A 115,343-nucleotide genomic window follows, 5' to 3' on the forward strand; every position below is an offset into this window, starting at 1 on the left:
GAACTGAAATTCCGACGCTTGTTTTTACTCATTGTTTTGAATGTTTAGACAGTGATTACTCAATTATCTTGCCTGTCTAAATTTTGGGGTACATTATAGCACAAATAAAATGTAGTTTACTGATAAAAGGATTGGTAATTACTGACGAGATATTGCAATGAGGTGTAGGTATTTCTATGGCTGTTGGAAAAATGGCAACTCCCAAAGCAAAAAAGCAAGCCAAAGTTCCAGCTATATTGTCTCGTTTATCGTATCCTTTATATGAAAAAAGAAATAGGGCAATAGCACACAAAGTACCTACAAAAATATCTCTCATGCGAGTATGATAGTAATCGCTTATAGAACTTTGCACTTCTCTACAATTTTTTATTGAGCCATTTCCTATTAATAATGCCCCAAAAACCAAGATAATGGGCAATAAAAATCCTAAGAATCCAACTGCTTTTCGAAGATATAAATATGAAATAAGGCGAGGGTCTTCTGTAGGTTTAAGCATTTGTTTTAGAATTTTGATTACTATGATGTTCTAAATTTCAAACTTTTAATGAAATTTAGATGAAATAGTACATATCTCAAAGCAATTTATATTAATCAGCATATTTCTTGATTTTATAACAAAAAAAGTGTTATTAACCTCTAATTCAAAGTCAATAACACTTTTCACCTATCAAAAATAACAAAAATCTATTTTACTTTTTCCATTTTAAGGCATTAACATTTTGTCCAATTTTGCGGCCTTCGGCAAGTCCAACATCATTATCGCTACGGGTATGAATTCCTCCCAAAAATCTTGAATAAGCAGCTTCTTCGGCAGCTTCCCAAAATGAGTTATAACTTCTATTTTTAAACTCAATGAAAGTTAATGGGTCTTTTTCTCTGCCTTGATGAGACGTGTCAATAAATTTAAAATCACTTCCATAAAGTGCTGTCAGAACTGTAGCCGTAGCTCCAGATTGAACAGAATGACCAGAGTAAAAAGCTGGAAAAGGTGGTTCTGGCCAAAACTGAACAAAAGCCCCATCAATATTTCTTCTTATAAATGAAGAAGGTCGCTCGGCAACAAAAACAAATTTACACTTCCAACAATTAATAAACGCATCGGCAATACTCATACCAACAGCTGCATAAGTCTGAGCGGCTCGCATTAGATTAGGTTTAGCGGCTTTTACCGCAACATTTGCTAAACTATATGCGTGTCCGGGAGGAGTAAAAGTACGGCTTGGGTCATCGCCCCACCATAGAGCAATTTCTTTTTCTTCCTGAGTTAAAATCTTATTTTTGGCATACACCTCCAAAAACTGAGCGTAGTATTGTGAGCGTGGGTCGGTACTGTACGGAATTGGCTTTGGCATTGTTAAAGTAGCATTACTAGCTAAAAACGTTCGATTCTTTCCCCAAAAAGGGTGAAGTGGTAATTGACTCGCCGACTGACTAAAAGTTGGAGCTACCCAAATACCAGGCCCAGTTGGTAACTTATAATCTAAAGTGAAATTATTTTTATAACCTTGATATCCCAAGTCTGTTTTCGACCATTCAAAAATTATTTTTGCCACTTCCTGCCCATAAGCTACCGAACGGGTAACCACATCTGCAGCTTCAGTTTTTGAGATTTCAGTCAAAATAACCTTTTCTAAGGAATCAATACTTCCTTTATTCGCTCCTGAAGTCTGGTCGTAAATACTTCTTAACATATAGGCTTGTCCAGCGTTGAGACTTAAAGCATAATTATATTTGAGGTCAATGGTCGGTTTTGGCAATGTTGTCAAATCACTTAGTTGCCCAGCCAATGATGCGTATTCGGGATAACCATTAACAACCGTTTCGTACATTGTCAATCCTAAATAGCCAAAGCCACGAGAAGCGTAAGTAGGGGTATTGCCGGGAGTTTTTTCTGCTATTTTCAAAGTCATTGCTGCCCAACGGACTGGAACATCAGCCGTAATTTCAACAATAGGACTTGGTTCCTCCGTTTTTTTGCTACAGCTATTTATTATGCTTCCAATTATTAGAGAAGCAAAAATGAAAAATAAACTTTTTGTTTTTTTCTTGTAAAACAATTCCATGATGTTTTGATTTGGTTATGGGTAATTCATATATCAAACATTATACCATATTGATAACAGTATTTTTACAAAATTACAGATTTTCGGAAAAATAACAAGTTATATCCTAAATTACGGAAAAGTTAAAAAATATTAGCATTCAGTAGCACTCAAAGCCAGCCCAGCTTGCGAAGTTTCTTTATATTTTTTAGACATGTCTCTACCTGTAGCACGCATTACTTTTATGACACTATCCAACGAGATTTTTTGATCTGCCGTATTACCCGACGATGCCAACAAATAAGCATTATATGCTTTTATTGCCCCCATTGCATTGCGTTCAATACACGGAATCTGTACATAGCCCCCGATTGGGTCGCAAGTCATACCCAAATGATGTTCTATTGCTATTTCGGCCGCAGCCTCTACCGTTTCAATCGTTTTTCCTGCACAATATGACAACATTGCAGCAGCCATTGCCGAAGCAGAGCCAATTTCGCCCATACAACCCATTTCAGCTCCCGAAATACTGGCATTGTGTTTTATCAAAAAACCAACTGCTGCGGCTGCCAACATTCCTTCTCGTAGCTTTTGTTTGTCATAATGATAATGATTTCGCAGCAAAAAGAATATTCCAGGAATTACGCCCGAAGCTCCCGAAGTTGGGGCTGTTACTACTATACTTCCAGAAGCGTTTTCTTCCGACGCTGCTATGCAATAGGCGTTTAAGAAAATCATAAAACTATCACTTGCTGAGGCATGATTTTTTGCTTGCTCATACAAAACTGGGGCTTTTCTACGCAATTTTATTGTTCCTGGCAAAACCCCTTTATGTCTCAATCCACGTTTCACAGCTTTGTGCATTGCCTTTAACACATCATCTATTTTCTGATAAATTTCTTTGCGAGAAAACCCCGTGAGTGACATTTCATTGGCAATCATCAAGTCTGTTAAGGTCATTTTATGTGTTACTAAATGTTCCTTAAATTCCTTCATGGTTGAATATGCAAACGCTGGATTTTTAATATTCTGGGCTTGTAAATCTTCACCTTTCCTTTGAATGAACCCTCCACCTACCGAATAATATTCTTCTTCTAAAAGAACGCCATCATTAGATAAAAGTTTAAATATCAATGTATTAGGATGCGGCGATTCATACTTGCTCTTTTCAAAAATTATATTTTTTGTATTAACAGGAATTGATTTTTCTTTAATTTCTATGCTATAAATTTCGTCAGGATTTTTGAGTAAATTTATAAATTCAGTGGGGTCGCAAGTTTCGGGAAGCCAGCCCAGTAACCCCGCAATAACAGCTCGGTCGGTACCATGTCCTTTGCCAGTTGCACTCAGCGAACCGTACAAATGAATCATAATTTTTATATTATCAGCAGTTTGAAAATATGTTAAAGCATTCGCTCGTTGCAAAAAATCGAAGGCTGCTTTCATAGGTCCAATAGTGTGCGAACTCGATGGACCCGGTCCGATTTTAAATAAATCAAAAATTGAGGTAGTAATTGAATCTTTTAACATTTTGTATGATGATGAAGAATTTGAAAACAAAATTGTAGTATTTTTCGCAGAAACAAAGCATTTTGAAAAGAAAAAAACTACTCACTTTACGTAACAATAGAAAGAATAATAGTTACTTTTCATAACCAACAAACTTTCTTTGCAGTTTGTAAGTTTATAAATCATTTCAAAACCATTAAAGATTAAATTATGTCATTACAAGTAGGCGACCAAGCCCCTGATTTCAAGCTATTTAGTAGCGATAAAAAAGAAGTAAACTTATCAGATTTTCGTGGCAAAAACGTAGTTGTATTATTTTTTCCAATGGCATTCACAGGTGTTTGCTCAGCAGAACTTTGCCAAATGCGGGACGATATTGCTACTTATTCGAAGCTAAACTCTGATATTTTAGGTATTTCGGTTGATTCTCTCTTTACTTTAGGAAAATTTAAGGCTGAACAAAACCTTCCTTTTCCACTGTTATCTGACTTCAACAAAGAAACTTCACAGGCTTTTGGTGCTTATTACGAAACCTTTGTATTTGGCATGAATGGTGTTTCAAAACGGTCAGCTTTTGTAGTTGATAAATACGGAATTATACAATATGCAGAAGTATTGGAAAGTGCAAGAGATTTGCCAAACTTTGAAGCAGTAAAAGCTACTTTGGAGAGATTATAATAGTACGCAGTCCGATAGACGACAGTCGATAGTAATCTTGTGATTTTCAATAAAAACTATGGACTATCGTCTATGGGCAGTAGATTTAAGGATCAATCTTGAAAACCTCCAATAAGTCCATTTATGATGGAAAGAGCAAAGCCAAATAATAAAGGCTGAATAAAACCAGAAACACTAAAACCATTGACCAAATAGGCACAGAGATAAACAATACCCACATTGATAACAAGATAAAAAATTCCCAAAGTCAAAATCGTAATCGGGATAGACAAAAATTGAAGAACTGGTTTCACAAAAGTATTTAAAAAACTCATCACCAAAGCTACAATGATGGCAGTAGTAATAGTATCTACTTTTATGTCGTGAAGTATTTGAGGCATGAAATAAATTGCAGCTCCACAACACGCTAAACGAATGAGATAGTTTATCATAAATCTAATGATTGAATGAGTTAATGTTAGAATGAATGAATATAAAAGTAATTAGTAAATGCTAAATTCACACAATAAATCTATAATTTTAAAAAGAGCGAAATAAATTTTTGAGAAATCGTTTTATTCAATCATTCACTCATTCAAAATGGGCGGCATTCAGATTGATTCAATAAAATTATTTGTGTCGTTTAATTAAAACATCAAGCACTTCGTCAAACTCATAGTTTTTCTGCTCTAAAAGTACTAAAAAATGATAAAACAAATCGGCTGCTTCACCCAAAAATAATTCTTTATTATCATCTTTTGCTTCGATAACTAACTCTATCGCCTCTTCGCCAACTTTCTGAGCAACTTTATTTATACCAAGACCAAACAACTCACTCGTATACGATTTACTCGAAGGATTAAGCTTTCTATCTTTAATTACTTCTCGTAAACGATTGATAAACAAGACTTTACCTATATTCGATTCTTCAAAACAAGTATCAGCTCCTGTATGGCAAGTTGGACCATCAGGCAAGGCATGAATCAAAATCGTGTCGCCATCACAATCAATTAATAGCCTTTTTACGTGTAAGAAATTATTAGAAGTTTCGCCCTTTGTCCAAAGTCTTTGTTTACTTCTACTGAAAAAAGTAACAATTTTTTCATCTTGCGTTTTCTGGTAGGCTTCGGCATTCATATAGCCAAGCATTAATACTTTTCCCGTGAGGGCATCTTGAATAACTGCAGGAATCAAGCCATCGGGCGATTTATCGAAATCAATTGTTCTGTCCATTAAAAAATTATCTTTTACTCTTTGTGTTAACGAGTATATTTAAATATTTAGCTAAATATTTCTTTGTTAATAAAAATACATTTATTTTTACAAAAGTACGGATGTTCAAAACTTAAATATACAAAAACATGAAAAAAGTTCTGCTTTTGGTACTTCTCTGCTTTGCTTACGCCACAAAAGCACAAAAAAGCACCGAAGACGAAACGATTTATGCGACAGTCGATACTTCACCCATTTTTCCAAATGGTTATGAGGCATTATATACTTTTATTTGTGAAAATATTAAGCCACCTAAAGACATTCCGACAGACAAGCGGCTCAATAAAGTGTTTGTCAGGTTTGTGGTTGAAAAAGACGGTTCGGTTACATACCCCGAAATAATCAGAGGAGTGAGTGATGAATGTAACAAAGAAACTATCCGAGTGATAAATTTACTACCAAAATGGCAAGCAGGAGGCATGATGAAATATGGTATTTGGAAGCCTTTGCGAGTTTATATTACAGTTCCAGTAGCTTTTTTTCAAAATAAAACTGATTGTGAAACGTCTTATAGTCAATCATTTAAAAGGAACTGAAAGATTTTTTAAAGATTTTTTTTAGCCATAAACTTGACAAATAAAAAAAAACACCTTACCTTTGTGAAACATTTAAGACCAATGAATGTGAATAAATAAGCGAAAGTAGCTCAGTTGGTAGAGCGTAACCTTGCCAAGGTTAAGGTCGCGAGTTCGAGACTCGTCTTTCGCTCGAAAAGTAAGCACCTAAGCGGTGCTTTTTTTTTCAGGAGTAAGTGAAAACTTAATATGCTCCAATGGAATTGCCGAGGTGGTGGAACTGGTAGACACGCAGGACTTAAAATCCTGTGAGCTTTTAAACTCGTACGGGTTCGATTCCCGTCCTCGGTACTATTTGCCCAAAAAACAGGGTAACAAAGACTAAACAAAAAGAGTATAAGACGTTGATTATCAACATCTTATACTCTTTTTGTTCTTTTATACCTTTCTGTTATTTGTACTTTGTTTAGTTGTTGTTTTCAGAAAAACTATCAAAATTTTAAGGTAATAAAAACCCAAGTATTTGTACCCTGCTTCATTTATAAAGCAAGGTGTTTGTCAAATACTTTCTCTTATAATCTATATATTACTTCACAGCAACACCGATTCCTTCATTCAGATTTGCTTGCTTAATACCGTGAATAATCCAGCCGCAAGCCATCAAAGCTTTGTCGATATTATCTCTTACAATTTGTTCTGGATTTTGATTTGCCATCAAAGGATAGGAATATTGTTAACAGCTTCGTTGGGTTTACCTTATTTGGCAATATACCAAGACAAATGTTTTCTGGAAAAGGGAATTATTTAGCGGTAAAAAGCCCTGACAAAACAATTGCCTATGTAGGGTTTTGTGGTAGTTGTGTAGTTATTAAATTTGTTCTATTTCCTGCATCACCAATTCATGGTTTGTTGCTTTGGTACTATGGATTTTAAACGCACAAGATTCTGACCTAATATTGGCAATCTCAATTTGCGGTTCTTCGATTTCTTTTATCCTTTCCCTCAAAGTATGTAGCAAGCAATCAACGTTTTCTTCAATAGACATTTTTCCATTCAAATTCTATAATAAATGGAAAATTATCAAAATAATCAATTATTACACCCTTGAATCTGAGCCTTGAAAACATTTCCCGACTCTACTTTAAAACCTGGCAAAAGCTCTACACTCTTTGCCGCCTCATAGTTAACCTTTGATGTTCCTGTTATAGAATTAGCCGCTGTAATTGTAGCAGAGGCTTTTAAATCAATGGTAACATTATTAAAATTATCATTATTTGATGTAAAATTGAATGATGCTGGGCAAGGTAAATACGTCAAGACTAATGAACTACTAACTGCTCTATTATTCTCACTATCTTTTGCTTGTATAACTAAAGTATGATTTCCCGAACTAAAAACAGGTAATAAATATTGTAAACTTGAAGTTGTGTCAATCACTAAGCCATCTACCAAAATCTCATATTGAAGATTCGATCTCCCACCAATATCAGATGAAGCATTCCAACTAATTTGATATTTATTCGATACAGGTGTAGCTACTAAATTCATTGGCGTTGTTGGCGGTTTTACATCAGTTAAATTAAAAAGTTTTGCATCTGCCCAATCGCCGTGGTCGCAAAAATAACTATTATCTGACGTTTCGGCTACAAGTTTCAACTGTGAAGCACTAGTTAGATCAACTTGCACATAAATCGTTGCCGACGAAGGAGTCATAGTTTGACTCTCATAAACTGGCAAAATATCATTGTCTTTAAATATCTTAAAAATTACACTTCCGCAAGAGCCGTTGGGTATCTCATCATCAATTCCGATTTTTACACTAAAAGTATTATAGGTATTAGGAGGAAGGTTATAAATAATTTCTGAATTTGCATTAACGCCAATTCCTTTGCTGTAAGTAATGCCATTTAAAGTGAGGGTTTCACCATCATTTGCAACATCTTGTCCATTGCTATGGTCTATCTCAATTGGCCCATAACCATTAGTACTACTGCTTGGTATTAGGTTTGAAAGATACTCTGATGATGTTGCTCCAATAGGGGAAATAGTTTTGTGTATAAAGTTTATTTTAGAACTTGAATTTTCATTCCCTGCTAAATCTTTTACTTTTACATAACATTCAAATGCCTGATTTTCTATACTGGTTAGCGAAGTATATTGATAAGTTAAAGTTTGAGGAGGGAATACACCTTTCGAAACACCATTAATAAATACTTCATAAGAACCTACACCAACATTGTCATAGACGCTATTCCACGATAATTTGAATGAGGTACTCGTATTATCATATGATTTTAGCAATGGGGCTTCGGGAGGAACCACATCTCCTGCACAGTTAGGAAAAATATTTTTTATAAAAGTTGTAGAAAGTCCATAAGAATCTGAAACTATTAAAGTAACTCGATAAAAATATAAATGCCCATCACACGGTACTGTGGAGAGGTTAACTTGAGTAGTCATTCGTGTTACATCAAGCTCTGGGTGCGAATGTCCACCGTGGTGAAGTTGAACTACCCACCTATAAGTTAGTTGCTCACTTGGCTCTTCATTATCAGATACTTGAGCCGACAATTGTATTAAATCATTTCCATTATTAGCAAATAGTTTAATGGTATCAATACTGGTTGAGTTAATGATAGGTGCGGTATTATTCAATGAAACAAAAGAAGAAGTTGTATGCGAGAGTCCACCCTCGTCTGTCACAGTCAGGTTAACGATAAATTTTTGTGAGTTGGTAGAACCATTATCGAACGTATGAGAAACATTTACACCACTGCCAGTGCTACTGTCACCAAAATCCCAAGCATAAGAAAGTGCCGTGTTTTCGTAATCGGTTGAGGTTGATGCATTAAACGATACTGATAAAGGAGATGTTCCAAACGAAGGATTAAAGGTAAATCTGGCAATAGGTGGCACATTCGATGTGCCGTAGATTATTTTACGAACTTCTATTGGGTCGCCGGCATTGAACCCTAACTTCAAATAATAGATAGATTCGTCAATAGGATTGTAGGCAATACTAACCGCTCCAATGGCTGATGTAGTGAGGTCTCTAAATGAGGTAGGATTTTCATCACTATCAAAAGAAAAGCTTTTTATCCAACCCGAAACAAAGTCGGCAAAAATATAAGTATTTCTAAACGCTTCAGGATAGGTAGTGCCTGTATACCAAACTCCACCAATTGAACAAAATCCATCGAATCCATTACCGGGAAATTCGGTTGACCCAATTTCATTTACCATCCCATGAACGACCACTTTCGCAGTTCCAAGAGGCTGAGCATTTTCATCAAGATGAGTCCATTCTACCGTAGGTTTTTTGTAGCTTGATGGTGTATATGCTGGATTATCCCAAACTGTTGGTAAGTCAATACCTTCGTAAATAGGCCAACCAAAATTTTGTCCTGCCGCAGTAACAATATTTAATTCCTCCCGAACATTCCAACCAACTTCACCGACATATAACACGCCTGGATTGCCAGAGTTGGGTTTTATTGCTATTCTAAATGGATTTCTAAAACCCAATGCCCACACCCTTGATTGAGCGGAACGAGGACTATTTGCATCGTAATAAGGATTCCCCGAAGTTCCATTTCCTGTTGATGGGTCAATTCTAACAACTTTGCCATTTAATGAATTGAGTATCTGACAGCGGTAAACCCTATTATCCAAATATTCTCCTTCTGAAATAATTCCATCATTAAACGCTTGATTATCATAATTAACATCATCGTCACCGAGCCCACCATCACCACAACTCACAAATAAGGTTCCGTCATTGCCAAAAACCATACCTCCCCCACCATGATTTGTTCCTGTCATAGGAAACCCAGTCGAATGAGTTTCACCAATTAACACCAATCTACTGCCATAATCAACCATGTTTGAACTTCCAGGTGTTGGCTTAGTATATCGTGTTACTCGTGCAATGGTTGCTCCTGGCTGGTCGTAAATTGCTTCGCCATAATGAAATAAATAATATCTATCTACTACATAATACAGATATACGTGTCCATTTGTCATAAAATCAGGGTCTAAAACAAAATTCAATAGACCATAATCTCCATAATTGGCTACTTCTTCCGAAATATCAATAAAAAGTGTCTTTATACCATTTTCTACCACATACACTTTCCCTTCTTTTTCGGTTACATACATTTTTCCACTTGCATCGAATGTTAGTCCGGTAGGAGCTTGCCAACCATCAGAATGAAGTTGGTCTGTAAATCCTGCTGGTAATTGGGCTTTTGCTGAAAATATGGATACTATAAAAAGAAAAATAGTAATTGTGCGTATCATTGATTAATCGGTAAAGTTAATTTATCATAGTTTAATAAGAATCTGTTTGAACTCATTGGCAGTCTAAAGAAATAAGTTTAAATAGATTCTATATATTTTATTCAAAACTCAAAAACACATAATTATAAAGACGTTTTTCTTAGCAAAAGAGTTGCTTTTAACTACTACTTACCTTTAAAAACAGGTTTCCTTTTTTGTAAAAATGCCATAACTCCTTCAGCAAAGTCATGTGTTTTACCCAATATATCTTGATTTTGAGCTTCTTGCTCCAAAATTTCATTAACTGTACAATTAAATGACTGATTCAAAACTTTTTTCATCAATCCAATGGCTTTGGTTGGAGCCGTTTTATAATAACTAATTATTTCAGATAGCGTTTCGTCTAATGTTTCATAAGCAACCGCCTTGCATACCAAACCTAAACCTAAAGCTTCGTCCATATAAATTTTTCGACCTGTGCTACACAGTTCAAATGCTTTTTGCATACCAACAACTCTTGGCAAAAAAAACATCGAACCAGCATCAGGCATCAAACCGATACCCACAAAAAGCTCGCTCATATAGGCATCCTTGTTAGCAATTATCAAATCACATGCCAAAGCTAACGACATACCCGCCCCCGCTGCAACACCGTTCATGCGACATATAACTGGTTTTTCAGCATTTCTGATAGCACAAATCATTGGATTATAGTTTTCTCGTAACGACTCTCCCAAAGAAGTAAAACCACTATCCATTCCTGCTTTCAAATCTGCACCAGAGCAAAAGGCTTTATCGCCCGAACCTGTCAGAATAATTGCTCTGATAGATTCATCGTTAGCGGCTATCTCTACAGCTTTCGTAATTTCTTTTATTAAGGCACTACTCAATGCGTTATATACCTGCGGACGATTAAGCGTTATAGTAGCAATTCCTTCAGAAGTTTCAAAGATTATATTTTCGTACATGATTGATTATCAAAGTTTTAGGGTTTGTTGTATTTGGCTTTTACGAAGAAACTATAATAGTTTGAGATATAACTTATGTGCAAAGTTGGCAATGTATGTGACTAAATAAAACATTTTTGTTCAAAATTTCTGCTAATTGATTATGAAGACCTATATTTGCAGACTTTTTTTATAAATTTTTCTATTAAAATGGAAGTGAATCAAACAATAAATAGTACCGTAAACGGGCACCATCACTATAATATTGACAAAATATCGGCTGCTGGGTTACTTATCGCCATGGGGATTATTTATGGCGATATTGGCACTTCGCCTCTATACGTATTGAAAGCCATTGCAGGCACGGAACCTATCAATGAAGGAATAATTTTAGGAGCATTGTCTTGTGTATTTTGGACACTTACGATGCAAACTACCATCAAATACGTGATTCTGACACTCCGTGCCGATAACCGTGGTGAAGGTGGAATTTTGGCTCTTTTTGCTCTTGTACGTCGCCATGCCCGATGGCTTACCGTTCCTGCCATTATAGGTGCAAGTGCTTTACTTGCCGATGGCATTATTACTCCCCCTATTTCGGTAGCATCAGCAATTGAGGGGCTTCGTATTAAATTTCCTGATATTCAACAAGATACTATTGTCAAAATAGTCATTGCAATCATATCAATGATATTTATCGTTCAAATCTTTGGCACTAAAAAAGTAGGCTATTTATTTGGCCCGTTTATGTTAGCTTGGTTTACAATGTTAGCAGTTTTAGGTGGTTTATGGATAGCCAAAGATTTAACTGTTTTGAGAGCCTTAAACCCTTATTACGCCTATGAGTTGTTGGTGCATCATCCTGGTGGATTCTGGATTCTAGGCTCTGTATTTTTGTGTACTACTGGTGCAGAAGCTTTGTACTCTGATTTAGGGCATTGTGGTCGTGGGAATATTCGCATTAGCTGGATTTTCGTAAAAATTTGTTTATTACTTAACTACTTCGGACAAGGTGTTTATGTAATGAGTCTTGACGGACAAATGCTGGGCGATAGAAATCCTTTTTATAATTTGATGGCTGAATGGTTTTTACCTTTCGGGATTTTTATTGCTACTTCGGCAGCAATTATTGCCAGTCAAGCCTTGATAAGTGGTTCGTTTACTTTGATTTCTGAGGCGATTCGTCTCAATTTTTGGCCTAAAATCAAAGTTAATTATCCTTCCGACCAAAAAGGTCAAATCTATGTGCCAAGTATCAATATTTTACTTTGGATAGGTTGTGTTAGCGTAACTTTATATTTCAGCAAAATAGCAGGCGATATGACTGAAAGAAATATTGCTGATGCTCTGGCATTGAATAAAAACTTAGATTTAGCCAGCTTGGCAAAATCATCGGAGGTATTACTTTCCACAGCAATGGAAGCTGCTTATGGCTTGGCAATTACGATGACCATGCTGATGACCACCATGTTGATGGCGTATTATTTATATGCCAAAAAATTCAATATCTGGGCAATCATCTTATTTATTGTTGTTTATACGTGTATCGAAGGGGCTTTCTTAATTGCCAACCTTCAAAAATTCCCGCACGGTGGATATGTATCATTAATTATTGCGGGTGTAATTGCGTTAGTAATGTATATCTGGATTCGGGCATTTAGAATAAAAACCCGCATGACAGAATACGAAAAATTAGATAAATATACCGAATCACTTAAAGAACTTAGTGCAGATATTACAGTTCCAAAATATGCTACACATCTGGTGTTTTTGAGCAATGCTGGGCGAGCTTCTGAAATAGAAAATAAAATTATTTACTCAATTTTTCAAAAACGTCCAAAGCGTGCTGATGTTTATTGGTTTATCCATGTTGATACCGTTGATGACCCTTACACAATGGAATATAAAGTAATGACGATTGCCGAAGATGATGTTTATAAAGTAAATTTTCGCTTAGGATTTAGAGTTCCTAACAAAATAAACCTTTATTTCAGACGAGTTTTGGAAGACATGGTAAAATGTGGCGAAGTAGATATTCGTAGCCGTTATGAGTCTTTAAATAAACATAATGTTATTGGTGATTTTAGATTTGTTGTGCTGGAAAGATTCTTGTCTTACGAAAACGAACTTCCATTTTGGGAAGGTTTGGTGATGCGAGCTTATTTCTTCATCAAACAATATACTCCATCGGAAGATAAATGGTTTGGACTTGATAGCAGTGCGGTTAAAGTAGAAAAAGTACCATTTGTGATTAAAGCAATTGATAATGTTAACCTCAAACGAATTCCTTGGACTGCCGCTGGGCATTGACAAAAATAATTTTAAACATCACACGAAGGAATAATCGCCTTCGTGTTTTATTTTTTAATCATCGTTTCATGAAAAAAATCTTAATTACTGGTGGAGCAGGATTTGTTGGCTCATCGCTTGCTATTACACTAAAAACTAATTATCCGTCTTACGAAATTTATTGCCTTGATAACCTACGACGCAAAGGTTCAGAACTAAATGTAGCTCGCTTGGGTAAGGCTGGCATCAATTTTATTCATGGCGATATTCGTAGTAAAGAAGATTTTGATTCGCTCCCAATCGTTGATTCAGTTATTGAAGCCTCGGCCGAACCTTCGGTTTTGGCAGGTATTGATGGTGGTACACCCGACTACTTAATCAATACTAATTTATTTGGAACGGTCAATTGCTTAAATTATGCAGTAAGATGTAAGGCCGAATTTATTTTCCTCTCAACCAGTCGAGTTTATCCCATAAAAACTATTGAAACATTAAATTTCGTAGAACAAGAAACTCGCTTCCAACTAACTGATAATCAATTAATTAATGGGGTTTCTTCTAAAGGAATTGCCGAAAATTTTCCATTAGATGGAGCAAGGTCACTTTATGGTACTACCAAATTAGCATCAGAATTAATCATTCAGGAATACAACGAATTTTATCATTTAAAAACCGTTATTAATCGTTGTGGTGTATTGACTGGGCCGTGGCAAATGGGCAAAGTTGACCAAGGTGTAATGGTGCTTTGGATTGCCAAACATTTCTTTGAGCAAAAATTGTCATATATCGGTTATGGTGGCGAAGGCAAACAAACCCGCGACATGATGCACATTGATGACCTCTACCGCTTGATAGATTGGCAATTGCATAACATGGATAAAATAAACGGCGAAATTCTGAACGCTGGTGGGGGCGTTGAAGTAAGTGTTTCGTTACAAGAATTGACCGAAATTTGTCAAAGAATAACAGGAAAAACTATTCCTATTAATAAAATAGCCGAAAACCGTCCTGCAGATATTCGTTTGTATGTTACCGATAATTCGAAAGTTACTGCTCTTACAGGATGGAAACCACAAATTGGAATTGAGCAAATTGTGAAGGATATTACGGCATGGCTCACCGAACATCGTGAGGCTTTAGAGCCTATTTTGAAGTAAATTATAGATACGTGATTTGGGATAATGGATTTAAAAAAATGCTTGATGTTGTAACATCAAGCATTTTTTTAAAATATTTCTACGTATTTAGATAGTATAATTCTTTACTGTATCAATAAAGCACTTCACTTTTTCGGGGTCGGTATCAGGATATACTCCATGACCAAGATTGGCAATATATTTTTGACCACCAAAGTTTTTAATCATTTTCTTGGTGTGTTTTTCAATTTCTTTAAACGAGCCATACAACACACAAGGGTCGAGATTTCCTTGCAAAGTTTTGTGTGGAATCATTCGACGCGATTCGCTAATGTCCATATTCCAATCCAGTCCAATTACCTGACAATTTAAGTTCGACATTTCTTTGCGAGCAAAAAATGCTCCTTTTGCAAAAACCGTTACAGGCACTTCATTAATCGCATCGCAGATTTGGGTAATATATGGTAATGAAAATTTACGGTACTGGTCAGGAGAAAGAATTCCTGCCCAAGAATCAAAAATCTGCACTAAATCTGCTCCGTGTTTTGCTTGAGCTTTCAAATAGGCAATTGTGTTATCAGTGATTTTCTGCAATAACAAATGTGCCAATTCAGGTTCAGAATAAAGCATTTTCTTAGCAATTGAAAAGGTTTTTGAGCCTTTTCCTTCAACCATATAACAAAAAATAGTAAATGGAGCTCCTGCAAAACCAATCAATGGTACTCGTCCGTTTAGCTCTTTTTTTACAATATCTATTGCTTTCAAAACATAAGCTAATTCTTTTTCTGGGTTACTTATTTTTAAGGCCTCAACATCTTTTATTGTACGTATAACTTTCGGAAAAATGGGTCCTTTAGTTTCCAACATTTCGTAAGGCAAGCCCATTGCTTCGGGTATTACTAAAATATCGGAGAAAATAATTGCAGCATCAGTCCCCAAAATATCTACTGGCTGAATAGTTACTTCGGCAGCCAATTCGGGTGTAGTTGCCAATTTTATAAAACTTCCTGCTTTTTCACGTACCGCACGGTACTCAGGCAAAATTCGCCCTGCCTGACGCATCATCCAAACGGGCACTCGCTCCACACGCTCGCCCTTGGCAGCACGTAAAATCAAATCATTTTTCAATTCCATGTTACAAAGATATAAATGAACACATTCCTTTACTAAATTTAGTTACGGAATTTTGTTTAATTTGGTTTTGAAAGTTCCCTATTCTCTCCTATTTACACAAATAAAAAGCCACCTATTTGCAATAAATGGCTTTAAAAATCTCATTTTAATTTTCTATAAAGAAGCACTTATGCTCTTAGTGGCAATAAATCGTTTGCCTTTAAGAGCCTTGTTTTTTTCTAACTCATTTTTTAAATAATCAGGAGGAAAAAAACCTCTGTAACGACCAATATATTTACTTTTTGCATCCAATACTACTAAAGTTGGATAAGCATCTACCGCGAAGCGGTCAGCAATTGCCATGCCGTCGAAAGAGTCAATATCAACTTTATAAATCATGAAATTGGAATTTACATAGGAACTAAAATGAGGATTCGCAAACGTTTCATTATCCATTTTCTTGCATGGGCTACACCAACTTGCCCAAAAATCAAGTATAATAGGTTTTTTCTGTTTTTTTGCTTCTCGCAAAAAATCGTCGTAACTACCTTTATAGAAATTCACTTGATTTTTCGAGGCATCATTCCCATTGGTATAAGATGCAAAAATGATAAAAGTGATTCCTAATAACAATGGCACTTTCATTTTCATAGCTGTTGTATTTTTATATTATAGAATAGTATATAATCACCCAATAGCTCAAAAATTTACTAAAAGGTGATACACAATTCAGAGCAAATACTAAGCCATATTTTCAAGCATATTAATTTTTTTTATATGTATTATCGATAAAAAGGCAAAAAACATTATCAATTAGTATTCTACACCAAGAGATTTCAATGTTTCAAGGTTCAAATTTCCTGATGGAAGACTATTGTCTTTTTGGTATTTGATAATCGCTGCATTAGTACGTGGTCCAAGTACATTATCATCAGGGCCTGGGTCATATCCTTTAGCTCTTAATGATTTTTGGATAGCACGAACAGTAGCCGAAGTAATCTTGTTTCCACAAAGAATCTCAACCCAGTCGGCATAAGTACCACTGCTTGTCATTGATATAGTAGTGTAAATACCATACTCTGCTGGAATTTCTCTTTCTGAAGTAGCTGAGGGAGTTTTTACAACGGTTTTAGTGATCGTACGGTATTCAGCAGGAATCTCCCTTTCAGATGTTCCACCCACTGAAGCAACTACTTGCTTCGTAATGGTTTTGTATTCTGCTGGCAAGACAATTTCACGTGTTTGAGGCTGACTTGCTACTAAATATTTAGTAAGAGTACGGTATTCGGCAGGAACATCAAGTTCACGAACTTGTGGCCCACAACCACCATTACCAGCAACGATGCCCTTAGCTCCCGCACCTGAGCCATCAGCACAAGAATATTTAGTACGAGTAGCATAAACCGCAGGAATGTTCATTTCACGAGTAGTAGCAGGAGCAATCAATGATTGTTTCGCACGAGTAGCATACACTGCTGGCACTTCGATTTCTTTTACCTGAGCTGCTTGTGCAACTACTTGCTTAGTGATTATTTCATACTGAGCGGCCACGGGTGACTCTTTAGTTTGTGGTCCACGAGCAAGCACCTGCTTAGTGATAGTTTCATATTGAGCGGGAACTTCAATCTCTTTGTATTGAGCTGCTGAAGCAATCACTGTTTTAGTGATAGTGGCATATTGTGCCGAAGCCGAACCCTCTTTGAAAGCCTGTGCTGCTGTTAAACTTACCACTGGCTCTACACCATCTAACATCATTTTTGTAATTGTTGCATATTGAGCTGCTGCTGCTATTTCACGAACCGACGCAGGTTGAGCAATTACTTGCTTGGTGATGGTTGCTGTTTGAGCAGGTATAATTGCTTCACTCACTCCCGCAGGTGTTTTCAATACTTGCTTGGATACAGTTTTATATTGAGCAGGAATCTCAACCAAACATAATTGTAAACAGTCGTCTGGATTGGCACTTAAACATGACGGGTCTAATTTACGTTTTTCATATTTTGTATATGCCTCACGAATTTTTACTTTCTCTGTTACTGTTTCATAAACTGGCGGGGTAACAGCCAACGTTCTAACAGGCTCTTTAATTATTATTGTTTCAGTAACAGTTTTGTAAGTTGCTGGAACAATTTCATAGCGTTTGGATGCTTCTTTTACTAATAATTGCTCGGATACAGCTTTATATTTTGGACGTTGTCCACCCGCAACTACTGGTGCTGCCTCACGAACTAAAACTTGCTCGGCAACAGTTTTGAATTGAGCAGGAACTACTTCGTAACGCTTGTAAGCTGGACGAACTTCTACTCGTTCTTGTACGGCTTTAAATTCGACTGTATTATCTACAATCAAATTATTGTAAGCAGGTTTTACTAAGAATTGCTCCTTTATTGTTTTATAAACCGCAGGAATTACTTCAAAACGCTTTGAGGATTCTTTTACTATAACTTGCTCGGTTTCAGTTTTGAACTGAGCAGGAATCACTTCTAATTTTTTGTAGCCTTCCCTTACTAAAACTTGCTCGGTAATTGCTTTCAAACAAGGCTCATTTACATTCTTTTTACCTGCACTCGTTGCTGCCAATGTCTGGTTACAACCAACAATTTCATAACGCTTGTAAGCAGGACGAGTTTCTATTTGCTCAGAAACTGATTTATAAGACCCAGAACCTGGAATTAACTCTATTCTCTTGCCTGATTCTTTAATCATCATCTGCTCTGTTAATGTTTTGTAAGCAGATGCCGATGCTTGCAACATTTTGCTCCCCTCTTTAATCATTACTTTCTCAGTAACTGTGCCAAGCTCTGGTGATGATGCAGCAAGTATTTTACTACCTTCTTTCGCTACATACTGCTCAGTACGGGTAGTAAATTGTGCTGGTTTTAAACATTTAGCGTAGCATTTGCCAGGAACAGCATTTGGTGGCAGATCGCTCTGTGCCATAGCAAGCCCAGAAGCCAACATAACTGCTGACAGCATCAAAAAGAAATTCTTCATCATTTGTTTTTGGGGTTTAAGTAAAAATCCTGTTTTTTTCCTGTTTTATTAATTATATAATACTCATTTTTAGCTACATTTTGTGAGTGTCATGCTGTACAGACGCTGCTAATACGATACCTTTACTCATAATCATTCCATCAGTCTATATTCAGACGCTACGATACAGCACAAGTAACAAAACAAGATGGAGGTTTTTTGAGAATTTTATAGATTCACAATGACACTAAAATTATTTAAAATGATTTTGTGAAAAATTTTAAATTTTCATGTCCTTGTATTAAGAAAGGATATTTATACGACAGCAAGGAAAGATAGTTTTTTTCTTTTTAGACGACAATACTAATAAAAAAATTCTGTAAACTAAAAAATATCATAGTATTTTTTCAAATTCACAAAATATTTGACGTAATCTGCTTATACTTAGCAAAGAATATATTTAGTATGAAAATTTCTATTATTGGGTCAGGAAATGTAGGTTCGCATTTAAGTATCGCATTCGAAAATCATCACCATCAAATTTATGAAGTTTTTAGTCGGCAAAAATCCAAAGCATCGCATTTGGCTTCAACGCTTTACCAAGCAGCAACTAAAACTGACCTTGATTTTTCGAAAAGCAAAGCCGAATTATTCATTTTAGCTGTTTCGGATGATGCTATGATCGAAGTTTGTGCAAAGTTAATTTTACCCGAAAATGCCATTTTAGCACATACATCTGGTGGCACATCGCTAGAAGATTTACAAAAACTGATGCTCATTCACCACGATTTACCAGTAAAATGTGCCGTATTTTACCCATTGATGACTTTTACAGCAGGAAAAAAGTTAGATTTGAAAGACGTGCCTTTCTGTATAGAATCCCATGACGAGGAAACTGAACAAAAATTAGTTGGAATTGCCCAAGAACTAAGTAATGTGGTTTATTTGATAAGTTCGGAAGAACGAAAAGCACTTCACGTAGCGGCAGTTTTTGCTTGTAATTTTACCAATCATTTGTTGGCATTGGCAAAAGGAATTACCGATAGTGAAGATTTAGAATTTGATTTGTTGAAACCTCTTATTCGAGAAACATTTAGAAAGGCATTGGCTACCGAAAACCCTGCTGATGTACAAACTGGGCCTGCCATCAGAGGTGATGAAACAACCATTAATCGGCATTTAGATTACCTGAAAGAAGATGAGAATTTGGTGGAGATTTATGAAATAATGACCGAAAGTATTCAAAATATTTAGTCTACGGGCTATATTAAAACAAAAAAATCCTGTAAGGTTTAAACTAAAACCTTACAGGATTCTAAAAAAACATAATGCTTGATTAAATCAAACCTTCGTTACGATTGATACAGTCTAAATCTTCAAACGCCACTTTCAAGCGAGCAATCATATTTTCTTCACCTTTGCGTAACCATACACGAGGATCGTAATATTTTTTGTTTGGAGAATCTTCGCCATCTGGACTTCCCAATTGCGATTGAAGATACCCTTCTTTTTCTTTATAGTATTTCAAGATGCCTTCCCAAGTTGACCACTGAACGTCAGTATCAATATTCATTTTTACGGCACCGTATTTAATAGCTTCTCTGATTTCTGCACGTGAGCTACCTGAGCCACCATGAAATACAAAGTTTACTGGTAAATTGCCCGTTCCGAATTTTTCTTGGATATAATCTTGTGAATTTTTCAAGATAATTGGCGACAATTTAACATTGCCTGGCTTATAAACACCGTGTACGTTTCCGAATGCTGCTGCAATGGTGAAATTTGGAGAGATTTTACCCAATTCTTCGTAAGCATAAGCTACTTCCGAAGGTTGTGTATAAAGTTTCGAGCTATCAACGTCTGTGTTATCAACACCATCTTCTTCTCCACCTGTTACGCCCAATTCTATTTCGAGAGTCATGCCCATTTTCGCCATTCTCTCCAAATATTTTGCACATATCTCGATATTTTCTTCTAATGGCTCTTCCGACAAATCAATCATGTGTGAGCTAAATAATGGCTTACCATGTTGAGCATAGAATTTTTCACCAGCATCTAATAAACCATCTATCCAAGGCAATAATTTTTTAGCACAATGATCAGTATGAAGCACAACTGGAATTCCATACATTTCGGCAATTTGATGCACGTGCATTGCTCCCGACACCGCTCCTGCAATGGCTGCTTCTTGGTTTTTATTAGGCAAACTTTTACCTGCATAAAATATAGCACCACCATTTGAAAACTGAATAATAACTGGTGAATTTACGGCTTTGGCAGCTTCCATTACGGCATTAACCGAGTTAGTACCAACAACATTCACCGCAGGAAGTGCATAATCATTTTCGTTTGCATGGCGTAACAAAGCATTCAATGCTTCACCTGTAACTACGCCTGACTTAATCAAAGCAGGATTATCTGGAAATTGACTCATAAGTAAGGTTTTTGAATTTTAATAAGAAAAAATGTTATTATAATTGTAGATGAAGCCTAAATAAGGAAATATGATGCAAATTAAGGGTTTTTAGATAAAATATTGCTTTTTTTGGATTAAAAAGTATTCTGTTTCTTATTTTCCATCATACATTGCCTGAATATCGGCTGGTACTTCAATGTCTTTCAAGTTTGTTTTTTTCTTATCGGTCATTCTCCAGCGATGCAGCCAAGAGAAACCATTGCTTGTAATCACATGCTCCGAACGCTCATAAATTTCATCTTGCAAAGCTTCCTTTAAAGTAATAAATGTATAGCCTCGTTTTCTCATTATGCCAATCAATTCATTGAAATAATCAGTATTAAGGGCATTAGCATGACACAAAAAGACATGTTTGATTGGACGACCAACAACTTCTTGCGTGAGTTTTTCGTAATACTCAAAATAGTTTTCGGTGTGCTTTAAGTATTTTTCTGCCACACTTTTCATCAAATCTTTATTGTTGGCTTTCATGGCATCCATATATACTTTGTTGAAAAGCCAATCATCGGCATCAATCGTTACGGGTGCATTTTGGTAGCCTTTTTTCTTCAAAAAAGATTGAAAACCGTATTTTTTTAGGCTATCTGACCCAGTATGTAAAAATGGATAGCGAAAATATCGCTCAGTCTGATCGTATTTTTGCTTGATTTTTTCGGTAATGATTTCACCTTTGAGCGTTTCAGCCTCAAAATCTTCCAACGATAGTTTACTGAAAGATGGGTGTGAAAATGTATGATTTCCTAATTGCTGTCCGTTTACCAACCAAGCATCTAACAAAGCTATTCTCTCATCAATTTCTCCGAATTTATACACCGAATTTTCGTTTACGAATCCTACAGTTTTAAGGTTTTGCTGCTTCATTTTACTGAGCAATTTAGTTGTAGATTCTTGGGCATGCTTAAGCGAAAGTTCCTGCACAAATGGTAAATCATCAACCGTGATAGCGATTTGTTTTTGGGCTTTTGTGGCAAAAGTTATGAGTATTAGAAATAGAAAAGAGAGTCGCATTTGTTTTTGGTTTTACCGAGCGTCGTGTGCCACAAAGTACACTGTGATTTTCACAGGGTTTCTGTCAGTGTAACTTTGTGGTCTCCGTGGTGAGAAAAAATTACTTAATCACTGCTTTCATCATCAAATCGGCTACAAACTGATTGCCAGTTTCGTTAAGATGCACACGGTCGGTGGTCAAAATTCCTGATTCTTTGTTAGTGGGGTTATTTTTAAGATTATGGGCTTGAAATTCTTTTCTTAAATCAATCAATGGACAATCGAACTTTGAGGAAATGGTACGAATAATATTTGAATAATGATTCATGTCGCCATCTTGTTGATTGCTATTATCGATGCGTTCGCCAATAGAAGCTGGCGTACAACAAATAACTTTAATGCCTTGCGATTGTAGTTTTTTGATGATTGCCGTATAAAAATTACTAAACTTATCGGCATCAGTACCTGTGCCTGAGCTTGCTTTATGCCAAACGTCATTGACACCAATATAAATAATGACAACATCGGGTTTTTGCGAAAGTACGTCATCTTCCATACGAAGAAATAAATCATATACTTTGTTGCCGCCGATACCCGCACCAATCAACTGATATTTGTCTTTAATGCCTTGTTTTTCGAGCATTTCTTTCATTTTGGTAATGTATCCACCTGGATTTACGCCCGCTTGTGTGATGGAATCACCGAAGAAAATAATTTTAGTTGGTTTGTCTTGTTTTAAAGAAAACATAGAAAGTGAAAATAGAACAATGATTAGGGTTTTGAAAGTGTTTTTCATTTAGATATAATTGGTTGAATATGATTTTACGAAAGTAAAAAGATATTATCAGAAAACAAAAACAGCGTTGCAGAATAATACCACAACGCTGTCCATAATCCCCTAAACTAAATACTAATGATTTTTTATTTTAACGAGGTTTTAGGGTTTATAGCATAAACCCTAAAACCCTACTTATATTATTTAACCACAACCGTGCGATAGTCGGCTGGTGTTGGTTGGTGCGTCGCTAAATTTACTTCTTTCGTAATTGTTTCTTTTCCATTGGTAATTTCAAAGCGATATTTGCCATCTGCCAAACCTGTTAAGTCAAATTTCTTTGAAAATTTAATCATTTTTTTACCAATAAATTCGGTATAAATGGTTTCATTTTTTTCATTTTTTAGGCTAACCTCTACAGTATTTCCTTTCAATTTTTCAACCATCACGTTTACTTTCATCGAATTTACGATACGATACATGCCTACGTCAAACGATTTGTTAGCATCTAATTTTGAGCCAATTGGCTCAGTTGCCAATACCGTTGAGAAAGTAAAGATTCCAGCTACGAGAGCTACTGCGAATTTTTTAAGCGGAGAGCCGCCCTGTGTCTTTTTCATAATTTTGTGAGCGGCGAACCGCAAGTTTGAATGTTTTAAAGTTTTATAGCTTTTCGATTATAAGATGTGTTGTGCGAACGATGCGTTTCAAATTTTAGCGTAATCGGTCATATTTCTTGATGAGTGGTTTTTAGTAGCTCAATGTACTTATACCTTTTATGATTTCTTTGGTGATGATATGTTCGCCATTAGTGATTTCGATAAAATATCTTCCTGCCGCAACAGTGCTGAAATCGAAACGGAAATTATAGCCCGTCAATTTCTTTCCAATTCTTTCTTCGTTCAATACTGTACCTTTTTCGTCCATTAATTTGACGGTTGCCATTTTTCCTGCATCTTTAGTTAAAGCCATGTTCAATTTCATTGAATTTGCTTTACCAGATTCGTACATACCTACATTTAAGTTACTACTTTTGTACTCAAGCATTGTGCTTGAATTTGTGTTTTCAGTTCTTCTATCTTCTGCGTTTGCATTGAAGAATACTGTTGTTGCTAATAAAGCGATGGCGATTGTTGATTTTAATGTTTTCATAATTTTGTGAGCGACGAACCGCAAGTTTTAAATGTTTTTTGCTTTTTCTTAATTGTTTTTTTTGATGATTCAAATTAAGCGACTTCAATTAGACTCAAGAAACATAAGTGATAAACTGAACAATCTATGTTGTTATAAAGCTCTCTTTCTATGTAATTCTGCTTTTGCAATTCTAATTTTTGTCTGCCTTGTTTGACGATTCAAATGTATGGGTAAAACTTGGTACTATGTAATGCAAACTACTCAAATGGTTATTTTAAAAGGACAAACGGTAATTAGATTTGATGACCATAAATCGCCTTTCAACAAAATATAATTTTCTTTTACTATCACTATTAATACTATACATGAGTATTTCCGAATAATATTTTGTTTTAACTCTAATTTTAATCAAACCTATAATTTTATATATGACAAACTCGTGCCAAAAAATATTAAAACTTGTTAAAAAACACACAACTAACTGATTACCAACTATTTATATGCAATTCATTAAATGAAAGAAAATATGTTTAGTCGAAAAATTGTCCACTTTCGTACATTTTAAAGTCATTTTCGTACACTATTTTATTAAGATTCATAAAACTTTATTAAATTTGGGCAGCACTCCGCTGAAATTTAAAATCAACCTTTTTAACTGAGATGAAAAAAATACAAATCCTTGCGTCTGCTTTTACACTCGCTGTATTATTTAGTTGTACATCAAATGCTCAACAAACTTCTACTCCGCCTGCCGTTTCGCCAATGCCAATGAAACCCGAAATGACAGAAATTTGGGAACCAGAGGTTGCAGTAGTAACGCCTGGCAAAACCAGTACCGATGCTCCATCTGATGCCATCGTATTATTTGATGGTAAAGATTTGTCGCAATGGGTAAGTGTCAAAGATGGTTCGCCAGCCAAATGGGCGGTTATTGATGGCCGAATGGAAGTTGTGCCAGGAACTGGTGATATTAAAACCAAATTGAAATTTGGTGATTGCCAAATTCATATTGAGTTCTCTGCTCCTGACCTTGTAGAGGGTTCAAGCCAAGGTCGTGGCAATAGTGGTATTTTCTTGCAAGACCGCTATGAATTACAGATTTTGGATTCTTACCAAAACCGAACCTATCGCAATGGTCAAGCTGGTAGTATTTATAAAGATGCTGCTCCGCTTGTCAATGCCATGCGTGGGCCTTTAGAGTGGAACACTTATGACATTATTTATACGGCCGTACGTTTTAAAGCCGACGGACGTGTTGATTCTCCTGCTCGCATTACGGTTTTACACAATGGAGTTTTGGTTCAAAACAATACTACTATTTTGGGACTTACTAATTATATTGGCTTACATATGTATACTGCGGCTCACGGTGAGGACGTAATTCATTTGCAAGACCATAACAATAAAACACAATTCAAAAACATTTGGATTAGAAGACTGTAATTAGTCCGCAGTTGATAGTTAGTAGAATTTTAATAAATGTGCCACTTCTAATAAAGGTGGCATATTTTTTTGTTTCATACCAACTAGAGGCATTCGCCAAAACAACGTCATACCAACGAGACGCATTGCAATGCGTCTCTACCCCACCTCTTATAACATTATGTTAATAATTCTTTTTGCCTTGAAATCAATTTTTTCGGTAGGATTAATAACAATTTGGTCGCCAACTTTACTCAATGCCAATACTTCTGAAACTTCCACTTGGGTGAGTTTTGAATTGCTTGATTTTTTTTCATAGATAAAAATTCCATTTCGTCTTAAATATAGACGAAATGGAATTTTTACAGCCTCTGGAGAGGTTGGTTTACCTTTCATAACGGTAAGTACCCCTTTACTTTTGATAGAAAAACTTGAATAGTCGAGCGGTTGTCCGTTCAACAAAAGCGGATTGGCATAAATACTTGTATTTTTACCTTCTTCGTTTCTTTCAAATTCGGCATCGGCGTTGCCCATCACTTCTTGCTCTCTTTGTTCGGGGGTCAGCCATACTTGACCAATTTTCGGTGCATTGAAAACCTTTACATTATCACCATCTTTTAGTTTTTCTTTACTTTCAACAACCACCAAATCGCCAGTTTTCAAGCCTTTTGCTGTCCATTTATCATTGTTTAAAATTGTAGGTATTGCTTTAACAATCGTTTCACCATTTTTTTTAGTAATAACATAAATAGAGCAAGTACCTTTATTATTGAGAATCATCTCTTTTGTGATATTAAAATCACTTTGAACTGCACTTACCTTCACCACTTTTGGCGGTTTTGGTGGAAGTGGAGTACTAACTCTCGCTGGTTGCGGAGCTACTCGTGGTGTAGGTGTTGGCATATACGAATTTCGAGGTGCAGTGGGTGCTACTCTCGGAGTTGGCGAAACTATTGACTGTGGCAAAGGTGGTGTTGGAGCTGAGAGACTTCCACTACGATTGTCGTTGTTATTATAATTGTAGTTATTAAAACCACTCTGTGTACTGAAATTAATATTATCGCCTTTTACACTTATTCTCAAATCTTTTTCTTTAATATTTTTATGACGACTACCCCAATTTTGGTTAATCCAGTTCCAAACTTTTTCATAAACTGCGGGTGATTGTGGTTCAAGGTCAATCAATAGTTTTTCTCCTTTTAGGCGAACTTCAAAATCTTTTTTGTCTTTTATCAAACCTGCCTTGAAAAGCATATCAGCAAAATCGGCAACTTGTTTTTTGAAACGAATTTCTTCTTCTTTTGCCAATTTTTCGAGCACTTTTCCTTTTGCTTCCATGAGTTTTCCCAAACTATCCATTGGCTTGCTTTGGAGTTGCATTAAGCGACCGAGGCTATCCATTGGCGAATGTAAGCTATTCATTTTCTGCTCAAAAGGTCGCATTTCTGTTTCGATTTTGTGCATTTCAGCTTCTTGTAAGGCCATCAGCTTTTGCAATTCACGCTCTTTCTTCTGCAAATCTGCCATTTTTTGTTTTGCTTCAGCTGGCATTTTCCCGTCATCATATTTCATTTCTAATTTCTGTATAGCCAAACTCGCTTCTTGCATCTCTATTGCTAACGCTTGAATCTTTTTCTGTGGAAGCTGCATTTTACGTTGTATTTGTTCTATTTCAGCTCCCTGCTTTTCCATTTGTTTGCCATATTTCTCTTCCATTTGCTTACCATAAACCTCCATTACTTTACCGTACTTTTCCATTTCTTTGCCTAATCGCTCCATTTCTGCTTCTACTTCATCGAGTGCGGAAGTATCGGATATAACAATATTTTGTTTTTTCTCAACCAAATTTTCGACCGATAAATCAAGTGATTTCTTTACTTCAACAATTTGCTTATTTGCCAATGGTTTATCATTCTTTTTCACTTCTTTTTGTGCATAAACTACACCTAAAGCCACGACCAAAATCATTCCCAATACAGCTGCCCAATTGCCATAACTTAGTGGTTTCGACTCATTTATACCAATAATTCTTTTGATTCTGTCCATAAAAGTTTGGCGTTTTGCACCGAAAGCCATTGCCAAGCGTGGTTGCTGTTGGTAGCTTGCCACCTGCGTCAGAGCTTTTGCCAAAACCATTCTATCGCCACAGATTTCGACTGCAAAATCATCGCAACAGTTTTCTCGTTCGTCACGCACTTTTGCCGAAATAAACCATGTAACAGGATGAAAGAAAAACAAGATTTCGACAAAATTTTGGAATATATTGACCAAATAATCGTAGCGTTTGATGTGTGCCAATTCGTGAGCCAAAATCGCTTCTAATTGCTTGACTGTCAAGCCAGTAGCAATACCGACTGGCAGCAAAATGATTGGTTTCAACCAACCAATTGTCATCGGTACAGTTGCTCGTGCCGATTCGAGTAACTTGATTGTGGCCGAAATTTGTATTTTTTCAAGAAGATTATCCATCAACGCCTGAATATCAGCACTTATTGGCTTTACTTGTTGCACTTTTAGCTTTTGCACATAAGTAAATCCAACCACCAAACGAAGCAATAAAAGACTCGTACCAATTATCCAAAAGGTAACAAACAAATCAAGATTGCTTTGCAAGAAAAACTCAGCTTGTTGTAAAACACTTAGCTTTTGTGGCGTAAAAGCAAGGTTTGACGTTTTAGCCAAAAAGTTGATAAATACCTGATTTCCAGATGAATAAGTTAAGCTTGTGGCAGGCTCATAAACTGTAAAAAAAGTAACGATAGCAGACAAAAACTGTAAACCCAAAGCCCCAAGTCCAAGCCAATAGCGAGTACTAGAAGGCTTAGAAAAATAGTATAAGATACTGAATATCAGCACAATAGCAATGCCTTGCCAAATTGAGTGAATGAGTGTCCAGCCCAATGCTGAACTTAGGTTTGATGGAATAATTTCAAATAGCTTTTTCATAAATAGTCCTCAGTTTTTTAAATTATATCTTATGAGGGTATAAGACATAAATTGATTGAATTGATAATTTTATAAACCTAAACTTCTTTCTTTTTCGGCGATTAATTTCTTTATTTCCTCTAATTCATCCATACTAACATCCTGATTACCAAGTGTTTGCATCACGAGCTTCATTGCCGAACCTCTGAATGTGGCATCTACAAATTTTCCGAGTAGCAACTGTTGGGTTTGCTCCTCTCCTATTGCCGCTTTATAGAGATGATAACGTCCTTCTTCGGTACGACTCACGATATTTTTCTCATTCATAATCTGCAATAACTTAAGAGTAGTTGTATAGCCTACGTCTTTCATTTTTGAGCGGGCAGCATTCCGTAGTTCGTCGTTTACTTGCCTGACTGTTGCTTTACCAAATTGCCACAAAATCTGCAAAATTTCTAATTCCGACTCGGTGGGCTTTATTGATTGTATGCTTTCCATAATTTTTGTTTACGAATTATTTCGTAGCAAATATAGTACGAAACAATTCGTAGTTCCAAATTTTATTACGAATATTTTCGTAGATAAATAAAAAAAAACTGTTTTGTAAAAAGTTTTAAGTCAAACTTACTTACAAAACAGGCTTTACTTTGCTAATAATCAAGTATTTACAAAAAATCACTTACAGGCATTAGCCACAAAATCCTCCAAATCTTTTTTGGTTGTTCCAGTATAATAAGTTGGACAAGACTTAAAAAAATCGCTAAGGGCATTGGCGTAGGCTTGGCATTTGGCTTTATTTGCTGGGTCTGAACTGTATGCTGTTGCAGCATCCGTAACTTTTTTTGCATCATTATCGCATCTATTTGCCACTGTTGAAACCGCTTTTGAGCAGCTGCCCAATATTCCGAAAGATAAAGACAGAATTGAGGTCACTAAGATAATTTTTTTCATGGAAGTGTCTATTTTTAGGTTTTATAAGACAAAAGTATTGATTCTGGCGATTGACTGTTCCAAAAAAATGCAAAATTTACTGGGCGGTCGGCAGCAAGTTTCGGTCAAAAAACTATCTTTGGTAATTCATTCTATTTAACCCTTCATCATGCCCCAAAAACTCACCCAATTCATTGGTCGAAGCTCATTCAATTTTACCTTGTTTGCTTCTATCACTGCTTTTTTTACCTATATGTGTTTTTACCCATTTAGGCGAGCTTACACAGCAGCAACTTATGAAGACTTAGCTTTTTTTGGAGTAAATTTCAAAATCTTAATCATCACGGCACAAGTATTGGGTTTTGCCGTTTCAAAAGGATTAGGCATCAAGTATGTATCGGAAATGTTGCCAGCCAATCGCTCCCGCAACTTGCTTATAATGATAGCTTTATCTTGGATTTGCTATCTGTTTTTCGCCCTCACCCCTGCCCCATACAATTTGTTTTTTATATTCATGGCAAGTCTGCCTTTGGGCATGGTTTATGGCACAATTTTGGGGTTTTTAGAAGGTCGAAAAACGACTGATTTATTGGTTGCTGTGCTGACGGCTTCGTTTATTATGGGTTCGGGATTTGCCAAAAGTATCGGAAAATGGGTAATGACGAGCCTCGAAGTAAGCCAGTTTTGGATGCCCTTTGTGGCATGTGCTATTATGATTGTGCCGTTTGGCATCTGTACGTGGTTGATGGGGCAAATTCCGCCACCCACGGAGGCCGATAAAGAAAATCGTACCGAACGTAAACCGATGCAAAAAGCTGATAGACAGGCATTTATCAAAGAATTTTCGTTGAGTATGTTTATTTTTGTGATGTCTTATGTATTGCTCACGACTTTTCGGGAGTTTCGAGATAATTTTACGCCTGAGATTTGGAAACTACTTGGCTACGGCAATAATTCTGCGATTTTTACTCAAACCGAAACTCCGATTGCCATTACCGTTTTGTTGATTATGGCTTCAATGCGATGGGTGCAAAATAATTATAAGGCTTTTGTAATTATACAATTATTGATGTTGGCAGGTGGTGTTTTGATTGGCGTAAGTACGCTACTTTATCAGCAGCAAATACTCTCACCCGTTGCGTGGTTGACCAGTTTAGGCTTAGGCGTTTATATGGCATATTCGATGTGCAATAGCCTATATTTTGAACGAATGATTGCGGCTTTTAAAAAATCTGGTACGGTTGGATTCCTCATTACATTTGCTGATTACTATGCTTATTTGGGCAGTATTTTGGTGCTTTTCTACAAAAATTTCTTTCAAAAAAACATCAATTATCTCGACTTCTTTATTATTCTATCTTATTGTATATCAGTTATTTATGTAATATTAGTTGCTCTTTCAATGTGGAATTTGAGTTTAAAAAAGGCTAAATCAACCGAAAGTTAAATTTAGTTTGGATTGAGCTGAGATTGTTGTGATATTGTGAGAGAATTATACCTTTAAACCCCAATCCTAAAAAATAATATGCCATAATAAACATAACCCAGCTATTGGTCACTCTCATGAGTTTATTGAAACTGGCAAAGCATCTTGTCCTAATATAGTTTAGAAGTTGTTAAGTTTTTTTTGCTGGTAAAAAATGATACTTGTTTGACTTAATTAAGGTTGAAAAAGTTAAATTTTGTGAGCAAAATGAGCCTTTCTTGAACGAAGAGTAAGTTTAAAAGGTATATTTTAAGCTTAAATCAAAAAACTTAAACAACCAATTAGATTCACAGAATTTCAATAAATATAATGACAAAAATGACAGAGGAAATTCTGAAAAGACACGAAACCAACCTGCAAAATGCCTTCATGTTGGCTCCTGTAATGATTTGTATACTTCGTGGACCAAATCATGTATTTGAACGAGCTAATAATATGTATATGGAGTTAATTAGCCATAGAGATATTATTAACAAAACAGTCCGAGAAGCATTACCAGAATTGGAAGGACAAGGTTTCTTCGAACTTTTAGACGACGTTTATAAGACTGGAAAAACCTATAATGGTTATGAAACATTAGCCACAATAGACCGAGGCAAAGGAGCAATTGAGGATAACTACTTCAATTTTACCTTCCAAGCATCGCATGATCATGAAGGAAATATAGAAGGTATTTTGGTATTTCTGGAAGAGGTTACTGAGCAAGTAACTTGCCGTAAAAAAATTAAAAAAAGCGAAAAACGATTCCGCAACTTAGTAGAACAAACCACCACGCCTATTCTTATTTTAAAAGGAGAAAAAATGGTTTTGGAGGTAGCGAATGAATCTGTGTTTAAATTCTTCAATATAGGAAAAGAAGCGTTGGGCAAACCATTTTTGGAAATTCTTCCCGAAATGAAAGAACAGCCTTTTATGGATTATCTGTATAATGTATTACACAATGGCGTCACACATTATGGTAATGAAGAACCCGCTTATTTTATCCGTGAAAACGGAGAAAAAGAAACTATTTATTTCAACTTTGTTTACCAACCTTACCACGAAGACGATGGAAGCATTTCGGGCGTGATGGTATTGGCAAGCGATGTTACTGAGCAGGTTTTGTCAAGAAAGAAAATTGAAGAAAGCGAAAAACGCTACAACATGATGTTGATGAAATCGCCATTTGGTTTTGCAGTTCTAAAAGGCAAAAACATGGTAATTACACTTGCCAATGATAGCGTAAAAGAATTTTGGGGCAAAGGAAAGGATATAGAAGGAAAGCCTCTTTTTGAACTGTTGGTTGAACTTAAAGATTCCACATTCCCAGGTTTGATTGAAAACGTGTACACCACAGGTATTCCGTTTTATGGCGAAGAACTGCTTGCTCCTGTTTTGCGAAATGGAAAATTAGAAGATGTGTATTTCAATTTTGTTTACCAACCTTACTTAGAAGCTGACGAAACCATATCGGGAGTTACCATCATTGCTTACGAAGTAACCGCCCAGGCACTTGTAAAGAAAGCATTAGCACAACAGCGAGAGGTAGAACAAAAAGCATTGAAGAGCATTGAAGAAAGCAATACACGTTATTATTACATGCTAATGCAATCGCCATTTGCTTTTTCCATAATGAAAGGAAAAGATATGGTGATAACGCTCGCCAACGATTTGATAAAAGAGTTTTGGGGCAAAGGTATGGATGTGGAAGGTAAAACGTTATTGCAGGTATTACCCGAACTTGAAAACCAGCCATTTCCAAAACTTATGGATTCGGTTTTTACCACAGGAAAGCCAATATATGTTAATGAAATACTTGCTCAACTTCAACACGACCACACATTAGAGAATAGGTATTTTAATGTTGTTTACCAACCCCATTATGAAGCAGATGATACTATTTCGGGAGTTATAACTATTGCTTATGACGTGACTGAAATGGTGCTTGCACGCAAAAAAATAGAAGAAAGCGAAACATTTAACCGTGCCGTATTAGAAAGCAGCCCCGATTGTGTTAAAATGCTCAGTTCTGAAGGCCGACTGGAGTTTATAAACCCCAATGGTATTTGCCTTTTAGAGATTGATGATTTTGAATCCGTAAAAGACACCTACTGGTGGGATATATGGGAACCTAAAAACCAGCAAATCATAAAAGATGCAGTAGCAATAGCAAAAAGCGGAGAAAAAGTTCAGTTGCAGATTTTCAGTTCTACAGCAAAAGGCACACCCAAATGGTGGGATATAATAGTATTGCCCGTGCAGGAAGTTGGAGGTGATAAAAATCTTAATCGCATACTTTCTGTTTCCAGGGATATTACCGAACAAAAACAATATCAACTTAAAGAACTGGAACTTTTGAGCAGGTTTCAAAATTTAGTGGAGCAAGCTCCAGTTGCTATCTGCGTAATGCGTGGAAAAAATTATATAATAGAAATCATAAATGAAGGAATGCATGAAATGTGGGACAGGACATTAGAAGAGACATTAAATAAACCTGCATTTGAAGTATTACCCGAACTAATGGAACAGGGATTTAAAAACCTTTTAGATAATGTTTACAACACTGGTGAACGTTTTGTAGCGGAAGAACTTCCTATAAGCTTAAAGCGTAAAGGAAAACTTGAAAGTACTTACGTAAAATTTGTGTATGAGCCATTGCGTGAAGCTGATGGAACTGTTTCAGGTGTGATGGCTTTGGCACATGAAATAACTGAGCAGGTTTTATCAAGAAAAAAAATAGAAGAAAGCGAAACAAAGTTCCGAACTCTTATAGAAAATGCACCCGTTGCAACCTGTTTTTTTACCGGAAGAGAAATGAAGATAGAAGTTGCCAATGATATAATGATAGGTTATTGGGGTAAAGGAAAAGATGTAATAGGAAAAAAATTAGCCGATGCAATTCCTGAATTAAAGGGGCAACCTTTTCTTAAAATATTAGACGATGTGTTTACGACAGGTAAAATTTACGAAGCAAAAAATGCATTTGCTCAACTGGAGTCAAACGGTGTTTTGAGAACTTACTATTTTGATTTCACTTATAAACCCATTCGAAATGCTGCAGGCGAAATATATGGCATTATGAACATGTCGGCGGATGTAACTGAGCAGGTTCTTTCAAGAAAAAAATTAGAAGCAAGCGAAGAGCAATTTAGCACCATGGCAAATAACATTTCCCAGTTTGCATGGATGACCGATGAGAAAGGATACATATACTGGTACAACCAACGCTGGTACGATTACACAGGTACAACCCTCGAAGAAACGCAGGGTTCAGGATGGCAAAAAATACTTCATCCTGATATGGTAGAAGAGGTTATAGAAAGCATTAAAAAATCAATTGAAGAAGGCACCGATTGGGAATATACTTTTTTGCTGCGTGGTAAAGATGGAATGTATCGTTGGTTTCTATCGCGGGCTGTTCCTGTAAGAGACAATGATGGCAAAGTGATTAGATGGTTTGGAACTAATACAGATATTACCGAACAAAAAGAAGCTGGCAAAAAAGCAGAAGAGGCAACCCTCATGGCTGAAGATGCTATGAAAGCAAAACAGCAATTTTTATCAAATATGAGCCACGAAATCAGAACACCCATGAATGCAATTATTGGGTTTACTAATGTGGTGCTAAAGACAAAATTAGACGAAAAACAAAAAAAATATATAAATGCTATTAAAACGTCTGGCGATTCGTTGATTGTATTAATTAATGACATACTTGATCTTGCGAAGCTAGAGGCAGGGAAGATGATCTTTCAACTAATTCCGTTTAAATTATATGAATCCATTACCGCAATGCTTCATCTATTTGAAATAAAAATTCAGGAAAAAGATATTGAATTAGTGAAAGAATACGACACTGCTATTCCTGAAATTTTACTTGGCGATCCAGCACGTTTACATCAAATAATTATAAACTTAATAAGCAACGCCCTAAAATTTACAACAAAAGGAAAAATAACCTTAAGTGTTAGATTGCTGAACGAAGATGATGAAAAAGCAAGCATCGAATTTGCTGTAACAGATACAGGAATTGGCATTCCGGAAAATAAGCTGGAAGATATTTTTGATGCATTTGAGCAAGCAAGCAGCGAAACCTCTCAATTCTTTGGAGGAAGTGGCTTAGGACTTGCCATCGTTAAACAATTGGTAGAACCTCAAGGAGGAACACTCTCAGTTAAAAGCAAAGTGGGGAAAGGATCAACATTTAGTTTTGTTATGAGCTTTAAAAAAACAGCATTAGACACCGCAATTGAAGCAGCAACACCATCTCCACCAATGCTAAAAAACATAAAAATATTGATGGTTGAAGACGTTAAACTGAATCAGCTTTTAATGAAAATAATATTAGAGGATTTTGGTGTTGAAGTAGATTTGGCAGACAATGGGAGAATAGCCGTAGAAAAATTAAAAACAAATAATTATAATCTTATTTTTATGGATTTGCAAATGCCCGAAATGAATGGTTTTGAAGCAACAGAGTATATCCGTAATAAAATGAATTCTCAAATTCCAATTATCGCCCTTACGGCAGATGTCACCACTATGGATGTTGAAAAATGCAAAGCCATCGGAATGAATGATTATATATCAAAACCGATTGACGAAAAATTATTATATGCCAAAATTATTAAGTATCTGCCGAAACCCAAAGATTAGAAAAGCCATCTGAGAAAGACCGATACCATTAAATATAATTATGGGCGGGAGGATTGAGTAGAAAAACTAAAAGAAAAACATGAAAATTGCATACACGTTTTCAACAACCGCCTTCTCCAATAAAATCAAAAAACAGAGAAACTTCCTATATTTGCACAAATTCAAACAAACATAACACTAAAAAGACTTCCTTTCAACCTCACCATTATTGCCGAAGTGAAACCTTATTTTTAAAATTGCCAAACCCCATGCTAACTCCCACACAAATAAAATACAAAATAGACTACGAAATCGTAGTTGATTGCTACGATGACTTTGAAGTAAGCATGGGCTGGTTTACAACGATGGATGATGACCTCGAATTTCCATTTGAAGCTACGGCAAAATTCGAAAAGCGTGATGGCACGATTGAATTCAAGCAAGTAACCATCGTAGGTTTAGATGCCGACGAACAAAGTTTCAGAGGTTCCGATTTCAAACTTAAAATGGCTGACGGCGAATATATCAAGCCGATTGCCTATTCAAAATTGAGTAAAATTGATGCCTCAGAGCAAACAATGGAACTATTGCAATGCTGGGATTATTGGTTAACACAATATTAATAGATAAATAACAAAATTCAATTCCAACTCATCAAAAATGACCATCAAATCCACTAAAATAAGACAGATTTTTCAAAAAACAAGCAATCTCCACATTGGAGTTATTGGTGATTTTGCCGTTGATTTTTATTACGGAATCAATCAACAAACGCAAGAGTTTTCGGTTGAAACTGGTAAAGAAGTTTTTTGGGGAACTCAACCTATAACGTCATTGGGTGCAGCAGGAAATGTAGTGCAGAATTTGACGGCTTTGGGTGTGCAAAATATTCAAGTTTTTGGGTGCGTAGGCAATGATATTTTTGGTCGTGAAATGAAACATTTGTTTCAAAATCTTAATGTCGATACTACATATCTGAAAAGCCTTTCGAGCGGCTGGGATACTTGCACTTATACCAAACCAATGTCGGTCAATGGCGAGGAAAATCGTTTAGATTTTGGCACGCATAATGCTCTTTCAGAAGAGGTTTTTGGTCAAATTTTACTCGACATCGAATCCGCCTTATCTCAACTTAATGTGCTGATTATCAATCAACAATTTCCTAATCCACTGCTTACTCCTCAACGTATTCAGCAACTCAACAACATTTTATCGAAGTTTCCCGATTGCCTTTATGTGGCCGACTTGCGAGCCTATGGTCTTCATATCAAAAATATAATTTTAAAAGTAAACACCGAAGAATTAGCCCGATTAGTCGAAATTTCAGTAATAGACGAAGCAGACGAAATGACTTGTTGCAAACATGGAAAAACTTTACTCAATCAAATTGGCGGTTCGCTCGTTATAACCAGAGGCGAACACGGAATTTTATACATTGATGCCAACGAAACACAAAGCGTAAAAGCATTAAAATTAAATACTGAAATCGATACTGTTGGTGCGGGCGATACCGTTGTAGCGGCATTTTCGGCAAGTCGAGGAACGGGAGCCAGTATAAAAGAAGCTCTCGAAATTGCCAATTTAGCCGCCGCCATAACAGTCCAAAAATTACACCAAACAGGCACAGCAAATTTGCAGGAGATTTTAGAACAAAAAAGTAAGATAGATAACTATTAGTCAGCCATTTAGATTGTTTTAAATTACGAAATTAATCATCCATTGAAACAAGTCTAATCCGATATTCAACAAAACATTAAACCTTCATAAACTATAAAAACCTTCAACCCATGATTCTTTCTCACGCCCAAGAACTACGAGACGAAATAGTTTCTTACTTAAATAATGGCTTATTACCTTTTTGGATTTCTCGAACCATAGATACTGAATATGGTGGTTTTCTTACACATTTCGACGAATTTGGTAATGATTCGGGCGAAGACGAAAAATCTTTGATTGCACAGTCTCGTTCGGTTTTTACATATTCTTCTGCTCATCGTGCAGGTTATGGCGGTGGAAAATTAGCAGAAATGGCTCGTCATGGCGTTGATTTTTTACTCAATAAAATGTGGGACCAAGAACACGGCGGTTTTTATTGGATGATGAATCGAAAAGGTGAAGTCGTAATTGACGAAAAAATCGTTTACGGACATAGTTTTGCCATTTATAGTTTGAGTGAATATACACTCGCCACTGGTGACCCCCGTGGACGTGAATATGCAGAAAAAGTATTCGATTTACTACAAAAACACGCCGTTGATACACATTTTGGTGGGTATTGGGAAATGTTTCATCGTAATTGGGATTTGAAAGGTGCTGGTGCAGCAGGTGGCGACCGCAAAACGCTCGACGCTCACATGCACTTAATGGAGGCATTTACAACGCTTTATGAATGTACGGGTCAGCAAGTGCATCGCCGTAAACTGTTGGAATCAATTGAATTATTGACCAATAAAATCATGCATCCAAAATATGGCACGGGTATTCCGCAGTTTTGGGCAGATTGGACGGTTGCTCCACAAATAAAATTCGATATCGTGTGGGGCTGGGACAGATTCAGCGAAGACGGACAAAAAGCATCCGCCGAGGACAATACCAGCTACGGACATAATGCCGAGTTTGCTTGGCTCTTGATGCACGCCCTTGATATTTTGAATTTGCCTTACGATTTGCACCATGAGCAAATTCAGAAATCATTTAGTCATTCGGTTGAAAATGGCATTGATTGGGAATTTGGGGGAGTATTTGTGGAAGGCTCGCACGATGGCGAAGTATATGACCGAGAAAAAGAGTTTTGGCAACAAGCCGAAATGTTGATTGGAACGTTGGATGCCTACCGTTATCTGAAAGACGAAAAATATTGGAAAGCTTACGTAAATGTACATCGTTTTGTTTTTGATAAAATGATTAACCATAAATTGGGAGAATGGTGGCCATTAATGACTCGCCAAGGCGAACCAATTTGGAAACACATGAGCCACTCATGGAAAATCAATTACCATGATGTACGAGCAATGGTACAATCTATTGTGAGACTTGATAAGCTAATAAAAAGTTGATTATAACATGATGGATTAATCAAACAATTTTATTAAATTTCCCAACTTTATTAATAATTGTCAAAAATACACGTTTGACGACTAATTTATTCAACCTTAAACTGAAAAGAAATTATGAATAAAAACCCTTCACGTCGTATGGCTCTAAAAAATATTTTAGGCAGTGCGGCTATGGTTTCTGCTCCGATGACATTTAGCGAAGTATTTGCAGCTAATGAAAAAGTGCTTGGAGCTGAACTAAACGGCAAAATAAATCACTCGGCTTGTCGTTGGTGTTATGCTAAAATTCCGTTGGAAGAGCTTTGTCAAGCCGCAGTGGCAATGGGACTCAAATCAATTGAGCTGCAAGGTCCTGACGAATGGCCAGTATTGAAAAAATACGGTTTGACTTGTGCAATGCCTTGGGGTGCGGGCAAAGGTATCAATGACGGTTTTAATGAACTCAAACTACATGACGAACTCGTGGCAAGTTATGAGGCTATTTTCCCAAAATTACAAGCCGCAGGTTTAGATAAAGTAATTTGTTTTTCGGGAAATAGAAAAGGAATGTCGGACGAACAAGGTCTTGAAAACTGTGCCATTGGACTGAAAAGGTTGATGCCTTCGGCAGAAAAATATGGTATAACCATGACTATGGAATTACTCAATAGCAAGGTAAATCATAAGGATTATATGTGCGACCTAACCAAATGGGGTGTAGCATTGTGTGACAAAGTAGGGTCGGATAGATTCAAGCTGCTTTACGATATTTACCACATGCAAATCATGGAAGGAGACGTAATCGCAACAATTAAAAAGTATAATAAGTATTTTTCTCATTATCATACTGGTGGCGTACCGGGGCGTGCCGAAATTGATGATACGCAAGAATTGAATTACCCAGCCATCATGCGAGCCATCGTAGCAACTGGCTATAAAGGCTTTGTTGGACAAGAATTTATACCAAAACGCCCAGATGCAATCGCTTCGCTGAAACAAGGTGTAACGATTTGTGATATTGCTTAGCCCCTCTCAACCCTCTTTGATAGAGAGGGCTTTACTCATTTATCTACCATCATTTCCGACCCATCCCTAATAGGGAGGGGTCGGGGGTAGGGCTTCTACACCTTTAAAAACTTAATTTTCAAAGTTTTTTCAATCTTAGTAAGCATTTGCAAATCGTCTTTGGTTACAAAACTTATTGAAATTCCTCGCTTGCCTGCACGAGCCGTTCGGCCGCTTCGGTGGGTATAATATTCAATTTGGTCGGGTAGTTGATAATGCACTACATAAGCCAAACCTTCTACATCAATTCCTCTTGCCGAAATATCGGTGGCAACCAAAACCTGCACTTTTTTATTCTTAAAAGCACGCATTACTTTCTCTCTATCTCGTTGTTCCAAATCGCCATGAATGGCATCGGCAGCAATATTTTTAGCAACTAATTTTCTTGCAACTACCTGAGCATCAGCCTTTGTGCGACAAAAAACAATGCCTCGCCCTGCTCCTTGTGATTGCAAAAACTGCACAACGAAATCAAATTTTTGATTCATTTCGCAGATAAAAAATTGGTGTTCAATCAATCCATTGACCACTTCAGTTTTACTTACCTGAATGGTATGCAAATCGGGCGACATATATTTCAAGATGAGCGACCTTAATCCATCAGGAAGCGTTGCTGAGAAAAGCCACGTATTGCTATTTTTATGCACTTTCTCCAAAATTGTGTCAATATCATCTTTAAAACCCATGCTCAACATTTCGTCGGCTTCGTCAAGCACGATGGTTTTTACATGACTTAAATCAATGGCTTGTTTTTGAATCAAATCTATCAAACGCCCAGGCGTTGCAACAACAATCTGAGTTGGACGTTGCAGATTTTTTATCTGAATTTCTATCCATTCTCCACCAAAAACCGCTTCCACGAAAACTTTTTCGGTGTGTTTGGTCATTTTGAATAATTGCTTGGCAATTTGCTGGCATAATTCTCTGGTTGGCGATAAAATCAATGCTTGAACGTTTGTATCATTAGCCTTGATTTTCTGTAATAAGGGTATTCCAAAAGCAATGGTTTTTCCCGTTCCTGTTTGGGCTTGACCGATAAAATCTGAGGTATTTTTAAGCAAAAAAGGAATTGCTTTTTCCTGAATTTCGGTCGGATTCGTAATTTTCATTTCGGTCAAAGCCGTAATTAAATTCTCCGAAACGCCGAGTTGTTTGAATGTTTCCAAAACTAAAAGTGTATTATTTGAAACGTAAAGGTACGGAAAATAAGTGATTTTGAAGAATGATTTTTGAATGTAACCTTAGTTTAATTATTTGATAATCAGTATTTTATATATATTACAGTATCTAATTTTACATAATTTATAAAAAACGATGACATATTCCTAACGAATTATTAAATTTGCTAAAACTTAAATCATCAACCAAAACAATGAAAAAAACACTCATATTACTTTGTTTATTTGCTCTACTTATTGTAGAAGTACAGGCTCAAAAAATGAGAGGCACCGACAAAAGCCCAATGGATATGGCGTATTATCCTGATAACTTTGCCCATGACCGTAAATTCGCCCCAAAACTTATTGGCGATATGCCCGCTATCGTGCGTGTAACTTACAGTCGCCCTGCAAAAAAAGAGCGTGAGGTTTTTGGCACTAAAATCGTTCCTTATGGTGAGGTTTGGCGTTTGGGTGCAAACGAATCGACCGAAATAAAGTTTTATCAAGACGTAATGATACAAGGCAAGAAAGTTAAAGCAGGTACATATTCGCTCTTTGCCATTCCAAATGCCACAGAATGGACAATTATCCTGAACAAAGATTTAGACTTTTGGGGGGCTTATAGTTACAATGCAGCCAATGATATTTTACGTGTAAATGTTCCTGTAAAAAAAACAGAAGAAGTAGTAGAAAGTTTCTCTATTCAATGTATTAAAGGTGGCGACAAAGATACAATCATGAAGATGGCTTGGGACACTACTTTGATTGAATTACCAATTTCATTCTAATCGAAAAAACATGACTATTTCACGAAAAATTGTCCTAAAGTCAATCTTTGGGGCGTTGATAAGTTTGCCAGTTTTGGGCAAAAAGAAAGAAGAGAAAGACATTCTGGGCTTTAAAGATGAGTTTTCGGTGGCTTGGAAAAGTTCATTCGACCATACGCTAAAAATCTTCAATCAAATGCCTGAAGATAAATTCGAGTTTAAATATACGCCTGAGTCATATACTTTCCGAACGCAATTTGTGCATTGCATTACATTTACGACCTCCCAAATTTGTGGTCGTCTGAACATTCCAAACCCATATGACGAAAAGGAAAAAAAGAATGGTTTTTGGAAAAATCTTTCAAAAGCTGAGTTAGAAACCGAGCTAAAAGAGTTTTATGCTTGGGTTGAAAAAACAGTTTTTGAAACAAAACCCGAAAAATTGATGCAATTGGAAAACTACGCAGGTGGCAATGTTCCTACTTGGCGGCTATTTTATGCCCTCGAAAATCACATTATTCATCATCGTGGACAAGCAATTTGCTACTTACGCCTCAACGGCATTACCCCTATTGGATATCTTGGTTGGTAAAATAAAAAAATGGAAAAATACCTAAAAATTATTCAAGGAGCATATTCTGGTTATTTTAATTATTTCATCAACGAAATGCTAAATCCGAGTTGGCACAACTATTTTTACTGGTTGTTGGCTGCTTCGTTGGCGATTTGGCTGCTTGAAATTAAGTTTCCGTGGCGAAAAAACCAGCCTTTGATTCGTGAATATTTTTGGCTTGATGCTTTTTATTTATTTTGGAATTATTTCTTATTTTCGCTCATTGCTTATAATGCACTTTCTATGGTAGCAGTGCAAGCATTCAACGATTTTTTGGGTCTGTTTGGCGTTACTAATCTCGTAGCAATAAGGGTCAGTAATTTACCCACTTGGCTTCAATTAGTCTTGATTTTTGTCTTGCGAGATTTTATGCAATGGGCAATTCATCGACTGCTACACCATGTTGACTGGATGTGGGAATTCCATAAAGTACACCACAGTACCGAAGAAATGGGTTTTGCTGCACTTCTACGCTACCATTGGATGGAAAATATTATTTATCGTAGCTTAGAATACATTCCGTTAGCAATGATTGGTTTTGGCATTTCTGACTTTTTCATCGTGCATATTTTCACTTTAGTAACGGGGCAATTAGGACACGCCAATCTCAAAATTTCATTGGGACGACTAAAATATTTGCTCAACGGACCACAAATGCACTTATTGCATCATGCCAAGTATTTGCCAGCTTCGCATCCTTATGGCTTCAATTATGGCATCACATTAAGTATTTGGGATTTTCTTTTTAAAACTGATTACTGGCCTTCCGATGACGAAAATCTACCTATTGGGTTGCCCGATGAAGAGCATTTTCCAAAAGATTTTATCGGACAAAATATTCGTCCTTTTCAACGAATATTTGGCAAAAAACAATAAAATTCAACCTTTTTTATATAAAAATTCAACCCTAATAATTACTTTACATGAAAAAAAGATTCTTTCGTTCAACCTTTATGCTTGCAGCTTTGGCAGGAAGTGCGGGTTTATTTGCTTATAAAAGTATTTCTGAGCCTCCCATCAAAAAGAACAAAACCAATATTGCCGAGGCAATCAAACTTCCTACGGGCTTTTCGGCTACGATTCTTGGCACTGATTTGGGAGCAACTCGCCATATTACAGTTTCAAAAAATGGTGACATTTACGCTAAATTATCAAAATTGAAAGACGGAAAAGGCATTTGTTTACTCCGTGACACCAACAAAGATGGTATAATTGACGAAACAAAGTATTTCGGTAATTATCAAGGGACTGGCGTTACCATAAAAAACGGTTATCTGTACGCTTCTTCTAATACTGGCGTTTTTCGTTATAAATTGAATGAAAAAGAAGAAATTATTGATGCCGAAAATCCCGAAAAAATCGTTGATGGTTTAGTTGATAAAGGACGTGACAATGCCAAACCTTTTGTGCTTGACAATAACAATAATATTTACGTAACTGTTGGGTCGTACAATGACCCTTGTCGAGAAAAAGGCACTGGCAAGGGAATTATGCCGTGTTCAATTTTAGATTCGGCAGGTGGTATTTGGAAATTCAATGCCGAAAAAATGAATCAAACTTTTTCGGATGGTGTACGTTATGCCACAGGTTTGAAAAATGCCGTTGGAACTGCTTGGAATTCAAAAACTAACACGCTTTTTGCAACCGTTCATGGACGTGGACAATTCCATGATTTTTATCCGCAATATTATACGCCTAAACAAAGTGCCGAATTACCTGGCGAAACTTTGTATGAACTCCACCAAGGAGATGATGCTGGCTGGCCATATATATATTATGACCAGTTTCAGAAAAAGAAAATTGTTGCTCCCGAATACGGCGGCGATGGCAAAAAAACAGGCGGTGAAAAAGCAATTAATCCGACCGTTACTTTTCCTGCCCATTTAGGGCCAAATGACTTACTTTTTTATACAGGAAAGATGTTTCCTGCCAAATATAAAAATGGAGCTTTCATTGCTTTTCACGGTCAATCACAAGAACTTCATAAAGGATATTTAGTGGCTTTTGTACCTTTCGTGAACAATAAACCTTCAGGAAAATGGGAGATTTTTGCTGATAATTTCGCAGGAATTGATCTCGTAAAACCAACTGGCCCGGTGCAACACCGCCCTTGTGGATTAGCACAAGGCCCCGACGGAGCATTATACGTAAGCGATGATTTAGGCGGCACTATTTATCGAATTGCTTATAAAAAGTAAGCGATTATCTTGAAAACTAAAAGAGGTCTGCACAATAATTTGTACAGACCTTTTTCTTATTATTCAAGTTATAAAAACTCCCATTTAGGAGTTTGAGGGTTATCTTGCCGAAACGATTTCAATATCGAAAATCAAAGGAGAGTTGCCAGGGATATCACTACCTGCCCCTTGCGAGCCATAACCCAACGAAGATGGAAAAATGATTGTACCTTTTTCGCCAACTTTCATTTTTGCAATACCTTCGTCAAAACCACCAACCACTTGACCTACGCCCAATGTAAAGCCGAAATTACCCGAATCAAACTTCTTATCTGATAATAATCTTCCCGAATAGTTTACATTTACATTTTGTCCTTTTTTTAATACCGCACCTGCTGCATTTGGTGAGGTAAGAATAAAGCGTAAACCCGAAGAAGTTTTCTCGGTAATTACCAAACTTTTGCTTTTGATATAACTTTCTATTTGCTCATCTTCAGTACCAGAAAAGCCATCTTTTTCGCACGCTGCCATCATTATTGAGATTATAATTACAAAAAATAAATTGAATTTACGCATAAAATTGAGTTTAGTATTAGGATTATTGTCAAAAGACAACCGTCCCGCATTGAACATCATTGATTCTTTAGAAAACTCAAAATTATGCAAAAAATCTGGTTAAATGGTTTGAAGGAACTAAAAAATACCTAAATTTGGCTCATTAAAATCTCTTTATAAAATATTGATTCTATCGCAAAAAGCTTAAAGGCTTTTGCAATCTTCGTGTTTGTCTCTCCGACGAACACGAGATAATTGTGTATTTTCAAATTTTATAAAGAAAAAAATGGAACAAATAATAAAAATTGCTGTCGTTGGCGGCACTGGCAAATCGGGTAAATACCTTGTAAAAGAATTAGTAAAACAAGGTTTTCACTTCAAAATGCTTGTTAGAAATGCGAAATCTCGCCCAACAAGCAACCTTCTCTCAGAAAACTTAAAAATAGAAATTGTCAATGGTGATGCCAATAATTACGAAGAAATTCGCTCATTAATTGATGGTTGTCAGGCAGTTATTAGCACTTTAGGCTTGGGAATTCCTGCGAGTGAAAAGACTTTATTTAGTCAAGCAACTACACATATTATTCGGGCAATGAACGAATGTAATATTCAACGTTACGTGGTCGTCACAGGCTTGAATGTTGATACACTTTTTGATAAAAAAAGTCCTAAAACCAAGTTTGCTACCAATTGGATGTACGAAAACTACCCAATTTCAACAAAAAATCGCCAAATAGAATATGAGATTTTATCAGCCAGTAATCTTGATTGGACTTTGGTCAGACTTCCATTAATTGAGCAAACCGATGCAAGAAACCCAATAAAAACAAGTTTAGAAGATTGTGAAGGCGACAAAATCAGTGCAAGCGATTTAGCTCATTTTCTGATTGGGCAGTTGAGTGATGAAACTTTTGTTAGACAATCTCCTTTTTTGTGGAGTTTGTAGAGAAAAAACTAACTGGTTCTTGGAAACGAGTACCAGTTAGTTGAAATGTTGTGCTATTCACCCCAACAACCCAATCTGATACCACGGACTTTTGCAAAATTCATTCTTGGTCAAATAGTTTTTAGCTGCCAAATGATTATATAGTACAAAGCATACCCACAAAATTACCGACAAATACCCAAATCATATTTTAGAAGCATTTAGGTTTAGGTAAAAATATCCTATACATTAGCATTGAATTTAAAACCTCAGCCAAACAACAAAAAATGCAAATCAAACCAAAACTATTCACTATTCTCTTTCTCTTATTTTTCACCAAAACACTATCTGCACAAACAACAAAAACCAACTCAGGTAATCCGATTTTTGAGGGTTGGTACGCTGATCCTGAAGGCGTGATTTTAAACAAAGAATTTTGGATTTTTCCAACTTTCTCGGCTAAGTACAAAGACCAAGTTTTTTTGGATGCTTTTTCTTCAAAAGATATGGTAAATTGGACAAAACACCCACGTATCATTGATACTTCGGCCGTAAAATGGGCAAATAAAGCAATGTGGGCTCCGTCAATAGTACAGAAAGACAAAAAATACTATCTATTTTTCTCGGCAAATGATATTCAAAGTTCAGAAAGAAAAGGCTTTGGAGCGAATAACCCTGACAAAGATGACAAAATTGGTGGCATCGGTATTGCCGTTGCGGCTCGTCCCGAAGGGCCTTATAAAGATTATTTGGGCAAGCCTTTAATCAACCAATTTTATAACAAAGCCCAACCCATCGACCAATTTGTTTTTCAAGACAAAGACAAGCAATATTATATCATGTACGGCGGTTGGGGACATTGCAATATGGCCAAACTCAACAAGGATTTTACAGCTTTAGTGCCTTATGAAAATGGTGATTTGGTGAAAGAAATCACACCTAAAGGCTATGTTGAAGGACCAACGATGTTTATTCGCAAAGGAAAATATTATTTGATGTGGTCGGAAGGTGGCTGGACAAATGGCACTTATAAAGTAGCTTATGGCATATCTGACTCAGTTTTGGGGCCATTTGAAAAGAAATCTACAATTTTGGTTGCCGACGAAAAAGTGGCTACTGGGGCGGGGCATCATTCGGTCGTTAATATTCCGAATACCGATGAGTGGTACATTGTATATCACCGTCGCCCCATTCCGAATCTCGACCGAGACCACCGTGTAGTGTGCATCGACCGTTTGTATTTTAATGAAGATGACACAATTAAGGATGTAAAAATGACATTCGAGGGTGTGAAAAAAGTAAAATTGAAGTAGTATCAAACAAAAAACCTTTTGAAGGGAAAGCAATTCTTTCTGTCAATTTGTTTTATTAGTTTCAATTTATTTGCCCAAACTAATAATAAAGGCAAACATTTAGATTGTACCTTTTATACTATTTTCAGACTCAGGGAAGGCGTAGATATTTCATAAACTTTAGAAAAAGGTAATATGAATTATGAATTTTTTAAATCTATTAAAATAAAATGAAAACAACCCTTTTACTTACCCTATTTACTTTCTGTAATTTGCTTTTACAAGCACAAAACGACATCGAAATCTCGAAAGATATTACGTATGCCGAAGTTGATGGAAAAAAACTTCAACTTGATATTTATAAACCAAAAGTACAAAAAGAACCTTATTTGGTCGTTTGGGTACATGGTGGTGCGTGGAACACTGGAAGTAAAGCTAATCCGCCTTTGGGGTTATTGCCTTTTGGCTATGCTTTGGCAAGTGTTGATTTTCGGGCGAGTACCGAAAAACCTTTTCCTGCCGATGTGCATGATATCAAAGCAGCCATTCGTTTTTTGAGAGCCAATGCCAGTAAATATGGCTATAAATCTGATAAAATAATCATTTGGGGCAGTTCATCGGGCGGGCATTTGGCGGCATTAGTTGCCACTACCAACAACAATGCAACTTTAGAAGGTAATTTGGGGAGTTTTTTGAATACTTCCTCATCTGTGCAGGCTTGTATTGATTTTTTCGGACCAACTAATTTTCTTACTATACTCAATCAATCAACGCCGCATGGCTTGAATGTTCGCTTGCCAGCATTGGCTATTTTACTCGGAAAACCTTTAGACCAAGTAACCGAATTAGCAAAATTAGCAAGTCCAGTTTATCAAGTTGATACAAGCGACCCACCTCTTTTTATTGTGCATGGCGAACAAGATATTCAAGTGCCGATTAACCAATCCATCGAATTGATGAGTGCATATAAAAGTAAAAACTTAAAAGTTCAGATTGAATTTATTCCCTATGCTGGACATTCCGACCCTGCTTACGCCAAAAAGGAATTGATGGAAAAAATTGACAGGTTTTTGAAGGGTATAAGTTTCTAGAGGATATTTTGAGTAGCGTAATTATATACTTTTAAACGAAAAAAGATTCGTAGATTTATTTAAACCTACGAATCTTTTATTTCTCAACAATCTATTTCTCCATCGGATGCTCCGAAAGTAGCTTTGAAGCATCATAAAAATCTTTTTTACTAATAGTTGCTGCTCTCACTTCTTTTACTTTTTCTGGTGAAATTGCCGAAGCTTTATTGCCAAAAGAATTTCTTACATAAGTTAGCACTGCCGCCACTTCTTTATCGTTGAGTAAGCCTTCAAAAGGAGTCATTGGGACTTGTCCAGGGTATTGCCTTCCATTTACTTCCACTTGTCCCATTAAGCCTTTCAATACGATTTTTATTAGGCGTTCTTCATTGCCTTGCACCCATTTTGTACCCGCAATCGGCGGAAATCCCGAAGCAGAAAGTCCATTCCCATCGGCTTGATGGCAGGTCGAGCAATAGCCTTCTTTGGCATAAATCGTTTTTCCTAATTTAAAAAGTTCAAGTTCTTTATCTTTTAAAACTGACACAATTGCTGCTTCTTTTTTCTTTCTCACATTTTCACCTTTTAAGTGAGCCACTGCAGTTTCATGGGCATGAATCATCCAATCATCCAAAGGTTTCTTTTGGGCCTCAGCCAATATCGGTAAACCTTTTTCTTTGCCAATCCACGAAGCAGCTACAATCGCATCTAAGCGAACCCTACTATTTTCATCTTGCACAGCTTTCATCAATAAAACAGCTTGGTCGGGCACTTGATGTCCTGTAAAACGTAAAACCTCAACTGCCGCAACTCTTGCATGATAATCTTTTGCTTTGAGCATTTGACGTAACAATTTTTGGTCAACTTTATTTAAGCCCCAGCTTACCCAAAGAGCTTCTAATACATGATGCTCATATCGGGCATCATTTTTGTCTAAACTAGCAACCCATTTCGTGATTTTAGGCAAAACCTCAGCAGCATTTCTACCTCTTAATTCACGACGAGTACGGTAACGAGTGCGATATTCAGGAAGTTTCAAATTATCTAAAAGTGATTCTACACTTGCTCCATCAATTTTTGCTGGCGTTACCAATGGTCTTGATGGATAAGTAATGCGATAAACTCTTCCATGTGAATGGTCACGCAAAGGGTCACGGGCATTGTGTTGCATGTGGCCAATCAGAATATTGTGCCAATCAATCAAGTAAAGCGAGCCATCAGGAGCAAATTCCATGTCAACAGGGCGAAAGTTTTTATCTTCACTCACCACCAAATCTACTCGATGCTTACTTTTATATCCAGTTCCATCATCTTTTAATGAATGTGCTTTCATTCCTAAAAAACCAATAGTATTGTTGATGAGAAAATCACCTTGAATGTCGTCAGGAAAATGGCGGCTTGAAACAAATTCAAGACCCGAAGTTGGGCGAACCATGTGGTCTTTTTCAATCAATTGAACGCCTTTGTGCGTAGCTTCACCATAACGAGACAAAACCGTTCCTGGCATCATCCAACGTACATCTGGACTTGACGTTTCGGCAAAAAATGGTTGTCCCCAGTCATCAAAAGCAATGCCCCAAGGATTTGGAATAGAAAGCTGGGCTGTCCGCTCCAATTTATGTAATTGTGGACTATATCTATAAAAACCACCATTGGTTGCACGAACTGTTCCGTAAGAAGTTTCAACATTTGTATGTAAAAATACACCTTCACCCGAGTAAATTGCTCCCGATGGGTCAACACAAAAAGCATGACTATTATGGTGTGTATCGTGGTCGTCATAGCCACTCAACAAAATTTCTACTTTATCGGCTTTGTCATCGCCATTAGTGTCAGTAAAAAGTTTTAGATTTGTTCCTTGAGAAATATACACTCCTTCGGCAGCAATTTCGAAGCCGAGTGGCAGGTGCAAACCATCCGCAAAAACCGTTTCTTTATCTGCCTTTCCATCATTATTAGTGTCTTCTAAAATCAGAATTTTATCATTTGGTTTTGAATCGCCTGGTTTATAATGAGGATAACTCGGCATGACAGCAACCCAAAGTCGTCCTTTATTATCGAAAGACATTTGCATAGGTTTTGAAAGGTCTGGAAACTCTTGTTCAGAAGCAAAAAGTTCGATTTTATACCCCGCTGGTACTTTTAGTTTGTTTAAAGCATCTTGTCCATAAAGGTATTCAAGGCTACCATTTTTCTCAGGATTAAAATTAGTTTTTACGGAAGGTAATTGACGAGTATTTTTATCTGCCGTAGCTAAATCCATCTTTTCGCCTTTCGAAGCTGCCAACCAAATGGCATTGTCACGAATAGCTGTCATTTCACGAATCTTCTCAATTTCGGCAGGATAATTATCTGGTCCAAAAGGATTATAACGACGACCATAGGCATGTACACCATTCGGAATTTTGATGTCGTTGTGCCACATCCAATTTTTTTCATTTACCGCACTCAAAATCAAACTTCTATTAGCTTCTGCTTTGGCAGGAGTTTTACCAAAAATCACATCTGAAAGTAAAATAGAGAGTTTTTTGTATCCATCATCATTGAGCTGTGAGCCATCAATTGTCAAAAATTCCTTAGTATTTTCATACCATTTTTGAGAAGGAGTAAAAGCATCAACAAATAAAATTGGAACGCCAAACCGCTCATTTTGAGCGGCCACTTCTCGCATGGCATTGGTATAGAGCAAAAGATTTGCATTTTCTTTTATTCCATTGGGCAAATCATATTTACTCGTCAAATCTTCAAAAGCAATAGGCGAAACAATAGCCAATTGCGGAGGCGTGTTTCCATTGTATTTCTGACTTAAAGTATATTTGATAAAAGCATCCAATTCGGCTTTATAATTTGCCAGTCCAGCTTTGCCTTGAAATGATTCGCTATAACCAAAAAATGCAACAATTATATCAGTTTTGAGTCTTGTTAGCCATTGGTCAGGATAGTCAAAATGCCCTTCACTCCCTGATTTTGTAGCATATTCGGTCTGAAACTTTTCTGCTCCCGGGAAAGCCCAAGGTAAGTTTCTACTTGCATGAGGTCTGAAACCTGGAGTATCGCCACCATCGCACATATTGCGTATAAAGAGCGAATTTTCAGGGTAACGAACGTACATTTCAGCCTCGAAATGACCATAATTCATCATGCGTGAACCAAGATTTCCTCCAATAAGAGAAATGTGGCTTCCCTTATCAATTTTGATAGTTTCGGGTGGAGCAGGTAAAAATGAACTGACCAAAAACACAGTCAGTACAAATATGGTGAGTAATAATTTGATGTTTATTTTCATGAGTTTTAATGTTTTGGGCGAAATGAGAAATGATATTCAATCATTATATTTATTTCACCATTCCACGATAAGGCACATTTATATCTATTTTTCCTTTCCATTTTTTAGGAATTTTTTTACCTAATTCCCAATGAATGGCATTGATAACAAGGCGTTGAAAAGATTCAACTTGAAAATCTTCGGGATGCCCCATAGTAGTAGTAAAAACCTTCGCACCAAACGAATTTACACCAATCCAAGCCACCGGGTTTTCGATGGCAGCTTTGTCTGGATTTACTGATTTCCCCATCAATAACCACTCAGAACCTTTGGTTGGATAATCGGGTAAAACTCGATAAAGCCATGACCTCACATGAAAAGTTGGAGCAACACCAGTTAAAATTGGATGTTTTTTTACAGCAGCAATTACCGATACATCAGTACTACTTTCGTGTCCATAATGCGTGTGAGCCGCTTTTCCACCCCAACCTGGAGGTGCATTTAAAGCAAATTCGCCAAAAGCATTCCATTTTTCAGAAACATCACCTTTCGGAAAATTGAACGAATGTGTACTTGTTCGAAAACCCATTACTGGCTTTCCTGATTTTAAATATTTGTCAATGTATTCGAGTTGGTCGGGAGGGAGTTGTCGCCAACGTAAGTAGAAAACTGCCAAGTCAGCTTCTTGTAAAGCTTCTAAACCTGGAATATTTTTTTCGGCATTTTGGTTAGGAAAAGCCTTTAAAATTTTGGTTCGGAAACCATAGTTTTTTTCGAGTTCGGCAGCTATTAATGGAAGTGTAAATTCGCCGCTATATTCGTGGTCGCCCGTTACAAAGACAATGAGGGGTTTATCTTTTGCTTGAGCTAAAGTTTGATTTACGATAGCACCAATCAGCAAAAAAGTGAGCAAAATGAAGGTTTTACGCATTAGATTTTTATAGATTGAGGTTGAGTTATAAGGCTTTAACTTTCTACCCATAAAAATAAACTATAAATTTTACTAAATGTAATTTATAGAAGATTTTATTAAAAAAAATTAAGAACAGATTCATGGTTTAATAAGGTATACATACGTTGGATATCTGCTGTTTTTTCATTTTAAATTACGAAACACACAATACAAAGCACTATCAATTACGTTAGCATTGATAAACTGATATTAGTTACTGATGAAAAAAACGATTGTTATTGTCTTTATTTCTGCTTTATTTATTACAATTCAAGCATGTTCTCAAATTTCTGAGCAAGCAAGTAGCGAAACAATATTGCAACAATCGGTGTTGGATTATGTCAATCAATACCGAAAAGAAAAAGGTTTAGTTCCTCTTCAAATGCTTTCTGTAATCACGTCAGAGGCATTGCGACATAGTAAAAATATAGCCGATGGAAAAACTGCTTTCGGGCATGATGGTTTCGACGGTCGAGCTAAAAGATTAATGAGCCAGATAACCGCCTCAAATGCCATTGCCGAAAATGTTGCTTATGGTAAATTTACGGCACAAGAAGTTGTAAATAGATGGCTACAAAGTTCGGGACATCGCCACAACATTGAAGGAAAATATACGCTTACTGGCGTTGGTATTGTGCGTAGAAATGATGGCTACTTATTTTTTACGCAGTTATTTATCAATAAATAGCATGTTCTATTTGAAAAATATAGAACTATCTGAAAATAAGACTTAAATCATCTCCAAAAACCTTCCTAAACTCGGATTTGGATTTTGGGGAGACCAAAGTGCCGTAATTTCTGCTTTTTGTGGAATGCTTGTCAATTCAATGAATTTAATGGCGGCATTGGTCACAGTGCTAAAAGAAATCGGAATCAGAGAAATACCCAAGCCACTTTCAACGAGTTTTAAAGTCGTATGCCCATGCACAGTTTCGTGAGCAATTTGTGGAACAAAACCAGCATCTTCACAAATACTCCATTGTAATTGGTGATAAATTTCACCATCACTTTTGGTAGGTAAAATAAACTTTTCGTGTGATACTTGAGCCATTGACTCGAAATTAGTATCATTCAACCAATGATTCTGAGGTAAAACCAAGGCAAAATTTTCTTGAAAAACCAATTGCTGTTGAAAGCGTTTGTTAGGTGGCGGATTCCTTAAAAATGAAATATCTAACTCTCCTTTTTGAATGGCTAAAAGTTGCGAAGCAGATGTCATTTCTGACAAATAAGTGTGAATTTCTGGAAATATTTCATGCAGTTTAGCTAATAAATTAGGCAAAAAAGTGTGAATACACGAGCCTACATAACCAATCTTCACCTCCCCTATTTGACCCAATTCTACTTGTTTTATTTCGTTTTTAGCCTTTTCCAAGCCTTCAAACACTTTCGTAACTTCATTTCTAAAAAACTCACCCGCTACCGAAAGTTTTACATTACGTTTGTTTCTATCAAAAAGCCTGATTCCTAATTCTGCCTCCAAATCTTGAATCTGCTTCGTGAGGGCCGGTTGCACAATAAAAAGCTTATCGGCTGCACGTTTAAAATGTAGCTCATTGGCAAGCATCAAAAAATACCGTAATTGTCGAAGTTCCATAAACCTACATTTTAGTCAATTGAACTAAGTTTTTCAAGTCGGCATTTGATAAATCGCCGAGCCAAGTTTCGCCTGTTGTGATACTCATATCTGCCAAATCTTTTTTGGAACGTATCATTTCGTCAATTTTTTCTTCCATCGTGCCTTGATTAATGAGGCGATAAACCATCACATTTTTGGTCTGTCCAATTCTAAAAGCTCGGTCGGTCGCTTGATTTTCTACCGCAGGATTCCACCATAAATCAAAGTGAATCACATGATTTCCTTGTGTTAAATTTAGCCCAGTTCCGCCCGCTTTCAATGATAAAATAAAGATAGAATCTGCTTTGTTTTTCTGAAATCTTTCTACCAAAACATCTCTTTGTTTGCGTTCAATTCCACCGTGTAGAAATAGCGGTTCAACCCAAAATCTATCTTTTATGAACTCAACCAAAAGTTTGCCCATTTCACGATATTGAGTAAAAATAAGCACTTTTTCGTTGGCTTCTTGAATGTTTTCTAAGAGTTCTATCAACATTTGCACTTTCCCCGACTCTTCCAATAGCTTTTTGCCTTTACCTAAATATTGATGTGGATGATTGCCCACTTGTTTCAATGCCGTCATTAGTTTCAACACCAAACCTTTGCGAGCAATGCCTTCGTTCTCTTCGATATCTTTCAGGCTTTGCTGCACCACGCTTTCATAAAGGGCGGCTTGCTCTTTACTTAGATTTGTATAATGATTGTTTTCGATTTTATCAGGCAAATCGCTGATGATACTTTTGTCTGTTTTTAGTCTTCTAAGCAAAAAGGGAGCAGTGATTTTTTTGAAAATTTGGAGTTTTTCTTGGCTATGTTCTAATTGTATTGGTTTGGTAAATTCGTTTGTAAATTTGCTTAAATTACCCAAATAACCCTTGTTCGTAAAATCAAGAATGCTCCAAAATTCGCTCAAACGATTTTCTACGGGCGTACCACTCATAGCAATTTTAATATCCGATTTAAGGCTTTTTATTGCTTTCGTTTGCTCCGTATCTGGGTTTTTGATGTTTTGAGCTTCATCAATCGCTACGCAATACCAATTTATTTTCTTGAAAATATCCGCATCACTTCGCACCGTTCCGTAGGTGGTTATCACCAAATCAACAGGATTTTCATTGTCTTTAATTTCTAATTTTCGTTTCGGTCCATGATAAATATGAAAAGTTAAATCGGGAGCAAAACGATTGATTTCTTTTTGCCAGTTGGTCAAAAGCGTAGTCGGAACTACTATCAAAGCCTTATTTTTGACAAAAGCCCCTTCTTGCTTAAACTTCAACAAAAGCGTAATTACTTGCAAAGTTTTACCCAAACCCATGTCGTCGGCAATCAAACTGCCAAAGCCCAATTTAGTATTTTTTACCATCCATTCATAGCCACGTAATTGGTAAGGGCGGAGTTCGGCATGAAGGTTTTCGGGCAGTTTTACATTGCTTGGACTCGTCAAATCTTTTAATAATTCGACAACTTCGGGCGAAAGTCCAACCTTTGAACCTTGATATTCTTCGGCAAGGGCCGTTTTGAGCAAATCTGCACCTGTGAGTTTCGGTGGATTTTCAAGGCGTTTTTTTAGTTTTTCAAGTTCATCTTGCTCAATTAACACGTACCTATCTTTGATTTTCACTAAGCCTTTCATACCTTTAATCAGACTTTCAAATTCATTCCACGACAATAATTCTTCGCCAACGGCAATTTGCCAATTAAAAGAAAGCATATCGTCGAGGTGTATAAAACCGCCTACTTGAGAAGCCTTTTTTGATTTTATTGTGCCAGAAACCTGAGGTTTTATCCAATGTTTCAGCGATTTTGGCAATAGAATCTGAATCCCAAAAAGTTGCAAAGTAGGCAATATTTCGAGCAGCACGCCCACAAATTCTTCGCTGTCAAATTGCATTTTTCGACTGCCTTTCATTTGCAAATACTTCTCTAAAGCAGGGAAATGATTGGAAAGCAACAATAAATCTTGCAAAACCTCAAAACGTATGTTTTCATAAAGTTTCTTTTGCAAAATTTCCTGAAATTCAATCGGTTCTTTCTGTTGTTCGTGGCGATTTTGCACCAAAACATCTACCACAAAATTACCTTGTTCGGGATTTTCTTCTACCCTCAATATTGGCACAAAATCTTTTTGGGTAATGTAATAATTATTCAACCAAGTCTGAATAGCTATTGGCGTTTCTTTCTCTCGAAAACCTTTAAATTCATACGGAGTTTGTTGAAAGAAAAATCCGTCCCACATATCAAATGAAACCTTACCTCTGTAAAAATCACCCATCGGAATTGTGAACTGATTTACATATTCATTGAGCATGAGCGAACAAAGCGTCATTATTTGCTCATCGGGCGTTTGGTAAAGCGTTTTTTTCTTGGTTTGAAATTGAATTATATTTGACGGAGTCGCTCGTGAAAGGGTAGTAAGAATGTCTTTTATTTCGGTATTATTGATTGCAGGAAGCCACCTGATGAAATATTCATCGCCGGTGCTTTTCAATAATTGTGGGATAATTGCTCCATTTTCAAACAATTTCAAACAAAATTGATGCGAAATTTTCAAAACTCGAAAAGCATCTGACATTCGGGCGAAATATTTTTCGTCGCTTGTATATAGTGTATTTAGCAATTTCTCGAGTGTAACTTTTTCGTAATTCTGTAATTCTCCGTCGGTGGAAATAAACCTAAATTCTGAGATTTGGGCAGTTTCTGAAACAAATATTTCCAGGTTATCACCCAAAATCAAGCCTTCAATGAGTTCTTTTTTCTCTTCATTTTTCCATTTATTAAGCTCTTTTGGTAATAATTTATAGGCTTTTTCGAGATTTTTCTTGAAATCCTTTTCCGAAAAAATCGGGCTTCCTTGAATGATTTTCAAGAGTTTATCAGACATTGGCTCAATGTATGAAAAATCAATGTAATCAAAAATATCTTCTTTTATTTCTATAATTTTGGCAGGGTTTTCATCAAAAAACTCACTAAAAGCGTTTACCCGAATACCCGATTTTTTGCCAACCGAATAGCGACTGCTGACTTCGCCCAAAACATCGAAACCATGTAGCTGAAAAACCAAAAATGGATTTTTATCAATTTCGTTGGCAATAACATAAATAACAGCAGCCAAATGCTTGCAAGGCACTGCAGAGTCGGGGCAAGAGCAATTCATCGGAAAATCTCGCCAAGATTTTGGGAAAAGTGGAATATTTTCTTTCTCGGCAAATTTTGCTAATCCCTGTGGCAATTCACGGTTTAATAATTTGGCAAGTAAAGTTGGATCGCTCAGAATTTCTTCTAAAAGTGCTTGTTTTTGGTTATTTGTAAAAATCGGCACATCAACTCTCACCTTATATGGACGAGGGGCAGAACCTTGTACTTTTGCAACAATAGAATTTATATCAATTTCAGTGCTTTTCACTGCACCTTTGTTGGCATAAGTTCTTCCACGGGGCAAGCGATTACCATTATCAATTTTTGAAAGTGAATTGAGCCATTGCTGTCCCCACCAAGTTTTTCCGTACTGAGTTGCCATGATTATACCTTAAAATGCTTCTTTATTGATTAATAATTTGTCAAAAACCTTCTTTCTACCTCCTATTCATTCTAATTGATAAATTTCGGAACTATCTATAATTTGACATTTTCGAATTTTCATTTATTTCAATTAATCAATTTTAGTGATTAATTAGACACAAAAATACTATTTTTTATTATTAAATGAAAGATCGAATTTTGTGTTCAAAAGATACGAGTTTTCAGATTCGAGATTGGGGTAAAGACTTGTCTTAGCTCTAAAATTGAAACGTTTTCTCAAATCTTACGTCTCGAATCTCATATCTCAAAAAAATGGTAGCAACAACGATTGATAAAGCCCTTCATTTTATCAACAATGATTGGTTGGATATTGAAACTCTAAAAAAAATAGCCTCTCACAAGAACGATTTGGTACTTTCGGAAGAAGCAAGGCAGCAAATCAATACTTGTCGAAATTACCTTGATGAGAAATTAGACAACTCCGATTGCCTTTTTTATGGCATTAATACTGGCTTTGGTTTCTTACAAAATATTGCCATCGACAAAACTCAAATTGCTCAATTGCAATACAATTTATTACAATCGCACGCTTGTGGTTTAGGCGATGAAGTGCCCCATGAAATAGTTAAATGGATGCTTTTCCTGAAAATACAATCACTTTCTTATGGACATTCGGGCGTGCAGGAACAAACCGTTCAACGGTTGATTGATTTTTATAATTATGATATTACGCCTATTATTTATACGCAAGGGTCACTCGGTGCTTCGGGCGACTTATCACCACTTTCGCATTTGGCTTTGCCTTTGATTGGTTTAGGGGAAGTTTATTTTGAAGGTAAAAGGCAAGCATCAAAAAAAGTGCTATCACAATTTGGTTGGCAAGCTATAAAGCTACAAAGTAAAGAAGGAATTGCACTTATTAATGGTACACAATTTATGGCAGCTTACGGTATTTATGGTTTACTAAAAGCACAAAAAATGCTAAAAACTGCCGATTTGATTGCAGCCATTTCAATTGATGCTTTTGATGCGTCGTTACACCCTTTTCATCCAAAAATTCATTCGATACGCCCACATCAAGGGCAAGTAGAAACAGCCGAAACTATTTGTAACTATTTGATAAACAGCCAAATAACTCATCAAACAAAAACACAAGTACAAGACCCCTACTCCTTTCGTTGTATTCCACAAGTACATGGGGCTTCTAAAGATTCAGTCACATTTATTGCTAAAACTTTCTTACAAGAAATCAATTCCGTAACCGATAACCCCAATATTTTCCCTGACGATGATTTGATTCTTTCTGGTGGAAATTTTCATGGGCAGCCATTGGCTTTAGCTTTTGATTTGATGTGCATGGCAATGGCCGAAATTGGAAGTATATCAGAAAGACGTACTTATCAATTGCTTTCGGGACAACGTGATTTACCTTTGTTTTTGGTCAAAAATTCAGGTTTACATTCTGGTCTGATGATTCCACAATATACTGCGGCAGGTATTGTGAGCGAAAATAAACAACTATGCACACCCGCTTGTATCGACTCAATTGTATCATCAAATGGGCAAGAAGACCATGTAAGTATGGGAGCAAATGCCGCTACCAAATGTCAGCGAGTACTGAATAATGTAGAGCGGATTTTGGCAATTGAGTTGCTTACGGCTACCCAAGCTCTTGCATTTCGACGACCACTCAAAAGCTCTAAAATTGTAGAAAATATTTACGAAGATTTTCGAAAAAAAGTAGCCTTCAACAACGCCGACCGAGTGCTTCATAATGATATGAAACACGCAATTGAGTTTTTGAGTATGATAAATATTTAGCGATTATAAATTCCCCTCCATAAAAAAAGGAGGGGGAATTATAAAACGAATTAAATAAAATGATGCAATTATGAAAAACATAGCAAACACCTACGATTTCGCAAAATATAAAACACCCACTGGCACTCAAATTACTTGCAAAGGTTGGGTGCAAGAAGCCGCATTGAGAATGTTACTAAATAACCTCGATCCAGAAGTTGCCGAACGCCCCGAAGACCTCATTGTTTATGGCGGAAGAGGAAAAGCCGCTCGAAATATTGAAGCTTTAGATTTGATTATCAAGGCATTAAGGAATTTAGAAGATGATGAAACTTTATTGATTCAGTCAGGAAAACCTGTGGGAATTTTACCCACCCATAAAGATGCCCCAAGAGTTTTGATTTCAAACTCTCAGCTTGTACCAAAGTGGGCAACTTGGGAGCATTTCAATGAATTGGAACAAAAAGGTTTGATGATGTATGGTCAAATGACAGCTGGCTCATGGATTTATATTGGCTCGCAAGGCATTGTACAAGGCACTTACGAAACCTTTTCGGCAATTGCCAAAAAGCATTTCTCGAATACCTTAAAAAATACTCTTTCGATAACCGCAGGTTTGGGCGGCATGGGTGGAGCTCAACCATTAGCTGTTACCATGAATGACGGTGTGTGTTTAGTAGCGGAAGTAGAAGAATGGCGAATACAAAAACGCATCGAAACTTGCTATTTAGATATTTATTTTACTGATATTGATGAGGCAATCGACCGAGCCATTGAAGCAAAAAATCAAGGTAAGTCATTATCTATTGGCATCAAATGCAATATTATACACCTTTTACTAAGATGTATTGAACGAGATATCGTACCCGATATTTTGACTGACCAAACATCTGCTCATGACCCTATTATTGGTTATTTTCCACATGAAATTTCGATGGAACAAGCCAATATTTTACGTCAAACAAATCCTGCACAATACCTCGAAATGGCAAACCATTCGATGGTAATTCATGTTAAATTAATGTTAGAGTTACAGAAAAAAGGAGCTATTACCTTCGATTATGGCAATAATTTGAGAGGGCGAGCCTACGAACAGGGTTTAAAAAATGCTTTTGATTTTCCAGGATTTGTCCCTGCTTATATTCGTCCACTTTTTTGTGAGGGCAAAGGTCCTTTCCGTTGGGTAGCTCTTTCGGGCGACCCCGAAGATATTAAAGTAACCGATGAATTAATTCTTTCCTTATTCCCCGAAAACGAATCTTTGAAACGTTGGATGCTCATGGCACAACAACGCATCGCTTTTCAAGGACTTCCTGCCAGAATCTGTTGGCTGGGGCAAGGCGAAAGAGAAAAAGCAGGTTTGGCATTCAATGAATTGGTCAAAACAGGCAAAGTCAAAGCACCTTTGGTGATTGGCAGAGACCATCTGGACACCGGTTCGGTGGCGTCGCCCAACCGAGAAACAGAAGCCATGCTCGATGGCTCAGATGCCGTAGCCGATTGGCCAGTTTTGAACGCTTTGATAAATACTGCGGGCGGAGCAAGTTGGGTGTCGTTGCATCATGGCGGTGGTGTTGGCATGGGTTATTCGATTCATGCAGGAATGGTAATTGTAGCCGACGGTACAGAAGATGCCGCCAAAAGATTGAAACGAGTTTTGCATAACGACCCTGCCATGGGCGTGATTCGCCATGCCGATGCAGGCTATGATATTGCCAAAGATATGGCTCGCAAACATCGTTTAGATTTGAAAGAAAGACTTTTATAACACTTCTCCAAACCCAGACCTTACAGGTTTTATCTGTTCAAAAAAAATGCTTATAACCAACATCAAACAACTAATCGGAATTAGAGAGAATCCTCACTTGCTACGAGGTAAGGAAATGGCTATTTTGCCTTTTCTCGAAAATGCCTTTTTAAGAATTGAAAGTGAAAAAATAACCGATTATGGTTTGATGAAAGATTTGGATTTGACTATTGAAACCAATGATATTTATGACGCAAAAGAAGCTTTTGTAATGCCAACTTGGTGCGATTCGCACACGCATATCGTGTATGCAGGAAGCCGAGAAAATGAGTTTATTCAAAAAATAAAAGGAGTAAGCTATGAAGAAATTGCCAAAAATGGTGGTGGTATTTTATTCTCTGCCAGGAAACTTAATGAAACTTCTGAAGAGGAACTTTTTGAACAAGCATGGAATCGCATAGAAGCCATAAAGAAATTAGGCACTGGAGCAATCGAAATAAAAAGTGGTTATGGACTAAGTATTGAAGGCGAACTAAAAATGCTCCGAGTTATAAAAAAACTCAAAAACAAGTCTAATTTGCTTATAAAGGCTACTTTTTTAGCAGCTCATACTTTTCCTTCGGAATTTAAAAATAATCATCAAGGTTATATCAAGCAAATAATTGATGAGATGTTGCCTATCATTTTCGAAGAAAACTTAGCAAATTACATTGATGTTTTCTGTGAAAAAGGTTTCTTTTCGATAACAGAAACTGAACAGATTTTAGAAGCAGGCAAGCATTTTGGACTTAAACCAAAAATCCACGCAAATCAGCTTCATTGTTCGGGCGGTGTGCAAGTAGGTGTGAAGCATCGAGCCATTTCGGTTGACCACTTGGAAACAATGGGAAATGAGGAAATTGATTGTTTGAAAAACTCAAATACCATCGGAACGCTTTTACCATCAGCGGCATTTTTCCTGAGAATGTCGTATCCGCCAGCTCGACAAATGCTCGATGCAAATCTAGCTATTGCATTGGCAAGCGACTATAATCCTGGCTCTTCGCCAAGTGGAAATATGCCACTTTTGATAGCATTGAGTTGTATTCAAATGAAAATGACTCCCGAAGAAGCCATCAATGCAGCTACTTTAAATGGAGCGTATGCCATGGAAGTATCTGACGAAGTTGGAAGTATTACGAAAGGCAAATTAGCCAATTTGATTTTCACAAAAAAAATGCCTTCACTGGCTTATCTCCCCTACTCTTTCGGTGAAAATTTGATTGATAATATAATGATTCGGGGGAATTTTCAGTAAAATTATGCCAAAACTTAAAACATATCAACAAGACGATTTAAGCCAAATAGTCAAAACCCGCATGGGGGAAACAAAATTGGGAGAAAAAATTATTCTAAATTGGCGTGAAGAGAAGGTAAAATTTGTACTTCTTGGCATTGCCGAAGATATTGGTGTGCGAGTCAATCGGGGTATTGGCGGTACACACACAGCTTGGGAAAGTTTCTTATCGGCATTTCTAAATATTCAAAGCACAAATCAACTTACTGGTGCTGAAATTGGCATTTACGGTAGTCTTTCTTTTGATGAATTGAACGAAAACATTAGCTCAGCAAGCGTTGAAATCATTGATAATGAGGTATTTAAAACAATCACCAAGATAGCAGATTTGGGCAAAAAACCGATTGTCATTGGCGGAGGACATAATAATGCTTATCCAATTATGAAAGGTATGAGTCAATCGAAAAAACGAGCAATTAATGCTATTAATTTAGATGCTCATAGCGATTTTAGAGCCAAAGAAGGGCGGCACAGTGGCAATGGATTTCGGTATGCTTATGAAGAAGGTTTTTTACAGAAATATGCAATTGTGGGTTTACACGAAAACTATAATTCGCAAAACATTCTTGAAGAGATTTCTAAAAACCCTGCTATTCAATTTTCGTTTTGGGAAGATATTTTTTTGAGAGAAAACCTGACTTTCAAAGAAGCAATTCAGCAGGCTATTACATTTACTGAAAATGCTCAGACAGGCATCGAATTAGACTTAGATTGCATCGAAAATATACTTTCCAGTGCCATGACTCCCTCTGGAATTTCTACGACTCATGCACGGCAATTTCTGCACCAAGTTTCTCAAAATTCAAACGTTTGTTATCTTCATATTTGCGAAGGTGCCACACATTTATCCACAGGACAACAAGATTTTAGGACGGGTAAACTAATTAGCTATTTGGTGAGTGATTTTATGAAAGGAATTTTACAAAAATAGAACGCAAATTTATCTGATTATTAATAATTCATTAGGAATCTGCGTTCTATTTTAAAAAATCACAAACTACCTCCCAGCTCTTCTCTCCAATTCTGCTCTTTTAAGCGTAATCAAATGACCAATTGGTTCTCCAGCACGATAGGTAATCACTCGAAGCGTAATTGCACCGTCGGGTAGTTCAACTGGTTGCGTATATTTGGTCGAAAACTTGTCAGGCATTGTATCATCAAATGAATAAAAAATATCTAAATCGCTCAATTCACTACCCAATTCGAGTGTTAGTTTATTATTTTTATAGCTTGTCGAGATAATTGCATCATAAACTGCTTTTGAATAGCCAAGTTCAGCAACATCGGCACGCTCAAAATGGTTTTCCATACGTTTACTGAAATTATCCCAGTTTTTAGCTGATTTCTGCGACCAATAAACTTCTGACAACGCCCATGCACGAGGGTAAGTCATGTATTCGGCATAATGCAAAGTTGGTGTTTGTTCGCTCCAAAGATTTCCTTGTCCACCCAATATGTACTTTGCCTCAACACCATCAGGCACTGGTTCAAAACTATACGATTTGCTCACACGCAAACCTGCATAAATTGGCGGGTCGATGCTATTATCGCCTTGGTTATAATCTAAATAAGCAAAAGTGGTAGGAGTCATTACTACGTCATGCCCCAAATGTGCTGCTTCTATTCCGCCTTTTACCCCTCTCCAGCTCATTACAGTGGCATTTGGCGAAATACCACCTTCCAAAATTTCGTCCCAACCTATTAATTTTTTACCTTTTGCCTCCAAAATTTTCTCCAAACGTTTCATGAAATATCCTTGTAAATCTTCCACGTGACGAATGTTCAGTTTTTTCATCAAAGCCTGACAGCCTGCATCAGTTGCCCAAAAACCTTTATAGCACTCATCACCGCCTACATGGATATATTGGTTAGGAAAAAGTGCTGCTACTTCGGTCATTACTTTGTCCAAAAACTCATAAACTTTCTCGTCCGAAGGATTCAAGGCATTTTCGTAACGCATCTTGAAAGTGCCATTTCCGTACCAATCGGCAATCATAGCACCCGGATTTACAAATGTTTTTGGGTCTTTTTTTGTACTTAGTTCAGGGTAAGCAGCAATGGCAGCCATACTATGCCCAGGCACATCAATTTCAGGAACAATCGTAACGTTGCGTTCTTGGGCATATTTTACTATTTCTTTGATGTCTTCTTGGGTATAAAAACCTCCAACAGTTGCTTTTTCGCCTGCTTTCGGAATATCACGGTCGCCAAAATGTCCTGCACGTGGTACTCGCCAAGCTCCTACTTCAGTAAGTTTCGGCAGGGATTTTATTTCAATTCTCCAACCTTCATCATCGGTCAAATGCCAGTGAAAAGTATTGTATTTCAAACGAGCAATGTCATCAATGTATTTTTTTACTTCGGCTTTTGTGAAAAAATTACGACTCACATCAAGCATGATTCCTCTCCAGCCAAAGCGTGGATAGTCAGTGATTTTTACAGCAGGAATTGACCACGTTGCTTTGGCAAGTGTCTTACTTTCAATTTCTTTTGGCAAAAGTTGAAGCAAAGTTTGCATGCCATAAAACAAACCCGCTGTTTGGTTGGCTGAAATGATAATTGCTTTCGGAGTGGCTTCAAAAATATAACCTTCTTTTCCTAACTGAGTATTGGGTGTGTCATTCAAATTGAGTTGAATCATGCCCGTTTTACCTTCTTGGGCTTTTAACATTAAGCCCGTTGGAACGTTCAATTTTTGAACCAACATTTCGGCAACGCTACTCGCTTCTGCTTTATTAAAAGAAATACTGGTTTTACCGTTAATCGTAAACGTGCCAGTCGTCTGCTGTACTTCAACAGGTTGTGGAATTAGATTTAAAGGAGTATTCTGGGCATTTAGATTCAAAAAGGCAAAACTAAGTACCGAAAAAAGAATTTTTTTCATAGAGTAGATTGAGGCGTTTTGTTGATTATTGAGTTGAATTGAAGTACAATATTAAATCCAATTCAATTATTAAAAAATTTTATTTTGAAATACTTAAGCCCTCCGATACTCCTTCTGATAAACCAAAGGTGATTTTCCAACAAGATGCTTAAACTGTCGATTGAAATTTGATATAGTATTATAGCCACTTTCATAGGCAATTTGTGTAACATTTAGCGTGCCTTCGTGTAGCAATTTGCAGGCATGACCTATACGGATTTCGGCAATAAAATCAAAGAAAGATTTGTTAGTTCGACTCTTAAAATATCGACAAAAAGCCGCATCACTCATACTTACCAACGATGCCAATTTGCTCAACCGCACTTCTTCTTTGAAATGTTTCATCACATAATCATGCACTTTTTGCATACGTTCAGTTTCCGAAATCTTGTGCATATTTACATAACCTAAACTTGTAATGAACTCATATTCAATTGATTGAGACAATTCGTGGAGCATTGATAATAATTTCAAAACTCGCTCAAAACCTTCCAGTTTGGTTAATTGAAATAAGCCAGTCCTTATTTTTTCACGCATTCCGCCAATAATATCTATTCCTCGCTGACCATTAAGCAAAAGTTTTTTTAGTTTATACATTTCTGATTTTTCAAAGAAATTATTTCCCAAAAAATCTTCTGTAAAATAAACCACAATTCCGTGTGTTTGTAAATCAGGATTTTGCTCAAAATAGATCTTGTCGCTCCGCCAAAGATGCGGAATATTGGGGCCTAAAAACACAGTATCACCCGTATCAAAATGCTGAATATCATCACCAATGAATCGTGTACCATTGCCCTCAAAAACCGTAAACAACTGATAATGAGGATGAAAATGCCAGCTCGAATCGAAATGCGATTCACGCAATTCTTGCACCTCAAACGAGTAAACCTGACTTTCGAGTGTTTTTTTTAGTAGTTTCATAAATAATATGTCATTGATAAACAGTCATTTTAACTACAATGATATATACGTATATTTGCTGTTTTTTTTACAAATATATTCATAAATGTCAAAATACAGTCAAAATTAGTAAAACAAAGCATACTTAATATGATTTTATGGTGATAAATTTGTACTATTATTTTTCAACTTAAAAGTCCCCATTTAGGGGCAGAGGGGTGTGATATGACCTACGGAATGAATCTCCTTTTATGGGGAACAGAAATAAATGAAGACATTTTCCCTGTTTTGGAGCAAATCAAAGCGATGGGTTTTGATGGTGTAGAAGTACCAATTTTTGATGTAAATCCTGAAAATTGGTATACTTGGCGAAAAAAATTAGACGAATTAGGTCTAAAACGCATTGCAGTTACCATTTGCGGAGCAGATTTTAACCAAATCAGTCCCGATGAAAATATGCGAAAAGCAACCCTCGAACGCAATAAGCGAGCCGTTGACTGTGCGTTAGTTTTGGGAGCAGATTTACTCACAGGCCCTTATCATTCTGCACTTTCTCATTTTACAGGAAAACCCGCAACGCAGCAAGAATGGCAATGGGCCGTAGAAAATCTGCAAGAATTGGCACAATATGCCGATGATTTAGGCATTACGCTGGGCTTAGAGTATCTTAATCGTTTTGAAAGCTATTTGGTTTCAAGTGCTGACGAACTATTGAAGTTGGTCGAAGATATCAATCATCCTGCTTGCAAAATTATGTTCGATACTTTTCACGCTAATATTGAAGAAAAAAGTTTGGGCGATGCCATCAGAAAACTGTCAAAACATTTAGTTCATGTACAAGTTTCTGAAAATGACCGCAGTACCGTTGGTAAAGGAAATGTGGACTGGGAAGATGTTTTCAAGGCTTTAAAAGACATCAACTATGGCGGCTGGTTATCAATCGAAGCATTCAGCGAAAAACTGCCTGCTGCTAATATTTGGCGAAAAATGTTCGATTCGGAAGAACAATTAATGAGAGAAAGTTTATCGTTTTTAAAAACTCACGTATAAATATCATGTCAAAACAAATAAACATCGCCATCGTTGGACTTGGCTTCGGGGCAGAATTTATTCCCATTTATCAACGTCATCCGCACGCCAATATGTATGCGATTTGCCAAAGAAACGTTGAAAAACTCAATGCCATTGGCGATACTTTTGGCATCGAAGTTCGCTATTCGGACTATGATGAATTGCTCAAAGACCCAAATATTGATGCGGTACATATCAACTCACCGATTCCGAACCATGCCGAGCAAACTTTAAAAGCTCTTTATGCAGGAAAACACGTGGCTTGCACCGTTCCGATGGCAACTTCGGTTGAAGATTGTAAAGCAATCGTGAAGGCTTGTCGTGAAACTGGCAAGAAATATATGATGATGGAAACCGTAGTTTATGCCCGTGAGTTTTTGTTTGTAAAAGAACTTTACGAAAAAGGAGAACTCGGAAAAGTACAATTCTTAAAAGCCTCACACCAACAAGACATGGAAGGTTGGCCTGACTATTGGCCTGGACTTCCACCAATGCATTATGCTACGCATTGCGTTGGGCCAGTGGCTGGTTTATTAAGATTAGAAGCCGAATATGTTTCATGTTTTGGCTCGGGAACAATTTCAGAAGATTTAATAAAAATACATAATTCGCCTTTTGCGGTAGAATCAGCTCATATTAAGTTTAAAAATAGTGATTTAAGTGCTTATGTTTATCGTTCGTTGTTTGATGTAGCACGTCAGTACCGTGAAAGTTTTGAAGTTTATGGTTCTAAGAAATCTTTTGAATGGGCTTTGATTGAAAATGAACCAAACGTCATTCATACGGCAAAGAAACCCGAACACGAGATTCCAGAAAAAGTACAAACACCTGATTACGCTCACTTGCTTCCAAAAGAGATTCAATCTTTCACAGGAAAGGGTGTTTATGACTCTGACGAAAATACACATTTAAGTTTTGCACAAGGTGGCGGACACGGTGGCTCGCACCCACATTTGGCACACGAATTTATTTCGGCATTGACTGAAGACCGTGACCCATTCCCGAATGCAGTACAGTCTGCCAACTGGACATCAGTAGGAATCTTAGCTCATGAGTCGGCAATGAAGGGTGGAGAGATTATTTATTTGCCTGAGTTTTAGCCTCGACTTCGCTCGGCTACCGAAAAAATGATAACCGAGTGAAGTTATTACTTAGACAAACAAAACCCTTTACAAATCGGTGTTCGAGCGAAGTTAAGGACGACGATTTGTATGTACCCGCTGCCCTCGGCTTCGCTCGGGCAACGTGTAAGTAAAAAAATGTAAACCAAAACAAAAAACTATGAAAGGCTTTATGTACATTTTAGAATGTTCAGATAAAAGCTATTATACAGGTAGTACTGTTGATTTAGAGCGTAGATTAGAGGAACATCAAAGTGGAAATGGAGCAAATTATACAAAGAAATATCTTCCTGTAAAACTGATTTATTTTGAAGAATTTGATAGAATTGATAAGGCGTTTTATCGTGAAAAACAAGTGCAAACTGGGGTAGGAAAAAGAAAGAAGCATTGATAAATAGCCAATTTGATGAATTACACAAGTTGGCAGATTGTCAAAATGAAAGTCATTATCTTCGTCGAAGTCCGAGGGAAGCCCAGAACAACAAAGAAAATAGTATTTTTTCTGCTGCCCTCGACTTCGCTCGAGCAACGGAAGAAAATGTTCTGACAACGGAAAAAGACTTAGAAAAATAAAACCCTTTTACAAATCGGTGTCCGAGCGAAGCCGAGGACGGCGATTTGTAATTAATTTGCCCAGTAAAGAAATATTGGAACAGTTTATTGAGAATGAGATAAAGAGAAGATAGGCACTTGAAACAACATATCATTTTCATTCGGAATATCAATGGTGATTTGTATCATAATGTTGAAAATTTGGTGTTCAAAGTTAGATTAAATCTTTTTTCTAAACAAATTTATACGATTGTGGATAACTTTTTCAAAATTTTGTGCAAAAATCGTCATTCTGAGTATTAATAGGGTCTTTTATAAATTTATTGAAAAACAATGGAAAACACTATTAAGCAATTATTAAATGAGATTCAGACAATTTCAGAATCTTACAAAAGAGTAGCCGAAGCAACTGGCGAGAATTTTAATATTTTCTCGGTTCTTCAAATGGAAAGAAACGAAGTTAAAACTCATTCAAGATTCATTGCTGAGTTATTAAATCCGAAGGGAAGTCATGGACAAAAAGACCTCTTTTTGAAGAAATTTGTTGAATTAATTCAAATTGAAGGTTTTGACACAACAAGTGCAGTAGTAAAAGTAGAATTTTCTATTGGCAAAAAAACGGAAGATTCTGGAGGTAGACTTGATATTAAAATTAAAGATAGCAAAAACAAAATTATCTTGATTGAAAATAAAATTGACGCACCTGAACAAGAAAAGCAATTAATCAGATACAAAAACTACGTGTCTGACGATACTGATACTTTATTATTTTTAACATTAGAAGGGCAGGAAAGTAAAGACATTAATATTCCTTTAGAAAAATATCGTTGTATCTCCTACAAATCAGATATTTTAAACTGGTTAGAAGAATGTAGAAAAGAAGCAACTAACATTCCTATTCTAAGAGAATCAATTACTCAATACATGAATTTAATAAAAAAATTAACTGGTCAAAATGTTAATACTAAGATGAGTGAAGAAATAACAGAAAAGATAATAACAGACAAAGAGAAATTTGAGACATTCATTACTCTTTTTGCAGCAGGTGATGATATAAAAAAACGGATGATTCAACAAATAGTTGAGCATACACTACCCAATTTAATAATAAAAACTGGTAAAGACCTTCAATTGGAAACAGATTATAAGGAATTGAATATGCTAAATCATAGTGTTCAAAGGCGGTCATTTTGGTTCACAAACGCTGCACTTGAAAAGTTGAATCTTAGTATATGTTTTTCATTCAATGTTGAAAGCGGTTTTCAGAGATTAATCTTTGGATTTAGATATGTAGATTATAAACAAAATGAAAATCCTAAATATGAAATAATTAGAAAAGAATTTGAAAAAAAATTCCAAAAAAAGCTAACGAGTTTCGATTGGCTTTGCTGGAGAGATTTTGATGAATATTATGATTGGAGAGATTTTAAAGTTTTGAAAAACATACAATTTGGTAATTTTAAGTCAGATTTTGAAGAGAAAGTAGCTGCAATGCTAAACATAATCAATCCATAGTCATGATCTTAAAACAACTTATACAATCAAATCACTGGCTGAATGTAAAAGCTACTTTGTTTGAAGTATATCCTGAGGAAGTAAGAAGTATTAATGCTTATGAAACGGTTTTTGAAAACCTTCGCTCAATTAAGCCTATTGACACTGAATTTGAGATTATTTTAGAAAACCAATATGACTCTATAACTGGTGAATTTGATTATGTTGATGTATTCGGCAAAACTACCAACCCAAAAAAGCAAAGATTATGGAACTCGATTTGCTATTTATTTCGACCCGTGGGCCGAGTGGTTAGGAATGTCAATAAGTACCGAAACTCTTGAAAAATTTAGTGAATTAGAAATCATCAGCCATTGTCTTTTTGAGATGACTTTTGAAGGTTTTGATGAAGTTAGAATTAAAGAAAGTGGCGATTATCTAAATAAAATATCAAACGAGTCAAAAAACAGGACTCCCGAGGAAAGGGAAAGTGATGCTGTATACTTAAAAGAATTGCTTGATAGTTTTAAAGAAGAATCTTGATAGTCTTAAAGAAGAATAAAGAATTTATACAAAACCAATATATAATGAAAAAAGCCCTCGTTCTCCTAACCTTTTTCCTTTACCAGTTTGCCAACGCCCAAACTGGCAGACGACTCGAAATCCTTTTCCTTGGCGATAATGGGCATCATAAACCCATTGAGCGAGTTCCGACTATCATGGCAGCTCTGGGCAATAAAGGTATCAATTTTACTTATACCGATAAATTGGAGGACATTAACGCCCAAAATTTATCAAAATATGATGCTTTGATGGTTTTTGCCAATTGGGACAATATTACGCCCGATGCCGAAAAAGCTTTGCTCGATTATGTAGCTTCAGGAAAAGGTATTTTGCCGATTCACTGTGCATCTTATTGTTTTCGCAATTCGCCCGAATATGTGAAAATGGTTGGGGGGCAGTTTTGGCGACACCGAATGGATACTATTCAAGCCAAAATCGTGCAGCCAAATCATATTATTATGAAAGATTTAGGCACGATAAAAGCTTTTGACGAAACCTATTTACACAGCCAATTACAGCCTGATAATAATGTTTTACAGACTCGTGAAATAAAAGCTGACCAAACCAAAGACCGCCCCGATGCAAAAACTGAGCCTTATACTTGGACTCGTAGCTATGGAAAAGGTCGAGTTTTTTATACCGCTTATGGACACGATGATAGAACTTGGAGCAATGTAAACTTTCAGAAATTGCTTGAAAATGGCATTATTTGGGCAGTAAACGACGAAGCACGTGCGGCTCATGCAGCATTAAATTCAAAACCGTTTGAGTATAAAGGTGCAAAATTGCCAAATTACGAAAAACGCTCAGGCGAACAGTTGCAACAGTTGGCACTTTCGCCAGAAGAATCAATGAAGCACATTCAAGTGCCTGCCGATTTTACTTTAGATTTGTTTGCCGCCGAGCCAAATGTGATGCACCCTATTGCAATGGATTGGGACGAAAAAGGTCGTTTGTATATTTTGATTACGAAAGATTATCCAAACGAAAGAAAAGAGTCGGGCGGAAGCGATTATATTTTGATTTGTGAAGATACCAACAATGATGGTAAAGCTGATAAATTCACTCGTTTTGCCGATGGTTTGAGCATTCCAACGGGAATGGTTTTTGCCAATGGTGGTTTGATTGTTTCGCAAGCTCCACACATGATTTTCTTGAAAGATACCAATGGCGATGACAAAGCTGATGAAAAGAAAATTTTGTTTTCAGGCTTCGGTACGGGCGATACGCACGCTGGGCCTTCAAACTTGCATTATGGCTTTGATAACTGGATTTGGGGTTGTGTTGGATATTCGGGCTTCAAAGGAAAATTGGCTCAAGGCGATTCTTTGAAATTTGGTCAAGCATTTTTTAGATTTAAGCCCGATGGTTCGAAAATGGAATGGACAACCAGCACTTCAAATAATACTTGGGGAATGTCGTTCAACGAAACGGGTGATGTTTTTGGTTCAACTGCCAACAATGCCCACGGCTGGTACATGGCAATTCCGAACCGTAATTTCTTGAATCCATCCTTCAATACTGACAATGGAAGTAGAAATATGGATACTCACAAAGACATGAAACCAGTCACCTCAAAAGTGCGTCAAGTTGATGTTTTTGGTGGATTTACTGCCGCATCGGGGCATAATTTTTATACGGCAAGGTCTTTCCCGAAAAAATATTGGAATAAAATCGCTTTTGTTTGTGAGCCAACTGGTCACATTGTTCATCAAAACGATATTGTAAAAAAAGGTACTGATTACGAAGACTCTGAAGGCTTCAATTTATTGGCAGGAGCTGATGAATGGGTTTCGCCAGTATTTGCCCAGACAGGTCCAGATGGAGCAGTTTGGATTGCCGATTGGTACAGTTATATCATTCAACATAACCCAAAACCTGCGGGTTTCAATATGGGTGTGGGAAATGCCTATGAGACAGATTTGAGAGATTATACACATGGTCGTATTTATCGAGTTGCATACAAACAATCGCCAAATTATCAGGCAATTAGCCTTGACAAAAACCAACCAGCAGGATTATTAGCAGCACTAAAAAATAATAATATGTTTTGGCGAATGAACGCCCAAAGATTATTGGTTGAACGTGGAAATAAAGATGTAGTTCCGCAATTAATTGAAATGCTCAAAGACCAATCACTCGACGAAACTGGCATCAACCCAACGGTTATTCATGTACTTCGTACGCTCGAAGGTTTGGGTGCAATTAATGAGGCTTTGCCAGCAATTACAGCTTGTTTGAAGCACGCTTGTGCAGGCGTTCGTAAAAATGCCGTGCAGATTTTACCTCGAAACACCGCTTCGGTTGATATTTTATTGAGCAACAATGCCTTGAATGATAGCGAACCATTGGTAGTTTTAAATACGATTTTGGCTTTGTCAGAAATGCCTTTAACTGCTGCCTCTGAAACAGCAATTTTAAATAAATTAGAAGCCTCAACCGATATTTATGACCGTTGGTTGCCCGATGCTTTTGCAGTAGCATTGACAAGCCATAACCGTCAGTTATTGAAGATTCAGCTTCAAAATGCTATCAAAAAGGCCGCCAATACACCAAAAATGTCAAACGAAATGCCCGTTATGAATCACGACCATTCAAAAATGCTTGCAGAGAAGACTTCTTCCCCATCGGCTGTAAGTGGCACAACTCCTGACTTAGTAATCACTAAAATAACAACCGAACCAGCAACTCCTGCGGTACGAGATAATGTATCGATTCTTGTTGAGGTGAAAAATCAAGGAAAAGCTATTCCTCTTGGTACAGTTATTCCGTTGGATATACGTATCGAAGGCATGAATCGTAAAGTGAATATTGTGAGTCGTACGCACGAAGATGGCATGAAAGCAGGCGAAACCATTACGATTTCAAAATCAACTAATGGCCCTTGGACTGGTGATATTCGTTTTGGCTCTGATGTGGCTGGTACTTATACTATGTCGGTTGATGTTGATAAAAACAACGACATTAAAGAAAGCAATGAATCGAACAATACATTTACTCAAAAAATAACATTTGATGCTCCAAAATCAATGGCAAATTATGCAGTTGAAAAGGCCGTTCGTAGTTATAGCTCAATTGCTTCTGCTGACTCGGTGATTGCGATTTTGAAACAAGCTCAATCGCTTGATGTGGCTGGTGCAAATGCTTTAATCAAAGGTGTAGTTGATGGTTGGAATCCAAGAAGAAAAGCGATTTTAAGTGCTAATGATAAGGCTTTTATAACAAAATTGAGCTCGACAGTTTCAGTAGATAGTAAGTCAAGACTCAATCGTTTGATGCAAACTTGGGAAGGAAGTTTACCTGACAATAATACCCAAGTTGTGGTGATAAAAACAATCACCGAAGCCATGAAATATGATAAAAAAGAGTTTACAGTGAAAGCAGGAAAAAACGTTGAAATTAGATTTGAAAATCCTGATGCGATGCAACATAATATGGTGATTGGCAAGCCAAAAAGTCTTGAAATCATCGGAAATGCTGCTAATAAGATGATTACACAAAAAGATGCCGTTGAGAAAAACTACGTACCAGCTATTTCACAAGTATTGTTTTCAACGCCATTGCTCAATACCAATGATGTTTACCGATTAAGATTTACCGCTCCATCACAGCCAGGCGATTATCCTTATGTTTGTACATTCCCAGGTCATTGGAGTATTATGAATGGTGTGATGCACGTTGTGAAGTAACACAGTTTTATGAGTATAGTATAATTCTCCGAAATGTATATTTAGACAAAATTACATTTCGGAGAATTATTTTTTTATTTAACAAGTCTAATATTTGGAAGTAATATTAGCGGATAAAAAATGTAATTGATTGAAAATCAATTGATTGAAAAACTATTTCCTCACCAACCATCGTCCGATGGCTTTGGTTTTGTAGCAGGTTTTTTGGTTGTGTTAGCAGGTACATTGCCTTTACCAGGAGCTATCGCAGATGCCGTTGAAAACCCACCGCCTGGATTTGATGCTGCAATCGCAACGTTTTTATCAACTCTCGAATATACACGACTTACTATTTTCCATTCACCATTAATTTTCAAGAGATTCAAGAAATCAACAAATTTAAAAGTAGATAATTCTTCTTCTGTTACCGCAGTGGCGGCTGTGCCAGCGTAGCTATAACTCACAATTTTACTCGACCATTTTGCTCCACCCACAGGCACTGCAGCAATAAATTTCTTTACGGGCATTTCGGATATTTTCCCATCTTTACCCAAATTTCGTAGGTTAGCAAATGCAAAAAAAGCACGATTCAAGCGAGCCGTATCGCCTACCGAGCCACCTTCTAAATAATTATTAAGCGTTTCTTTGATAGCTTCATCCTCTGATTGGGCGAAAGTATTTACCGAAATACCAATTAAAGCTATTAGTGCAAGTAAGAATTTGTTAAATTTCATCGGTGTATTTGTTTTAATCTGATACTAAATTAACGAAAAAAATATTTGCGTATTGCAAGCCCCAAATAGTGCAGCATTAAAAATTACAGGATGAAGGATACTAAATACTTCTCTATCAGTAATTTAAAGAAATAATACTATATTTTAATTCAAAATTACAAATTTGTTATAGAAATCAAATTATTTTCTGACTATTATTTTGCGGCATACTCCTTAATTACTGTACTTATGTTTACCTCAGTCATTCCTTGTTTTACACGGGCGTCAGCCAAAATCTGTAAAACTCTTTGATCTAAAACCGAATAATTATTAAAATCATAATTTATTCCGCTCATTACTGCTACCATAATTGACTTTGTATTTTCAATATGACCTAAGCCTAAAGCGTGTGTAAGTTCGTGGCGTAAAACACCATTTTGTACATTTGCGGGTGTACTTGGCGAAAGCCATATAACTGATTTTATGATTTCGGTATTATTCCATTGAGTAAATGTATTTCCCTGAACCGTCGTATTGGTTACTTGAAAACCCGCATATTTGGCATTGTGAGTAGCAACATCTACTCGGTTGATGATGATATCGGCTTGTGCAACTACTTCTGTTCTGACCAATTTACTGTATTTATTTAAACTATTCATATCTGCTATTACTTTATCTAAAGCAGTAAATAGTGCTGTGGTTCGTACACCATCCCAATAAACTTTAATTTGGGTTTTGCTTGTTGCCCATTTTCTAATAGTCATTGTCTGTGTATTATTCGAATTTTTCAATGCTAATCGAACAAAAGCATCATAAATTTCTTGACTTGTAGGTATTACGTTATTAATTATTCCACTTGACGATGTTTGTGTTGTAGTTGTTGTTGTTTGGAGGCTTAATTCAGGGCTTTTTTCACAAGAAATCATCAAAAAAAGTATCGAAATGGATGTTGCGGCAATAGCAAATTTCATTTTTATTTTTGGTTTATTTTACATATTTTCAATAGTTATAGTTATCAGTCAGAGCATATAAGTATATTACCTACTTTAACGTTCAAAAAACTGGTAATAGTGTAAAAAAGCAGGCATTTCTTACCAAAATATTACCGCAAATTTCATATATACGCCCCAATTGCTCATTTACAATTTTTATCAATTACGAAAGACATTTGTTACTTTATACTGAAAAATAGTCTTAACACTATGAACATAAAAACTTACTATTACCGATAGGCAAATAAAACTACAAAAAAAACAGTTTTTATCTATTAGGAATCAAGTTTTTAATACATTTGCTAATAATTTTATTATTTACTTAAAACCAACTTATTCAAAATGGGACTAATGTCGTTTTTTAAGGGTGTAGGCGAAAAACTTTTCGGTCACAAAGAAGAGGCAGCACCAGTAGCAGAAAAAGAAGTATTGAAAGCAAGTGCTTTATTGGCACACGTACAACAGTTGGGCTTGCCTTTTAATACTCTAACCATCAAAACAACAGGTGATACTGTTACTTTGGTTGGTGAAGTAGATACGCAAGAAGATGCTGAAAAGATTTCTTTGGCAGTTGGTAATGTTGAAGGCGTACACATGGTTGATAATCAATTAGTTGTAGCTACTCCTGAGCCAGAAGCGAAGTTTCACACAGTAGAAAAAGGTGATACTTTGTCGAAAATTGCTAAAGAATATTACGGTGATATGATGAAATATCCTGTGATATTTGACGCCAACAAACCAATGCTTACACACCCAGATAAAATTTATCCAGGTCAAGTATTAAGAATTCCAGCTCTTTAATTTTTTTTAAAGACAATTCATAAAAAAAGCCTTTTCTGAGTAGAAAAGGCTTTTTTTTACTTCTAACAAAAAATTCATCATTCACTATTGATTATTATCTTCTTCACAAAAACTTGCTTATCAATGTTAAATTTTAAAAAATAGCTTCCTGTTGGGTAGTGTTTTATGTCGAACCTGTCTTGGTGTTTGCCTACCGTTTCGATATTTTTCTGTTGTAAAATTTTACCAGTCAAATCAGACAATGAAATACTTGTATTGCTACCCTTAACTGACAAAAACTCTACAAATAATTGTTGACTTGCAGGGTTTGGGAAAACTTTTATTGTATTTTCAAGTGATTCTTCTCCAGCCAATGGGTCTAAAATAGTAACTTTTGCACTACCTGAAACATTCCCTAAACCACATGAGTTTTTCACTTCTTTAAGAAAATAAGTAGTTGACTTTGTGGGTCTTACCTCCAAAATAAAGGGGTTTTTGCTAAGCACAAATGACCTTCCATCTGATAAAGTAAAATCGGCAGGAAGGTCGCCTGTTATATTCACATTTAGTAAAGTGCTGTCTCCAACAATCATCGTTCGATCGCCACTAATGGTCGCCGCAGCCAACGAACGCACAGTTACAGTTGTTTTGGCTTTGGGTCCTTCGCAACCAAAGGCGTTAGTCTGCGAAACATAATAGGTAGAAACTCCTTCTTTTTCGGTTGATGGTATGAGTGTCGCAAATGATTTTATATCAAATTCGTTCAAAAACCACTTTAAATTTGTTCCATCGGCTACCAAAGGTGAGCTTACTTTTTGGCAATAGACAAAAGTTGGAGCAACAACAGGAGGCGAGGGTGGAGCAATGATTGTAATAGGACCAATTGGTAAACTAAATAATTGCGATTTTTTTGCTAAAACTTTCAAACGATAACCCGTGCCTACTTGAAATGTTGCCGGGATTTGGGCAGATAAAGCAAACAATGAAACTTGGGTTGGTAAGTCCACGTAATTTTTGCCGCTATTGTCCGAAATCTGTATAACTAATTGATTATCAGGCGATAATGTTCCGAGAATCGTAATACCTAATCTAATACTTTGCCCCTGACAAAGCGTTGTGGTTGTTAAAGCCTCCGTCTGTATTTGCGGTTGAATAACATTAACTATTACGCTATTACTTTTTGCACCTTCGCCACAAACATTCCTGACCGATAGAATGGAAAAAGTTGTTGTTTCATTGAGTGTTTTAGCAATTTGATATGAGTTGAAGCGAGTGTTTTTAATAGAAGTCCCGTCCGATAAGTCATACGACCAAGGGCCACTTCCGCCCAAATCAACGCTTAGATAAGTCGTTTCTCCTGCATAAATAGTTGTGTTGCTTGCAGTAATATTGGCACTTGAAAATGCCCGAATCGCAAAATTTTCGCTCACAGGACTTACCGTTTCGGGGCGAGTTGCCGTTATTCTTACCCTGTAATCATCACCTTCTGGCAGGTCGTTTGGAAGTCTAATTACCAATAGTAATCCTGTAAATTTTGATTCTATTTTTTGGTAATTCCTGCCAAATTTATCAGAAATTTCAACAAACAATTGGTTGTTGTTTTCAAATAAGCCTTCCAAATTATAAGTGATTTTGAGCGAGTCACCTACGCAATAAACTTTTTTATCTAAGGCATCAACCGTTACAAAATTGGAACTTCGGGTAGCAATTTGGTATTCCGACAAAGGCGAAAATCGTATGGCAAAAGAGGCTTGCATCTTTTGGTATTGCTGTTCAGTAAAAGCATTTCCACACCGTTGATGATACGACATTATGTTATCGACTGGCGGTGTAAAATTTTCACCATTGTTGTCTTGAAAATCGGCGGGAGAGTTTTGATTGCAATTAAAAGCATACAACAAAGGCAAGCGTTCAAAGGGGTCGGCCGAGGTATCGCAAAGTTGGTCGCCCATCGAAACGCAGTTTGAACCAGCCCCACGAGTAACCAGCTCTCGTTTCGATACGTTGGGGTTATCGCTGTCTTGAAAAGTATGAAAAAGTCCAAAATAATGACCAATCTCGTGCAGAAAGGTCTTGTTTTTTAGGTTTTCGAAGTCGTCAGAGCTTCGGTCGAAGTAAGAATAAAAAATGCGATTGCTATTTGACGATTTGTTGGGTAAAGCTGCATAACCACTCAAAATTGTTAAATCTTTAAGCGTAATACTTTTGGCAAAATATATATTTATGGCATCTTGTACGTCATATTTTCGGCGAAGTTCTGATTCATCGGCTATCTTTAAATCAGAGTATTTATTATCAACAATAGAAAAAACTTGGTTGTTATAGAGATATAATTCGACGTTGATATTCTGTAAATAAGTATTGGCATTGGCAATAATTGCCCGAATATCGCTTTCGCTCAATGCTGGCGTTGACGAATTTGTCTCTGAAAGAATATTGGCTTTCACCGCCACTTTATAACTCACTATCCGTGCTTGTTTTTGCGTAGTTTTTTGTTGGAGGAAGGTTTGGTATTGGGCAAAGGAGGCTTGTTTTTCTTGCTCGGTAGGCGAAGGCAATCCGCAGCGAAATTGTGCGAAAAGGCTTCCAACTTGCCCCAGCATGAGAAGCAATGAAATAGAAAAAAGACAAAATTTCTTCATTAATTTTATAGATTCGCTCAATATTCCATCGTGAATATACGATGGCAAATTACAAGCAAAAATTTTGCCGAAGAGATTTCTTCGTCGAAATTTTACGGTAATTCATTCGAAAGTTAATAAACTCTTTTTTTAATTTTGCAATTTCTTACAAAAAACACCTTCAATTGGGTGTTTTTGGCGACATTTTTTATTAAGTGGTTACGTGCCAAAGCTAAAAATTTTAATAAACTTGCTCAAACTTGTTTTAGGGCGAGGTAGTTTACACAAACCTATTTCAGAAAGAGACAAGAAATAGGATTTATCTTACAACTCCGTTAGATTAACGCCAATATTTTTGTATATTTCCGTGTTAACTTATCAACAGCCTCATCAATAAACCCAATGTAAATTTCAATATGAAAAAAATCTGTTTACTTTATTTTTTACTGGTCGTTATCAATACTTCATTCGCTCAAAATACGCCACCTGCATTAAATCTTATTAAAACTGAAGACTTAAAAAATGATATGAAAGGCTTGGCCGATGCCCATTTCAAGGGTCGTTCGGCTGGAACTTTAGATGAATTGAAGGCTGCCATGTGGTTGGGTGAAAAATATAGGGCAATTGGATTGAAACCTGCGGGAGACGATGGTACTTATTTTCAGTATTTTACTTTGTGGAGAAATCAAATCTCTGAACAAACAACCATCGAATTGAACAATAAGAAACTAACGCTTTGGCGAGATATTTCTATTGCTCAAATGGCAAATGTCAATCTAAATTCAACCATCACTTATTTAGGCAATGCTTTAGATATTGATACGACCGTAGATGTGAAAGGGAAAATTGTGGCGATTGAAGCAAATCCCAAAGGCATAAATTTGGATGTTTCTTTACCAACTTGGCGTTATGGTCGCTCCATTTTTGTTAAATACGGAATGCCTTTAATCAAAAGAGGTGCAAGTGCCATTATTTTTATAGCCGATGAAACCGCCGAAAATGCTTGGGCAGATGCCAACGAAAACTATAAAAGAGGCAATTATGATATTGATGGGGGTGTAAATGCCAATTTAACTACGACCGTTCCCGTTTTGTGGCTTCATCAAGAAGCAAAAAAGTATTTGCTGGGCAATACGGCGAGCCTTAAAGCCAATATTATTGTCTCAAAATATCCGTATCCTTCGGTTAATATTATTGGTAAAATTGACGGAACGGATGCCAATTTAAAAGCAGAATATTTGCTTTACAGTGGTCATACCGATGCACATGGTATCAGAAATGACATTAAAGGTGATTCCATTTGCTACGGAGCAGATGATAATGGAAGTGTTGATGTGGCAATGCTCAGTAATGCCCGAGCATTTGTGAAAAACCCTGCGAAACGTTCGGTTTTATTTGTCATTCACGGAGCGGAAGAAAGAGGTTTGTTAGGCTCAAGATATTATACTGCCCACCCAACTGTTCCGATTAATAGCATCGTTGCGGTGTTGAACGGAGACATGATTGGTAGAAATCACAGTGATAGTGCAACGGTTTTAGGGGCAATTCCTCCGCATAGAAACTCCTTAGATTTGGTAAATATGACCATGGAAGCGAATAAAGAAGGTCCAAATTTCAAATTAGATTCAAGTTGGGACGACGTAAAACATGTAGAAGGTTGGTATTTTAGAAGTGACCATCTTCCTTACGCCCGTTTGGGAATACCTTCTATTATGTACACAACGCTGCTACACCCCGACTACCACACGCAACAAGATAATATTGAAAACATAAATTATCCAAAATTGAAGAAAATGGCGGATTGGATGTACCGAACAGGTTGGAAAGTAGCCAACGCCAAAGTTCGCCCAGCTACCGATAAGAACTTTAAGTTGGAAAGATAAAAATTAAAAAAAGTCAAGTCTCTTGTTGTGACTTGACTTTTTAATCGCATTCTATTGTTAAGTATTTTACCGTTTTTTAACCTTAGTACAAGTCAAAATACTTAAACCAAAAACTTCACCCATACCGATTTTTCAAAAACAACGATATTCCAAACACCACACCCGATAAAACAAATTGCAAAATAGGCAACATTCCTACGCTCCAATTGGAGGCTTGGTCAATGCTAAAATTTGAAAAATGATGCAGACTAACACTCAGAGAAAGAAAAATAATGCAACTTATCATCACGGGTATCATTGATTTCATGAAATCTGAAACTCGGTTGTGTTTTCTCACCCAAAAAATAAGTCGTAAAGCCAAGAAAATAGGTAAAATGCAGATAATAACCTCAAAGATTAGTTTCATATTACTTCAAAAAACTTCTGATTTTAGAGGCAGTTTTCGCCAGTTCTTCCTGTGAAAGTTTTAATTTATTATTGAAATTCATGTCGCTCATGCTATTCATCGGAATCAAGTGAATGTGAGCGTGAGGAACTTCCAAACCAATGACGGCAACGCCTACACGCTTGCAAGGCACCGCTTGTCGTATGGCAGGTTCAATTTGCTTGGCAAATGCCATCAGACCTGAATAAAGTTCATCGTTGAGGTCGAATAAATAGTCAGTTTCTTGTTTTGGCACAACGAGCGTATGCCCAATAGCACACGGAAAAACATCAAGAAAAGCAAAAAACTGCTCAGTTTCTGCAATTTTATGGCAAGGAATTTCGCCTGCAATGATTTTTGAGAAGATGGAAGACATATTGAATTCTAAATTAAGAGTTCTGAATTCTGAGTTAAAAACTATCGACCTTTGTCTGTGGACTATCGACTACTATCCTAACAAATCCTTCAACGCCTCTTTGATATTTGTAAATTTATACTCGAAATTGGTTTCTTGCGAAAGCCTTTTGTTCAGCACAAAGTTACCACCAGTTACGACAATTCCCATTTCTCCGAAAACTAATTTTAATACAAAACTTGGCACGTTAGGCAGCCAAAGTGGTTTTTTCAGTACTTTTGCTGCTACACTTGTCATTTCTTCATTACGAACTGGGTTTGGCGAAACCGCATTATATGCTCCACTCATGGTTTTATCTTCAATTGCTTTGATGAAAACTCCGCAAAGGTCATCAATATGAATCCATGACATAAATTGCTTACCATTGCCCAAAGCTGCCCCAAAACCAAAGCGAATGGGTTGCACTAATTTAGGTAAAGCTCCACCTTTTTCGCTCAAAACAATGCCGATTCTGATGCTAACGATTCGTTCGGCTGAACTGATTTTTTGAGCGACAGATTCCCAAAGTTTAGTACACTTTGCCAAGAAATCATTTCCTGCTTTGCTATTTTCATCTAATTTTGTTTCGCCAGTATCGCCGCCATAATAACCAATGGCAGAGGCAGAAATGAAACCTTTCAATTTAATATTTTTTTCTTGTAAATACTTGTTTATCAACTCAATAGGCTGAATTCTTGAATTGATTATTTCTTGTTTTCGCTCGTCTGACCAACGTTTATCTGCGATTCCTTCACCTGCTAAATGAATAACATAATCAGCATTTTCTAAAGCACCCGCCTCAATAAAACCTTTCTGAATATCCCATTGGTAAACTTCCACATTTGCGGTTTTTTCTTTCCTGCGACTAAGATAAGCTACTTTATGCCCTTTTTGTAAAAGTAGTTGGGTCAACCGATGCCCAATCATTCCTGTGCCACCTGTGATTAGAATATTCATTTTATTTGAGTGTTGAGTGTAAAGTTATGAACACTTTTGGTATGGAATTGTTTGATTCTGATAATTTTGAAAAATGTTTTACTGCATAGGTTCTTTTTTCAACTTTTTGAACTTCATGCGTAAGCGATTCATAAATTCATCACCAGGATCGCTCTTAGAAGTTTGATAATTTGGGTCGGTTTCTTTCCAAATGTTTGAGCCACGAAATTTGGTATATTCGTGGTGACCGATAAGATATTCGATTTTATATTTTTTTTGTAATTGCTTGACCAACAAATAATTAGCTTTAAACTGAGCTTCAGTTAGTTTGTTGTTAGTTCCATCGCCCACATTCTCAATGCCAATGGCACAATAGTTTAGACCGATTACATGGCGGGCAAAAATTGTATCGGGCAGCAAGTGATAAACCGTTCCATCTCTATCAATTAAATAATGTGCCGAAACATTTAATCGACTTGCATTTTTTAGTTCAGCACGAGCATTTGGCAAAACAGGTGAGTTAAAAGCAAAAAAAGATTTTTCGAAAGTAGGAATAGCCGTCCAATGACAAACAATCATTTTTGGTTGAATAGTTGGTTCTTTTTGCTCAATTCCATGCCGATTTTTCATATATTCCAAAGACAAAACCCGACGAGTAGAATCCCAAATAATGGGCTTTTCAACGATTTTTAGCTTTTGTCCAAAAACTTGAAAATTGACTAAAATCAAGCAAAAAAGAAGAAACTTTAATGGTTTTTGTATCATTTTACTCGACTTTTAGAAAATAAAAACTGTGGGTTGATGTTGATTTCTACCGACTTTCAATAACTTTTTTTAGCAATTTTCTTATGTATCTCAACCGTTTTCATAAGAGCCGCCGAGCCGTACCAAGGGTGCAGCTCCATCGCTAAAGACTCCGCCTGAATGGCAGGATCGGTTTCACAAAGTTTCTGTGCTTCTTCAATTGTTTTTACATCAAAAACATAGATTCCTGCTAAATCTGTATTATCAGCAAATGGCCCTGCAACAACTAATTTCCCTTCATCAGCCAATCGTCCGATGTTTTCCATGTGAGCTTTTTGGAGTTTATTGGCAGTAACAGAGTCAATCATCCAACGTTTTCGTCCTTTTTTCAAAAAAGCCATTACATACATTTTCATACCATAATCATCAGCCCCCAATTGTTTGGCAAGTACGCTGTCAATACTTGGTTCAGCATTGTTTTTTGTAGAATTGTCATTGGCTGTTTTTGATTTTTCTGGCACAAGACAACTATAAGAAATAGATGCAATAAATATGAATAAAAACAACTGTAATGTGAATTTTTTAGTTAAAAAAGACATAATTTGATTGATTTTGTGTGAAATATTTGAGATGAATAGAGTTATTTCTTACAACCTTCAACTAAATTTTTGAAAGTTGCTAATGCTTTTTGAGCATCTTCAATGTCGTTAATAATTAAATTGATTTCGCTCGAAAAACCTGATTTGCTATCTTTAGTTTGCTTGATAAACTTCTCTTTATTGAGTGTATAAGCGGTTATACCAACTATTTTCCCCGAAACATCAATATCAATTTTCTTTGGATCGATATCATAAAGATTCCATTCTGAAATAGTCTCAACCGATTTTTTTGATTCGGCCATAGTCGAAGTAAACTTCCATTTGCACTTGTCGCTGCCATCTTGCAGAATCAATTCTTGCTTTGGATTTTCGATAGATTTCAGCTTACTCACCAACGAGTTGAAATCGCCTACTGTAACATTGCTTTTGCAGCCTTTCGAGATGGCCGGCAAGGCTTCTGCCAAATATCGAGCATCTTCGAGGTCGCCCAAAATGAAATCAATGCTATTGTCATAGTTTTGCAAAACTCCATCTTTTATATATTTGATAAATTTTTTGTTATCAATTACTTTAGCAGTGATTTTTATGACTTCTTTCGAGACCGAAAGTTTGTAATCGGACAAATCGCCAAAGTTAAATTTGAAATTTTCATCAATGGTTTTGCCTTTCACTTCTGATTTTAAATCATAACTTGTAAGACAAGTTGGAGTAATTTTTTGCGAATAATTCGATTCATTTACTTTAAAATCTTTGGTTCTGTCTTTCAAAATCTTGAACCCATCTTCTTTTGTTGCTAATTTGGGCAAGCGTACTTGTAATTCTTTTTTCGCAGCAGGAATAATTTTCTGAATCGCCATCATTAATACACTTCCATCGCTTGGCGTTTGGGCATAAAATTTTATTTCATCATCGTAGCCTTTCATACTGCTACCTTGTTGATTTCTGATGAAATCATTTTTAGCTTTGGCACTTATATAGATTTCTTTTCCGCTGATTTTTAGTTCGGCACTGCCATCGTTTAGGTCGCCCCAACTAAAATCTGATTGCATTTCGGTCGTTTTTTTACCGTCATTCTCTTCCAAATTGAGCGTTGCACGATCTTTATAGGTGCTTGATTTCTTGAGACTTTGTTTGAAAGATTGCTTTTCAGCCGTAACATCCTTAATATTTTGTTCGAGCCAAGTTTGCAATGCACTCAAATCATCTTTAGGCAATTTGATTGAACCCTCCCAAGCAATTTTTGCTGCAGCAATCGCATCTTTAAGGTTCTTTTCTACTTCACGGGCATCGTCAATATTTTCGAATAAAAGCTCAATTTTATTTTCATAATTTTGCATTTCACCGCCTTTGGTATAGCGAATCACTTTTTGATTTTTTAGCGAAGTGAGTTCAACTTTCATCTCTTTGCTTGATGCACTTCGTTTCACTTCACCCATCAAACCAAGATTAAATTCGTAGATTTCTTCGATACTTTTACCTTTCGAGTCGGTATTGGTTATAGCAATTTTGATGTCATAAGGCGTGGCATCGGCATAGCTAAGTTGCTGATTGATAGATGATTTCTCTAATTTTATTTCTTTTACGTAGCCTTTAACTTTATCAAGCGATGCTTTCAAACTTCCTTGTGCTTGTGTGAGGAATGGCAATAGTACCAAAGCGAGTTTTAATATATTTTTCATGAGAATACAATGTTTGTTTTTGACAAATTTAATGAGATAAATCGGAAAGCGGCATTACCGTTTAATAAAAAAGCGGAATTTTAATGTAATTTTGCAATATAATCTCTGTAAATTTTTTCAGAAATACATATTATTTACTAACTCACCAAATCATCATGCTCGGCGTAACGTCAGACAATAAATTGAAAAGACTCATCGTAGTAGGTGATAAAGTTTTGGTAAAGCCCAAAAACCCTTCGGATAAAACTAATACAGGACTTTATTTGCCTCCAACTGTAACCGAAAAAGAAGAAGTACAAAGCGGTTATGTCATAAAAGTTGGTCCAGGCTACCCTTTGCCAATGCCAAGCGAAGACGAACCATGGAAAGAAACCGAAGAAAAAGTGAAATATATGCCACTTCAAGCCCAAGAAGGAGATTTGGCAATTTATCTGCAACGCCACGCCATTGAAGTACAATACGAAGGTGAAAAATATGTTATTCTGCCACAAGCTTCGATATTGATGTTGGAGCGATTTGAAGATTTAATGTAATATTTGGAAAATAAACTAAAGAATTTGTGTTATTCCTTCATAAAAAAACTTAGATGAAATTTTATTCGATTTTATTTTTACTGTTTTTGAGTTGTAATGATTCAAAAAGTCAAATCATTAATCCATTAGGGACGACTGTTGAAACACGTTTCAAATTACCATCTGGTTATCAAAGAATACCCGTTTTGAATGATTCTTTTGGAGCTTTTCTTCGTGATTTTCCTTTGAAAAATGACAAATCGAAAGTGTATTTCTACAACGAAGAAGAGAAAACAAACGCTCAACAAGTGGCAGTTTTAGACATTGACCGAGGCACACGAGACCTACAACAATGTGCCGATGCTGTGATGCGTTTGCGAAGTGAATATTTGTATGCTCGAAAGCAATTTTCAGCTATTTCTTTCAAAACTTTTAGTGGAGTTTCCATGACTTATGATAAATATAAAAATGGATATCGTATTACTAATCAGGGTTTTATAAAATCAAAGTCTCCAGATACTAGTAGAGAAGGATTTAGAAAATACCAAGATATGGTATTCACGTATGCTAATACTTATACACTTGAAAAAGAGATGAAAGCAATAAAAAACTTGTCGGATTTGCAGCTCGGCGATGTTTTCATTGTCTCGAATCCAAAGAGTTATGGACACGCCATGATAGTAATGGATGTTGCCGAAAACCCACAATCAAAAGACAAAATTTTTCTTTTGGCTCAGAGTTATATGCCTGCTCAGGATATTCATATTGTTAAGAACCCAAAAGGTGGTGCTTGGTACAGTTTGAAAGACTTAAATACCGAACTTTACACGCCAGAATGGACTTTCCCATTGAATGCTTTGCATAGATTTTGAGTACCTCAATTTATATCATCATTCACAACTAAATGATATTTTCAAGGTACTTATAACCGCTACCAGTATTGAGTAGTAAAATCTCTTCCGAAGCACTAACGATACCTTTTGCCACTAATTTTTGTAGGGCTATCCACGTTGCAGCTCCTTCTGGTGAAATCAGAAGCCCTTCTAAACGGGCAATTTCTTTGACTCCTGCAATCATTTCTTGGTCACTTACAGCAATGGGTAATCCACCCGAAGCAAGCAACACCTCAAGCATTATATTTTCGGCAAAAGGATTGGGTACGGCTAAACCATTTGCAATGGAGGGCTTCCCTATGTATTTTGAACAATTGTCTTGTTTTGCTTCCCAAGTATTTACTACTGGACAACAATTTTCGGCCTGTACGGCTATCATTCTTGGAAGTTTTTCGGGCAATATCCAGCCTAAGTCAATCATTTCTTGAAAAGCCTTCCAAATACCAATAAGTCCAGTTCCACCTCCCGCAGGGTATAAAATCACATCGGGTAATTGCCAATCCAGCTGTTCGGCAATTTCGTAGCCCATGGTTTTCTTCCCTTCAATACGGTATGGCTCTTTGATGGTAGAAATATCAAAATAATTACCATTTTTTTTCAATTCAGCCACTTTTTTTCCGCAATCACTAATGAGTCCATCAACCAATATTAGGTTTGCACCGTAGAGTTCACACTCATCTTTAAACACTTTTGGCGTGTGCGTAGGCATTACCACAGTGGCTTCAATACCAGCAGCGGCACAGTAAGCCGCCATTGCTCCGCCTGCATTGCCCGCCGTTGGAATAATGCAAGATTCAACGCCAAACTCCTTGGCTTTTGAAATAGCCATGCTCAAACCTCTCGCTTTAAATGAACCTGTCGGGTTAGACGATTCATCTTTCATCAAAAGGTTTTTGTACCCGTATTTGCTTGCCAGTCTTTGGAGAGGTAAAATGGGAGTATAACCTTCGCCCAAACTCACCCGATTATTGATGTCGAATAAGGGGAGCATCTCGGCGTAACGCCACATATTTTTTTGCCTTGTTAATAAAGCCTCTTTCGGAAAATAATTTGTAAAACTGTAACGGGCAATGAGTGGACGACCACAGCAAGTTGAAATACTTGCAATTTCTGAAGGTGAATATGCTTGATTGCAGGCGTGGCACTGTAAATAAGCTATATTGCTCAATGACTCAAGGACTTTCATAATCAGTTTTTTTGTGTAAAACTAATGTCTTCTTCTTATGAAAGTGGATTCTAATATACTATACCGTATAACTATTTTAAATACTGTTTGCAGCATGTTTAATAAATAACTTGATGAGTTTATTATTTTCTTCTCCTTGCCGTTGGATAAAATAGAATTCTCGATGAATGATTAATTCGGGGATATTAATTCTGAATAACTCTCCATTTGTTATTTGCTTTTGAACCGAAATAGTTGGTAAAAATCCGATACAGTCAAATTCTAATAGAAAATTTTTGAGGGCTTCTGTGCCACCAATAATTACTTGGGTATTTAGGTCGCTTAGTTTAATATTTTCTTTTTCTAATGCCGCCGTCAGAACAGCCAACGTTCCTGAGCCTTTTTCTCGCAATGCAATTGGGGTTTCTATTAATTCTGTTATCGAAATTTGTGGTTTTTTAATCAAGCTACTCGTTGCAGAGCAAACGGCAACAATTTCATCTTTCAAGAAAAATTGGTAGTTAGCCAACGTAGTTTTATTTTTGCCTTCAATAATGCCCACGTCAATTTCGTGATTCAAGAGAGCTTTGAGGATATTTTCAGAGTTTCGGTTGATTAGCCTAAGTTTTATTTCAGGAAATGCTTTATGAAAACCAGAAAGTATTTTAGGCATGAGATAAAGAGCCACAGTTGTGCTGGCACCAATAACCAATGTCCCACGAGCGGCGGCAGTATTTTTCAGTATAGAAATATCGAACTCCAATTGACTATTGATTTCATTGGCTTTCGACAAGTATTTGAATAATATTGAGCCTTCTTCGGTTAATGAAATGGTATTACCTTTTCTCTCAAATAAAGCAATACCATATTGAGCTTCAAGATTTTTGACGTGTTTACTTACTGAAGGTTGAGAAATAAATAAGATTTCAGAGGCTTTCGAAAAACTCAAAAGTTTTGCTACTTCGTAAAAAACAAGATGACCAAAATTTAGCATTTATTTAAGGTTTTTATAGAATACGGTAGATTTTAGAATTTGATTAAAAATCTGCGTTATTTTAAAATTACCCAAAGAACGTAATTTTCATCAAAAAAAACGTAAACTTTGTATAAACACTCATAAGTTTTGCAACTATGATTTTCAGATTATATTTGTTTCTGTTTTATATTGTGGCACAACAAATTTTTGCCCAAACCCCAATCATTTCCAGCGGCAATATTTGGAAGTATTTGGATAATGGTACTGACCAAAGTACGTCTTGGCGAAATACTGGATTTAACGATGAAGCTTGGTCATCGGGTGCTTCACAATTTGGCTACGGTGATGGAGATGAAGCCACGGTTGTGAGTTATGGCGGCAATCAGAGCAATAAACATATCACTACCTATTTTCGGAAGAGTTTTTCTATCGCCACACTTTTTCCTTATTACCGACTTCGGGTCAAGCGAGATGATGGTATTGTTGTTTATATCAATGGAAATGAGGTTTTTAGAGATAACTTGGCTACCAATCAAAATTATCAAACCTTAGCTTCGTTGGCAACCGATGATGGAAACATTTGGTTAGAAACAACTATTGCAGGCACAAATTTACAAACAGGAACTAATGTAATTGCCGTAGAAGTTCATCAAACTGCCGTAACAAGCTCTGATATTTCGTTTGATTTTGAATTGTTACCTTCTAACTATACCGTGAGTCGAGGACCATATTTACAAATGGGTACTTCGAACAGTATGCAGATTCGCTGGCGAACAAACATAGGTTCTACTACCCAAGTTAATTATGGCACCAATGCTGCCAATCTTAGCAATAACGTTGTTGATGCTACACTTACAACCGAGCATATTGTCAATCTTCCAAACCTTTCTCCTAATACTCAATATTATTACTCTGTTGGCACTACAACGGAGGTTTTGCAAGCCACCGAACTGAATTATTTTATCACTGCCCCAATAATTGGTACTGAAAAGAAAACCCGTGTTTGGATAACGGGCGATTGTGGCACAGGTGCACCTACCCAAACTGCCGTAAAAGAGAAATTTCTTAATTATGTAGGCAGTCAATATATTGACTTATGGCTGCTTTTAGGCGATAATGCTTATAGTTCTGGTTTTGATTCTGAGTATCAAACGAGGTTTTTTGAGCCTTACCAAAATGACCGAATTATGAAGCAAACCGTACTTTTCCCAACGCCTGGAAACCATGATTATTACGCAACAAACACGGCACAAACCGACCATATTATGCCATATTATAGCAATTTCAGCTTGCCAAGCAATGGCGAAGTTGGTGGCGTACCGTCAGGACATAAAGAATATTATTCGTACAATTATGCCAATATTCACTTCGTAAGTTTAGATTCTTATGGTAAGGAAACCGCCAGTAATTATCGGCTTTATGATGCTACAAGTCCGCAAATCACATGGTTGAAAGCAGATTTAGCAGCCAATACCCAAAAATGGACGATTTTGTATTGGCACCACCCACCCTATACAATGGGAAGTCATACGTCTGATGGTGAGAACGAACTGAAATTTATTCGTGAAAATGTCGTGCCAATTTTGGAGCAGTATAAAGTTGATTTGGTACTTTGCGGGCATAGTCATAATTATGAGCGTTCACGTCTGATGAAAGGGCATACAGGTTTAGAGCCCACTTTCAATGTAACTCTTCATAATCCTACAACGTCGAGTGGAAAGTACGATGGCTCTACAGACTCTTGCCCCTATATCAAAACTTCTAGTTTACCCAATACAGGCATTATTTACGTGGTGGCTGGTTCTGCTGGTTGGGCAGGTGGCACACAAGCAAGTTATCCACACGATGCCATGTATTTTTCGCATACTTCTAATGGTGGTTCATTGTATTTGGAGATAGAAGCCAATCGCTTAGATGCCAAGTGGATTGCTGATGATGGCGTAATAAGAGATAAGTTTACGATGATGAAAGATGTGAACATCAAGCAGACTATTACACAAGCCACAAACCTGACAAATATCACGTTAAATGCCTCTTGGATAGGCAATTATGCTTGGCAAAGCACTAATTTCAATACCCGTAGTTTGATCGTTTCGCCCATTAATAATACCCAATATATTGTAAAAGACGGAAGTCAATGTTTGGCAGATACTTTTTTGATACAAATTACCAATCCAAATTGCCAGCCAGCATGGAATTTAACAAGTCCGATTGCCTCAAATTCACTCCTGAAATACGAAGCTGGACAAAATATCACGGCAAATAATTTGCTCAATAGCGGAGCAAATGTAAAATATAATGCCGCCAAAGCAGTTGTGCTATTGCCAGGTTTTCAAGCTCAAAATGGTGTGATTTTTATTGCCAGTATTGGCGGTTGTGCCAATGTCAATGCTCAATGGAAGTCTGATGAAAAAAGCCCGTAAAGCAGTGAGATTTAGAAATAAAGAATTGTTTTTAGTTATAAATTCCTTGATTTAATCTCTTCTTGCACCTTTTTCAAGCCACTTATATTGACAAGTAGAAGAGGTAAGAAAGCGACGGGCAAGACAGAAAAAACACTAAATCCTTGTCTGATTCCTAAAAAAACAACAGCAAATACCAAAACTATCAAGACTCCGATAAAAGCTGAAGTAGCACTTTTGAGTGTTTTTTCTTTGGCTTTGAGTTCCTCTAAACTCATTTGTGAGTAGTTGTTTTCTTTCATAAGATTGTCGATTTGATGTAGTGTTTGATTATTTTGGCTAATTTGTTTGGTATAGTATTCTTAAAACGCAATTCGTAAACGTTGATCTATAAATAAATAACACACAGAGTACTAAACGCTACCTTTTGCAAATATGCTGGTATATGCGGTGGCTATTTTTAGGCTTATTCATTTCATTTATCCATAAAAATATCTTTAGCTTGCCTTTGTATTTAAACGTTTTAATCAAACTTGATTTCGTCTGAGCCTTCTATTTTATATAATGATTTTTCAATGGGCAAAGTAAAATAAAAAGATGAACCTTCACCTTCAATACTTTCTACCCATATTTCACCATCATTTTTTTCTAAAAATCCTTTTACTAATAATAATCCTATTCCAGCTCCTTTATTTTCTTTTCTGGCTTCTGAGAGGGTTTTGATTTGTGGTTTAAAAAGTTTTTCTTGTATTTCTTTAGACATTCCAATTCCTGTGTCCTTTACTTGAATTATAATCTTGTCGTCTTTGGTTTTTGCTGAAATTGTTATTGTTCCACCTTTTTGTGTATGTCTTATTGCATTAGAAACTATGTTATGAATAATAGAAAGCAACATTTTACTATCTGCAAAAACAGATATATTCTCTTCAATTTCGTGATGAAGATTTATTGTATTTATTGAAGCGGTTTCATTTAGAGTATCAAAAACTTTCTCAATGTATTGGATCAGCTTTATTTTTGTTGGCGAAAACACGTCTGATGCGTATTTTATTCTTGCCCACTCCACTAAATAGTCCAACATATCTAACTCATCAGTGGATAATTTATAAAGGAGTGTCAGCATTTCCTGAACCACATCGGGTTCCATTTTATGAAAATTTGTTTTCAGATATTTTGCCGTTCCAATAATTGCCGAAAGTGGACTTCTTAAATCGTGTGAAAGTATTGCCAAAACACTCTCTTTGTGGGTGTTAAGTTCTTCCAGTTCTTTTACATATTTTTTTATGGCATCTTCCGATTTCTTTCTTTCGGTTAAGTCTCGGAGTATTTTAACATAGCCCAACATCTCGCCATCAATGCCAGTAAGTGGAAAAACCAGGCCATAAGCATAGAATAAACTTTTGTCTTTGGCAATGTGCCATCTATTATCTGTTGCCCTGCCTTCTTCTAAAGCTATTTCAATTTCCTTTTTCGGAATTCCATTTTTTTTATCCTCTTCTGTAAAAATGATATCAAAATGTTCTCCAATAACTTCGTCTGTTTCGTAACCAAATATTTTTGTCGAGCCAGAACTCCAGCTATTTATGATAAATTCTTTATCTAAAGTAAAAATTGAATAATCTTGTAAGCTGTCAATTATTTGGCTATAAAACTCAGCAGTTGGTATATACTTACTTTTAAGAATTTTAGGATTATCTTGCTTATTTTTCATTAGATTTAATTAATATCTATGTTGAATCGTTATGTTGTTGTGTTTACCTCCATTACAAATAACGGTTTGGCGTTGCTATGGTGGGTCACAGGAAACATGATTCTCCTCTTGTCTTAAAATTTTGCTAGATCAGAATCACTTCAGAGCTTTTCATGATGGCTGCCTTTTGTGTGTCAATTTATTTCAGAAAGTGACTCTCTCTGTAATTTATCGAAAAGACTCATTTTTTTATCATCATGCAATATCGTATAATTTTAACAATCTATTAATGAGAGGACGGTTTTTTGTTGTGTTGTCAACTTTTTGCAGACTTAAGAAGTTGGGGATTTCGAAGCAAAAGATACAATTAACCACTGAATCCCCAATTCCTTTAAGCTCGCTGATAGGTGCTGACCTTCTATTTCGGGCTTGATATCTACTTGTATTGGAGCTGTCTTGCTTGGGAAAAACATACTCTTTTTGGGCGTGGATCTGCGAAGATGCTAAATGTGTGTGCTTTGTGGTTGGAATTATTTACCATCAATACAATGGTATGTCCTTGAGAACTTACATCCTACTGTTTATAGATAAAATGTTACTTGTCCGGTGGTTATGTCGTGAGAACCGCCAACAATACCAATTTGTCCACTCTCTATCATTTCTTTCAATATAGGGCTTCGTTCTGTGATGGCTTTAACTGTCCGTTTTATATTAATGGTTGCTACTTTTTCTACAAATTCTGCATTTCCTGAGTTTCTATTTTCTGTTATAGTCAGTTCGTCATCTACGGCAGGTCTTATTTTTGTGAGCAAGGAAGTAAGGTTGCCCATTTCAATATGATCGCAAGCACCTTTTACTGCTCCACATTTTGTATGCCCTAACACTACTATAATTTTTGAACCCGCTACTTTGCAACCAAATTCCATACTACCCAAAATGTCTTCGTTGATAATATTTCCAGCGATACGAATACTGAAAATATCACCTAACCCTTGGTCAAAAATTAGTTCAGCCGAAGTTCTACTGTCAATACAGCTAAGAATTACGGCAAATGGATGTTGTCCATCTGATGTTTCGTTTGCTTGTTGTAAAAGATTACGGTTAACTTTAAGATTATTTACAAATCTTGTATTACCGCCTTTTAGTAATTCTAAAGCCATTCGTGGTGTTATGGCATCCTGCATTTCTTTGTTTAATGTTTTCATTTCTTTTTATTGTTTTTAAAATGGTTTATGAATTTAAGCTGTCTCAATAAAATTGATTTTTTCAACTATAATATTTTTAGTTTTGGCATTAATTTCGTAATCTTTAATCAATTCAATTACATCGTAAGCAATTGATATAGATTTTGAGCAATCAATAATCACTTTTGAATTTGCAGGAATAGCATCCAAAACTTTTATAACGCTTGCTTTGTTAAAAAATGAAACTTCTTCGGCTAAAACAAGATGGTGCAACTCGTGTACTTCTTCATTTGTTTTAATAACTTTCAAATGATGAGAATTACGATAACTATGACGCAAGGTGTAGAAGATGCCAAAAAGCATTCCTATAGTAATTCCTTTTAATAAGTCAGTTGCTAAAATAGCTATTACCGTAGCGGTAAACGGAACAAATTGCTCCCAACCTAATTTATACATCTGTTTAAAAAGTGATGGTTTGGCTAACTTATAACCTACCATTAAAAGAATAGCAGCTAAACTTGCCAATGGTATTCTATTCAAAATGCTTGCTATCGTTAATGCACTCATCAGCAAGAAAACACCGTGGAGAATAGCAGACATTTTCGTCTTGCCGCCGAAGTTGATATTTGCCGAACTGCGAACAATTACTTGCGTGATAGGCAAACCACCAATTAAACCAGAAATAACATTGCCCAAACCTTGTGCTTTTAACTCTCTATTTGTCGGTGTAATTCGCTTGTCGGTGTCAAGTTTGTCAGTGGCTTCAACACAAAGCAGGGTTTCTAAACTTGCAACAATAGCTATTACAAAAGCAATTTTCCAAACTTCTAAGTTTGTGATTGCCGAAAAATCAGGGAAAGTAAACTGTCCAAAAAATTCAGTAGCAGAGTGAGGTACAGGAATTCTTACTACTTGGTCGGCAGCCAAACTAAAGTTTAATATTCCATTTTGATAGAAATAGTTCATCAGAATACCCAGAAAAACTACAACAATAGGTGCTTGAATTAGCTGAAATATTTTATGCTTTTTGATTAATATTTTGTCCCAAAGAATTAATATAGCTAATGAAATTGCTGCAATTAAAAATGCCCCTGGTGTTACAAAGTCAAGTGCTTTAAAAATTTCCGAAAATGTATTTTGTCCATCCGCCTGAACAAACGCATCATCACCTTCCATATCTTTATCCCAGCCTAATGCGTGGGGTATCTGTTTTAAAATTATTAAAAGTCCTATACCTGTAAGCATTCCTTTGATAACTGATGAAGGAAAAAAATGGGCAATGAAACCTGCTTTAGCATATCCCAAAATGAGTTGGATAATTCCCGCCAAAACAACGGCTGTTAGAAAAGCTGGCCATGAACCGCCAAGTGTAGTAATCGAAGTTAAAACGATAACAGCTAAGCCTGCTGCTGGGCCACTCACACCCAATGGAGAGCCGCTTGCTACACCAACTACAATACCTCCTACAATACCAGCAATAATACCTGCAAATAAAGGTGCACCCGAGGCAAGGGCAATTCCCAAACATAAAGGGACGGCCACAAAAAACACGACAATACTTGCGGGTAAGTCGTGCTTCAATTCTTTGAACATATTTTTTAGCTCCATTGTTTTATTTTTAAGTTATTGGGCGTAAAGATAGGAATAGTTTTAATATTGATAGCAATACTATTACATATAATTGTAAAATTATTTTAACTATCTTTGCCACATTGATTTTATGCAAACCAAAAATAACCGTGAAGATACAGTTACAGATAAAAATGAATGAGGCATTGTTTCTCCGCAATCCTGAAGCCACGGAGTTAGGCAAAAAAATCATCAAACACAGTATTCAACTTATTTACAAAAGCGGTTTTGAGGTGTTTACCTTTAAAAAACTGGCAGAAGATATTGGTACAACTGAGGCAGGCGTTTACCGCTACTTTGAAAACAAACACAAGCTGTTGATTTACTTAACCTCATGGTATTGGGGTTGGGTTGAATTTCAGATTAATTTTCATACCAATAATCTTAAAGACCCTATTGTCAAATTAAAAAGGATAATAGAGTTATTGGCTTCTACCATTGAGGACGACGAGCAAACAAGTTACGTAAACGAAAGCTTATTGCATCAAATTGTAATTGCAGAAGGGTCAAAAGCATATTTGACCAAACAAGTAGGTGAAGACAATAAACAACAATTTTTTAAGCCCTATAAAGATTTATGTGCTGTCATCGGCAATATTATTTTGGATTGCAGTTCGGAATATAAATACCCCAAATCATTAGCGTCTACCATTATTGAAATGGCACATTTTCAAAATTTCTTTATGTATAACCTTCCATCTCTTACCGATTTTGGAAAAACCAAAGAGGAAGCAGAAATCATTGCGTTTTTGAATGATTTGGTTTTTTCCAGTATAAAGAGGAATTAATTATCTCTATTTTGGAAGTCAGGGCAAAAACAAATGTGCTGAAATGTGCGGTGTTTTTTTTCTTCTTTTGTCCACTATAAGCAGTGGAGCTGTCAGTGATTTTAGATATTGTGCAACTCTCAAAGTCTCAATGGAATTGGGGCTTAAAAGCAATTCTCAAACTTCGTCATTAAGAATTCTTTCTTATTGATAAATTTACTAAAGTTTATCAAAGTTCCAAAAGTTTGATTTATATTGACAAAATATCATTTAGAAATATTAATCAAAATTTATAGATTTGCTATCTCATTCAATCATTTTTACTCAACCCTCCCATGTTAAAAGTAAACCTAAGCCTTTTTGTGGCTTTTATAATTTTCACTGGCAACAGTTTAATCTTAAATCATTCTCCAAGCCAAAAAAATGAATTGGTTAAAATTGCAAATGATTCATTACTTATTGGATTTACTTGTCCCCCAGATTTATTAGCCAGTTATTTCGCAGGTCCGAGCATCGTTCCAAGCCCATCGTGTCTTGCTGTTGCGGCTTCAGGTGAAGTTTTCGTTGGGGTAGATATGATTGGCTCTCTTGGAAAAACTCCTGGAAAAGGTCGCATCGTCAAACTTATAGATGCTGACCATAATGGTAAAATGGACAACTACACCGTATTTGCCACATTAGATAACCCACGAGGTATTATCAGTCTTGGTGATAAGTTGTATGTGTTGCACACTACTTTCAGCAAAGAAACGGGCAAAGCCTCTGGGATGGATTTAGTAGTATTTGAAGACAAAAACAACGACGGTATTGCCGATGATGCATCAAAGCCTTTAGTACAAAACATTTGCTCCCCTAAATTCCTGCAAAGTAGAGGCACCGACCACTCAACTAACGGTATCCGCATGGGTATTGATGGATGGATTTACATTTCTGTGGGCGACTTTGGTTTTACGGATGCAGTGGATAGGTCTGGAAAAAAATTAACTATGTTAGGAGGAGGAATCGTAAGGGTTCGTCCTGACGGAACAGAATTGGAAATTTTCACCCATGGCACCCGTAATATCTACGATACAGCCATAGACCCATATATGAACATTTTCACCCGAGACAACACTAATGATGGTGGAGGATGGAACATTCGTTTCAGCAACCATATACAATCGGGAGAATATGGATACCCATCACTTTTCAAAAACTTTACTGAAGAAATTATCCCGGCATTGGTTGACTTGGGCGGAGGTTCGGGTACAGGCTCAATATTTATAGACGATGCCAGTTGGCCTGAAAAATACAACCATGTACCGATGATGGCAGACTGGGGAAGAAACCAGCTTTTTATTCACCGAGTACAACCTGACGGAGCCACTTTCACACAAACTGAAGAAGAGTTTATTAAACTGAGACAAATTACAGATGTTGATGTTGATGCTACGGGGCAAATGTATCTTTCTGCTTGGGATGGTGCTGGCTACTCTGGCAATCCAAATAAAGGTTTTGTGGTACGAGTCGTGCCAAAAGACTGGAAATATGTGGCTTTTCCTGATATAAAAAAATCTACTGTTGCTCAATTGTCAACTCTTCTTAAATCAAGTAGCGGTATGGCAAGATTGGCAGCTCAACAAGAACTACTTTCTCGAACCGCCAACGACGCTATTGAAGTAAGTTGGGCTATTGCCTCAAATAAGAGTCTGTCATTAGATGTGCGAGTTGCGGGGATTTTTACCTATGCACAAGCTGCAGGAGCCAGCGGTATATCGAATTTGGTGAAACTTGCCGCAGAAGAACCTGTCAGAGAATTTGCATTGAAAGCCTTGACTGACCGTAAAGCAAACATTAGCAAAGTACCTTTATATTTATTTCAAAAAGGACTTAAAGACCCATCCCTTCGTGTACAGGTGGCTTCTATCATTGGCTTAGGTCGCTTGGGAAGAGTTGAGGCGGCTAAAGCTTTATTGGAAGTGAAAGTGCCCGCCTCTTTCTTAGCTCCGGCCAAAGGAAAAGAAGGTCCCCATGCCACACCTAATTCAGCCATAGTTGTTCCGCACATTGCAGTTAGGTCGTTGGTGAGTTTAAATGCCTTAGATGCTTGTATTGCTGCCATAGGCACAAAAAATTCGACAATAGCTCTTTGGGCATTGCGTTATATGCACAGTCCTAAGTCTGTTAATGGCTTGATTGCGGCTTATAAAGTGGCTAAAGATTTGAAAAGTAAAAAAGAGATATTGGCAACCCTTTCACGTTTATACAAAAAAGAAGCTCCTTACGATAGCTCTTGGTGGTGGAGTACCCGTCCTGATACCCATGGACCATACTATAAAGATATTGTTTGGGAATCTTCTCCTGCTATCAAAACCCTTTTGATAAAAGAATGGAATAAAGCATCGGATAAGTCATTTTTCGTAGATTTGAATGACAAAAACCGCATGGGCATCATCGAATTTGGGAGTGGGGAAGTAATAGCAGCGAAAGAAGAAGTAAAAGTGGATTTGCAAAAAATACGCAATAAAAAAGGTCAGGTGGGCGAATCATCAATTGAAGATGTAATGTTGGCAATGGCAAAAATTCCTGGTAAGGCAGAGCTTGGAAAAACCTTGTTTACCAAACAAGGCTGTATCGCATGCCATAGTTTAAGTACTTCAGAGTCTATAAAAGGGCCATTTATGGGTCAGATCGGGTCTATCATGAATAGAGAACAGATAGCAGAATCTATACTTAAACCCAATGCCTCTATTTCTCAGGGTTTTGCTTCTGTTATGATAGAAGCCAAAGGCGACATGAACTATATGGGCTTCGTAACTGAAGAAACTTCGAGCCAATTGACCTTAAGAGACATTGGCGGCAATGTTAGTAAAATAAAGAAATCAGATATTATTTCAAGGAAAGAATTGGAAACTTCGATGATGCCTGCTGGACTGGCAAACGCACTATCTTATGAGGAGTTAGCCTCCTTAATCACTTTTCTTTATAATCAGAAAAAATAACTCTAATAGCCAGATGAAATGTATTTTGTCTGGCTGTTTTTATTTTACTCAAGTAATATTTTTTGCATTATACTTCCTGCGGAAGTATTAAACTGTTGAAATAAAGGTAATTAGCTTGCATCTTTGTGAGATGGAAGCACAAAAATATGATAAATTAAAGCATCTTTCTCACTCACTTTTTAAAAGATGTACAGGCGTAAACAAATTTATTTTTAAATTAAAGGTTTTAGTGGTTGAAAAATACGATATATTTCGTAGTTAAAAAAACGGCTTACCATAACTTTTTCCCGAGTGGAGCTTTGACATATAAAGCAACCGACAATCACTCTTTTAATTTAGCGACCTATTCGCAAATGCCGTTTTAAAAACGGCATTTGCAATGACTGAATGGATATTCAGCCGAACTGGTTTTTTTTGAGAATAAAGCATCAAAATATGGAATTTATTTGATTAATTATATTTGTGCTTTTTTCTCTTCTTCTCGAAAACCTTACTATTTCATTGTTTTTAAGCAAAAGTTGTTTTGAGGTGCTACTTCTTACATAAGCCCAATTAACGACTTGAGATTTGTTGGGTCGAACAAATTCGCCATGCAATTGTAGTATTTTTTGTACTTTTCCGATAGTTGTGGCTACCATAAATCTTTGACCATCAGCAAGATAAATGGTTGTGTAATTGATGTCAGCTACCAACATTATTATTTGCTCGGGATGAACAATACGACCGCCTATATGAACACTATCTTTTTTAATATCTGCAAAGTTTTTCATTGGCTTAAGGTTTAAAGTAAAGTAATCTGTTATTACAGCCATATTCTTAATTTATTTAAATGTTTATCAATTTGGACAAGATATTAAAGTAAAAACAAGTTGACCTGTATTACTCACGGTTAATTTCCAACATTGATTATTCGGTGATTTCAGTATAACACCCGAACTAATATTTTGTAAAAATATATCATCATCTTGAATTTGTAAACGAGCAACAGGGCTTGTATTTGGAGCGAAATTGCCAATTCCAATATTCTCGGTTTGGCTAAATGTTCAACATTTAGTCAGTGTGTCAAGCGTTCTTTGAACGCACTTGTTGGAAATGCCTTTGTAACAACGGCTGACACACCTAATGAATGAATATTCAGCCGAATGGAGAAACTGTTTTCAACAATCCCTGTGTTTTCATCTCTGATATTTTGCCAATCATCATAAGACATATACCTTGTATCAATTATCATAATTTTAAATTTGTTTGAAATATTTTTTAACCGCCTAAATAGGCTAAATAATGCCTAAAATAGATTACCAACTGCCAAGAGCAAAACGTTTCCAAATATTATTTTGAACACAGATATAGAAGTATTCATCATCAAAAGCCAATTGTCCTTGTATTCCTGTTGAGGTTGAAGATGCAGGAACTCCATTGTTTTTTTGTAATAAAAGTTTACCATTAACTTTGAGTAAGCCATTATCAAATTCACCATAAATCAAAGGTGTATTTGTTTCAGAATTGGCAATAATTAGTTTCTTTGAAGTATTTTGAAAATATAAATTATTACCTGAATTAGCCCCAAGAAATATATTTCCATTTCCAGAAGTCATTTCCCCTGCTTTATAACCTAACGCAGTATTATTGTTTCCATCACGGTTACTTTTAAGTGCATTTTCTCCAATAAAAGTATTGTTTGAACCTGTAATAGTCGAGTTAGCTTGAATTAAATCTGGTGTAATCAAAATAGATTTTGCGTTATTATGAATCACCACTTTTGTATTACTATTCTCACCTTCTGTATATAGTTGTTGAATTTCATTGGTTGTTAATGCTCTATTCCAAATTCCAATATCATCAATTTTTCCATCAGTGTAATGCCAGAAACCATTTGCTTGGTTTGATTCACCTATTGAAATACCTGAATTACCAGCAACATTCATCGGTTGTGAATATAATTGGGTAGCCGAAAGACTTCCATTGATGTAAAGTTTAACTTGAACTCCATCATAAGTCATAACTATATGATGCCACGTGTTTAGTTGGAGAGTGGTATTTGATGTGGCTATTCCAAATGGAGTACCTATAATTTCACCATTTACAGAAGTCTGACTGAAACGTAATTGCCAAGCACCTCCACTCGGAGTTGAATATGTGTGTTGATACCTATTTATTATTATTGAACTTGGACCTCCTGGATTTGAACTCCAGTAATAGCTTCTTGGATATAGCCAAACCGATACAGTTATATTTGTAACATCCAATTTTGTGTTATAAGGGATGTAGATTTCATCGTTTTGCTGTTGCCATTGAGCATTTGCAAAGTCAAAATCATAAGCGGTGTTTACATTACTTCTTCTATCGGTTGTTAAAGTTGCTCTTGTTACTATTCCATTTAGATTATTCCCACTCACATCATTTGCATTTCCATTAAAAGGATAATAGGCAACTAAGCCTTGTGTTATTATGGTTTGAGCGATAGTAGCAGAAAAGGATGTTATCAGTATTCCAAATAGTGAAACAAATTGTTGAATTTTGTTCATAGCAGTTTTTATGTTTATTTTCTCTCACAAAGCTATCTTTCCACCAAGCCCAATCAAAAAAAATTTGTGTGATAACGCTTACTCACGTATTTTCACGTAAATTTTGCTGAGTCTCCAACCTTTTTCTCACTATGCGAGCTAATCTAATCATCTGTTTTTGTTTATTTATGGCTTGCAATAGCTTCGCTGCTACTATTCAATGGCTTGATGTTACCCACAAGAGAGTTTATCGAATAGATATAAAAAGCCAAATGCTTGAAATAGAAACTACACCTGAGCAATGGCAAATGATAGGAAAAGTAAGTTTGGCGGGTGTTGACGATTTTGATATTCCTCCTTATCTGCGTTTTCAAAGTTTGCCCACTAATCAACCAAATCAAAGTTATCTTTTGGCAGATTGCACCAATCAAGTATATATATTTGATTTTGAAAAAATGCAACTCCAACGCATCGACAAAACATATTATAGAGGTTATAATTGTCTTAGTACGAGATTTGTGCGTGATCATATTATCTATTGTTTTGGTGGGTATGGTATGTTTCGTACCAACAATTTAATGACTTATTTTCAGGAAGAAACCAAAGAGTGGATAGCTCTAAATCCTGCCAACGATGCTCCAAAATCTATTCATTTGGGCATAGAAGGCTATTCTAAAGAGAAAGATGTATTTTTTTCTGGCTTAAATTATTTTTATAGCGATTCTGAAAATAGAAGCAAATCAACTATTGATTTTGGCTTTTATGAATACAGTTTTACTACCAAACTTTGGAGAAAACTGGGTATTATTGACCAAGAATCTTTCAAATATATTGTTACAGATGGTATCAATAAAAATATTTATTGGAATGATAAATACTTTGTACTTCACTATTTTCAAGCCCCTTATAGCAGAGTTTTGATTATTGACCCTTTGAAAAATGAGGTTTATTTGTGGGATGATAAAGAAAAGGTTCTTGGTACAACTAATGCCAGTTATGAAACTGAATTTGCTAAAGAATATGTCATAGGAGACTCGTTATATAATGTACAAGTGCTACGAAGTCAGAAGGACAAATTTGCTCAAAATAAATATTCTATTGAGCAAATGAAACTAAGTGCAGTCTTTTTAGGAAAATTGTATGTTTCAGAAAATCAGAATAAATATATTTATGTATTAGTTTTTGTAGGTTTAGTAGGGATTGTGAGTTATTGGTTTTTCCAAAAAAAGAAGAAATCGAATAATGAAAACAATAATTTTATTGAACTAAATGACATTGAAAAAAGAGTATTTGATGTTTTGGTTTCCAACACGCAAGAAGGAGGGTTAAGTGCCGAACAACTCAACGAAGTACTTGAAATTGGTAATAAATCAATTGAAAATCAAAGAAAACTAAGAAGTGATTTTCTAAAAGGATTTGAATATAAACTTAATCAAATCTATCAAACTTCCACACCAATTGAGCGAATTCCATCAAAAACAGATAAAAGGATGCTTGGATATGTGTTAAATACAGTAATTTTGGAAAAAGCAAAACCTTCGTGATATGCTCCGTTCGGCGAAAGCATACGAATCACCCACAAAAAAAACAAGGTCAAGCAAAATGCCTGACCTTGTTTATAATTTATATGATGAAAAAAACTCATCATTCTTAATTCTCTAAATACTAAACGTACTCTCTGCGTTGCTTGGCTGCATCTTGAGCTTTTTTCTTTTCAGCTGCTGCTTCAAGTTCTGCCTTGCTACCAACAATGATGTTTTGATATTTACGATTACCCGTTCCAGCAGGAATCAAGTGTCCAACGATTACGTTCTCTTTCAAACCTTCGAGTGTATCACGCTTTCCTCTTACGGCAGCTTCTGATAACACTTTTGTAGTTTCTTGGAACGATGCCGCCGACATAAATGATTCTGTACCTAACGAAGCAGAAGTGATACCTTGCAATGTTGGACGAGCCACGGCTGGCATCGAATCACGCACGACTAATTGTGCTAAGTCAGCACGCTTCAATCGGCTATTTTCGTCACGCATTTCACGACCTGTAATAATCTGACCAGGCTTGTATTTATCAGAAGCACCAGCTTCTAATACTACCTTTTTGTCCAAAATTTTGTCGTTTCCTGCACGTACCAACCACTTGTCAATCATTTGGTTATCCAAGAAGAGGGTATCACCTGAGTCAATTACCTCTACTTTTTGCATCATCTGACGAACAATTACTTCAATGTGTTTGTCAGAGATTTTTACTCCTTGCTGACGATATACCGCTTGTACTTCGTTTACCAAATATTCTTGCACTGCAGTTGGCCCTTTAATACGCAAAATATCGGCTGGCGTAATAGCACCATCTGAAAGTGGGTCGCCTGCCAATACGAAATCACCATCTTGTACTAAGAATAATTTCGACAAAGCAACCATGTATTTCATTTTGATACCATCTTTTGCTTCCACAAAAATCTCACGATTACCACGTTTGATCGCACCATATTGTACGATACCATCAATCTCCGATACAACCGCAGGATTTGAAGGGTTACGAGCTTCAAACAATTCGGTGATACGAGGCAAACCACCTGTAATGTCACGGTTCATGTTGATAGCACGTGGAATTTTTGCCAAAATTTGACCTGCTTTTATAACTTTACCATCTTCAACTGTCAAACGAGCCAATACAGGTAAGTTATATGCTTTTTCTTCCTCTCCATTGCCCGAACGAACAATGATTGAAGGGTTTTTAGCACGGTCTTTCGATTCGATAATAACTTTATCACGGAAACCAGTTTGCTCATCGGCTTCTTCTTTATAAGTTATATTTTCCTCAATCGCATCATATTCAATTACTCCATCAATATCCGAAAGGATAACGGCATTAAATTGATCCCAATGGCACATTACATCACCTTTGATTACTTTTTGCCCTTCTTTTACTTCCAAAGTTGCACCATAAGGTACGTTATTGACAATGAGTACGTTATTTGTACCTGTTTCAATGATACGAATTTCGCCACGACGACCCAATACAGTTGTAATTACATTACCATCACGGTCGGCTGACTGTACGGTACGTACTTCTTCTAATTGGATTGTTCCTGCAAATTTCGCTTTCACGTTTGCTTCAGAAGCAACGTTTTGGGCAGTACCACCCGTGTGGAATGTACGTAGGGTAAGCTGCGTACCTGGCTCACCGATTGATTGCGAGGCAATAACACCTACTGCTTCTCCACCATCAGCCATTCTACCTGTTGCCAAGTTACGTCCGTAACATTTTGCACAAACACCCGTTTGGGTTTCGCAAGTCAATGCTGAGCGAATTTCAACAGTTTCGATAGAAGTGTCGTCGATTTCAGCGGCAATTTCTTCCGTGATTTCTTCGCCTGCTTTTACGATAAGTTTCTTTGTCAGAGGGTCTATTAAATCATAAACCGATGTACGGCCCAAGATACGCTCAGAAAGTGGCTCAACGATATCTTCGTTGTCTTTCAAAGCTGAAACTTGAATTCCACGTAAAGTTCCGCAATCTACTTCGTTCACAACCACATCTTGAGCAACATCATGCAAACGACGAGTTAAGTAACCCGCATCGGCTGTTTTCAAGGCTGTATCGGCCAAACCTTTACGAGCACCGTGAGTTGAAATAAAGTATTCGAGTACGTCCAAACCTTCTTTAAAGTTAGACAAAATTGGGTTTTCAATAATTTCTCCAACCGAACCTTGAATGTTCTTTTGTGGTTTCGCCATCAATCCTCTCATTCCACCCAACTGACGCACTTGTTCTTGCGAACCACGAGCTCCAGAGTGCATCATCATATAGATTGGGTTGAAACCAGCTTGGTCTTCTTCCAATTGTTTCAAAAGAATTCCTCTCATGTTACTATTTACACGACCCCAAATATCAATAATTTGGTTATAACGCTCACGCTCAGTAATGATACCAAACATGTAGTTATTTTGTACTTCTTCTACTTCCTTCTTGGCATCGTTTACCAATTTTACTTTTTCAGGAGGGATAATAATATTATCTAAACCGATAGATAAACCACCTCTAAAGGCTGTTTGGTAACCTAATTCTTTAATATCATCCAAGAATTTGGCAGTACGAGCATAACCTGATTCTTTAAAAACAAGTCCGATTAGTTGTTGAAGCCTTTTCTTGGTCAATAATTCGTCCAAGTAACCAACTTCTTCTGGCACGCATTGATTAAATAAGATACGCCCAGCAACTGTATCAATTACTTTATAAACTAACTGACCGTTTTCATCTTTTACTTTCACACGGCATTTGATATGGGCGTGTTTTGAAACAGCTCCCTCATTCATGGCAATAATTACTTCTTCTGCCGAATAGAACGTAATACCTTCGCCTGGCTCTTTGTTAGTTGGCGTAGATTTACGCCCTTTTGTAACAAAATAAAGACCTAAAACCATGTCCTGAGAAGGCACAGTGATTGGAGCTCCATTAGCTGGGTTCAAGATATTGTGTGAAGCCAACATCAAAACCGAAGCTTCCATGATTGCTTCCTGACCAAGTGGTACGTGAACCGCCATCTGGTCACCGTCAAAGTCAGCGTTGAAGGCTGTACAAACGAGTGGGTGCAATTGGATAGCTTTTCCTTCCACTAATTTTGGTTGGAAAGCCTGAATACCAAGTCTATGGAGCGTAGGAGCACGATTTAGAAGAACTGGATGCCCTTTCAACACGTTTTCCAAAATATCCCAAACTACGGCATCTTTTCTATCAACGATTTTCTTAGCAGATTTTACTGTTTTAACGATTCCACGCTCAATTAACTTTCTGATAATGAACGGTTTGAAAAGTTCGGCAGCCATATCTTTTGGCAATCCACACTCATGTAATTTCAATTCTGGTCCAACAACGATTACCGAACGACCAGAATAATCAACACGCTTACCCAATAAGTTTTGACGGAAACGACCTTGCTTTCCTTTCAACATATCTGAAAGTGATTTCAAGGCACGGTTACCTTCCGAACGAACGGCGTTTACTTTACGTGAGTTATCAAAAAGTGAATCAACTGCTTCTTGCAACATACGCTTTTCGTTACGTAAGATTACTTCTGGAGCTTTGATTTCTAACAAACGCTTTAAACGATTGTTACGAATAATCACACGACGATATAAGTCATTTAAGTCAGAAGTTGCAAAACGACCGCCATCTAAAGGCACAAGCGGACGTAATTCTGGTGGAATAACTGGCACCATACGAATAATCATCCACTCTGGTCGGTTCTCAATACGAGTGTTTGCATCACGCAAAGCCTCAACGATTTTCAAACGTTTTAAGGCATCAGCCTTACGTTGTTGTGAAGTATCGGTAGCAGCAGAGTGACGTAAATCGTACGATAACTGGTCTAAATCTAAACGTGAGAGCATCATTTCCAATGCCTCTGCACCCATTTTAGCGATAAATTTATTTGGGTCTTTGTCGTCGAGCATTTGGTTATCACGTGGCAACTTGTCCATGATATCCAGATATTCTTCTTCGGTCAAGAAATCGTTTTGTGAAACGCCGTCTTCACCTTTCAAACCTGGTTGAATTACTACGTACCGTTCGTAATAGATAATTTGGTCGAGTTTCTTCGATGACATTCCTACTAAGTAACCAATTTTGTTTGGTAAACTACGGAAGTACCAAATATGAGCCACTGGAACAACCAATTCGATGTGTCCCATGCGTTCACGACGAACCTTTTTCTCAGTAACTTCTACGCCACAACGGTCGCAGATAATGCCTTTGTAACGAATACGTTTGTATTTACCACAGTGACATTCCCAATCTTTTACTGGCCCGAAAATACGCTCGCAAAACAAACCGCCCATTTCGGGTTTGTATGTACGATAGTTGATAGTTTCGGGTTGTGTAACTTCGCCATAAGAGCTTTCCAATATTGACTCTGGTGAAGCCAAACTGATGGTAATACTCTGGAAGTCACTATTTAGTTTTTTATTTTTCTTTAAAGACATTTTCAAGTATGATTGATGTGAAAATGATATGCTCATTTTAAGGTGTGTGATTCCTTAGAAAAACACACCTTTGTATTTTTTTACTGCAAAGTAATCTCCAATGCCAATCCACGTAATTCGTGAACCAATACATTGAATGATTCTGGGATATTTGGTTTTGGCAAATTCTCCCCTTTTACGATGGCTTCGTAGGCTTTTGCACGACCTATTACATCATCCGATTTTACAGTTAATATTTCTTGCAAGATATGTGCTGCACCGAATGCTTCCAATGCCCAAACCTCCATCTCTCCGAAACGCTGGCCCCCAAACTGAGCTTTTCCACCCAATGGTTGTTGCGTAATGAGTGAGTATGGCCCGATTGAACGAGCGTGCATTTTATCATCAACCAAGTGACCAAGTTTCATCATATACATGATACCTACGGTTACTTTTTGGTCGAAAGGCTCGCCAGTTAAACCATTGTATAGTTGCGAACGACCGTAAGGCGGCAAACCTGCTTCTTCCAATTCGGCTGTTACTTCTGCTTCAGTAGCACCGTCGAAGATTGGAGTGGCATATTTACGCCCTAATTTTCTACCCGCAAGACCTAATACAACTTCATAAAGCTGACCGATATTCATACGTGAAGGTACACCAAGTGGGTTCAACACGATGTCCATTGGCTGACCTTCTGCCGTAAATGGCATGTCTTCATCACGAACAATACGTGCAACAACTCCTTTGTTTCCGTGACGACCCGCCATCTTATCACCTACTTTCAACTTACGTTTTTTGGCGATATAAACTTTGGCTAATTTCACGATACCTGCTGGCAACTCATCACCCACTTCCAATACAAAACGCTCACGTTTGAAGCGACCAATTACTTCGCCACGACGAGCCAAGTAGTTTTTGCAAAGTGCTACAATCAATTTATTGAATGCAGTGTCTTCTGTCCAACCGTCAAGAATTATATCTCCCAAAAGGTTTACTTCTTCTGGTACATTATATTGGCTTTCATCAACATAATTATTCTTATCGGGAAATAAATTATTGGCAATATTTGAACGATTGAATTTAACACCTTTCGAGATTAACTCATCTCCAAATTTATGCTTTACTCCAACGGTTGTTTTTCCGTCAAGGAGTTCAGTCATTTTATCAATCATCAACTCACGAAGTTCCAAAAGACCTCTTCCGTGTTTTTTCATTAACACTTTTAGTTCTTCTTTGTGCTTAGAGCGTTCTTCTTTGGTTGGGCGAGAGAAAAGTTTTGTGTCGATAATTACACCGTCCATTGATGGTGGTGCTTTTTTCGAAGCATCTTTCACGTCACCAGCTTTGTCTCCAAAGATAGCACGTAATAATTTTTCTTCTGGAGTTGGGTCTGATTCTCCTTTTGGAGTAATCTTACCAATCAAAATATCTCCTTCTTTTACACGTGTACCTGTGCGAACAATGCCATTTTCGTCAAGGTTCTTCACTGTTTCTTCCGAAACGTTTGGAATCTCAGCCGTTAGTTCTTCTTCGCCACGTTTAGTATCACGTACTTCGAGTTCGTATTCTTCGATGTGAATAGAAGTGAAAATATCTTCACGCACAACTCTTTCCGAAATTACAATCGCATCCTCAAAGTTATATCCTTGCCAAGGCATGAAGGCAACCAAAAGATTACGTCCAAGAGCTAATTCACCGCCTTGTGTGGCATATCCTTCTACTAATATTTGACCTTTTTTGACTGAATCTCCTTTCAATACTATCGGACGAATGTTGATACAAGTATCTTGGTTCGTACGACGGTGTTTGATTAGTTCATAAGAAGTAAGATTAGAGTCAAAACTTACTAAAGATTGCTCTTTTGTCCAGTCATAACGAACCTTGATAACGTTAGCATCTACATATTCAATTACACCATCTGATGCTGCAACCACCAAAGTACGTGAATCACGAGCTAAACGACCTTCCAAACCTGTACCTACGATTGGAGCTTCTGGACGCAACAAAGGCACAGCCTGACGTTGCATGTTTGAACCCATCAAGGCACGGTTGGCATCATCATGTTCAATAAAAGGAATCATAGATGCTGCCACGGAAACGATTTGGTTTGAGGCAACGTCCATGAAGTCGATTGATTCTGGAGCTTTCATCGGGAAATCACCTTCGTAACGACATTTCAGTGCATCAACCAAGAAATTCCCTTCCTCATCTACGTGTGCTGTTGCCATAGCGATGTTTTTACCATCCTCTTCTTCAGCAGTTAAGTAAACCAACTCTTTTGTCAATTTACCATTTTCAATTTTTACGTATGGCGTTTCGATAAAGCCCATACCATTGATTTTGGCAAATGTACAAAGTGACGAAATCAAACCGATATTTGGTCCCTCAGGAGTTTCGATTGTACACAAACGACCGTAGTGCGTATAGTGTACGTCACGAACCTCGAAACCTGCACGCTCACGACTCAATCCCCCTGGTCCAAGAGCTGACAAACGACGCTTGTGCGTAATTTCTGCCAATGGATTGGTTTGGTCCATAAACTGTGATAATTGGTTTGTACCAAAGAATGAATTGATTACCGACGATAGTGTACGGGCATTAATCAAATCTACAGGCTTGAAATCTTCGTTATCACGAACGTTCATACGCTCTTTGATTGTACGAGCCATACGAGCCAAACCTACACCAAATTGTGAGTAAAGTTGCTCTCCTACTGTACGCACACGACGATTTGATAAGTGGTCAATATCATCAACAACTGCTTTTGAGTTGATAAGCTGAATAAGGAACTTAACGATTTCGACAATATCTTGGGTTGTCAAAACACCAGTTTCAAGTGGTGTAGTCAAACTTAATTTTGTGTTTACACGGTAGCGACCTACCTCTCCTAAATCATAACGTTTTTCGGAGAAGAACAATCCTTGAATAATCTCACGGGCTGTTGCTTCGTCGGGTGCTTCGGTGTTACGCAACTGACGATAGATTTGCTCAACCGCTTCTTTTTCAGAGTTTGAGCTATCACGTTGTAACGTATTATATATAATGTTGAATTCTGAAACGTTAGCATCTTCTTTATGAAGAATGATTGATTTCTGCTCTGTATTTAGAATAGTATCAATATCATTTTCTGAAATGACCGAATCACGCTCCAATATAACTTCGTTACGGTCGATAGAAACTACCTCACCCGTATCTTCATCTACGAAGTCTTCTGTCCAAGTACGAAGTACACGAGCAGCCAAACGACGACCGATTGCTTTTTTCAAAGCTTCTTTTGTTCCTGGAATTTCTTCCGAAAGGCCAAAAAGGTTTAAGATGTCTTTGTCAGACCCAAAACCTATCGCACGAAGCAATGTTGTTACAGGGAATTTTTTCTTACGGTCGATGTAGGCATACATGACATTGTTTACGTCAGTCGAGAATTCAATCCACGAACCTTTCATCGGGATTACACGAGCTGAGTACAATTTTGTACCATTTGTATGCTTGCTCATAGAGAAGAACACGCCTGGCGAGCGGTGCAATTGCGACACGATTACACGCTCTGCTCCGTTTATTACAAAAGAGCCACGTCCGTTCATGTACGGAATGTTACCTAAAAATACTTCTTGCTCGATTGTCTCGAAATCTTCGTTGTCGGTGTCGTTACAAATCAAACGCAATTTTGCTTTTAAAGGCACAGCGTAAGTTAAACCACGGTCAATACACTCATCTACTGAGTATTTTGGTGGGTCAATTGTGTAATCAACAAACTCTAATACGTAGTTTTCGCGTGAATCGGCGATGGGGAAGTTTTCGGCAAATACATTGTAAAGCCCTTCCATTTTACGGCTTTCGGCAGGAGTCTCAATTTGGAAAAAATCCTGAAATGAGGTTACCTGAATATCCAAAAAGTCTGGATAATCAACGACTGCTTTAATCGTTGCGAAACTTTTTCTACCGGTTTCTGTCAGATTCAAGGTTTGAAAAGTTTTAAGTGAAAAATTGTTTACGATGCTGAATGCTCGTTTTTCGATGTTTGGGTATAAAACTCGAAATCGTTAAGACCCGAACCTCAAACATCTAATCTCGAATATCTAACTATATTATCGTAGTGAAGCGAATCATCGTCCCTGTTCAACTGCCCTACGGAAACAGAAGTGTATCGGACAAAAATCCTATTAATGAAATGCGTATTTTTAAGGGGTATTGATAAATGAGGTGCGAAATTACACAATAAAAACGATAAAAACAATAGTTTATTATAGTTTTTTGTATATCAAGAATATTAAAGGTATTGAATAGTTAAATTTTCTTTAGGGGCGAATATGTTATTTGAAAATTGGAGTCAATTAAAGTTAAACAGAAATACCTCATTTGAATAAACAAATGAGGTATTTCTTATGAAAATCGGATACCGAACATGTGGCATCTCACTAAAAGCAAAACTTATTTTACTTCTACTTCAGCACCAGCTTCTTCCAAAGACTTACGTAAGCCTTCAGCTTCGTCTTTAGCTACACCTTCTTTAATAGCTTTTGGAGCAGTATCAACTAAATCTTTAGCTTCTTTCAAGCCAAGACCTGTCAAATCTTTCACCAATTTAACTACTTGTAATTTGTTCGGGCCAGCAGCCTTCAAGATTACGTCGAAAGCAGTTTTCTCAACTGGAGCTTCAGCAGCCTCACCAGCAGGACCAGCAACTACAACTGCAGCAGCAGCAGCAGGCTCGATACCATACTCATCTTTCAATATTGTTGCTAATTCGTTTACTTCTTTTACAGTTAAGTTTACTAACTGTTCAGCGAATGCTTTTAAATCTGCCATTTTTATAGATTTTAAAGTGTTTTTTTACAAAAATAAATGATAAAAATTTTAATTATTAACCGAAAACTGCCAATTGATGACTGTTAACTGATAATTGTTTAGGCTGCTTCTCTCTCTGAAAGAGTTTGAAGAATTCCAGCCAATTTTTTGCCACCGCTTTGTAGCCCAGAAATAACATTCTTGGCAGGTGACTGCAACAAACCAATGATTTCGCCAACCAATTCTTGCTTAGATTTCAACGTGAGCAACGTATCCAATTGGTCGTGTCCGATGAAAATGCTTGAATCAATTGATGCACCTTTTAGTTTGATGCTATTTTTGTTTGCTTTAAGGAAATCCTTAATAAGTTTGGCAGCTACTTTGCCATTCTCTGTATGAAACATCACACCTGAAAAACCTTTCAATACTGTGTCATCAAATGATGTATAATCAGTATCTTGTCTTTCGAGTGCTTTCTGAATCAAAGTGTTTTTAATTACACGATACTCAATACCACGTTCGAAACATAAGCGACGTAAATCGTTGGTCTTAGCAACGTTTAAGCCACTTGCATCAGTGATATAGAAGTAAGGCGTAACTGCAAACTTACCAGCAAGTTCCTCAATTATTACTCCTTTTTCTTCTTTTGTCATGATTACAATCCATTAATGGTGGTTTTGTCGATTTGAATACCAGGACCCATTGTGCTTGCAAGTGAAATAGTTTTCACGTACGTGCCTTTTGCCGACGATGGTTTCAACTTCAACAAAGTTTGAATCAATTCGATGGCATTTTCTGCCAACTTCTCTGGTGAGAACGAGATTTTACCAATGGAAGCATGAATGATACCAGTTTTATCAACTTTAAAGTCGATTTTACCTGCTTTCACTTCTTTCACTGCCGTTGCTACATCTAATGTAACCGTACCAGATTTAGGGTTTGGCATCAATCCACGAGGTCCGAGAATTTTACCTAATCTACCTAATTTCGCCATTACGGTTGGCATCGTGATGATAACGTCAATGTCTGTCCAGCCTTGTTCGATTTGTTTGATATAATCATCCAAACCTACGTGGTCGGCACCCGCTGCTTTCGCATCTGCTTCTTTATCTGGCGTACAAAGCACCAAAACACGTACAGTTTTACCTGTTCCATGTGGTAATGCCACAACACCACGAACCATTTGGTCAGCTTTACGAGGGTCAACCCCAAGACGAACGTGAACGTCCACCGATGAATCGAACTTTGTATAAGCAACATCTTTCAAAACAGTAGCCGCTTGTTCAAGCGAATATTCTTTTGTGGCGTCAAACTTAGCGTTCGCTTCTTTTCTCTTTTTTGTTAATTTTGCCATTGGCTTGATTTGGTTTTAGCGTCAGAATATAATTGTAAAATGACTGAACTTTGAATAATTGATTATTTCTAATCTTTCTGCAAAGCTCCTTCGATTCCACAAAACT

At 36.7% G+C, this 115,343-nt stretch carries 91 protein-coding genes and 2 tRNA genes; 42 read left to right on the top strand and 51 right to left on the bottom strand.

Features of this window, described 5'->3' with window-relative positions; genetic code table 11:
* Positions 1-76 precede the first annotated feature (76 nt).
* The 3 genes from ACH2CJ_RS09185 to ACH2CJ_RS09195 form a co-directional block, all read right to left on the bottom strand.
* Positions 77-496 (bottom strand): hypothetical protein, encoded by a 420-nt coding sequence (locus ACH2CJ_RS09185; protein WP_394992285.1) that lies wholly within the window; start codon positions 494-496, stop codon positions 77-79.
* A gap of 193 nt (positions 497-689) precedes the next feature.
* Positions 690-2,063, bottom strand: a complete 1,374-nt coding sequence (locus ACH2CJ_RS09190) for a vanadium-dependent haloperoxidase (RefSeq protein ID WP_394992286.1) — start codon at positions 2,061-2,063, stop codon at positions 690-692.
* Positions 2,064-2,195: 132 nt separating this feature from the next.
* Complete coding sequence (locus tag ACH2CJ_RS09195; protein WP_394992288.1) at positions 2,196-3,572, bottom strand: L-serine ammonia-lyase; 1,377 nt, start codon at positions 3,570-3,572, stop codon at positions 2,196-2,198.
* Between the two features lie 189 nt (positions 3,573-3,761).
* Between ACH2CJ_RS09195 and ACH2CJ_RS09200 the strand changes: the two genes are divergently transcribed.
* Positions 3,762-4,229 (top strand): redoxin domain-containing protein, encoded by a 468-nt coding sequence (locus ACH2CJ_RS09200; RefSeq protein WP_394992289.1) that lies wholly within the window; start codon positions 3,762-3,764, stop codon positions 4,227-4,229.
* 92 nt (positions 4,230-4,321) lie between these two features.
* Here ACH2CJ_RS09200 and ACH2CJ_RS09205 read toward each other — a convergent pair whose 3' ends face one another.
* Positions 4,322-4,660: a phage holin family protein gene (locus ACH2CJ_RS09205; protein ID WP_394992290.1), complete on the bottom strand. Its 339-nt coding sequence runs from the start codon at positions 4,658-4,660 to the stop codon at positions 4,322-4,324.
* A 178-nt stretch (positions 4,661-4,838) separates the two neighbouring features.
* Complete coding sequence (hisIE, locus tag ACH2CJ_RS09210; RefSeq protein WP_394992292.1) at positions 4,839-5,441, bottom strand: bifunctional phosphoribosyl-AMP cyclohydrolase/phosphoribosyl-ATP diphosphatase HisIE; 603 nt, start codon at positions 5,439-5,441, stop codon at positions 4,839-4,841.
* 128 nt (positions 5,442-5,569) lie between these two features.
* Here hisIE and ACH2CJ_RS09215 point away from each other — a divergent pair, with 128 nt between their 5' ends.
* From ACH2CJ_RS09215 to ACH2CJ_RS09225, 3 genes are all read left to right on the top strand, one after another.
* Positions 5,570-6,016 carry an energy transducer TonB gene (locus ACH2CJ_RS09215; protein WP_394992294.1) on the top strand — a complete coding sequence of 149 codons (447 nt, stop codon included), beginning with the start codon at positions 5,570-5,572 and terminating at the stop codon, positions 6,014-6,016.
* 99 nt (positions 6,017-6,115) lie between these two features.
* Positions 6,116-6,188, top strand: a tRNA-Gly gene (locus ACH2CJ_RS09220).
* Positions 6,189-6,260: 72 nt separating this feature from the next.
* Positions 6,261-6,346 (top strand) — tRNA-Leu (locus tag ACH2CJ_RS09225).
* Between the two features lie 235 nt (positions 6,347-6,581).
* Here ACH2CJ_RS09225 and ACH2CJ_RS09230 read toward each other — a convergent pair.
* The 4 genes from ACH2CJ_RS09230 to ACH2CJ_RS09245 form a co-directional block, all read right to left on the bottom strand.
* Positions 6,582-6,710, bottom strand: a complete 129-nt coding sequence (locus ACH2CJ_RS09230) for a hypothetical protein (protein WP_394992296.1) — start codon at positions 6,708-6,710, stop codon at positions 6,582-6,584.
* A 153-nt stretch (positions 6,711-6,863) separates the two neighbouring features.
* A complete protein-coding gene (locus tag ACH2CJ_RS09235) occupies positions 6,864-7,040 on the bottom strand; it encodes a hypothetical protein (protein ID WP_394992297.1) in 177 nt (58 codons plus the stop codon).
* A gap of 44 nt (positions 7,041-7,084) precedes the next feature.
* Entirely contained in the window at positions 7,085-10,294 is a 3,210-nt protein-coding gene (locus ACH2CJ_RS09240) for an NPCBM/NEW2 domain-containing protein (RefSeq protein ID WP_394992299.1), read from the bottom strand.
* A 164-nt stretch (positions 10,295-10,458) separates the two neighbouring features.
* Positions 10,459-11,241, bottom strand: coding sequence for an enoyl-CoA hydratase/isomerase family protein (locus ACH2CJ_RS09245; RefSeq protein WP_394992301.1), 783 nt, complete (start codon positions 11,239-11,241; stop codon positions 10,459-10,461).
* Between the two features lie 189 nt (positions 11,242-11,430).
* Here ACH2CJ_RS09245 and ACH2CJ_RS09250 point away from each other — a divergent pair, with 189 nt between their 5' ends.
* Positions 11,431-13,530: a KUP/HAK/KT family potassium transporter gene (locus tag ACH2CJ_RS09250; protein WP_394992303.1), complete on the top strand. Its 2,100-nt coding sequence runs from the start codon at positions 11,431-11,433 to the stop codon at positions 13,528-13,530.
* Positions 13,531-13,598: 68 nt separating this feature from the next.
* Complete coding sequence (locus ACH2CJ_RS09255; protein ID WP_394992305.1) at positions 13,599-14,666, top strand: NAD-dependent epimerase/dehydratase family protein; 1,068 nt, start codon at positions 13,599-13,601, stop codon at positions 14,664-14,666.
* A gap of 87 nt (positions 14,667-14,753) precedes the next feature.
* Here ACH2CJ_RS09255 and hemE read toward each other — a convergent pair whose 3' ends face one another.
* The 3 genes from hemE to ACH2CJ_RS09270 all read right to left on the bottom strand — a co-directional run bounded on the left by hemE (position 14,754) and on the right by ACH2CJ_RS09270 (position 18,755).
* Positions 14,754-15,779: a uroporphyrinogen decarboxylase gene (hemE, locus tag ACH2CJ_RS09260; protein WP_394992307.1), complete on the bottom strand. Its 1,026-nt coding sequence runs from the start codon at positions 15,777-15,779 to the stop codon at positions 14,754-14,756.
* A 153-nt stretch (positions 15,780-15,932) separates the two neighbouring features.
* Entirely contained in the window at positions 15,933-16,409 is a 477-nt protein-coding gene (locus ACH2CJ_RS09265; RefSeq protein ID WP_394992309.1) for a thioredoxin family protein, read from the bottom strand.
* 162 nt (positions 16,410-16,571) lie between these two features.
* Complete coding sequence (locus tag ACH2CJ_RS09270; protein ID WP_394992310.1) at positions 16,572-18,755, bottom strand: peptidoglycan-binding protein; 2,184 nt, start codon at positions 18,753-18,755, stop codon at positions 16,572-16,574.
* Positions 18,756-19,196: 441 nt separating this feature from the next.
* On the opposite strand from ACH2CJ_RS09270, the gene ACH2CJ_RS09275 reads away from it, so the two are divergent.
* On the top strand, positions 19,197-19,985 hold the full coding sequence (locus ACH2CJ_RS09275; protein ID WP_394992312.1) for a Rossmann-like and DUF2520 domain-containing protein: 789 nt from the start codon (positions 19,197-19,199) through the stop codon (positions 19,983-19,985).
* Positions 19,986-20,067: 82 nt separating this feature from the next.
* Here ACH2CJ_RS09275 and fbaA read toward each other — a convergent pair whose 3' ends face one another.
* The 5 genes from fbaA to ACH2CJ_RS09300 form a co-directional block, all read right to left on the bottom strand.
* Entirely contained in the window at positions 20,068-21,165 is a 1,098-nt protein-coding gene (gene fbaA / locus ACH2CJ_RS09280; RefSeq protein ID WP_394992313.1) for a class II fructose-bisphosphate aldolase, read from the bottom strand.
* 135 nt (positions 21,166-21,300) lie between these two features.
* Entirely contained in the window at positions 21,301-22,215 is a 915-nt protein-coding gene (locus tag ACH2CJ_RS09285) for a polysaccharide deacetylase family protein (RefSeq protein ID WP_394992314.1), read from the bottom strand.
* A gap of 100 nt (positions 22,216-22,315) precedes the next feature.
* The gene (locus tag ACH2CJ_RS09290) at positions 22,316-22,990 is read right to left on the bottom strand and encodes an SGNH/GDSL hydrolase family protein (protein ID WP_394992315.1); all 675 of its coding nucleotides are present in this window, start codon (positions 22,988-22,990) and stop codon (positions 22,316-22,318) included.
* A 179-nt stretch (positions 22,991-23,169) separates the two neighbouring features.
* A complete protein-coding gene (locus tag ACH2CJ_RS09295) occupies positions 23,170-23,589 on the bottom strand; it encodes a hypothetical protein (RefSeq protein WP_394992317.1) in 420 nt (139 codons plus the stop codon).
* Between the two features lie 130 nt (positions 23,590-23,719).
* Entirely contained in the window at positions 23,720-24,121 is a 402-nt protein-coding gene (locus ACH2CJ_RS09300) for a hypothetical protein (RefSeq protein WP_394992319.1), read from the bottom strand.
* Positions 24,122-24,763: 642 nt separating this feature from the next.
* On the opposite strand from ACH2CJ_RS09300, the gene ACH2CJ_RS09305 reads away from it, so the two are divergent.
* Complete coding sequence (locus ACH2CJ_RS09305) at positions 24,764-25,546, top strand: DUF1080 domain-containing protein (RefSeq protein WP_394992321.1); 783 nt, start codon at positions 24,764-24,766, stop codon at positions 25,544-25,546.
* A gap of 150 nt (positions 25,547-25,696) precedes the next feature.
* Here the strand turns inward: ACH2CJ_RS09305 and ACH2CJ_RS09310 are convergent, their stop codons facing one another.
* The 3 genes from ACH2CJ_RS09310 to ACH2CJ_RS09320 form a co-directional block, all read right to left on the bottom strand.
* Entirely contained in the window at positions 25,697-28,471 is a 2,775-nt protein-coding gene (locus ACH2CJ_RS09310) for a M56 family metallopeptidase (protein WP_394992323.1), read from the bottom strand.
* A gap of 69 nt (positions 28,472-28,540) precedes the next feature.
* Entirely contained in the window at positions 28,541-28,948 is a 408-nt protein-coding gene (locus ACH2CJ_RS09315; RefSeq protein ID WP_394992325.1) for a BlaI/MecI/CopY family transcriptional regulator, read from the bottom strand.
* A gap of 177 nt (positions 28,949-29,125) precedes the next feature.
* Complete coding sequence (locus tag ACH2CJ_RS09320; RefSeq protein WP_394992326.1) at positions 29,126-29,401, bottom strand: hypothetical protein; 276 nt, start codon at positions 29,399-29,401, stop codon at positions 29,126-29,128.
* Positions 29,402-29,549: 148 nt separating this feature from the next.
* Here ACH2CJ_RS09320 and ACH2CJ_RS09325 point away from each other — a divergent pair, with 148 nt between their 5' ends.
* The 6 genes from ACH2CJ_RS09325 (at position 29,550) to ACH2CJ_RS09350 (ending at position 39,541) form a co-directional block, all read left to right on the top strand.
* Entirely contained in the window at positions 29,550-30,827 is a 1,278-nt protein-coding gene (locus tag ACH2CJ_RS09325; RefSeq protein ID WP_394992328.1) for a DUF5690 family protein, read from the top strand.
* A 357-nt stretch (positions 30,828-31,184) separates the two neighbouring features.
* Positions 31,185-35,501 carry a PAS domain-containing protein gene (locus ACH2CJ_RS09330; protein ID WP_394992330.1) on the top strand — a complete coding sequence of 1,439 codons (4,317 nt, stop codon included), beginning with the start codon at positions 31,185-31,187 and terminating at the stop codon, positions 35,499-35,501.
* 248 nt (positions 35,502-35,749) lie between these two features.
* Positions 35,750-36,103: a calcium-binding protein gene (locus ACH2CJ_RS09335; protein ID WP_394992331.1), complete on the top strand. Its 354-nt coding sequence runs from the start codon at positions 35,750-35,752 to the stop codon at positions 36,101-36,103.
* A 37-nt stretch (positions 36,104-36,140) separates the two neighbouring features.
* Positions 36,141-37,157, top strand: coding sequence for a bifunctional heptose 7-phosphate kinase/heptose 1-phosphate adenyltransferase (locus ACH2CJ_RS09340; protein WP_394992333.1), 1,017 nt, complete (start codon positions 36,141-36,143; stop codon positions 37,155-37,157).
* A 110-nt stretch (positions 37,158-37,267) separates the two neighbouring features.
* The gene (locus ACH2CJ_RS09345; protein ID WP_394992334.1) at positions 37,268-38,536 is read left to right on the top strand and encodes an AGE family epimerase/isomerase; all 1,269 of its coding nucleotides are present in this window, start codon (positions 37,268-37,270) and stop codon (positions 38,534-38,536) included.
* A gap of 114 nt (positions 38,537-38,650) precedes the next feature.
* Complete coding sequence (locus ACH2CJ_RS09350; protein ID WP_394992336.1) at positions 38,651-39,541, top strand: hydroxypyruvate isomerase family protein; 891 nt, start codon at positions 38,651-38,653, stop codon at positions 39,539-39,541.
* Between the two features lie 95 nt (positions 39,542-39,636).
* Here ACH2CJ_RS09350 and ACH2CJ_RS09355 read toward each other — a convergent pair whose 3' ends face one another.
* Positions 39,637-40,746, bottom strand: a complete 1,110-nt coding sequence (locus ACH2CJ_RS09355; protein ID WP_394992338.1) for a DEAD/DEAH box helicase — start codon at positions 40,744-40,746, stop codon at positions 39,637-39,639.
* A gap of 206 nt (positions 40,747-40,952) precedes the next feature.
* Between ACH2CJ_RS09355 and ACH2CJ_RS09360 the strand changes: the two genes are divergently transcribed.
* Genes ACH2CJ_RS09360 through ACH2CJ_RS09375 form a run of 4 tightly spaced genes read left to right on the top strand, consistent with a single transcriptional unit; the run spans position 40,953 to position 44,318 of the window.
* Entirely contained in the window at positions 40,953-41,528 is a 576-nt protein-coding gene (locus tag ACH2CJ_RS09360; protein WP_394992340.1) for a DUF2911 domain-containing protein, read from the top strand.
* 10 nt (positions 41,529-41,538) lie between these two features.
* Positions 41,539-42,099 (top strand): DinB family protein, encoded by a 561-nt coding sequence (locus ACH2CJ_RS09365; protein WP_394992341.1) that lies wholly within the window; start codon positions 41,539-41,541, stop codon positions 42,097-42,099.
* 9 nt (positions 42,100-42,108) lie between these two features.
* Complete coding sequence (locus ACH2CJ_RS09370) at positions 42,109-42,996, top strand: sterol desaturase family protein (protein WP_394992343.1); 888 nt, start codon at positions 42,109-42,111, stop codon at positions 42,994-42,996.
* A 47-nt stretch (positions 42,997-43,043) separates the two neighbouring features.
* Positions 43,044-44,318 carry a PQQ-dependent sugar dehydrogenase gene (locus ACH2CJ_RS09375; protein ID WP_394992344.1) on the top strand — a complete coding sequence of 425 codons (1,275 nt, stop codon included), beginning with the start codon at positions 43,044-43,046 and terminating at the stop codon, positions 44,316-44,318.
* 99 nt (positions 44,319-44,417) lie between these two features.
* Here the strand turns inward: ACH2CJ_RS09375 and ACH2CJ_RS09380 are convergent, their stop codons facing one another.
* Positions 44,418-44,933, bottom strand: coding sequence for an FKBP-type peptidyl-prolyl cis-trans isomerase (locus ACH2CJ_RS09380; protein WP_394992346.1), 516 nt, complete (start codon positions 44,931-44,933; stop codon positions 44,418-44,420).
* A gap of 205 nt (positions 44,934-45,138) precedes the next feature.
* Here ACH2CJ_RS09380 and ACH2CJ_RS09385 point away from each other — a divergent pair, with 205 nt between their 5' ends.
* The 3 genes from ACH2CJ_RS09385 (at position 45,139) to ACH2CJ_RS09395 (ending at position 48,160) form a co-directional block, all read left to right on the top strand.
* The gene (locus tag ACH2CJ_RS09385; protein WP_394992348.1) at positions 45,139-45,798 is read left to right on the top strand and encodes an NAD(P)-dependent oxidoreductase; all 660 of its coding nucleotides are present in this window, start codon (positions 45,139-45,141) and stop codon (positions 45,796-45,798) included.
* 266 nt (positions 45,799-46,064) lie between these two features.
* Positions 46,065-47,090 (top strand): glycoside hydrolase family 43 protein, encoded by a 1,026-nt coding sequence (locus ACH2CJ_RS09390; RefSeq protein ID WP_394992349.1) that lies wholly within the window; start codon positions 46,065-46,067, stop codon positions 47,088-47,090.
* Positions 47,091-47,299: 209 nt separating this feature from the next.
* Complete coding sequence (locus tag ACH2CJ_RS09395) at positions 47,300-48,160, top strand: alpha/beta hydrolase fold domain-containing protein (RefSeq protein ID WP_394992350.1); 861 nt, start codon at positions 47,300-47,302, stop codon at positions 48,158-48,160.
* 91 nt (positions 48,161-48,251) lie between these two features.
* On the opposite strand, the gene ACH2CJ_RS09400 is transcribed toward ACH2CJ_RS09395, so the two are convergent.
* The gene (locus ACH2CJ_RS09400; protein WP_394992352.1) at positions 48,252-51,425 is read right to left on the bottom strand and encodes a PVC-type heme-binding CxxCH protein; all 3,174 of its coding nucleotides are present in this window, start codon (positions 51,423-51,425) and stop codon (positions 48,252-48,254) included.
* A gap of 49 nt (positions 51,426-51,474) precedes the next feature.
* A complete protein-coding gene (locus tag ACH2CJ_RS09405) occupies positions 51,475-52,335 on the bottom strand; it encodes a ThuA domain-containing protein (RefSeq protein ID WP_394992353.1) in 861 nt (286 codons plus the stop codon).
* 241 nt (positions 52,336-52,576) lie between these two features.
* Between ACH2CJ_RS09405 and ACH2CJ_RS09410 the strand changes: the two genes are divergently transcribed.
* Positions 52,577-53,044 (top strand): CAP domain-containing protein, encoded by a 468-nt coding sequence (locus ACH2CJ_RS09410; protein ID WP_394992355.1) that lies wholly within the window; start codon positions 52,577-52,579, stop codon positions 53,042-53,044.
* 42 nt (positions 53,045-53,086) lie between these two features.
* Here ACH2CJ_RS09410 and ACH2CJ_RS09415 read toward each other — a convergent pair whose 3' ends face one another.
* Both ACH2CJ_RS09415 and ACH2CJ_RS09420 read right to left on the bottom strand, forming a co-directional pair.
* A complete protein-coding gene (locus ACH2CJ_RS09415; RefSeq protein ID WP_394992356.1) occupies positions 53,087-53,953 on the bottom strand; it encodes a LysR substrate-binding domain-containing protein in 867 nt (288 codons plus the stop codon).
* A 4-nt stretch (positions 53,954-53,957) separates the two neighbouring features.
* On the bottom strand, positions 53,958-57,491 hold the full coding sequence (locus ACH2CJ_RS09420) for an SNF2-related protein (protein WP_394992357.1): 3,534 nt from the start codon (positions 57,489-57,491) through the stop codon (positions 53,958-53,960).
* A gap of 314 nt (positions 57,492-57,805) precedes the next feature.
* Here ACH2CJ_RS09420 and hutH point away from each other — a divergent pair, with 314 nt between their 5' ends.
* From hutH to ACH2CJ_RS09440, 4 genes are all read left to right on the top strand, one after another.
* Positions 57,806-59,314 (top strand): histidine ammonia-lyase, encoded by a 1,509-nt coding sequence (gene hutH / locus ACH2CJ_RS09425; protein ID WP_394992359.1) that lies wholly within the window; start codon positions 57,806-57,808, stop codon positions 59,312-59,314.
* Between the two features lie 70 nt (positions 59,315-59,384).
* Positions 59,385-61,061 carry a urocanate hydratase gene (gene hutU, locus ACH2CJ_RS09430; RefSeq protein ID WP_394992361.1) on the top strand — a complete coding sequence of 559 codons (1,677 nt, stop codon included), beginning with the start codon at positions 59,385-59,387 and terminating at the stop codon, positions 61,059-61,061.
* 46 nt (positions 61,062-61,107) lie between these two features.
* Positions 61,108-62,337, top strand: coding sequence for an imidazolonepropionase (gene hutI, locus ACH2CJ_RS09435; RefSeq protein WP_394992362.1), 1,230 nt, complete (start codon positions 61,108-61,110; stop codon positions 62,335-62,337).
* Between the two features lie 4 nt (positions 62,338-62,341).
* Positions 62,342-63,307, top strand: coding sequence for a formimidoylglutamase (locus ACH2CJ_RS09440; protein WP_394992363.1), 966 nt, complete (start codon positions 62,342-62,344; stop codon positions 63,305-63,307).
* Positions 63,308-63,373: 66 nt separating this feature from the next.
* On the opposite strand, the gene ACH2CJ_RS09445 is transcribed toward ACH2CJ_RS09440, so the two are convergent.
* Both ACH2CJ_RS09445 and ACH2CJ_RS09450 read right to left on the bottom strand, forming a co-directional pair.
* The gene (locus tag ACH2CJ_RS09445; protein ID WP_394992364.1) at positions 63,374-65,260 is read right to left on the bottom strand and encodes a beta-N-acetylhexosaminidase; all 1,887 of its coding nucleotides are present in this window, start codon (positions 65,258-65,260) and stop codon (positions 63,374-63,376) included.
* 93 nt (positions 65,261-65,353) lie between these two features.
* On the bottom strand, positions 65,354-66,220 hold the full coding sequence (locus tag ACH2CJ_RS09450) for an AraC family transcriptional regulator (protein ID WP_394992365.1): 867 nt from the start codon (positions 66,218-66,220) through the stop codon (positions 65,354-65,356).
* Positions 66,221-66,436: 216 nt separating this feature from the next.
* Between ACH2CJ_RS09450 and ACH2CJ_RS09455 the strand changes: the two genes are divergently transcribed.
* From ACH2CJ_RS09455 to ACH2CJ_RS09490, 8 genes are all read left to right on the top strand, one after another.
* Entirely contained in the window at positions 66,437-67,249 is an 813-nt protein-coding gene (locus tag ACH2CJ_RS09455) for a sugar phosphate isomerase/epimerase family protein (protein ID WP_394992366.1), read from the top strand.
* A gap of 5 nt (positions 67,250-67,254) precedes the next feature.
* A complete protein-coding gene (locus ACH2CJ_RS09460; RefSeq protein ID WP_394992367.1) occupies positions 67,255-68,370 on the top strand; it encodes a Gfo/Idh/MocA family protein in 1,116 nt (371 codons plus the stop codon).
* Positions 68,371-68,551: 181 nt separating this feature from the next.
* On the top strand, positions 68,552-68,782 hold the full coding sequence (locus ACH2CJ_RS09465; protein WP_394992368.1) for a GIY-YIG nuclease family protein: 231 nt from the start codon (positions 68,552-68,554) through the stop codon (positions 68,780-68,782).
* Positions 68,779-68,964 (top strand): hypothetical protein, encoded by a 186-nt coding sequence (locus tag ACH2CJ_RS09470; RefSeq protein WP_394992369.1) that lies wholly within the window; start codon positions 68,779-68,781, stop codon positions 68,962-68,964. Before ACH2CJ_RS09465 ends, ACH2CJ_RS09470 begins: the two co-directional genes overlap by 4 nt.
* Positions 68,965-69,276: 312 nt before the next feature.
* On the top strand, positions 69,277-70,458 hold the full coding sequence (locus tag ACH2CJ_RS09475; protein WP_394992370.1) for a PD-(D/E)XK nuclease family protein: 1,182 nt from the start codon (positions 69,277-69,279) through the stop codon (positions 70,456-70,458).
* 2 nt (positions 70,459-70,460) lie between these two features.
* On the top strand, positions 70,461-70,781 hold the full coding sequence (locus ACH2CJ_RS09480) for a DUF6557 family protein (protein WP_394992372.1): 321 nt from the start codon (positions 70,461-70,463) through the stop codon (positions 70,779-70,781).
* Entirely contained in the window at positions 70,666-70,980 is a 315-nt protein-coding gene (locus tag ACH2CJ_RS09485; protein ID WP_394992430.1) for a DUF6557 family protein, read from the top strand. The genes ACH2CJ_RS09480 and ACH2CJ_RS09485 overlap by 116 nt, the downstream gene beginning before the upstream one ends.
* 44 nt (positions 70,981-71,024) lie before the next feature.
* Positions 71,025-74,690 (top strand): PVC-type heme-binding CxxCH protein, encoded by a 3,666-nt coding sequence (locus tag ACH2CJ_RS09490; RefSeq protein ID WP_394992374.1) that lies wholly within the window; start codon positions 71,025-71,027, stop codon positions 74,688-74,690.
* Between the two features lie 161 nt (positions 74,691-74,851).
* Here ACH2CJ_RS09490 and ACH2CJ_RS09495 read toward each other — a convergent pair whose 3' ends face one another.
* Positions 74,852-75,403, bottom strand: coding sequence for a nuclear transport factor 2 family protein (locus ACH2CJ_RS09495; protein WP_394992375.1), 552 nt, complete (start codon positions 75,401-75,403; stop codon positions 74,852-74,854).
* A 194-nt stretch (positions 75,404-75,597) separates the two neighbouring features.
* Positions 75,598-76,353 (bottom strand): DUF2927 domain-containing protein, encoded by a 756-nt coding sequence (locus ACH2CJ_RS09500; RefSeq protein ID WP_394992377.1) that lies wholly within the window; start codon positions 76,351-76,353, stop codon positions 75,598-75,600.
* Between the two features lie 363 nt (positions 76,354-76,716).
* On the opposite strand from ACH2CJ_RS09500, the gene lysM reads away from it, so the two are divergent.
* Positions 76,717-77,175 carry a peptidoglycan-binding protein LysM gene (gene lysM / locus ACH2CJ_RS09505; protein ID WP_394992379.1) on the top strand — a complete coding sequence of 153 codons (459 nt, stop codon included), beginning with the start codon at positions 76,717-76,719 and terminating at the stop codon, positions 77,173-77,175.
* Positions 77,176-77,252: 77 nt separating this feature from the next.
* Here the strand turns inward: lysM and ACH2CJ_RS09510 are convergent, their stop codons facing one another.
* Complete coding sequence (locus ACH2CJ_RS09510; RefSeq protein ID WP_394992380.1) at positions 77,253-79,796, bottom strand: zinc-dependent metalloprotease; 2,544 nt, start codon at positions 79,794-79,796, stop codon at positions 77,253-77,255.
* Positions 79,797-80,191: 395 nt separating this feature from the next.
* Between ACH2CJ_RS09510 and ACH2CJ_RS09515 the strand changes: the two genes are divergently transcribed.
* The gene (locus ACH2CJ_RS09515; protein WP_394992382.1) at positions 80,192-81,658 is read left to right on the top strand and encodes a M28 family peptidase; all 1,467 of its coding nucleotides are present in this window, start codon (positions 80,192-80,194) and stop codon (positions 81,656-81,658) included.
* 115 nt (positions 81,659-81,773) lie between these two features.
* Here ACH2CJ_RS09515 and ACH2CJ_RS09520 read toward each other — a convergent pair whose 3' ends face one another.
* The 6 genes from ACH2CJ_RS09520 to ACH2CJ_RS09545 all read right to left on the bottom strand — a co-directional run bounded on the left by ACH2CJ_RS09520 (position 81,774) and on the right by ACH2CJ_RS09545 (position 86,434).
* Positions 81,774-82,064, bottom strand: coding sequence for a hypothetical protein (locus ACH2CJ_RS09520; protein ID WP_394992383.1), 291 nt, complete (start codon positions 82,062-82,064; stop codon positions 81,774-81,776).
* 1 nt (position 82,065) lies between these two features.
* Positions 82,066-82,458, bottom strand: coding sequence for an HIT family protein (locus ACH2CJ_RS09525; protein ID WP_394992385.1), 393 nt, complete (start codon positions 82,456-82,458; stop codon positions 82,066-82,068).
* Positions 82,459-82,530: 72 nt separating this feature from the next.
* Complete coding sequence (locus tag ACH2CJ_RS09530) at positions 82,531-83,433, bottom strand: TIGR01777 family oxidoreductase (protein ID WP_394992386.1); 903 nt, start codon at positions 83,431-83,433, stop codon at positions 82,531-82,533.
* A 78-nt stretch (positions 83,434-83,511) separates the two neighbouring features.
* The gene (locus tag ACH2CJ_RS09535) at positions 83,512-84,177 is read right to left on the bottom strand and encodes a peptidoglycan recognition family protein (protein ID WP_394992387.1); all 666 of its coding nucleotides are present in this window, start codon (positions 84,175-84,177) and stop codon (positions 83,512-83,514) included.
* A 56-nt stretch (positions 84,178-84,233) separates the two neighbouring features.
* Positions 84,234-84,755, bottom strand: a complete 522-nt coding sequence (locus ACH2CJ_RS09540; RefSeq protein WP_394992389.1) for a YciI family protein — start codon at positions 84,753-84,755, stop codon at positions 84,234-84,236.
* A 41-nt stretch (positions 84,756-84,796) separates the two neighbouring features.
* Entirely contained in the window at positions 84,797-86,434 is a 1,638-nt protein-coding gene (locus ACH2CJ_RS09545; RefSeq protein WP_394992390.1) for a hypothetical protein, read from the bottom strand.
* A gap of 155 nt (positions 86,435-86,589) precedes the next feature.
* Between ACH2CJ_RS09545 and ACH2CJ_RS09550 the strand changes: the two genes are divergently transcribed.
* The gene (locus ACH2CJ_RS09550; protein WP_394992391.1) at positions 86,590-86,967 is read left to right on the top strand and encodes a co-chaperone GroES; all 378 of its coding nucleotides are present in this window, start codon (positions 86,590-86,592) and stop codon (positions 86,965-86,967) included.
* A gap of 53 nt (positions 86,968-87,020) precedes the next feature.
* Entirely contained in the window at positions 87,021-87,818 is a 798-nt protein-coding gene (locus tag ACH2CJ_RS09555; RefSeq protein WP_394992393.1) for a DUF4846 domain-containing protein, read from the top strand.
* Positions 87,819-87,846: 28 nt separating this feature from the next.
* Here ACH2CJ_RS09555 and ACH2CJ_RS09560 read toward each other — a convergent pair whose 3' ends face one another.
* Positions 87,847-89,025, bottom strand: a complete 1,179-nt coding sequence (locus ACH2CJ_RS09560; RefSeq protein WP_394992395.1) for a threonine synthase — start codon at positions 89,023-89,025, stop codon at positions 87,847-87,849.
* Between the two features lie 76 nt (positions 89,026-89,101).
* Positions 89,102-89,998, bottom strand: coding sequence for a LysR substrate-binding domain-containing protein (locus ACH2CJ_RS09565; RefSeq protein ID WP_394992396.1), 897 nt, complete (start codon positions 89,996-89,998; stop codon positions 89,102-89,104).
* A gap of 137 nt (positions 89,999-90,135) precedes the next feature.
* On the opposite strand from ACH2CJ_RS09565, the gene ACH2CJ_RS09570 reads away from it, so the two are divergent.
* Complete coding sequence (locus ACH2CJ_RS09570) at positions 90,136-92,403, top strand: metallophosphoesterase (RefSeq protein ID WP_394992398.1); 2,268 nt, start codon at positions 90,136-90,138, stop codon at positions 92,401-92,403.
* A gap of 35 nt (positions 92,404-92,438) precedes the next feature.
* On the opposite strand, the gene ACH2CJ_RS09575 is transcribed toward ACH2CJ_RS09570, so the two are convergent.
* The 4 genes from ACH2CJ_RS09575 to ACH2CJ_RS09590 form a co-directional block, all read right to left on the bottom strand.
* A complete protein-coding gene (locus tag ACH2CJ_RS09575) occupies positions 92,439-92,684 on the bottom strand; it encodes a hypothetical protein (protein WP_394992399.1) in 246 nt (81 codons plus the stop codon).
* A gap of 221 nt (positions 92,685-92,905) precedes the next feature.
* A complete protein-coding gene (locus tag ACH2CJ_RS09580) occupies positions 92,906-94,093 on the bottom strand; it encodes an ATP-binding protein (RefSeq protein ID WP_394992401.1) in 1,188 nt (395 codons plus the stop codon).
* Between the two features lie 560 nt (positions 94,094-94,653).
* A complete protein-coding gene (locus ACH2CJ_RS09585; RefSeq protein WP_394992402.1) occupies positions 94,654-95,277 on the bottom strand; it encodes a carbonic anhydrase family protein in 624 nt (207 codons plus the stop codon).
* 33 nt (positions 95,278-95,310) lie between these two features.
* Positions 95,311-96,864: a SulP family inorganic anion transporter gene (locus ACH2CJ_RS09590; RefSeq protein ID WP_394992404.1), complete on the bottom strand. Its 1,554-nt coding sequence runs from the start codon at positions 96,862-96,864 to the stop codon at positions 95,311-95,313.
* A gap of 131 nt (positions 96,865-96,995) precedes the next feature.
* On the opposite strand from ACH2CJ_RS09590, the gene ACH2CJ_RS09595 reads away from it, so the two are divergent.
* Together ACH2CJ_RS09595 and ACH2CJ_RS09600 are read left to right on the top strand one after the other, a co-directional pair.
* On the top strand, positions 96,996-97,673 hold the full coding sequence (locus ACH2CJ_RS09595) for a TetR/AcrR family transcriptional regulator (protein WP_394992405.1): 678 nt from the start codon (positions 96,996-96,998) through the stop codon (positions 97,671-97,673).
* 314 nt (positions 97,674-97,987) lie between these two features.
* The gene (locus ACH2CJ_RS09600; protein WP_394992407.1) at positions 97,988-100,633 is read left to right on the top strand and encodes a heme-binding protein; all 2,646 of its coding nucleotides are present in this window, start codon (positions 97,988-97,990) and stop codon (positions 100,631-100,633) included.
* A gap of 428 nt (positions 100,634-101,061) precedes the next feature.
* Here ACH2CJ_RS09600 and ACH2CJ_RS09605 read toward each other — a convergent pair whose 3' ends face one another.
* From ACH2CJ_RS09605 to ACH2CJ_RS09615, 3 genes are all read right to left on the bottom strand, one after another.
* Positions 101,062-101,403 (bottom strand): LytTR family transcriptional regulator DNA-binding domain-containing protein, encoded by a 342-nt coding sequence (locus ACH2CJ_RS09605; protein WP_394992409.1) that lies wholly within the window; start codon positions 101,401-101,403, stop codon positions 101,062-101,064.
* A 284-nt stretch (positions 101,404-101,687) separates the two neighbouring features.
* On the bottom strand, positions 101,688-101,864 hold the full coding sequence (locus ACH2CJ_RS09610) for a hypothetical protein (RefSeq protein WP_394992411.1): 177 nt from the start codon (positions 101,862-101,864) through the stop codon (positions 101,688-101,690).
* A gap of 64 nt (positions 101,865-101,928) precedes the next feature.
* Positions 101,929-103,158, bottom strand: coding sequence for a LamG domain-containing protein (locus tag ACH2CJ_RS09615; RefSeq protein WP_394992412.1), 1,230 nt, complete (start codon positions 103,156-103,158; stop codon positions 101,929-101,931).
* Positions 103,159-103,289: 131 nt separating this feature from the next.
* Here ACH2CJ_RS09615 and ACH2CJ_RS09620 point away from each other — a divergent pair, with 131 nt between their 5' ends.
* Complete coding sequence (locus ACH2CJ_RS09620; protein ID WP_394992414.1) at positions 103,290-104,681, top strand: hypothetical protein; 1,392 nt, start codon at positions 103,290-103,292, stop codon at positions 104,679-104,681.
* 121 nt (positions 104,682-104,802) lie between these two features.
* Here the strand turns inward: ACH2CJ_RS09620 and rpoC are convergent, their stop codons facing one another.
* From rpoC to rplA, 5 genes are all read right to left on the bottom strand, one after another.
* The gene (rpoC, locus tag ACH2CJ_RS09625; protein ID WP_394992415.1) at positions 104,803-109,119 is read right to left on the bottom strand and encodes a DNA-directed RNA polymerase subunit beta'; all 4,317 of its coding nucleotides are present in this window, start codon (positions 109,117-109,119) and stop codon (positions 104,803-104,805) included.
* A gap of 80 nt (positions 109,120-109,199) precedes the next feature.
* Positions 109,200-113,057 carry a DNA-directed RNA polymerase subunit beta gene (gene rpoB / locus ACH2CJ_RS09630; protein WP_394992417.1) on the bottom strand — a complete coding sequence of 1,286 codons (3,858 nt, stop codon included), beginning with the start codon at positions 113,055-113,057 and terminating at the stop codon, positions 109,200-109,202.
* A gap of 469 nt (positions 113,058-113,526) precedes the next feature.
* On the bottom strand, positions 113,527-113,904 hold the full coding sequence (rplL, locus tag ACH2CJ_RS09635) for a 50S ribosomal protein L7/L12 (protein WP_394992419.1): 378 nt from the start codon (positions 113,902-113,904) through the stop codon (positions 113,527-113,529).
* Between the two features lie 98 nt (positions 113,905-114,002).
* On the bottom strand, positions 114,003-114,536 hold the full coding sequence (gene rplJ, locus ACH2CJ_RS09640) for a 50S ribosomal protein L10 (protein ID WP_394992420.1): 534 nt from the start codon (positions 114,534-114,536) through the stop codon (positions 114,003-114,005).
* 2 nt (positions 114,537-114,538) lie between these two features.
* The gene (gene rplA / locus ACH2CJ_RS09645) at positions 114,539-115,237 is read right to left on the bottom strand and encodes a 50S ribosomal protein L1 (RefSeq protein ID WP_394992422.1); all 699 of its coding nucleotides are present in this window, start codon (positions 115,235-115,237) and stop codon (positions 114,539-114,541) included.
* Positions 115,238-115,343 lie beyond the last annotated feature (106 nt).

Origin of the sequence: Emticicia sp., assembly GCF_043780375.1 — a bacterium.
Lineage (GTDB): Bacteria > Bacteroidota > Bacteroidia > Cytophagales > Spirosomataceae > Emticicia.

Excerpts from the sequence above, each read along its gene's own strand:
- ACH2CJ_RS09205 (WP_394992290.1), bottom strand. The coding sequence starts at position 4,660 with ATGATAAACTATCTCATTCGTTTAGCGTGTTGTGGAGCTGCAATTTAT.
- ACH2CJ_RS09490 (WP_394992374.1), top strand. The coding sequence starts at position 71,025 with ATGAAAAAAGCCCTCGTTCTCCTAACCTTTTTCCTTTACCAGTTTGCC.
- ACH2CJ_RS09475 (WP_394992370.1), top strand. The coding sequence starts at position 69,277 with ATGGAAAACACTATTAAGCAATTATTAAATGAGATTCAGACAATTTCA.
- ACH2CJ_RS09565 (WP_394992396.1), bottom strand. The coding sequence starts at position 89,998 with ATGCTAAATTTTGGTCATCTTGTTTTTTACGAAGTAGCAAAACTTTTG.
- ACH2CJ_RS09200 (WP_394992289.1), top strand. The coding sequence starts at position 3,762 with ATGTCATTACAAGTAGGCGACCAAGCCCCTGATTTCAAGCTATTTAGT.
- ACH2CJ_RS09570 (WP_394992398.1), top strand. The coding sequence starts at position 90,136 with ATGATTTTCAGATTATATTTGTTTCTGTTTTATATTGTGGCACAACAA.
- ACH2CJ_RS09320 (WP_394992326.1), bottom strand. The coding sequence starts at position 29,401 with ATGAAAAAAATTATCTTAGTGACCTCAATTCTGTCTTTATCTTTCGGA.
- ACH2CJ_RS09380 (WP_394992346.1), bottom strand. The coding sequence starts at position 44,933 with ATGATGTTCAATGCGGGACGGTTGTCTTTTGACAATAATCCTAATACT.
- ACH2CJ_RS09610 (WP_394992411.1), bottom strand. The coding sequence starts at position 101,864 with ATGATAATTGATACAAGGTATATGTCTTATGATGATTGGCAAAATATC.
- ACH2CJ_RS09360 (WP_394992340.1), top strand. The coding sequence starts at position 40,953 with ATGAAAAAAACACTCATATTACTTTGTTTATTTGCTCTACTTATTGTA.
- ACH2CJ_RS09195 (WP_394992288.1), bottom strand. The coding sequence starts at position 3,572 with ATGTTAAAAGATTCAATTACTACCTCAATTTTTGATTTATTTAAAATC.
- ACH2CJ_RS09365 (WP_394992341.1), top strand. The coding sequence starts at position 41,539 with ATGACTATTTCACGAAAAATTGTCCTAAAGTCAATCTTTGGGGCGTTG.
- ACH2CJ_RS09245 (WP_394992301.1), bottom strand. The coding sequence starts at position 11,241 with ATGTACGAAAATATAATCTTTGAAACTTCTGAAGGAATTGCTACTATA.
- ACH2CJ_RS09185 (WP_394992285.1), bottom strand. The coding sequence starts at position 496 with ATGCTTAAACCTACAGAAGACCCTCGCCTTATTTCATATTTATATCTT.
- ACH2CJ_RS09275 (WP_394992312.1), top strand. The coding sequence starts at position 19,197 with ATGAAAATTTCTATTATTGGGTCAGGAAATGTAGGTTCGCATTTAAGT.
- rplJ (WP_394992420.1), bottom strand. The coding sequence starts at position 114,536 with ATGACAAAAGAAGAAAAAGGAGTAATAATTGAGGAACTTGCTGGTAAG.
- ACH2CJ_RS09575 (WP_394992399.1), bottom strand. The coding sequence starts at position 92,684 with ATGAAAGAAAACAACTACTCACAAATGAGTTTAGAGGAACTCAAAGCC.
- ACH2CJ_RS09540 (WP_394992389.1), bottom strand. The coding sequence starts at position 84,755 with ATGTCTTTTTTAACTAAAAAATTCACATTACAGTTGTTTTTATTCATA.
- ACH2CJ_RS09405 (WP_394992353.1), bottom strand. The coding sequence starts at position 52,335 with ATGCGTAAAACCTTCATTTTGCTCACTTTTTTGCTGATTGGTGCTATC.
- ACH2CJ_RS09400 (WP_394992352.1), bottom strand. The coding sequence starts at position 51,425 with ATGAAAATAAACATCAAATTATTACTCACCATATTTGTACTGACTGTG.
- ACH2CJ_RS09240 (WP_394992299.1), bottom strand. The coding sequence starts at position 10,294 with ATGATACGCACAATTACTATTTTTCTTTTTATAGTATCCATATTTTCA.
- ACH2CJ_RS09560 (WP_394992395.1), bottom strand. The coding sequence starts at position 89,025 with ATGAAAGTCCTTGAGTCATTGAGCAATATAGCTTATTTACAGTGCCAC.
- ACH2CJ_RS09555 (WP_394992393.1), top strand. The coding sequence starts at position 87,021 with ATGAAATTTTATTCGATTTTATTTTTACTGTTTTTGAGTTGTAATGAT.
- ACH2CJ_RS09450 (WP_394992365.1), bottom strand. The coding sequence starts at position 66,220 with ATGAAACTACTAAAAAAAACACTCGAAAGTCAGGTTTACTCGTTTGAG.
- ACH2CJ_RS09420 (WP_394992357.1), bottom strand. The coding sequence starts at position 57,491 with ATGGCAACTCAGTACGGAAAAACTTGGTGGGGACAGCAATGGCTCAAT.
- ACH2CJ_RS09270 (WP_394992310.1), bottom strand. The coding sequence starts at position 18,755 with ATGATGAAGAATTTCTTTTTGATGCTGTCAGCAGTTATGTTGGCTTCT.
- ACH2CJ_RS09290 (WP_394992315.1), bottom strand. The coding sequence starts at position 22,990 with ATGAAAAACACTTTCAAAACCCTAATCATTGTTCTATTTTCACTTTCT.
- ACH2CJ_RS09455 (WP_394992366.1), top strand. The coding sequence starts at position 66,437 with ATGAATCTCCTTTTATGGGGAACAGAAATAAATGAAGACATTTTCCCT.
- ACH2CJ_RS09345 (WP_394992334.1), top strand. The coding sequence starts at position 37,268 with ATGATTCTTTCTCACGCCCAAGAACTACGAGACGAAATAGTTTCTTAC.
- ACH2CJ_RS09230 (WP_394992296.1), bottom strand. The coding sequence starts at position 6,710 with ATGGCAAATCAAAATCCAGAACAAATTGTAAGAGATAATATCGACAAA.
- ACH2CJ_RS09600 (WP_394992407.1), top strand. The coding sequence starts at position 97,988 with ATGTTAAAAGTAAACCTAAGCCTTTTTGTGGCTTTTATAATTTTCACT.
- ACH2CJ_RS09375 (WP_394992344.1), top strand. The coding sequence starts at position 43,044 with ATGAAAAAAAGATTCTTTCGTTCAACCTTTATGCTTGCAGCTTTGGCA.
- ACH2CJ_RS09390 (WP_394992349.1), top strand. The coding sequence starts at position 46,065 with ATGCAAATCAAACCAAAACTATTCACTATTCTCTTTCTCTTATTTTTC.
- ACH2CJ_RS09550 (WP_394992391.1), top strand. The coding sequence starts at position 86,590 with ATGCTCGGCGTAACGTCAGACAATAAATTGAAAAGACTCATCGTAGTA.
- ACH2CJ_RS09350 (WP_394992336.1), top strand. The coding sequence starts at position 38,651 with ATGAATAAAAACCCTTCACGTCGTATGGCTCTAAAAAATATTTTAGGC.
- ACH2CJ_RS09410 (WP_394992355.1), top strand. The coding sequence starts at position 52,577 with ATGAAAAAAACGATTGTTATTGTCTTTATTTCTGCTTTATTTATTACA.
- fbaA (WP_394992313.1), bottom strand. The coding sequence starts at position 21,165 with ATGAGTCAATTTCCAGATAATCCTGCTTTGATTAAGTCAGGCGTAGTT.
- ACH2CJ_RS09500 (WP_394992377.1), bottom strand. The coding sequence starts at position 76,353 with ATGAAATTTGCTATTGCCGCAACATCCATTTCGATACTTTTTTTGATG.
- ACH2CJ_RS09535 (WP_394992387.1), bottom strand. The coding sequence starts at position 84,177 with ATGATACAAAAACCATTAAAGTTTCTTCTTTTTTGCTTGATTTTAGTC.
- ACH2CJ_RS09440 (WP_394992363.1), top strand. The coding sequence starts at position 62,342 with ATGCCAAAACTTAAAACATATCAACAAGACGATTTAAGCCAAATAGTC.
- ACH2CJ_RS09285 (WP_394992314.1), bottom strand. The coding sequence starts at position 22,215 with ATGCGACTCTCTTTTCTATTTCTAATACTCATAACTTTTGCCACAAAA.
- ACH2CJ_RS09515 (WP_394992382.1), top strand. The coding sequence starts at position 80,192 with ATGAAAAAAATCTGTTTACTTTATTTTTTACTGGTCGTTATCAATACT.
- ACH2CJ_RS09330 (WP_394992330.1), top strand. The coding sequence starts at position 31,185 with ATGACAGAGGAAATTCTGAAAAGACACGAAACCAACCTGCAAAATGCC.
- hutH (WP_394992359.1), top strand. The coding sequence starts at position 57,806 with ATGGTAGCAACAACGATTGATAAAGCCCTTCATTTTATCAACAATGAT.
- ACH2CJ_RS09265 (WP_394992309.1), bottom strand. The coding sequence starts at position 16,409 with ATGAAAATGAAAGTGCCATTGTTATTAGGAATCACTTTTATCATTTTT.
- ACH2CJ_RS09465 (WP_394992368.1), top strand. The coding sequence starts at position 68,552 with ATGAAAGGCTTTATGTACATTTTAGAATGTTCAGATAAAAGCTATTAT.
- ACH2CJ_RS09585 (WP_394992402.1), bottom strand. The coding sequence starts at position 95,277 with ATGAAAACATTAAACAAAGAAATGCAGGATGCCATAACACCACGAATG.
- ACH2CJ_RS09395 (WP_394992350.1), top strand. The coding sequence starts at position 47,300 with ATGAAAACAACCCTTTTACTTACCCTATTTACTTTCTGTAATTTGCTT.
- ACH2CJ_RS09485 (WP_394992430.1), top strand. The coding sequence starts at position 70,666 with ATGTATTCGGCAAAACTACCAACCCAAAAAAGCAAAGATTATGGAACT.
- ACH2CJ_RS09495 (WP_394992375.1), bottom strand. The coding sequence starts at position 75,403 with ATGAAATTTAACAAATTCTTACTTGCACTAATAGCTTTAATTGGTATT.
- ACH2CJ_RS09415 (WP_394992356.1), bottom strand. The coding sequence starts at position 53,953 with ATGGAACTTCGACAATTACGGTATTTTTTGATGCTTGCCAATGAGCTA.
- ACH2CJ_RS09520 (WP_394992383.1), bottom strand. The coding sequence starts at position 82,064 with ATGAAACTAATCTTTGAGGTTATTATCTGCATTTTACCTATTTTCTTG.
- ACH2CJ_RS09325 (WP_394992328.1), top strand. The coding sequence starts at position 29,550 with ATGCCCCAAAAACTCACCCAATTCATTGGTCGAAGCTCATTCAATTTT.
- ACH2CJ_RS09190 (WP_394992286.1), bottom strand. The coding sequence starts at position 2,063 with ATGGAATTGTTTTACAAGAAAAAAACAAAAAGTTTATTTTTCATTTTT.
- ACH2CJ_RS09310 (WP_394992323.1), bottom strand. The coding sequence starts at position 28,471 with ATGAAAAAGCTATTTGAAATTATTCCATCAAACCTAAGTTCAGCATTG.
- ACH2CJ_RS09315 (WP_394992325.1), bottom strand. The coding sequence starts at position 28,948 with ATGGAAAGCATACAATCAATAAAGCCCACCGAGTCGGAATTAGAAATT.
- ACH2CJ_RS09305 (WP_394992321.1), top strand. The coding sequence starts at position 24,764 with ATGAAAAAAATACAAATCCTTGCGTCTGCTTTTACACTCGCTGTATTA.
- ACH2CJ_RS09530 (WP_394992386.1), bottom strand. The coding sequence starts at position 83,433 with ATGAATATTCTAATCACAGGTGGCACAGGAATGATTGGGCATCGGTTG.
- ACH2CJ_RS09300 (WP_394992319.1), bottom strand. The coding sequence starts at position 24,121 with ATGAAAACATTAAAATCAACAATCGCCATCGCTTTATTAGCAACAACA.
- ACH2CJ_RS09510 (WP_394992380.1), bottom strand. The coding sequence starts at position 79,796 with ATGAAGAAATTTTGTCTTTTTTCTATTTCATTGCTTCTCATGCTGGGG.
- ACH2CJ_RS09590 (WP_394992404.1), bottom strand. The coding sequence starts at position 96,864 with ATGGAGCTAAAAAATATGTTCAAAGAATTGAAGCACGACTTACCCGCA.
- ACH2CJ_RS09545 (WP_394992390.1), bottom strand. The coding sequence starts at position 86,434 with ATGAAAAATATATTAAAACTCGCTTTGGTACTATTGCCATTCCTCACA.
- ACH2CJ_RS09215 (WP_394992294.1), top strand. The coding sequence starts at position 5,570 with ATGAAAAAAGTTCTGCTTTTGGTACTTCTCTGCTTTGCTTACGCCACA.
- hemE (WP_394992307.1), bottom strand. The coding sequence starts at position 15,779 with ATGGAATTGAAAAATGATTTGATTTTACGTGCTGCCAAGGGCGAGCGT.
- ACH2CJ_RS09250 (WP_394992303.1), top strand. The coding sequence starts at position 11,431 with ATGGAAGTGAATCAAACAATAAATAGTACCGTAAACGGGCACCATCAC.
- ACH2CJ_RS09605 (WP_394992409.1), bottom strand. The coding sequence starts at position 101,403 with ATGAAAAACTTTGCAGATATTAAAAAAGATAGTGTTCATATAGGCGGT.
- ACH2CJ_RS09445 (WP_394992364.1), bottom strand. The coding sequence starts at position 65,260 with ATGAAAAAAATTCTTTTTTCGGTACTTAGTTTTGCCTTTTTGAATCTA.
- rplL (WP_394992419.1), bottom strand. The coding sequence starts at position 113,904 with ATGGCAGATTTAAAAGCATTCGCTGAACAGTTAGTAAACTTAACTGTA.
- ACH2CJ_RS09480 (WP_394992372.1), top strand. The coding sequence starts at position 70,461 with ATGATCTTAAAACAACTTATACAATCAAATCACTGGCTGAATGTAAAA.
- ACH2CJ_RS09615 (WP_394992412.1), bottom strand. The coding sequence starts at position 103,158 with ATGAACAAAATTCAACAATTTGTTTCACTATTTGGAATACTGATAACA.
- rplA (WP_394992422.1), bottom strand. The coding sequence starts at position 115,237 with ATGGCAAAATTAACAAAAAAGAGAAAAGAAGCGAACGCTAAGTTTGAC.
- ACH2CJ_RS09235 (WP_394992297.1), bottom strand. The coding sequence starts at position 7,040 with ATGTCTATTGAAGAAAACGTTGATTGCTTGCTACATACTTTGAGGGAA.
- hutI (WP_394992362.1), top strand. The coding sequence starts at position 61,108 with ATGCTTATAACCAACATCAAACAACTAATCGGAATTAGAGAGAATCCT.
- ACH2CJ_RS09580 (WP_394992401.1), bottom strand. The coding sequence starts at position 94,093 with ATGAAAAATAAGCAAGATAATCCTAAAATTCTTAAAAGTAAGTATATA.
- ACH2CJ_RS09460 (WP_394992367.1), top strand. The coding sequence starts at position 67,255 with ATGTCAAAACAAATAAACATCGCCATCGTTGGACTTGGCTTCGGGGCA.
- hisIE (WP_394992292.1), bottom strand. The coding sequence starts at position 5,441 with ATGGACAGAACAATTGATTTCGATAAATCGCCCGATGGCTTGATTCCT.
- lysM (WP_394992379.1), top strand. The coding sequence starts at position 76,717 with ATGGGACTAATGTCGTTTTTTAAGGGTGTAGGCGAAAAACTTTTCGGT.
- ACH2CJ_RS09385 (WP_394992348.1), top strand. The coding sequence starts at position 45,139 with ATGGAACAAATAATAAAAATTGCTGTCGTTGGCGGCACTGGCAAATCG.
- ACH2CJ_RS09370 (WP_394992343.1), top strand. The coding sequence starts at position 42,109 with ATGGAAAAATACCTAAAAATTATTCAAGGAGCATATTCTGGTTATTTT.
- ACH2CJ_RS09525 (WP_394992385.1), bottom strand. The coding sequence starts at position 82,458 with ATGTCTTCCATCTTCTCAAAAATCATTGCAGGCGAAATTCCTTGCCAT.
- rpoC (WP_394992415.1), bottom strand. The coding sequence starts at position 109,119 with ATGTCTTTAAAGAAAAATAAAAAACTAAATAGTGACTTCCAGAGTATT.
- ACH2CJ_RS09335 (WP_394992331.1), top strand. The coding sequence starts at position 35,750 with ATGCTAACTCCCACACAAATAAAATACAAAATAGACTACGAAATCGTA.
- ACH2CJ_RS09340 (WP_394992333.1), top strand. The coding sequence starts at position 36,141 with ATGACCATCAAATCCACTAAAATAAGACAGATTTTTCAAAAAACAAGC.
- ACH2CJ_RS09255 (WP_394992305.1), top strand. The coding sequence starts at position 13,599 with ATGAAAAAAATCTTAATTACTGGTGGAGCAGGATTTGTTGGCTCATCG.
- hutU (WP_394992361.1), top strand. The coding sequence starts at position 59,385 with ATGAAAAACATAGCAAACACCTACGATTTCGCAAAATATAAAACACCC.
- ACH2CJ_RS09295 (WP_394992317.1), bottom strand. The coding sequence starts at position 23,589 with ATGAAAAAGACACAGGGCGGCTCTCCGCTTAAAAAATTCGCAGTAGCT.
- ACH2CJ_RS09620 (WP_394992414.1), top strand. The coding sequence starts at position 103,290 with ATGCGAGCTAATCTAATCATCTGTTTTTGTTTATTTATGGCTTGCAAT.